We start from the raw sequence: 112,658 nt of genomic DNA on the forward strand, positions 1-112,658 counted from the left end.
TCAATACCACGCCGTCTACGCCGCCGGTGGCCGCGGTCCGGAGTACATCCGCACCGACAAGCGCATCCAGGCCATGGTGCGGCACTTCCATGAAGAGAAGAAGCCGATCTTCACCATCTGCCACGGCGTGCAAATTTTGATCGCGGTCGATGGGGTCGTGCGCGGCAAGAAAGTGGCGGCTCTGGGCGCTTGCGAGCCGGAGGTAACCCTGGCCGGTGGCACTTACATCGACCTGTCGCCAACCGATGCTTACGTCGACGGGACTATGGTTTCCGCGAAGGGTTGGACAGCGCTGGCGGCCTTTATTCGCGAATGCTTGAAGGTGTTGGGCACAGAGATTCGTCACTCCTGAATCACCGAGCAGAACAGGGCTGGAAATAGCCCTGCTCGCCGGCGACTGCGTTTCAAAGGCGCCAGAAGCGGCGCCAGCGCTGGCGCGTCGCCTCTTGAAACGCGCGGACCGCTCGCCACGGAGCGCTTTCGCGAACCGAGTACAGCACTCGGTTCTTCCACCCCTTCCAGCGCGGATACCAGCGGGCGAAAAGCGGGATGCGCATGAGCGCTGTTTCGACCAGCTGAAAGATGCGCGCGACGATGGCCGTGCCGATCAGCTTGGCACCGATCAGCACCGCGCAGCCACTGACCGCATGGCCTTCGCTGAACAGGAAGAGGGCCAAGACCTTGACCGGGAGCAACAGAAGCACGGGAACGAAAAACACCAGCAGCGCGCCCCATGGCGGCAGGTTGCGCACCTTGTCCTCTACGCGCGCCAACAACGGCAGACGCGTCAAACGGCCGACCAGATCGGCGAGCGGTGTCCAACCCCACTCCTCGAAAAGCAGCACCGGCACCAAGATGGCGGTCAGCAGCCCGTGGAGCACTTTTCGGAGCATCCACAGCGGTGTGCCGGCAGCGGCACGCGGTACCGGCTGGCGTGGTGGTTCGGGCGAAGGTTTCGGGCTCGTCACCAGACCATTGTGGGCCTCGCCCGGGAGGCGCCATGACAGGAAAAAGCGCTATGGCAAACTTCTGCGCTTCACTCGAATCGCGCCCTGGCCCCGCTGGCGGCGCACGCTCAGGGACTCCCTTCAGACATGCAAAAAATCATTCGCCAGCTCGCCGCCGAAATCAAGGTCGGTGAACACCAGATAAAGGCTGCGATCGACCTGCTCGATGGCGGAGCGACCGTGCCATTCATCGCGCGCTATCGCAAAGAAGCCACGGACGGCCTCGACGACATCCAGCTGCGAGAGCTGGAAGCGCGCTTGAGTTACCTGAGGGAGCTGGAAGACCGGCGCGCCGCGGTGCTCAAAAGCATCGACGAGCAAGGCAAGCTGACGCCCGAACTGCGCGCTGCCATCGAGTTCGCGCCGACCAAGCAGGAACTGGAAGACCTGTACCTGCCGTTCAAGCAGAAGCGCCGCACCAAGGGGCAGATCGCGCGCGAATTCGGCATCGAGCCGCTGGCCGACTTGCTGTTCGCCGACCCCACGCGGAACCCGGCGACCGAGGCGCTGGTCTTTTTGAAGCCGGCGACGCTGCTCGACGACGGCAAGCCGGGACCGGATTTTTCCACCGTGCCGGCGGTGCTCGACGGTGTGCGCGACATCCTGTCGGAGCGTTGGGCAGAAGACGCGGTGCTGGTGCAGCGCCTGCGCGAGTGGCTCTGGAGCGAAGGCCTGTTCAAGTCGACGCTGATGTCGGGCAAGGACGAGCACAACGTCGATGTGTCCAAGTTCCGCGATTACTTCGCCTACGACGAGCCGATCGGCCGGGTGCCGTCACACCGCGCGCTGGCGGTGTTCCGCGGCCGCACGCTGGAGATGCTCGATGCCAAGCTGGTGTTGCCGGTCGAGCCGGAGCCGGGCAAGCCGTCGATCGCCGAAGGGAAGATCGCGCTGCACCTGGGCTGGAGCCACAGTGCACGGCCAGCCGACGACTTGCTGCGCAAGTGCGTAGCGTGGACATGGCGCGTCAAGCTGTCGCTCTCGACCGAGCGCGACCTGTTCACCCGCCTTCGCGAAGACGCCGAAAAGGTTGCGATCAAAGTCTTCGCCGACAACCTGCGCGACCTGTTGCTGGCCGCACCGGCCGGCCCGCGCGTGGTGATGGGCCTCGACCCCGGCATCCGCACAGGGGTGAAGGTCGCGGTGGTCGACGCCACCGGCAAGCTGGTCGAAACCGTCACCGTGTTTCCGCACGAACCCCGCAAGGATTGGGAAGGCTCGCTGCACACGCTCGGCAAACTGTGCGCCAAGCACGGCGTCAACCTGATCGCGATCGGCAACGGGACTGCGAGTCGCGAGACCGACAAGCTCGCCGCCGACCTCATCAAGCTACTTGCCAAGATGGCCGTGCAGGCTGGCGCGCCGGAGATGGCGATCGACAAGGTGGTGGTGAGCGAGGCGGGGGCTTCCGTGTATTCCGCGAGTGAACTCGCGTCACAGGAGATGCCCGACGTCGACGTCAGCCTGCGAGGTGCCGCCAGCATCGCGCGGCGGCTGCAAGACCCGTTGGCCGAGCTGGTCAAGATCGACCCCAAGGCGATCGGCGTCGGCCAGTACCAGCACGACGTCAACCAAAGCGAACTCGCGCGCACGCTGCATGCGGTGGTCGAGGATTGCGTGAACTCTGTCGGCGTTGATCTCAACACCGCCAGCGTGCCGCTGCTGGCGCGGGTGTCGGGGTTGTCGGGCAGCGTGGCCAAGGCGGTGGTGAAGTGGCGTGAGGCGCACGGCGCTTTCGCGACCCGCAAGCAGCTGCTCGAAGTCGCCGGCTTCGGCCCCAAGGCTTTCGAGCAGAGTGCCGGCTTCCTGCGCGTGCGCGGCGGCAGCAACCCGCTGGACATCACCGGCGTGCACCCGGAAACCTATCCGCTGGTCGAGCAGATCATGGTGAAGACCGGCTTGGCCGTAGGCGAGCTGATGGGCCGTGCCGACATGCTGAAGACGCTCAAGCCAGAACTCTTCGCCAACGAGAAGTTCGGTGTCATCACCGTCAAGGACATCCTGGGCGAACTCGAAAAACCCGGCCGCGATCCGCGCCCTGACTTCAAGGTGGCGCGCTTCAACGACGGCGTCGAAGACATCAAGGACTTGGTCGAAGGAATGATCCTCGAAGGCACGGTGAGCAACGTCGCACAGTTCGGTGCCTTCATCGACATCGGCGTGCACCAGGATGGGCTAGTGCATGTGAGCCAGCTGGCGAACAAGTTCGTCGAAGACGCGCGCGAGATCGTCAAGACCGGCGACATCGTGCGGGTCAAGGTGATGGAGGTCGACCCGGTGCGCAAGCGCATCGCGCTGTCGATGCGGCTGGATGCGGCGCCGGCGCGGCGTGACGGCCCGCGCGATAACCGGTTCGAAGGAGCGGGTCGCGGCCAGCAGCAGGGCTCGCGAAAAGACAATGCGCCTCAACCGGCCAGTCAGATGGCGAGCGCATTTGCAAAGCTGCAAGGGCTGCGAAAATAAACGGATCCCTCGATAAATCTTCTCTGATCAAAAGATCATTTTTTATTAAACTATTGATTTCATTGAATAATACTCATGTGAATCAATTCATCGATCTTCTCTGATTGCAATGCCGACTCCCTCGGTGGCGAGCCCGGAACAATTGCGTGCAGTTTTGGCGCGGGGGCCGGCCAGCGCCAATGATCTCTCGGCGGCCCTGCGGATCAGCGTGCCGACGGTGCATCGGCTGCTGAACCGGCTGGCCGACGCGGCCGTCAGTGCCGGCAAGGCCCGCCGCGCACGCTACGCCTTGGTTCGCCCGCTGCGCGGCAGCAGTGCACCGCTACCGGTGTATGCCGTGGACGAGGCAGGACAGGTGCATGCCGCAACCCAACTCGTGCCGCTGCGTCCGGAGGGCAGCTGGATGGATCTGGCCGGTACGCCGTGGCCGGTGCCGGACGAAGCGCGCGACGGCTGGTGGGCCGGCCCGCCATACCCGCTGCAACAAATGCGTCCGCAAGGCTACATGGGCCGACAGTTCGCGCAGATCGAGCACAGGGCGCTGGCCGTCGCGCCCAACCCGTTGGAGTGGAGCGACGACGACGTGCTGTTCGTCATGAGCCAGCGCGGCACCGACCTGAGCGGCAACCTGATCGTCGGCGAAGCGGCCTGCGAACAATGGCTCGTTGCCAAGGCGGCCGCCATCGATCCATTGCCGGAATCCGGCATCGCCGAGCACTACCTTGATTTGGCCGGGCACGCACTGGCTGCGGGCGTCGCAGGCTCCAGCGCCGCCGGCGAGTTCCCAAAGTTCACCGCACGACGCACACTCGCCCGCAGCGCCACGCCGCACGTGCTGGTCAAGTTCTCGGGCGTCGAACACTCGGCGGCGGTGCGTCGCTGGTCCGACTTGCTGGTGTGCGAACACCTGGCGTCGCTGCACGCCTCCGCCATGCCGGGCGTGGTCTGCGCGGCGAGCCGCGTGCTCGTCCACGGTGGCCGCACGTTTCTGGAAGTGGAACGCTTCGACCGGCACGGCGCGTTCGGCCGCAGCCCACTGTGCGCGCTCGACGTGCTCAACGCCCAGTTGATCGGCGAAAGCACCATGGAATGGCCGCGGCTGATGGCGCGACTCGCGGCACTCGATCTGGTCACGCCGGAAGACGAAATCCGCGTGCAGCATCTGTGGTGGTTCGGCCGGCTCATCGGCAACACCGACATGCACACCGGGAATTTGAGCTTTCGGCCGGAACAGGGCCGGTTCGCCTTGGCGCCGCTCTACGACATGTTGCCCATGCGCTATGCGCCGCTCGCGGGTGGCGAAGTGCCCGCGCGTGAGCTGTCGCCGGTGCTGCCGCTGCCACTTCAACGCGAGGTGTGGCTCGTCGCTTGCGCGGCCGCCATCGCGTTCTGGCGCGCAGCGGCTGCCGACCGCCGCATCGGCAACGACTTCCGTGCCATATGCGCCGGCAATGTCGATGAACTGATGCGGTTACGCGACCGCCTTTGATGGCGTTGCGTCAAGCGACGGGCAAAGGGCGCACGCGTCTTGCTTGATGATCCGATCACATGAAAGCACTGCGCATCTACGCCGGCCCCGTGGCCCGGGCCCATATCGAACGCCACGGCCTGAAGCCCAAAGACGTGCGCACGATTCCCGGTGCGGCTGGGGGCCCCAAGGGCTTGATCCTCGGGCCGATCGACCGCTTTCTGTTCGGCGATTGGCTGTCACGGTCAACGCAAACGGTGAACCTGGTCGGTGCGTCGATCGGCGCGTGGCGGCTTGCGACGGCCTGCCTCGACGATCCGGTCAAGGCTTTCGGGCGCTTCGAGCACGACTACGTGCAGCAGCGCTTCGACGTGCCGCCGGGACAAAAGCGCCTGACGGCACGCCAGGTCAGCCAGCGCTTTTCCGAGAACCTGAAGGCCTTCTTCGGCGGGCGCATCGGTGAGGTTCTGAAGCACCCGCGCTACAAGCTGCATGTCGTCACCTCGCGCGGGCGGCACATCCTCGGGCGCGAGGGCAGGGCGCGCACGCCTTTCGGCTACCTCGCTGCATTTGCCACCAACAGCATCCACCGCAAGAGTCTGGGCGCATGGCTGGAGCGCTGCGTGTTTTCAACGGCGGGGGCCGCGCTGCCCTTCGGCACCAACGACTTCAAGACGCGCCGGCTCGACCTGAGCGATGCCAACTTCAAGCTGGTGATCCAGGCTTCGTGCTCGATCCCATTCTTGCTGGAGGCGGTGCACGACATTCCGGGTGCGCCACCGGGCGCGTACTGGGACGGCGGCATCACCGACTACCACCTGCACCTCGACTACCAGCCGACCGACGACGGCCTGGTGTTGTATCCGCACTTTCAGCGCGCAGTGGTGCCGGGCTGGCTCGACAAGAGCCTGAAGTGGCGCCACAAGCCGACCGGCTTTCTGGACCGCATGGTCGTGCTGGCGCCCGATGCCGATTGGGTGAGGAGCCTGCCCAACGGCAAGCTGCCCGACCGCAACGACTTCGTGCACTTCGCCGACGATCCTGCCGCACGCATCGCCGCTTGGGGACGGGCGACGCGAGAGGCGCAGCGGCTGGCCGACGAGCTCGCCGAGCGATTGCAGCACGACGACATCGGTGAAGTGCTACCGCTTTAGGTCACGTTCATGCCGCGCGTTTATCGCGCTCACATCGATGCTTCGAGCATCTCGCGGTAGTTGTCGCGGGTGGCGCGTCGTGGGTTGGTCAGATGACAGTGGTCGGCCATCGCGCCGTCGATGATCTTCTCGAACTGATCAGGGTTCACGCCGACTTCTGCCAGCCCCTTGGGTAAGCCGAGGCGCGCGCTCATGTCGCGAATCGCATCCCCCAGATCGCTGGCCGTTTCGAGATGCATGGCTTGCGCCATGCGCTGCAGACGCCGGTCTTTCTGGACCGATTCGGCCGCCGCGTTGAAGTGGATGACCGCTGGCAGGAAGAGTGCGTTGAGCGTGCCGTGGTGCAGGCGGGGATCGACGCCGCCCAGGCTGTGGCTGAGCGAGTGCACGCAACCCAACCCCTTCTGAAACGCCATGGCGCCCTGCATCGACGCGCTCATCAAATTGAGCCGCGCTTCGCGGTCGCTGCCGTCTTTGGTGGCGCGCTCGATGTGCAGCCAGGCGCGCTCCAGGCCGTCGAGCCCGATGCCGTCGGCCGGCGGATTGAAGGCGGCCGACATGAAGGTCTCCATGCAGTGCGCGATGGCGTCCATGCCGGTCGCGGCAGTCAGGCGTGGCGGCAGGCCGAGCGTGAGCTCCGGGTCGCAAATGGCCGCCTTCGGCATCAAAAACCAGCTGTGGAAGCCGAGCTTGCGATGGTCGTCGACGATGACGATGGCGCCGCGCGCCACTTCGCTGCCGGTGCCGCTGGTGGTCGGTACGGCGATCAGCGGCACCACCGCATCGGTGATCTTGGGCGAGCCGCCTTCGATGGTCGCGTATGTCTTGAGCGGACCTTCATGCGTGGCTGCGATGGCGACACCCTTGGCGCAGTCGATGGCCGAGCCGCCGCCGACGGCGATGAGGCCGTCGCAGCGGTGCGCGCGGTACATCTCGACAGCGGCGCGCACGGCGGCTTCGGTCGGGTTGGAAGGTGTCTGGTCGAACACCGCGACATCGAGATCGCCCAGCGCATCGAGCGCTTTTTGCAGCACGCCGGCTGCACGGACCCCGGCGTCGGTGACGATCAGCGGCCGATTGATACCGATGCGCGCGCACTCGCTGCTCAACAGCTTGATGGCGCCGAATTCGAACTGGATCGTGGTGAGGTACTGGATGAGGGACATAGAGCGGGTTTGCGTGCGGACGGTAGGATTCGAGCCGCCCAATCTAACAACAGGAGAGAGTCTTGCACACGCAAAAAACCCTTGCCGCTGTCGCGTATGAAGCTTCAGGAACCCGCGCATGAGGCTCACGCCGAAGATGGCGGGCGTGGTCGAACGCATGGCGCGGGCCGGGCATCCTCCGCTCGATCAGGTGTCCGCCGAAGAAGCGAAGGCGGCCTATGAAAAAGGCTCTGGCGTGCTCGAAGTGCCCAAGCCTGAGCTGGCACGCGTAGAGGATTTCATGATTGCCGCACGCGATGGATTCGACTTGCCAGCGCGGCTGTATGCGCCGATTGCTGTGCCGTCTAAAAAGAGGCTGCCGGTGCTCCTCTACTTTCATGGTGGTGGCTTCACCGTCGGCAGCATTGCGACGCACGACACGCTCTGCCGCGTGTTGAGCAGCAAGAGCGGTTGTGCGGTGGTGTCGGTCGACTACCGGCTCGCACCCGAATACAGGTTCCCCACCGCGGCGGACGATGCCTGGGACGCCTTCGAGTTCATCGCAAGGCAGGGTTCCAAGCTCGGCCTCGACGCAGCCCGCATGGCGGTCGGTGGCGACAGCGCTGGCGGCACGCTGGCCGCGGTTTGCGCCATCCTGGCACGCGACGCGGGCTTGCCGCTCGCATTGCAGCTGCTGATCTATCCGGGCATGACGGCGCACCAGGACACACCGTCGCATCGCAAGTTCGCCGACGGTCCGCTGCTGACCGAATCGCTCATCAGTTACTTCTTCGGCCAGTACGTGCGCACGCCGGCCGATCGCGACGACTGGCGCTTCGCACCGCTCAATGCCGACGATGTCGATGGGGTGGCGCCGGCGTGGATCGGCCTTGCCGAATGCGATCCGCTGGTCGACGAAGGCGTGGCGTATGCCGACAAACTGCGCGCCGCTGGCGTTGCCGTCGACCTGGAAATCTATCGCGGCGTGATCCATGAGTTCATCAAGATGGGCCGCGCCATTCCCGAGGCGCTGCAAGCGCAGGACGACGCCGCAAAAGCACTCAGGCAAGCACTCGAACCATGACCAAAACGCCGACTGAGACCATGACCGAAATCAAGAACCCGATGAACGAACAGCGCAACGACTTCCGCTTCTTTCACCGCCTCCGCGTGCGCTGGGCCGAAGTCGACATGCAGAAGATCGTCTTCAACGCGCACTACCTGATGTACTTCGACACCGCCATCGCCGACTACTGGCGCGCGCTGGCGCTGCCTTACGAAGAGGCGATGCCGATGCTCGGCGGCGACCTCTATGTGCGCAAGGCGACGATCGAATTCGCCGCGTCGGCGCGCATGGACGACGTGCTCGATGTCGCCATGAAGTGCGCGCGCGTCGGCACCTCGTCGATCGTGTTTCATGGCGGGCTATTCCGCGGCGATGAATTGCTGGTCACCTGCGAGCTGGTGTACGTCTTTGCGGACCCGGCGACGCAAACATCGAAGCCGGTGCCTCCGGTATTGCGCCAGCTCTTTACCGACTACGAGGCCGGTGGCGCGGTACATGCCATGCAGACCGGCGACTGGTCGACGCTGTGCGAAGCTGCCAGCGCGTTGCGTCGCGTCGTCTTTATCGAGGAACAGAAGATCACAGAGGAAGACGAGTGGGACGACCATGACGAAAGCTCGTTGCACGCGGTGTCGCGCAACCGGCTCGGCCAGGTGATCGCGACCGGACGATTGCTCCCGGCGTCAGAGGGCGTCGGGCGCATCGGTCGCATGGCGGTGCATCGCACGCTGCGCGGCGGCGGGCACGGCGCCGCGGTCATGAAGACACTGGAAGACGCTGCCCGAGCGCGGGGTGATCGGGCGCTGACGCTGTACGCGCAACGCAGTGCGGAGGCCTTCTATCGGCAGCTCGGCTATGCGGTGTCGGGTGCGCCGTTCGACGAGGCGGGCATCGCGCACATCGAGATGCGTCGCGTGCTCTGACACTGCGGGGTAGCCTAAGCGGACCGCATCAGCGGCGGCCGATGTGATTGCGCCACCGGCTGCAACGGTAGCGCGCGTCAGCTTGAAAAATCCGGCGACCGCGCGATCAGCAAGGCGATTTCATCCATCAATGCCCGAGCGCCAGGAGACGGGAACGCACCGAGCCGTTGCGTGATGCCAATCTTGCGGCGTGTCGCTTCAAGCGGGAAATCCAGCACCACCAGACTGCCGTCACGGATTTCGTAGCGCAGCTGGTGCGGGGAGAGGGCGGTCAGCATGTCGCTCTCCAGGAGCAGACCGCGCAGCACCGCGAGATCGCCAGTTTCCACGGCGGGGGCAGGCGGGACCTGCCTTGCGCCGGAGAAAAACCGCTCGAGCAGTTCGCGCGAGGGTGACCCTTGCCGTGAGAGCGCCCACCGCGCCTGAAGCAGCGCATCGAAGTCGATGCGTGAACTGTCTGCGAGTGGGTGACCTGCACGCGCGATCACCGAAATGCGGTCTTCGAACAGCGCCTCTTGCTGAAGATCCCTGGCCTCGCCGCGCAGCGCGCCGAGGATGAAGTCGATGTCGCCGTTGCGCAGCGACGCCACCAGGGCGTCGTACGGGCTTTCAACTGTGGCCACGTGCAAGTGCGGGTGGCGTCGCAACAGCGATGCGATGGCGAGCGGCAGGATTTGCGTGCGGCCGAGAGGCAGGGCGCCGATGTGGACGCTGCCTCGCAGCGTGCCTTCGCTGGCTGCCAGGTCGGGCCCGACGTGGCGCAGTTCGGCAAGCGCCCGTTTGAAGTGGAAAGCCACGATGTCGCCCGCCGGAGTCGGTCGCATACCGCGCGCACCGCGTTCCAGCAACGGGGTGCTGAGACCGTCTTCAAGATCTTTCAGCGCGCTGCTGATCGCTGGCTGCGTGATACCGAACTCGCGCGCAACCAGTGCCATGTTTCGCTTTTCGACCAGGGTCGCGATGACCGCCAGTCGCCGGCCATTGAGGATCGTGGCGAAGCGCGAGCGAACGTCCACCGAGGCTGCGATGCAGCCCCGTGCCAGGAGCTGGCCTCCGGCCTCCGCGAACACTTGCTCGATGCGCCGTGCACGCGCCATCACGAGTTCGCCATAGGAGTTCAACGTCATCCCGCGGGCGCGGCGATCGAACAGCGGGCGACCGAGCGCGTGTTCCAGTTCGGTAATGGAGCGCGTCACCGCAGAAGCCACGCGGTAAAGACTTTCCGCTGCACCTGCAGCGCTGCCGGCCGTTGCGACGGCGAGGCAAACCCGAAGATGGCGCAGGTTGATGTCCAGCGCGTCGAAGTGCGTGTCGACCTCAGCGTCGGTGCGGGCGTCGTCGATAAGTTTGTAGCGTTGCCGCGTAGGCTTCATTTCGCGAATTGTCGCCTTGATGGCATTCGCATTGCGCGTCAGTGTAAACCCGTTTTGATAAATAAGTCTGGTGTCAGATCAAGTCGAATGCATCGCGCTCGCGGGGGCTCGCCGACATACTCGCCGTCGTGGCAAGCCATGCACTGCGTCGGCACCCCATCTCCCTCAACCCCACAGCATCTCGACGGATTAGCCCACATGATCATCGACTGTCACGGCCACTACACCACGGCGCCCAAAGCTCTGGAAGATTGGCGCAACCGGCAGATCGGCGCCCTCCGCGACGGCACGTCCATGCCGCGTGCTTCGGAGCTGCGCATCAGCGACGACGCACTGCGCGACTCCATCGAAAGCAACCAGTTGCGATTGATGCGCGAGCGCGGCCTCGACCTCACGCTCTTCTCGCCGCGTGCCAGTTTCATGGCGCATCACATCGGCGACTTCGAGGTGTCTTCGACGTGGGCCGCGATTTGCAACGAACTCTGCTTTCGGGTGTCGCAGCTCTTTCCCGACGCGTTCGTCCCGGTGGCCATGCTGCCGCAGTCGCCAGGCGTCGACCCCTCGACCTGCATCCCCGAACTGGAACGCTGCGTGCGTGAATTCGGCACCGTCGGCATCAATCTGAATCCAGACCCTTCAGGCGGTCACTGGACTTCGCCGCCCTTGTCGGATCGGCACTGGTATCCGATCTACGAAAAGATGGTCGAGTACGACATCCCCGCGATGATTCACGTCAGCACCAGTTGCAATGCGTGCTTTCACACCACCGGCGCGCACTACCTGAATGCCGACACCACCGCCTTCATGCAGTGCCTCACCTCGGACCTGTTCAAGGATTTTCCGACGCTTCGCTTTCTCATCCCGCATGGCGGCGGCGCCGTGCCGTACCACTGGGGCCGCTTTCGCGGCCTGGCGCAGGAGATGAAGAAGCCGTTGCTGCAAGACCATCTGCTGAAGAACATCTTCTTCGACACTTGCGTCTACCACCAGCCGGGCATCGACCTGCTGACCAAGGTGATACCGGTCGACAACATCCTGTTCGCCAGCGAGATGATCGGCGCGGTGCGTGGCATCGACCCCGAGACGGGGCACTACTTCGACGACACCAAGCGCTACATCGAAGCCTCTTCGCTGGACACGACCGCCCGCAAGCAGATTTATGAAGGCAATGCGCGCCGCGTCTTCCCGCGGCTCGACCGCGCGCTCGCCGCGAAAGGACTTTGATCATGTCAATCACGCACACGCTCCAGCAACTCGGCGTCGTTCATCGCAACATCACGCGCGCCGACCCGGCGGCAGTCGAGAAGCTTTCGCGCTTCGGTGTGTCGACGGTGCACGAGGCGCTGGGCCGCCTCGGCCTGATGCAGCCCAGCATTCGCCCCATCTACCCGGACGCGCGCTTCTGCGGCCCGGCTGTCACCGTGCTGCTGCAACCCGGCGACAACTGGATGATGCATGTCGCGGCCGAGCAGATTCAGCCCGGCGACGTGGTTGTCGCGGCCTGCACCACGGACAGCACCGACGGCTTCTTCGGCGACTTGCTCGCCACCTCGTTCCAGGCGCGCGGCTGCAAGGGCCTGGTAATCGACGGCGGTGTGCGCGATGTGCGCGACCTCGCCGTGATGAACTTCCCGGTGTTCAGCCGTGCAATCCACGCCAAGGGCTGCATCAAGTCGACGCTCGGATCGGTCAACGTGCCCGTGGTCTGCGCGGGCGCCATGGTGCACCCGGGCGATGTCGTCATTGCCGATATCGATGGCGTGGTCGTGGTGCCGGCCTCGCTCGCGATGCAGGTGGCCGATGCGGCTGAAAAGCGCGAGGCCAACGAAACGGACAAACGCGCCCGCTTCGCCAGGGGCGAACTCGGCCTGGACATGTACGCCATGCGCGAGCCCCTGGCCAAGGCCGGCCTGCGCTACATCGACTGACAGGAGCGCTTGCATGGCTCGCATCATCGGCGCCGTCGCCTGTTCGCACACTCCCACCATCGGCTTCGCCTTCGACAAGAAGAAGCAGCAAGACCCGGTGTGGGCGCCCATCTTCGAAGCCTTTGCGCCCGTGCAGCGCTGGCTGGTGGACAGCGCGCCAGACGTCCTTTTCTTCATCTACAACGACCACGTCAGCTCGTTCTTCTTCGATCACTATTCGGCATTCGCGCTTGGCGTTGGGGAGCGGCATGCGGTCGCGGACGAAGGTGGCGGTGAACGCGACCTGCCGGCGCTTGCAGGCCATCCGGCGTTGGCGCAACACATCGGCCGTTCGCTGGTGGCCGACGAGTTCGACATGTCGTTCTTCCAGGACCGGGCTCTCGACCACGGCGTGTTCTCGCCGATGTCGTTGCTGTGCGCGCACGAGCCCGCGTGGCCGATCCCAGTGGTGCCCTTGCAGGTCGGCGTACTGCAGTCGCCGGTGCCCTCGGCGCGGCGTTGCTGGCGACTCGGCCAGGCGTTGCGGCGCGCCATCGAGAGCTACCCGGAAGACCTGAAGGTCGCGATCGTCGCCACCGGCGGCCTGTCGCACCAGGTGCATGGCGAGCGGGCCGGCTTCAACAACACGGCATGGGACGCGCAGTTTCTCGACCTCATCGAGAACGACCCGGTGCGGCTCACCGAGATGACCCAGGCCGAGCTCGCCGCGCTGGGTGGCATGGAGGGAGCCGAAGTGATCATGTGGCTGGTCATGCGCGGTGCACTGTCGTCCAACGTGAAAAAGGTGCACCAAACCTACTACCTGCCTTCGATGACGGGCATCGCCACCGTCATCTACGAAAACCTGGCGAGCGCACCGATCGGCGGCGGGGTCGAACGCCACCGCCGTCACATCGACGAGCAGCTTGCCGGCATCGAGGCGCTGGACGGCACGCACCCCTTCACGCTGGAGACCAGCGTTCGCGCCTACCGGCTGAACAAGTTCCTTCACGGCATGACGCAGCCCGCGCATCGCTCGGCGTTTCTGGCCGACGAGGATGCCGCGTTCGAGGCGGCGCGCCTGACCGCGCAAGAACGGGATCTGGTGCGAGGCCGCGACTGGCGCGGCCTCATCCACTACGGCGTCATCTTTTTCATGCTCGAGAAATTGGGCGCGGTGATCGGCGTCTCCAACCTGCATATCTACGCCGCCATGCGCGGACAGTCGCTGGAAGATTTCCAGCAGACGCGTAACGCGCCCGGCGCGCTCTATTCGGTCGCCGGCAAAGACGCCGCACCGCAAGCCTGGGATCGCAAGGTTCCTCAACCCACCGACAAGCCATGAATCAACTTTTTCGTCGTCATCTTCTTCGCCGCCCCTGGCTCGCCGTCGCCGGTTTGTTGGTGCTTGGCACTTCGCTCGGCATCGCGACCGCCGCGTTGGCTGCGGACGCCTATCCTTCCAAGCCCATCAAGATCCTCGTCGGCTACAGCGCCGGCGGCGCGGTCGATGCCATCGCGCGTTCGGTCGGCCTGCGGATGTCCGCTGTGCTGGGCCAGCCTGTCATCGTCGAGAACAAGCCGGGCGCCGGCACCAACATCGCGGTGAAGTCGCTGATCACCAGTGCGCCCGACGGGTACACCTTGCTGCTGGCGGCCAACGCGCTGGCGGTGAATCCGTCGCTGTTCGAGCCGGCCCCGTACGACCTCGACCGTGAAGTGACGCCGATCTCACTGGTCGGCCGCGTGCCGGTCGTCTTTGCGACCAGCGAGGGTTCCGCCATCAAGACCTTGCCGGAGCTCATCGCAGCGGCCAAGGCCAAGCCCGGCAGCCTGACCGTCGCCACGCCGGGCAACGGCTCTACACCGCATTTGGCAATGGAATTTTTCCAGCACACCGCGGGGCTCTCCCTCCGCCATGTGCCGTACAAGGGTGGCGCACAGGCCATCACCGACGTGATGGGCGGCCATGTCGACGTGGTCGCCATCAACGCGCTCGAAGCGTTGCCGCTGGCCCGGGCCGGCAAGCTCAAGGTGCTGGCCGTGATGAGCGCCGAGCGCTCGGCGGTGCTGCCCGGCGTGCCTACCGTGGCCGAGTCGGGCTATCCAGGCTTCGAGGCCAGTGTCTGGTATGGCTTCGTCGCGCCGGCAGGCCTGCCCAAGCCCATCATCGCAAAGCTGCATGACGCGGTGCAAAAGGCGATCGCATCGCCGGAAGTCCACGATCAGCTGGCGGCGGCCGGCGGCATACCGTTACCAGGGCCCACGGAGCAGTTCGAGACCTTGCTCAAGGTCGATTCCGCGCGCTACGGCAAGCTGATCCGGGATGCGCACATCAAGCCCGATTGAGATGCCACCCATGCATCGACGCAAGGCCTGCATCTCTGCGCTCGCAGGCGCGCTGGCTTTGGCAACACGTGCCGCGAATGCCCAGGTCGCTGCGCGCCCCTTACCCCTCAATGACGCCATGACGACCACCATTCGCGGCATCTCTTCCATGGCGTCCCGTGCCTTGCTTGCCGACCTGGCCGAAGCCTTTTCAAAGCGTTCCGGCGTGCCGGTCTCCTTCGTGTCGGTGGGTGGCGTCGACACCGCGCGGCGTATCGACGAAGGGGAGCGCTTCGACCTGGCGGTACTCGACTCGAAGGCGATCGACAAACTGATCGCCAACGGCAAGCTGGACGGCAGCGGCAAGGCCGACCTCTTCCGATCGGATGTCGGCGTCGCGGTGCGCGTCGGCGCCGGGCAGCCGAATATTGCGACGGCTGAAGCACTGCGAAGTGCGGTGCTGGGCGCGGACCGTATCGGTTATTCGACCGGCCCGAGCGGCGTCGAGCTCATGGCGCTGTTCGAGCGCTGGGGCATTGCAGCGGAAGTGAAGGGGAGGCTGGTGCAGGCATCGCCCGGCGTGCCTGTCGGAACGTTGCTCGTGAGCGGTGCGGCCACATTGGGGTTTCAGCAAATGAGCGAGATGATCGGCATCCAAGGAATCCAGCTGATCGGCCCGATGCCACCGGAGGCGCGCATCACGACCGTCTTTTCGGCGGCGCCGCTCGCAGGCGGGCAGCAGCCGGCTGCCGTTGGTGATCTCATCCGCTTCCTGGCGTCCGCCGATGCGACGGACGCCAAGCGACGTCACGGCATGGCCGCGGTCTGATCGGGGTACGCGCGGCTCAACTCGACCGGGACGACGACGCTACCACCGCGGCACTCAGGCGCCACCCGGTCGAGCGTTTCGGCGAGCCGTTGGGTCAGCCGCGCCGAGTACGCCTCCCCAGGATGCACCGGGTCCGCCATGTCGGCGGGGTCGAAGTCGACATGGCTCCAATCGGCGAACTCGACGGCGGTCTCTTCTGCAACGCGCCGCGCTGTGGTGTCGTACTCGTCGCGCAGGGCCATGCCGCCTACAACATTCGAAATGCCAGTGATCACCGCCGTGCGGCGTTGCGCCTTCACATGCAGGACCATGGCCCGCAGCGCTGCTTCGTAAGGGTAGCCTTTGCCGGCATCGTTCATGCCGTATTGCAGGACGACGATGCGGCTCGCAAGATGGATGTTCGTGAACTTCATGGCCTCGGCATATGCGCTCGCGCCGGGCATCGTGCGGTCCGTGACTCCATATCTGGGGCGCAGTCGCCGGAGCATCATGCCGGGTGGATCGGGCCAGCGGTTCAGGCCGTTGTGGGCGCCCCAAAGGACAGAGTCGCTGTAGAGGGCGACCGAGCAATCTGGCAGTTGGCCGGTCGCCCCGAGCTCCCACGCTGCGAGCCGGGGCGCATTGAAGAAGCAGCCTTGCAGGCCGAGGAGGAGAAGAAAGCTGCCCGTCAGCGCGAACCACTGAACATAAGCCCGACGCCCCAGCGCGTGAAGTTCAAGCGCCGGGCGCCGCGAGTTTTTCCATGTGTCCATGCGCCCATGCTCATGTCCAAATGAAGAGGAATATTGGCGACAGGCATCCGAAAGGTCGCCAGGCGCGACGCGTTAAATGTCTTCGAGCAGCGGGTACGGCAACGGCTCGACTGTGAGCGCCGGCCCGCTCGCAGTGCCGGCGTGCAGCCCCCCGGCTTCCAGCGCGGCGACCTGCATCGAAATCAGTGCCGACCAGCCGCCGTCGGGCGCTGGCGCGACTTGCGCGACGGTCCCGACGGATTGTTCTGCATCCGACGCGCCGAACACCTCGTCGCCGACTGCGACCGCGCCATCGGCCTGAACCAAGTAAGCGCGGCGCTTCAGTGTGCCGCGGAACTGGCTGCGAGCCACGATCTCCTGGCCGGGGTAGCAGCCCTTCTTGAAGTTGACCCCGCCGACCGACTCGTAGTTGAGCATCTGCGGCACGAAAGCTTCGACCACCGGCGTGGTCAAGGTCACGATGCCGCTGCGGACTTCGCTCCATTGCCAGAGGCCCAAGTCGAGCGGTGTGCCGGTGGGCGCAGCGCTGTCGGACGGTGCGATCCACAACGCGCGCGGCACGCCGTCGGAGGGGTAGAGCGACACCAGGTTGACCTCGGTCAACGCGGCGCGTTGACCGGGCGCTGCGGCCGGATCACCGCCGTTGCCGGCAATCGCAGTGCCAGCCAGACCGTAAACAACGAACTCAGCACTTGCATCCGTCAGCTTGGCTTTGGCGCGCATCACGAACATCGACAGGCGCTTGAGCGTTGCAGCCAGGATGTCTTTGCTGCACACCAGCAGGATGGTTTCGGGCTGCGGCTTGATACCGATGAAGCTGGCGATCATCCGCCCCTTTGCGGTGCACAGCGCTGCGAGGCGCGCTTCGCCCGCGCCGAGGAGCGCGAAGTCTTGCGTCAGCTGGCCGTGCAAGAAGCTGGCGGCGTCGGGGCCTTCGGCACGGATGACGCCGAGGGTGGAGAGCGCGGGGGTTACCCCATTGAGAACGACAGAGGTCATGGCTGAATTATCATGGCCGACCCTGTTCCGCTCGACCTGCAGGGCCAACCCATGCGACGCTTTTTTCTGACTATTTTTCTGCTGGGCGCCTTCGTTGCGCTGGGGGCCGGCGCGTGGGCTTTGTGGTGGGTCAACCAGCCACTCAAGTTACCGGCGCCTTCGGTCGATCTGTCGGTCGAACCGGGCACCACGCCGCGTGGCATCGCACAAGCCGTGGCAGACACCGGCGTCGAGGTTCAGCCGCAATTGCTTTACTGGTGGTTCCGTTTTTCGGGGCAAGATCGGCAGATTCGCGCGGGCAGCTACGAGTTGGAACGTGGGCTCACGCCACGCACCTTGCTCGCGGTGCTGGTGCGCGGAGAAGAAGCCACGCGAAGCGTCGTGCTGGTCGAAGGCTGGAACTTCCGGCAGGTGCGCTCGGCGCTGGCCAAGTCCGAACAACTCAAGGCCGACACGATGGGCCTCACCGACGACGCCCTGATGGTCAAACTCGGCAAACCCGGCGTGCACCCTGAAGGCCGCTTCTTTCCCGACACCTACACCTACTCCAAGGGATCGACCGACGTCGCCCTGCTGCAACGGGCAATGCGCGCCATGGACAAAAAGCTGGAGGCCGCCTGGGCCGCCCGCGCCACCGATGTGCCGCTTAAGTCGGCCGATGAGGCACTGATCCTGGCAAGCATTGTCGAAAAAGAGACAGGCAAGGCCAATGATCGCGCCGAAATCGCGGCGGTGTTCGCGAACCGGCTGCGCGTCGGCATGCCGTTGCAGACCGACCCGACCGTGATCTACGGGCTCGGCACGGGCTTCGCCGGCAACCTGCGCAAGCGCGATCTGCAAGCCGACACGCCCTGGAACACCTACCTTCGCACCGGCTTGCCGCCCACGCCGATCGCGATGCCGGGCAAGGCCGCCTTGCTTGCCGCGGTGCAACCGGCGCGCAGCCGGTCGCTCTATTTTGTTTCGCGCGGCGATGGCACGAGCCAGTTCAGCAGCTCGCTCGACGAGCACAACCGCGCGGTCAACAAGTACCAGAGAGGCGGTCAATGAGGGGTTTGTTTTTGACGCTGGAGGGCATCGACGGCGCCGGGAAATCCAGCCACATCGATGCGCTGGCAGTTCTGTTCAAGGCACAGGGCCGCACCGTGACGCGCACGCGAGAGCCTGGTGGCACGCCGCTCGCGGAAACGCTGCGCGGCCTGATCCTCGAGCAGCCGATGGATGCGCTGACCGAATCCCTGCTGGTCTTCGCGGCGCGACGTGATCATGTGCTGAAGGTAATCGAGCCTGCGCTGGCACGTGGCGATGTAGTGCTGTGCGATCGGTTCACCGATGCGACCTTCGCCTATCAGGGAGCGGGGCGCGGGTTCGATACGACGGTGCTGTCGACGCTGGAGCGTTGGGTGCAAGGCGGTCGCGCGGATTTGGGCGGGGCGAGCAGTGCAGGCAACGCACTCTTGCAGCCCGACATCACGCTCTGGTTCGACCTGGCCCCCGCCATCGCCGCAGAGCGCCTGGCCGGCGCCCGCGTGCCCGACAAGTTCGAGTCGCAGCCGGTCGAATTTTTCCGGCGCGTGGCAGCGGGCTATGCCGAGCGCGCAGCAGGCGCCGAGCGCTTCGTTCGCATCGACGCCAGCCAGGCGCGCGACCAGGTCTGGCAGCAGATCGAGGCCGCATTGTTCGATCGCGGACTCATCGCCAGAAGTACGGGCGCATCGATATGAGCACCCAAAAACCTGTCGCTACCGGTGTCGGAAACCCAGCACCCGTTCTGTCGCCCTGGTTGCGCGTGCCACTCGCCGATCTGCTTCGGCAGCGCGGTCATGCCTGGTTGCTGCAAGGCGCATCCGGCCTCGGCCAGTACGAACTCGCCTTGGCGCTCGCCTCTGCCTGGCTGTGCGAGGAGCCCAAGGATGACGGCACCGCCTGCGGCCACTGCACCAGCTGCCACGCTATCGAGGTTCGTACCCACGCCGACCTCTGCGTGCTTATGCCGGAGGTCGCGATGATGGAACTCGGCTGGCCGCTGGACGAAAAGTCGCAGTCCGACATCGACGATAAAAAGCGCAAGCCGAGCCGCGAGATCCGGGTCGAGGCGATGCGCGACGCGGTCGGCTTTGCCCAGCGCACCAGCGCACGCGGTCGCGGCAAGGTCGTGCTGGTGTATCCGGCCGAGCGCATGAACCACATCACGGCCAACGCACTGCTGAAAACGCTGGAAGAGCCGGTCGGCGATATCCGCTTCGTGCTCGCCAGCGAGGCCGCGTGGCAGCTGCTGCCGACCATTCGCAGTCGCTGCCTCGGCTTCACGCTGCCGTGGCCGGAGGCGTCGGACGCCCACGCCTGGATGGTCGCGCACGGCGTGCCGGATGCCGATGTCGCTGGCCTGTTGCGTGCGGCCGGCGGCCGGCCTTCGAATGCGCTGCGGCTGGCGCAAAGCGGTCGCTCGCCGAAGGCCTGGTCGTTGTTTCCCAAAGCCATGCTGCGAGGGGATGTCAGTGCGCTTGCGGACCATGCACCCGCGCAGGCCATCGACGCGCTGCAAAAGGTGTGTCACGACCTGATGGCCACGGGCTGCGGTGCCGCGCCCCGTTTCTTCGAGACGGCCGACCTGCCGGCAGTGCCCTCGCACATCGCGTTGGCGCGCTGGTCGAAGTCGCTCGCGAATGCGGCAAAAACCGCGGATCATCCGTTCAACGCCGGCTTGATGCTCGAGGCCCTTGTGAGCGAAGCACGAAGCACCCTAAACTCCGCCGCACAACGCCCATGAATACACCCTTCATTCCACCATCCGCCGGGTTCAGCGGCACGGCAGCGACAGGCCCGGCCCGGCCCAGCGTCATCCAACTGGCGATCAAGGAAAAGGGCGCGCTGTACGCGGCCTACATTCCGCTGTTCGCCGAAGGCGGCATCTTCATCCCGACCTCGCGCGAGTACCGGCTGGGCGACGATGTCTATGTGCTGCTCACGCTGCCGGACGATCCGCAGCGCTATCCGGTGGCCGGCAAGGTCGCCTGGATCACACCGGCACGCGCGGCCGGCAATCGATCACCGGGCGTCGGCATCCGCTTTCCGTCGGACGACAAGTCGCGCCAGCTCAAGGCGCGCATCGAAGAAGCGCTCGGCGGCACGATGGCATCCGACCGCGCTACGCAAACGATCTAAGCGCGCCGACCCGCGCCATCAGCGTCGCGGTGATCGGCGCGGTCTTCTGCGGTTGGCGACAATCGGGGCATGTTCACCGACTCTCACTGCCACCTTACGTACCCCGAACTCGCCGAGCAGATGCCGCAGATCCGCGCGGCCATGGCCGAAGCGCAGGTCGATCGGGCGCTCTGCATCTGCACCACCCTTGAAGAGTTCGCCGAAGTCCAGGCACTGGCTGCGCGCTACGACAACTTCTGGGCCAGCGTCGGCGTGCATCCGGACAACGAAGACATCGCCGAGCCGAGCGTCGCCGATCTGGTCGAGCGCGCCGCCTTGCCAAAGGTCATCGCCATCGGCGAAACCGGGCTCGACTATTACCAGATGGAAGAGCGCAAGGGCGGCCGCAGCGTCGCCGACATGGAATGGCAGCGCGATCGCTTTCGCGTGCACATCCGCGCCGCGCAGCAAACGCGCAAGCCGCTGGTGATCCACACCCGCGAAGCCTCGGCCGACACGCTGGAGATCCTGAAGGAGGAGGGCGAAGACGCCACCGGAAATGCCGCCGGCGGCGTCTTCCATTGTTTTACCGAAACGGCCGAGGTGGCGCGCGCCGCCCTCGACCTCGGTTTCTACATTTCGTTCTCCGGCATCCTGACCTTCAAGAAGGCGCAAGACCTTCGCGACGTGGCCGCCTTCGTCCCGCTCGATCGCATGCTGATCGAAACCGACAGCCCCTACCTCGCCCCGGTACCGTACCGCGGCAAGACCAACAACCCGTCGTATGTGCCCTTCGTGGCCCGGCAGATCGCAGCGTTGCGGCAACTGCCGATCGAAGCCATCGCCAAGGCCACGAGCGACAATTTCGAAACCCTTTTCAGCGGTGCCAAAGCCGCCGTCCTTAAATGAAGTATCACTTTAAACAAGCTCTGTATCTTGTTGTTTTCTATTGTTCTTTTTCAGCGCATGCTGGCTCGTTCGATGACTTTTTCAGGGCTGTGCGTGGCGACAACGCAAGCGGCGTCTCCGATCTGATCAAACGCGGTTTCGACCCCAACACCAAGGATGAAAAAGGCCAGACCGGCCTGTTGATCGCCATGCGCGAGCCATCGCCGCGCGTCATCGAGGTACTGATCGCTTCGCCCAAAACCAACGTCGAGGCTCGCAACGCGCAGGACGAAAGTCCGCTGATGATGGCGGCGCTCAAAGGCCAGCAGGACATCGTCGCCAAGCTGATGGCCCGCGATGCCGACGTCAATAAACCGGGCTGGACGCCCTTGCACTATGCGGCCTCTGGCGGCAACGTCGAGATCATGAAGAAGCTGCTCGAGGCCTTCGCCTTCATCGACGCGCAGTCGCCCAACGGCACCACGCCGCTGATGATGGCCGCGATGTACGGCTCGTCGGACAGCGTGAAACTGCTGCTCGACGAAGGTGCCGACACTGCGATGAAGAACCAGCAGGGCATGACGGCCCTGGACTTCGCGCAGCGCGGCAGGCGGCCGGACGCGGTCGGGCTGATCACCGCGGCGATGCAGGCCAAGCCGGTTGCGAGGCCGCCGGCAACCCCTGTCGACAAGCCAGCGGCCACCGAGGGGAAGTGGTGAAGCAAGGATCAGCAATGGAGACAGAACAAACGGACTTCCCCGCAGCGCAAGACGTCGCCGAATGGCTCACGAAGCAGCACGCCGACAGCCGCCGCTTCGAGCCCTTCGCCGCCGCCCGCGGCATTCGGACGATGCCCGATGCGTACCGCGTGCAGGACCGTTTCAACGCCCTCCGTTCAGCGAGCCGCGCCGTTTCACGCGCTGGCTACAAGATCGGCCTGACATCGACCGCCATGCAGGCGATGTGCGGCATCGACACGCCCGTAGCGGGCGTCGTGTTCGCCGACCGCGTTCATGCTTCGGGCGCCGTGCTCAAGCCTTCGGCTTACGGCCGCTTCGGCATCGAGTTCGAGATCGCGGTGCGCATCGGTCGCGATCTGGCGCCGTCCGATCGTTCTGGTCAACCCGTCACGCTCGCGGAAGTCGTTGCGGCCATCGACGGTGTCGCGCCGGCCATCGAAATCGTGGACGACCGGGGTTGCGACTACAAGACGCTCGACATGCTCTCGCTGGTTGCCGACAACGCCTGGAACGCCGGCATCGTCGTAGGCACCTTCCAGTCGAGCTGGCCTGATCTGGCGTCGGTCGAAGGCAGCGTCACCACCGAAGACGGCAGCGTCCTCGATACCGGACGCGGCGCCGACGTGCTCGGCAATCCGCTGCTGTCGGTGGTGTGGCTGGTCGAGCATCTCGCTGCGAGCGGAGGCAGTCTGCGGAGCGGCGACATCGTGATGACGGGCAGCATGGTCACCACCAAGTTCCCGAGCACGTCGGGGCGTTTCCGCTTCGAGGTTTCAGGGCTGGGTTCGGTCGAGGTGCAGGTCGACGCCAGATGACTTCGAGTGGGTCGAGACCATTCCCAAGACGCGGGCCTAACGCCCCCAGCGCAGCACCAATGGATCCAGTCTGCGGGCAGACTCCAGCAGCCCTGCGCGCACTGCAGGATGCATCGCAGGGAAGGGATGGCGCGGTGCCTCGCAGGCGATGACGCCGCCTTCCTGCATCAGCACCTTCGCGGTGAGGATGCCGCCTTGGCGGTTCTCGTAGTTGATGAGCGGCAGCCATTGCTGGTAGGCGGTTGCCGCATCGTCGCGCTGTCCGGCACGCCAGGCATCCATGATCTTGCGGATGCCGTCCGGATAGCCACCGCCGGTCATCGAGCCGGTTGCGCCGGCGTCGAGGTCGGGCAGCAAAGTGATGGCTTCTTCGCCGTCCCACGGGCCTTCGATCGCATCGCCGCCGAGCTTGATCAGCTCTCGCAGTTTGGAGGCCGCGCCAGCCGTCTCGATCTTGAAGTAGCGCACATGCTCGATCTCCCGGGCCATGCGCGCCAGGAAAGGCGCCGACAGTACGGTGCCGCTGACCGGCGCGTCCTGAATCATGATCGGGATGTCGATGGCATCGGACAGCGCAGCATAGAACTCGAAGATCTGTGCCTCTGGCACCCGCAGCGTGGCGCCGTGGTACGGCGGCATCACCATCACCATGGCGGCGCCTGCATCCTGCGCGCGGCGGCAGCGCTCGGCACAGATGCGCGTGCCGTAGTGCGTGGTGGTGACGATCACCGGCACGCGGCCCGCCACATGCGTGAGGATGCAGCGCGTGAGCACCTCGCGCTCCTCGTCGGAGAGCACGAACTGCTCCGAGAAATTCGCCAGGATGCACAGGCCATCGGAGCCCGCGTCGATCATGAAATCGACGCAGCGCTTCTGGCTTTCCAGGTCCAGCTCGCCCTGCTCGGTGAAGGTGGTCGGGACCACGGGAAACACGCCTTCATAGCGCCTGGATTTTGTCGATGTCATAGGTTCTTTCAGAACGAGAGCGGACCAGAACGAAAACGGGGTTCAGGCAATGCTTGTCAGCGGTGTACCAGCCGGCGGGTCAAACCCAGCCTCCATCCACCACGAAGTCTTGTGCGGTACACATCGCACTGTCGTCTGCCGCCAAAAAAAGCGCCATGCGAGCGATGTGTTCGGCCAACAGCGGACGGTTGATGCACTGACCTCGCGCGATGTCTTCACGCGCTGCATCGTCGACCCAGAGGCGAACCTGTTTTTCGGTCATCACCCAACCCGGGACCAGCGTGTTGACGCGGATGTTGAACGGGCCTAGGTCGCGCGCCAGGCTGCGTGTGAGTCCCTGCACGGCGGCCTTGGACGTGGTGTAGACCGGCATGCCGCCCTGTTTGAGCATCCAGCTGATCGAGCCGAAGTTGACGATCGACCCACCGCCTGCCTGCCGCATGTCGCCGGCGACGTTCTGTGCCGCGAAGAACTGGTGCTTCAGGTTGACGGCGACGCCCGCATCCCAGCTCGCGGGCGTGGTGTCTTCGATGCGATGGCGCCGGTCGTTGGCTGCGTTGTTGAGCAGCACGGTGATCGGCCCGAAGCGGCCGCGCACGGCGTCGATCGCTGCATCGAGGGCGGCGATGTCGGTGACGTCGGCAGGGCAGAAGACCGGTGCGTGCGCAGCGCCGGCAAGCGTCGTTGCGAGTGCCTTGCCAGCGGCCTCGTCGATGTCGACGAAGCCCACCTTGGCGCCCTGCATCACGAACTCCTCGACCAAAGTGGCACCGATGCCGGTGGCACCGCCGGTGATGAGGACGGTGCGATCGGCAAGGCTGGGATAGCGGGCGTGGTCGGTCATTGCGGGGCCTGCGCGGTGGCGCGATAGAGTAGGGCGGCCGATTATGTAGTCTTACTTAATCTCGTCAAAGGGCGAGACATAGGGGTTTGTACTGAAACAATCGATCAATTAGTCTGACTATATTTCTTGGCTCACCTATTCACGAAGGTTCCCATGTCGAAGTCGCCCGTCAAGCTCAGGTCCGCCGAATGGTTCGGAACCACCGACAAGAACGGGTTCATGTACCGCAGCTGGATGAAGAACCAGGGCATCCCGGACCACGAGTTCCACGGCAAGCCGATCATCGGGATCTGCAACACCTGGTCGGAGTTGACGCCGTGCAACGCGCACTTCCGCAAGATCGCCGAGCACGTGAAGCAGGGCGTGTTCGAAGCCGGCGGATTCCCGGTGGAGTTCCCGGTTTTTTCGAACGGCGAATCGAACCTGCGACCGACCGCCATGTTCACCCGCAACCTGGCGAGCATCGATGTCGAGGAGGCCATCCGTGGCAACCCCATAGACGGCGTGGTGCTGCTGGTGGGGTGCGACAAGACGACGCCCGCATTGCTGATGGGCGCCGCCAGTTGCGATATTCCCGCAATCGCCGTCACCGGCGGGCCGATGCTCAACGGCAAGCACGAAGGCCGCGACATCGGCTCCGGCACCGCCGTGTGGCAACTGTCCGAACAGGTGAAGGCAGGCACCATCACGCTGCACCAATTCATGTCGGCAGAGGCGGGCATGTCGCGCTCGGCCGGCACCTGCAACACGATGGGCACCGCGTCCACGATGGCCTGCATGGCGGAGGCGCTCGGCGTGACCCTGCCGCACAACGCCGCGATTCCCGCGGTCGATTCGCGCCGCTATGTACTGGCCCACATGTCGGGCATGCGCATGGTCGAGATGGTGCGCGAAGACTTGCGCTTGTCGAAGCTGCTGACGCGCCAGGCTTTCGAGAATGCGATCCGCACCAATGCAGCAATTGGCGGCTCGACCAATGCTGTGATTCATTTGAAAGCCATCGCCGGACGCATCGGCGTCGAGCTCGCACTCGACGACTGGACCACCGTGGGGCGCGGCACGCCGACGCTGGTCGACCTGATGCCGTCCGGCCGTTTTCTGATGGAAGACTTCTATTACGCAGGCGGTCTGCCGGCCGTGCTCCGCCGCATGGGCGATGCCGGACTGCTGCCGCATCCGGGCGCGCTGACCGCGAACGGGTCGAGCCTGTGGGACAACGTCAAGGACGCGCCGATCTACAACGACGAAGTGATCCGCCCGCTCGATCGCCCGCTGGCCGCAGACGGCGCGATGTGCGTGCTGCGCGGCAACCTGGCGCCCCGCGGTGCCGTGCTGAAGCCCTCGGCGGCTACGCCCGCATTGCTGAAGCACCGCGGCCAGGCCGTGGTCTTCGAGAACCTCGAAGACTACAAGTCGCGAATCGCAGACCCTGAACTCGCCATTACCGCGGACTCGGTGATGGTGCTGAAAAACTGCGGCCCCAAAGGCTATCCCGGCATGGCCGAGGTCGGCAACATGGGCTTGCCGGCAAAGCTCTTGGCGCAGGGCGTGACCGACATGGTCCGCATCTCGGATGCGCGCATGAGCGGCACGGCGTACGGCACGGTGGTGTTGCACGTCTCTCCGGAGGCCCGTGCCGGCGGCCCTCTCGCCGTGGTGCGCGAGGGCGACTGGATCGAGCTCGACGCGATGCAAGGGCGCCTGCACCTGGACATCTCCGAGGCCGAGCTCGCATCGCGACTGACCGCATGGCAGGCGGAGCAACGACCCGATCCGGCCGATGCGAGTGGCTATCGCAAGCTCTATGTCGAGCATGTGCTGCAGGCCGACGAAGGCTGCGACTTCGACTTTCTGGTCGGCCAGCGCGGCTCGGTCGTGCCGCGGCATTCCCACTGAGCCACAGCGCAACAGCGCAACAGACAGCCATAACAATTTCAGGAGACAGCACCATGGACGGCATCCAGATCGTCGGACTCGACAAACCCGTACGAATTGCCGCCGAAATGAAAGGTTCTCACAGCGCCCCGGGCTATCACCAGCCGCCGGACCGCAAAAGCATGCACTCGCAGATCGTCCGCGATCTGGGCATGCGCATCGTCTCCGGCGAGTACCGGGTCGGCGACCGTTTGCCGATGGAGGCGTCGCTCTGCGCCACCTACGACGTCAGCCGGCCGGTGTTGCGGGAAGCGACGCGAGTGCTGGTCGCCAAAGGGCTCGTGCTTTCCAAACAGCGTGCGGGTGCCATCGTGCGGCCACGCAACGAGTGGCATCTGCTCGATCCCGACGTTCTGTACTGGCTCATTCAGGCCAAACCACAACCCGAGTTCGTGCAAACGCTGCTGACGGTGCGACGGATCTTCGAGCCGGCGGTGGCGGCACTTGCGGCCAAGGTGGCCAGCGACGAAAGCCTTCAGGGCGTGGCGGAGGCCTATGCCGGCATGGAAGCCGCAAAAACGATAGACGAACTGCTCGAGCCCGACCTGGCGTTCCACCGCCGCATTGCCGAGGCGACCGGCAACGATCTGCTGGCGTATATCGGCAACATGTTGTCGCTGGCGTTGCGCGAATCGATCAAGCTCAGCAGCAAGCTGCCCAACACGCATTCGCTGTCATTGCCGCGGCACAAGGCCATCCTCACTGCCTTGCTCAGCCGGGACTCTCTGGCTGCGCGCCAGGCAACGTTGCTGCAGCTCGAAGAGACGAGGGGAGATCTGTCGGTCATTCTCGATTCGGGGATCGATCTGGCCTAGACCAGCTATGGCGTTCGAACCAGTCTTGAACGGCTGGGGATGGCTAAAACGAAGCGGTCGCCCAGTCAGAAAGACGTTCGAACAGCGTGGTGGGTGGTGCATCGCGCTTCATCGCCGACGAAGCGCTGGCCGCACGCCAGGCCGCCACCGACTCGATCGCAGCGGCGATGCGCTCGGCGTTGCCACTGACGTCCTGGCCGCTCCGCCGGAGCAACCCCGCGATGGCTCTGAGCTCCCCGGGTGCAAGACGCTTGGTACTGTGCAAATACCCGGACAACGTCAACACCTTCTTCAAGTGTTGAAGCGGGTGGGTGATGAGCGACGTTGTGCTGTGCATGTAACTAATTGTAGTTACTTTTTTTGCTGCCCGTCGAGACTTTCGATGTGTCGCTACAGCTTGGTCGGCGCGGGCGACGGCATCGAGTGCAAGCCCGTCATGTCCTTCGCATTCGGTGCACCTGCAACTGCATCGGCAACTGGCCGCCGCGCGCGAAGTGGCCGTCCGTCCCACACGTCGATTAAAAGGCATCGGCAGCTATCGCATTGCTGCGGTGGTCGTCGGTTTGTCGAGCGTCGCCACCGTGGTGCTCGCGTTGATGACGGCGATCCGTCCGCAACCCTGGTACGACCCGCGCTACGCGATTCCTCTGATGGGCAGCGTGCTCAATTCGGCCAGCCTGGGCCTCGACAGCTTTTTGGAGGGCGTAAGCACGGGTCGTCCGGCGATCGAGGCGCAGCTGGCCCTCGGTGCCCCCATCCACCAGGCGCTGGCCGCACCGATCCACAATGTGATCCGGCGCGGGATGATCCCGATCCTCAACCAGATGTCGGCCGCCGGCGTCATCACGTTGCCAGGGATCATGACCGGACAGCTGCTCGCGGGCATGGACCCGATCGAGGCGGTCAAGTACCAGATCCTGTTGCTGTTCCTTCTCACCGGCGCCGGCGGTCTTGCGGCAGCGGGCGCGGTGTACCTCGCTGCCAGGGCGATGAGCGACTACCGCCAGCGTTTGCGTACGGATCGGCTTTCTTGAGCCTCTCACTTCACCGAAGAAATTTGAAGGCCGGTGGAATAGACAGGAGACGCCACGCGTCTATGCAGTGCCCTCTCCACTCACCCTTTAAAAGACTCCCATGAACAAGCACCTCGCATCGACTTTGATTCTCGCCATCGCTGCCGCGTCGGCCGGTCTGGCTCAGGCTGCCGCGCCCGTCAAGACGACCGGCGGCATGCTGGTCAACACCAGCGGCATGACGCTCTACACCTTCGATAACGACGTGGCAGGCAGCGGCAAAAGCGCCTGCAACGGCCCGTGCGCCGGACTCTGGCCGGCAGTCGCTGCAGACGCAGACGCCAAGCCAGAAGGCGACATGACCATTGTCGCGCGCGACGACGGCACCAAGCAGTGGGCCTACAAAGGCAAGCCGGTCTATCTCTACAAGTCCGACATGAAGGCCGGCGACATGACGGGCGACAATTTCAAGAGCGTCTGGCACGTCGTCAAGCCCTGATCGACAACGACCCAACAAAGGACGACTGCCCAGCCCATGCGCGCACAGGACGAAGCTGCGATCGTTGCCTGCATTCCCAGCCTGCGCCGTTATGCGCGCGGGTTGGTGTCGGACCCCGCACGTGCCGACGACCTGGTGCAGGACACGCTCGAGCGTGCCTGGAGTCGCTTTTCCCTTTGGCAACGGCGCGGCGAGATCCGCGCCTGGATGTTCGGCATCATGCACAACCAGTTCATCGATGGGGTTCGCGCGCGGCGCAGCCGCCCCGAGGACAGCGCCGGCGACGACGTGCCCGAGATCGCGCAACGTGCGACGCAATCGGACCGCATCGAGGTGCGGGACCTCGACCGCGTGCTGCAGCGGTTGCCTGCCGACCAGCGAGAAATCCTGCTGCTCGTCGCTGTCCAACAGATGAGCTACCTCGAAGCCGCGGCCGTCGTCGGCGTTCCGATTGGCACCGTGATGTCGCGGCTCGCGCGTGCCCGCGAACGGCTTCGGCACGAATTGCAGGGCCGTGCCGCGCCCGAAGCGATGCCTCTGCGCCGGATCAAATAATGGACTCCCCTCATCTCCAACCCGTTAGCAGCGGTGGCGACGGCGCCCCGCCGGTGACCGAAGCCGACCTCCATGCCTACGCAGACGGTCAACTGACCGCAGACCGCCGCGCGGCGATCGAGGCCTTTCTCGAACTTCATGCCGAAGAGCGTCAGCAGGTAAGCGACTGGCAAGCGCAGAACCACGCGTTGAAGGCCCTGCTGGACCCGGTGATCGCGGAAGCGCTGCCGCTGAGGCTCCCGCTGCAGCCCTCCGTGAACACATGGCCCTGGCGCTCGATGGCCGCCGGCGTGGCGATCGCCTTGTTCAGCGGCGGCTCTGCCTGGTGGGTGCGGGGGGCGGTGGACGACAACGCGCAGCACCTCGCGGCCACGAAAAGCCGCGTCGAACTTGCTGCCGGCGATGCGAACACGCTACACGGCTTCGCGCACCGCGCGGCCGTGGCACACGTGGTGTACAGCCCGGACGTGCGCCGGCCGGTGGAAGTCGGCGCCGAGCAGGAGCAGGCACTGGTGACCTGGCTCACCAAACGCATGGGTACGGCAGTGCGCCCGCCGGATTTACGCGGCGTGGGTTACGCGCTGATCGGCGGTCGTCTGCTGCCCGGTGACAAAGGCCCGGTCGCACAGTTCATGTTCGATGGTGCCAAGGGCGAGCGCCTGACGCTGTATGTCACGCGCGAGGACGCGGGGCGCGAGACGGCCTTTCGTTTCGGACACGACGGGCCGGTGAACGTGTTCTATTGGGTCGACAAAGACTTCGGCTACGCGATCTCGGCCGGGGCCGACCGGCAGGCGCTGCTCCAGGTGGCGGAAGCGGTCTACAAGCAGCTCGGGCCGCGCTGAGCGTTGCCTTGTCGGGAGTCCGCGAGATCCGCGGGTCTTCGATCAAGTGGGGCTGCGCGGCACTACTTTGGCGGCATCCGCAGTCAGTTCGGCGCTGCTCGCATCAGTACGAACAGCGCACTCGCGGCACCGGCCACTCGAATGACGAGCAAGCGGAGATGCGTGAGAGTCGTTTGCGGATCGTGTGAGTTCGTTGTTGCTGTCGTTGCTGTCGTTGTTGTCGTTGCTGTGGCGGGAATCCTGGCTCCCGCGCTCGGCACGGGCTTATTGTTTCAAGACGAACTCAGCCAGCGCCTTCACCTCTTCGGGTTTCAGCGCTGCAAAAGGCGGCATGGGCGCGCTGCCCCACTTGCCGACGCTGCCGCCCCGGATGCTGGCCTCCAGCTTCGACTGGGCCTGCGGATCGGCCTTGTACTTTTCGGCGACGTCGTGATAGCCCGGTCCGACGATCTTCTGATTGAGGCCGTGGCAACTCAGGCAGGCGTTGCTCGCAAGGAGTGCCTGCACATTGATGCTGCCCTCAGCAGTCGACGGCGCGGCGGCTGCACCCGGTGACATTGGCGGCGTCGACGGCGTTGGTGCTGGAGGGGCGGGTGTCGATGCAGCGATCACACTGGCGTCCGTGGCCTGTGCGGCGCCGTAGGCAACCGCCAGGTATGCACCGACCTGTTTGACTTCGTCGTCGCTGATCGGTGCGCCGTAGGTGTGCTGCATCTTGGCCATCTCGGCGGTCCACTGCGTCTGCGTCATGCCGGGCGGCTGGTATTTGACGTAGTCCGCCGAATGGCAGATCGCGCAGTTCTGCATCGCGATGACATAACCGGGAAGCTTCGATGGACGCAGCTTCGACGTGTCGGGCTGCAACCTGATGTCAGGCGGTGCGGCCATCACATTGAAGGCGAACGACACGCAGCTGCAGAGGAGGGCGCGGGCAATGAAAGCGCGGGTTTTCATGGCGGGTCCTCAGGCGATGGTGACGGGCGTCGACTCGATCACATGGCGGCGGTAACCGGCAGGATTCCAGTCGGCGGTGGCGGGCTGGCCTTCGCTTTTCTGGTTGGTCGCGCGGACCATGAGCACGGCGCGTCCCTTCCTGGCGAAGCTCACCGGCGCACGCCATTCGCGAAACGAGAAGCGCCCCAGATCCTTGCCGAGCGTCGCCGCCTTCCAGCTCTGGCCGCCGTCGATGGAAACTTCGACCGTCTTGATGCCGGCACCGGCATCAAAGGCGATGCCCTTGAGTTCGATCGAGCGGGCGGAGGGCAGGATGCCGCCGGCCTGGACGCTGGTGATGAAGCTGCGCACGGGCAACGTCGAGATCGGCCGCGTCTTCGCCGCAGCGGAACCCGGTGCAACGCACTGGCAGTCGTTGTCGGGCACCCGGTAGGCGGTCGTCATGAACAGCGCGTCATGGCCGTCGAACACATGGTCGATGACCTCGATTTCCGACAGGTGCTTGACCCAGTAGGTGCCGAAGTAGCCCGGTACGATGAGTTTGACCGGATAGCCGTTGAGGAAGGGCAGGTCCTTGCCGTTCATTCCCCAGGCGAGCATCGGCTCGTCCTGCAGCGCATGGTCGATGTCCAGTGCCTTGCGGAAGTCCGAGGTGGCCGGCAGCACCGGCGTGTCCAGGCCGTTGAAGGTCACCTGCCGGGCACCCGCCGAGACGCCCGCCTTTTCGAGCACCTTGCGCAGCGGCACGCCGACCCACCGGGCATTGCCCATCGCGCCGTTGGCGAGCTGCGCGCCGAACACGCGTGGCGACGAGTAACCGCGGCTGTTGCCGGAACACTGGTTAACGGCAACCACTTCCACCGGCTCGGCCAAGGCTTTGAGGTCGGCCAGCGAAAGATCCAAAGGCGTGTTGACCTTCCCCTTGACCGTAAGGCGGTAGGTGGCCGGGTCGACCGACAGCGGAATGTTGGCCAGGTGATACCGCACGAAGAAAGCGTCGTTGGCGGTGATCGGTCCTTCGTTGAATACCGAAAAAGGGGTTTCCAGGTGCGGTGGCCGGGTCGTTACACGGATCAGCGGACGCTTCTGCGGATACGTCACCAGCGGTCGCGGTCCATCCGCGAAGGTAACGCCATCACCGGTATCGCGGGAGGCAGCCAGCGCGCCGAGCGGTGATGCGCCCAGCGCCAGAAGACCGGCGCCCTGGACAAAGCGCCGACGGGACGATGTGCGCAGGGCATTGATCTGCACAGTGGATTTGGTGTTGCGACCTGATGTCATGAGTTGCTTCTGGCTATTCAAAAAATACCGTGGCGATTAGAGGTGTCTTCGATCTCGAATCGGGAAAGATCGCATGTCGTACCGGTGATGGCGGGTAGTCCACAAACGCATTCTTCAGGGCGCGGCCTTCTCCATCTTTGCCACTGGCACCGCCAGCGTCGCCTCGACACGGTTGCTCTCCAGGTCCACTTTGGCGAGGCCCAGGTCTTCGTTCAGCACATAGGCCGTCTTGCCGTCGCGCGTGAAGACGATGGCCTGCCTCGGCTCCTTGAAGCCGGTGATGGTGGCGATCACGCTCTTGCTCGCAACGTCGATGACGGAGAGGGAGTTGTCGCCCAGGTTGCCGGCGTAGACGCGCTTGCCATCGGGCGTGAGCGCCGCGCCGTACGGGTCCTTGCCGACGGCGATCGTCGATTCGATGGCGCGCTTGTCCAGGTCGACGACAGCGATGGTGTTGCTGCCGCTGTTCGCCGCGAAAAGCGTCTTGCCGTCGCCGGTGACCGAGATCGCGCGGAGCTTGTTGAATCCGGTGATCTCCCCGTCGATCTTGTTCGTCGCTGTGTTCACGATGGTGATCTTGTCGCCCATGAAGTTCGTGACGTACAGGGCGGATCCATCGGGGCTCAGGCGCACGCCCTGGCGCGGTTGCGCAAAGCCCGTGATGACGGCGCGCGGCTCGCCGCTCGCGAGGTCGAAGCGCGTGACGGTGCTGGCCGCCTGGTTGTTCACGTACATCGTCGCGCCGTCTTTGCTCAGCACAGTGCCGAAGGCGCCAGGGCCTGCGGGCAGGGTGCTGACCGTCTTCAGGCTGGAAGTGGCGATCTTGGCCACGGTGCCCAGGCTGCTGTCCGAGACATAGAAGAATTCGCCCGACGGCGCGAACACGATATTGCGGGGCGTCACGAAGCCGTTCAGTACCGCGCGGACCTTGCCGGTCGTCAGGTTGTAGACGACGACGTCCGGGCGTTCGCTGTACGAGACCACGGCCGTGCCCTCGTCCGGGCTGAGCGCCAGCGAGTTGTTGTGGATGGCGCCGTCGAAAGTCCAGCGCTGCGTCGCGCTTGCAGACGCCGCGACAGGCGCAGGTTGTGCCGAGACCGCCGAAGGGATCGAGGCGAGTGTCGAGAGGGCGATGCAAAGCGAGAGTGCAAGAGGACGGAGTTTCATGGGGTTCTTTCGGTTGTCTGCAGGAATGGACGAGTGGCGGGCCCGATTTATTCCAGGCCGCTCTTTCAATTCAGAAGCGCTGTGATGCCCGCGTTGATAGCGAAGCCACCGCACACCAGCCAGACGAAGAGCACGGCCGCCAGCGCCAGTGGCTTGATGCCGGCCTTGCGGATGGCCGAGACGTGCGTGGTCAGGCCCAGGCCGGCCATGGCCATCGCCAGCAGCACCGTGTCGATGTCGATCGCCTGCGTCACCACCACGCGGGGCAGCAATGCGAGCGAGTTGAGCCCGGCGACTGCCACGAACCCGAGAGCGAACCAGGGAATCACGATGCCGCCGCGTGACGAGAAATTGCCTTGCCCCTCTTCACCATCGCCATCGACGGCATCTGCGTCCTTGGCGCTTGAGCGAGAGAGGTAGGCGGACAAGATGATCAGGAACGGCGCCAGCATCATCACGCGGACCATCTTGGCGATCACCGCGGTGTTCGCAGCCTGCTCGCTGATGGCGCGGCCAGCGGCCACAACTTGCGCCACTTCATGAATTGTCGAACCTGCGAACACGCCGTAAGCAGTCGGCGACAGGTCGAACAACCGGTACTGCGCGACCAGGTGATACAGCACTGGGTACAGGAAGATCGCCAGCGTGCCGAACACCACCACCGTGGCCACCGCGACCATCACCTGCTCGGCGCGACCGCGCACGACGGGTTCGGCCGCCATCACCGCCGCTGCGCCGCAGATCGAACTGCCGGCGCCGATGAGCATGGCCGTCTTGCGGTCGAGCCCGAACACCCGGGTGCCGAGGAAACAGGCGAGCCCGAAGGTGCTGCACAACACGGTCGCATCGATCGCGACGCCGGTCCAGCCCACGTTGCCGATGTCCTGGAAGGTCAGGCGCAATCCGTACAGGATGATGCCCAGGCGCAGCAGGTTGGCCTTGGAGAAGGTCACGCCGGTACTGGCCATTGCGCCGATCCGTGGGTAGACGGTGTTGCCGACCAGCATGCCCAGCACGATGGCCAGGGTCAGCGCGCTGATGCCGTTGGATTGGAGCCAGCCGATCTTGCCGAACTGGATCGATGCGAAGGCGAGGGCGCTCGTCAGTGCAAGGCCTGGTACCAATTGGCGCAGACCCTTCATGGCAGCGGGGGTGTGCATCGGGTGGGCGGTAGAAGTGGCGGTGTGCATCGTTTTCTCCATGACGTCGTTTTCGAAAGACATGGACGAACTTTGAACCGGAACAATCTATCGGCCAAACGGATATTTTCGCTATAACCTAGTCATCTAACAGGTAATGAAAGTGTTTGGATGCGTCTGACATTGCGTCAACTCCTGATCTTCACGGCGGTCGCCGATACCGGCAGCACCACCGCTGCAGGGGAGCGTGTCGCGCTTTCGCAGTCGGCGACCAGCGGGGCGCTGAACGAGTTGGAAAGCCTGCTTGGCGCGCAGTTTTTCGACCGCATCGGCAAGCGCTTGCTGCTCAACGACAACGGTCGCGCACTGCTGCCGCAGGCGAGAGCGTTGCTCGACGGCGCGCACGAGATCGAAAGCCAGTTCGGGCTCGGCAACACGCAGGCCACTACCGCGCCGCTGATCACGCGTCTTCGCGTCGGTGCCAGCACGACGATCGGGAATTACGTGCTACCGGCGCTGATCGCTGGCTATGCAAAAGCATGGCCCGGCGCCGCAGTGGATGTCGTCATCGGCAACACGCGCGACGTCGCCGCTGCGGTGACCCGGCTGGAGGTCGATATCGGTCTGATCGAAGGGCCGTGCCACGAGACGGAACTTCGCGTCGCGCCATGGCTGCAAGACGAACTGGTGATCGTGGCGGCGCCGACGCACGTGCTGGTCCGTGACGGTGCGCAGGCGCGCGTTCCGCTTAAGGCTTTGCGGCAGGCGCGCTGGTTGCTTCGCGAGCCAGGTTCCGGCACGCGCGAAGCGGTGGAGCACGTGTTGCTGCCGTACTTACACCATCTGAACGGTGACATGCAGCCGGGGAGCACCGAGGCGATCAAGCAGGCGGCGGCCGAAGGCCTCGGGCTGGCTTGCCTTTCGTTGTGCGCGGTGCAGGACCTCGTGACACTCGGCAGACTGGTTGTGTTGCAAACCACGTTGCCTCGCCTGACGCGTCGCTTCTATCGGGTCCACCACCGGCAAAAACGCCTGTCGGGCAACCTGGAGCGCTTCGTGACGCACTGCGAGCGACTGGAACTGGAATCACCATGGCGGCCGATGAAGCCTTAGAAGAATTGTCAAGAAACAAGACCACAAGACGACGAGAGCGGGAGTGGTAAAAAATAATACAATGTATATTATGTTAAATGTCTGTTGCGGAAAGCGATCGAAGCGCACCTGATCGATCCGGCTTCGGGATTCACTGGATTGACCAAGTCATCCCAGGCTCGGATCATGGCCAATGGTCCGACTGCTGGCGATTCTCCTTAGTGCCCTTGTCATGGGTGGCCTGGTCTACGTCTTTGGCGCGTTCGTGCTGTTGGTCATGCCCTTGCTCCTCATTGCCATCGTGTTCGCTGAAACGCATGGCCGTGGACAGTCGCGCAAGATGTCTCGCAAGAAGCCAATGGAAACTGAAACCTCTACGACTTCGACAGAGCGCTAACCCGGTAACGCTTTGGCCAAGGAGGCGCGCGAGTTCCTCGCCGGCTGCAACGACACGATCCAGACGACGTCGGTCGAAGGCGTCATCAACACCCAGGACGGCGACATTCAATCCTGGAACTGCTGGTTTTCTATCTGCGGTAGCTTGGTGTCTCGTAGCGGGCACGGGCCACGATCTCGAGTGACGCCACGCGGGAACGCTCGACCAACAACGGTTTCTTCCACTCATCGGCGACCTTGTTTCGCTCCGCGGCAATTTTTCGAACGAGCAACTTCGTTCCGACCGCCAGCACGAGCGGCCAGCACAGCAGCAACCCCGGACCGACCTCGTCGACCAGGCGCGCCACTCCATAGCCGCTCGCCGATGCCACGACAACGGCTGCGATCGGTAACAGGCCAACGGCGAAAACAATGGCCCAGACTTTGAACCCGATGGCAGTTACTGTGTAGTGCGGCAGGGTTCCTGACCACGGCTCGGTGTCGTCGAATGCCGCGCTTCGATCGAATGTCGTCCGGTAGGAAACCGCCCGCTGAGCGCGTTCGACGGGTCGAGAACTCACCCGAGGCCGCCATCTAATCAGGAATCGTTTCATAGCTCACATCCTCCGGATCGGTAGAGTGCTACGCGTGCCAGTGCTCCCGGTTACTAACTCGACGTTCCAGCAAGGCCGAAAAGCGTATTCAGCAGTGTCGGCACTTACGGAACGCGGCACAGCGCGGAAGCGCACACAACCGCGATGGTCGGCCGTTCAAAGTCCAACTGACGGCCGTCGCTTCTTTGACCATCACATAGCACCGTCGCACGACGGCCAGCTTCCAGCCGTACCCTTTAGTCGTACAGTGCCTTCGCCTCGACCTCGTACGCGGGATAAGACGCCTTCATCACCGCCCCGTTCAGGATCATTTCCGCCACCAGCGGCCGCGATGTCACCGTACCGTCATAGACACGCGTGCGTATCCAGACCGACTCGGTGCGCGCGCTCTCGCTCAGGGCGACGATCTCTCGCTCCAACTCGTAGTCCTGGTCGACGAACAGCGGCCCCGCGATCAAGCGGATTTCTTGTCCCGCGAACAGTCCGACGGCTGGCTTGCGACCGCTCAGGCCGGACTCACCCGACGTGCTGCCGAGCAGCACGCTGATCATTTCCATCGGAATGATGGCGCGGCCCCATGGCGATTCGGCCCCGTGTTCGCGCGGGTACCAGGCACAGGGTTCCGTGATGACCGCGAGCTTGTCGGCGAGCGTGAAGGGATAGTGGTCGCCCATGTGCTGATCGAACCCCATCCGGATTTTTTCGACCGCAGCACCCCGCTGCCCCACCTTCAGGTCGCGGTTGATCACAAGCCCTGTGGCCGGTCGCAGTTTGGCGATGCGCTGTTGAATCTCATGCGGCACATCGGTCGCATCGCCTACCGAGGCGGTGCCGGTCAACACCGGTGTCCCGTCGCGCTTCTCTGCGTGAATACGCACCAGACGCGGCGACCCTTCTTCAGGCGACAACGGCAGATCGACAAAGGCACGCACCTCTTCGCCTTCGACCACCATGTTCTGGTAATGCGCGCTGATGCAGCCGGTCTCGAACCACGCCTGGCCAAAGACGTGGAACAGCAACGGGTCGAACTGGCTGAAGTGCGTCGGCCCCTCGATCGGGCCAGCGCGAAGGCCCAGGCCCTCGGCCATGGCATCGTCGTGGATGGATTTGTGCCCGTCGTACTTTTGATCGGCCAGCATCTGGCGCGGCTTGCGCAGTGCACCGCAGAGAGTCGGTGATTGCGTGAAGGGTTTGGTCATGATGTTTCCAGTGCGTTTGCCGCCATCGTAGTCGGGGCCCGATGTCCGCGGACCCACTGTCCCGCCCTTAAAAAACCTTGCCGGGATTCAGCACGTTGTGCGGGTCGAGCGCTGCCTTGATGCGCTGCATCAAGGCAATCTCCTCCGGCGATCGAGTGAACGACAAGAACGGCTTCTTGACGAGCCCGATGCCGTGCTCCGCCGATATCGTGCCGCCCATGCTGCGAACCAGTTCGTAGACCAGGACATCGACTTCGGCATGCGGCTGATGCGCGCCCGCAGAAGGTACGTTGACGACGACATGCAGGTTGCTATCGCCGATGTGCCCGTAGCAAAGCACGTGCGCGTCCGGCCACTGCGCCTTGACCTCTCGCTGCACGCGATACACCGCCTCGCCCATCAGTGTCGTCGGCAAGCCGATGTCGAATCCGATCACCGCACCGAGCACTTTCGGATACTCCGAGACGCTGTCGCGGAGGGCCCAGAGTTCCTTCGCGTCACGTTCAGACGCACCGATCACCACGTCGGTGAGGGCGCCCTCCTCCAGCAAGGCCGAAAGACACGCCTCCAGGTGCGTCGATTCGCCCTCTTCCCTAAAGCCGCTCGCCTCGATGAGCACGTAGACGCCGTGTGCCTCGGCGAAGGGTTTGCGCAGTTGCGGCAGGCCGGCCGTCATGCAGTCCACGAAGCTCGGCCACATCACTTCGAAAGCTGAGAGAGACGGGCCGAGCTTGGCGCGTGCGGTCTTCAGCAACGTCAGTACGGCCTGGTAGTCGGGGCAGCCGCACATCGCCGTGGCGACTGAAATGGGCTTGGCCTGCAGGCGCAACACGACGCGCGTGATGATGCCGAGCGTTCCTTCCGATCCGATGAACAACTGCTTGAGGTCGTAGCCCGCGTTGTTCTTGATCATCTTGTTGAGCGAGCTGACGATGGTGCCGTCGGGCAATACATATTCGAGCCCGAGCACCTGATCGCGCGCCATGCCGTAGCGGATGACCCGATTGCCACCGGCATTGGTGGACAGGTTGCCGCCGATGCTGCAGGAGCCACGTGCACCAAGGTCCAGCGGAAAGTACAGGCCGGCTGCTTCCGCCGCATCCTGTATCTCCGAAAGCCGCGTGCCGGCCAGCACCGTCATCGTACCCATCACCGCATCGATTTCCTCGACGCCGCTCATGCGTTCGAGCGACATCGCCACGCCGCCGGCGACCGGTTGCGCACCGCCTGCCAGCCCGGTGAGGCCGCCCTGTGGGACGAGCGCAATGCGCCGTTCGTTGCAGAGCGCCATCGCAATCGAGACGTCCTGCGTGGTCCTCGGCCGCACCAGCGCCAAGGGCTGCACCGGCGCGAGCCCGCTCCAGTCATGCCAGTACTTCGGCTCGATCGCTTCGCCGAACGTCACTGTGTTGTCGGGCAGCGCGGATTGGAGTTCGAGTTCGAAGGTAATTGGCATGGTGTTCAGGCTGTTTCGGTAGAGGCCGGCACCGGCGGCCATGCGATGGCCGGATCGGCGGGCGGGACGGAGGCGAGCAGCAAGCGGGTGTAGGCGTGTTGCGGGTTGGCGAAGACCTCGTCTGTCCTGCCCTCTTCCACGATCTTGCCGGACTGCATGACGATGACGCGCGAGCACAGGTAGCGCACCACGGAGAGGTCATGCGATATCAGCAACAAGGCGATGCCGTGCTCGCGCCCGAGTTCGAGCAGCAGGTTGAGGATCTGCGCCTGGATGGATACGTCGAGTCCCGACACGATCTCGTCGGCCACCACCAGCCGCGGCATCACGCACAGCCCACGGCCGATGTTCACCCGCTGCTTTTGACCACCCGACAGCTGACTGGGAAATCGCTCCAGCGCATCGGACGCCAGGCCGACGTCCTGCAGCAACTGCGATGCGCGCTCCTGCCTCGGCAATCGTTGCAACGCACCGGGGATGTGACCGACCTCGTACGCTTGCGTCAACAAGCGAAGCACGCTGCGCCGCGGATTGAGTGCCGAGTGCGGGTCTTGAAAGATCATCTGCACGTGCTCGCGGGTCAGGCGCTGCACAGTCGACGCGGCCTTGGCGCGGTCTTGCCCTTCGATCAGCAGCTCACCGGCGGTGATGTTCTCTGCGCCGACGATCAGCCGCGCGACAGAGGTCTTGCCGCTGCCGCTTTCGCCGACGATGCCGACGAACTCGCCCGGTTGGACTTTGAGCGACACCCGGCTCACTGCATCGGTGTGCACCTGGCGCTGGCCCAGCAGGCCGCGGCGCTCGGTGTAGCGCAGCGTGACATTGCGCAGTTCGACGAGGGGTGCTGCAGTCGGATCGCCTTGCGGTGCGCGCCAGTTGGCGCTGCCAGCGGCGCTTGTTGAATCGTCTACGGAGGCGACGACATGCGGCGCCACTTCGCACGTATCGGCACAGCGCACCCAATGACCCGGCGAAGACTCACGTAAAGCGCGCACGCCGACTTCGCAGGTCGCATTGCGCGTCGGGCAGCGTGCCGCGAATCGACAACCGCCGAGCGTCGCCAATGCCGAGAGTCCCGGCATCTGACCCCCGAGCATCGGCAGCACCCGCTGAATGCCGTGCACATCGGGCGTCGCATCGTGCAGTGCCCAGGTATACGGATGGCGCGGCTCGCGCAACACGTCTGCGGCCGGTCCGTATTCGACTTGCTCCCCTGCGTACAGCACGGCGATGTCGTCGCACACGTGGGCAGCGAGCCGCAGGTCGTGCGTGATGAGAATGACCGCTGTCTCGTGCTGGCGCTGTTGCTCGGCAAGCAGCGTAAGGATGTGCGCTTGGCTCACTACGTCGAGCGCCGTGGTGGGCTCGTCGGCAATGATCAGCGCAGGATTGGCCACGAACGCCATCGCGATCAACACGCGCTGGCACTGACCTCCCGACAGTTCATGCGGATAGCGGCGGACCATTTTCTCGGGGTGCGGCAGCTTCACGGAAGCCAGTTGCGCGACGATCAAATCCTTGCGCCGGCTGGCGGCAATGCCCAGCAGCATCAGGTGCTCGTCGAAGGTCTGGCCGATGGTCAACACCGGGTTGAGCGCGGTCAACGGCTCTTGCGGAATGAAGGCGATGCGCCGTCCGAGCAGGCCGCGCCATTCGCGCGCGCCGAGCGACAGCAGGTTCTTGCCGTCGAAGTCGATTCGGCCCTGCGTCACCGCGAAGCCCGGCGGCGTGTGGCCCGCGATCAGGCGACCGATCATGCTCTTGCCGGCACCCGATTCGCCGACCAGTCCGAGCACCTTGCCGCGCTGCACCGACAGCGTGATGTCGCGCAGCAATTCGACGGGTTTGCCATCGACCCGCGTGGTCAGCGTGAGGTTCGAGATGGACAGCATCGTCATTCGCTCCGTGTGCGCAAGCGCGGATCGAGCGCAACGCGGATTCCGTCACCCAACAGGTTGCAGCCGAGCACGGTAACGACGATGCAGGCGACCGGCACCAGCATCACCCACGCGGCGCTCTGCATGTCGCTGCGCGCATCGGCCAGCATCTGGCCCCAGGTCGTGATGTCCGGCGGCACGGAAAGGCCGATGAAAGACAGAGTCGCCTCCACGATGATCGCGATGCCCATCTCGATGGAGAACAGCGTGATCATCAGCGGCACCACGGTGGGCAGCACCTCGCGCAACATGGTGCGCAGGTGCGTGAAACCGATGAGCCGTGCGGCCAGCACGTAGTCTCGGCGCCGCGTCACCAGCACGTCGGCCCGCACCACACGAGCGAAGCGCGTCCAGTCGACCAGCACGACCGCAAGGATCACTTTGTCGACGCCAGAGCCGAGCCCTACCAGCAGGATCAACGACAGAACGACCGGCGGAAACGACATCCACAAATCGACCACGTAGCTGATGCCGCGGTCGATCTTGCCGCCGAAGTAGCCGCCGACAACTGCGAGCGTGCTGCCCAGCAGCATCGCGCCGAATGCGGAGACGATCGCCACCAGCAGCGCCACCCGGGCACCATAGATAGCGCGCGACAACACGCAGCGGCCCAGGCTGTCGGTGCCCAGCGGAAAAGAAGCTTCGCCCTCTGCCGACCACATCGGCGGCGACAGCATGTGCAGCAGGTCTTGCTCCAGCGGATCGTGCGGCGCGACCCACGGTGCAAAGAGCGCGGCCAGAACGACGAGCAGGAGAATGCCGCCGCCAATCTGTACGCGCGGCTGCGACGCCAACTGCCTGAGCGCACCGCGCTGCTTTGCAGAGCGACTCACAGCGGCGGGCATCGACACTGGCGCCGGTGATTGCGTCACAGATTCCTCAACTTCGGATTCAGCAAGGCATACAGCACGTCGACGACGACCGTAATAGCCAGCATCAGCACGCAGAAGATCAGCGAGATGCCCTGGATCAACGGCAAGTCGTTGCCCCGAACCGCCTGCACCATCAGATTGCCCAGGCCGGGGAAGCCGAAGATCATTTCGACCAGTAGCGCGCCGCCGAACAGGAAGCCGAACTGCACACCGATCATGGTGATCGTCGGCAGCGCGGCGTTCTTCAGCATATGGCGCCAGAGAATGCGGGTCTCAGACAGTCCGCGAAGTCGCGCAACTTCGACATAAGGCTCGTTGGCGGCATCGATCAGCCCGGAGCGGAGCACACGGATGACCAGCGGCGCAAAGCTCAACGCGAGTGCGAGTGCAGGCAAGAAGAGATGCGACAGCGCGCTCAGCCAGGCCTGAAACTGCCCGGTAACGAGCAGGTCGATCATGGCGAATCCGGTAATGCCCGGTAGCGTCACTTCTTGCCCGACGCGGCCGCTGAACGGCACTACCGGCCAGAGCACACCGAAGACGAGAATCAGCAACAGGCTCCAGAGGAACGACGGAATCGACTGAAGCAAGGTGACGACCAGGTCGGCCGCCGTCTCGCGTTTGCGCTTGTAGAGCACATAGGCGATGACGCCGCCGGGAATGCTGATCATCAATGCCAGCACCAAGCCGACCACGGCCAGTTCGATGGTCGCCGGGAGAGCAGTCACCATCAAGCCGACCACCGGCTGGCGGAAGTTGATGGAGTTGCCGAGACTCCCGCGCGCCGCATCCCAGAGCCAGATCAGGAACTGGACAGGGATCGGTTTGTCCATGCCCATCTGCTGCCGCAACGCTGCTGAATCCGCTGCGGTGGCCGACGGCGGCAGCATCATCGCCAGCGGATCGACGGGCAGCAATCGCAACACCACGAACACCACGAGCGACAGCAACAGCAGCGTGGGAATCGCCACCAGCAATCGGCGAATCACGATGGTGGAAACGAGTTGGAACACAGGGGCGCGCGTGCCTTGTCAGCGGTACTTGTATTCGACCGGCAACACGTAGCCGTTGTCGAACAGCACCGGCTGCAGCGTCGACGAGTACGCGACAGTCGCCACGCCTTGCAGCAGCGGGATCGCCCACGATTTCTCCGAGGACTCCGCGTTGAGTGCCTTGTAGCCAGCCATGCGCTTGGCCTCGTCCACTTCGGTCATCAGCCCGTCGATGCGTGGCGCGAGCGACATGTCTTTCCAGGTCGCGAAGCGCAGGCGCGGGTCGAAGATTCGGCCTGCATAGTTCTCCGGATCGCCCGTGCTGTTGGCCCAGCTGTAGAGCAGCACGCCCGTCAGTTTGCCGTTCTGCGCAGCTTCGACGAGCTTGGCCGGTGTAGTTTCTTCGATCGTCGCGTTGATGCCGACTGCCTTCCACATCTGCGCGATGGCGCGTGCCATGTCGAAGTCGTTGGGGAAGGTGCCATTGGTGCTGAGCAGCGTCAGCGCGACCGGATTGCTCGTGCTGAAGCCGGCGGCCTTCAGCTCCTCGATGGCCTTGGCCTTGTTGAATGGAAACTGGAAGTCGCTGAACGACGGCGTGCCTTCCGGCGTCATCACCGACAGCGGCTTGGCCACGCCGCCGTAGAAGGCCTTCGACAACGCCGTCTTGTCGATCGACAGGTGCATCGCGTTGCGCACATGGTCGTTCTCGAACGGCTTCACGTAGTTGGGAATCCGAAGCATGTAGACCTCGGAGAACGGATAGATCTTTGTGACGATGCCGGTCTTGGTGGCGAGACGCTGGACTTCGCGCATCGGCAACTGCACCGCCATCGCCGCCCTGCCCGACTCCACAAGCGCCACGCGCGCCGATGGCTCCGGCACGATCAAAAAGGTGACCTGCTTGATGGCAGGCGCACCACCCCAGTATTTGTCGAAAGCCTCCAGCACGATACGCGAGCCGCGCTGATGTTCGACCATGCGGTAAGGGCCGGCGCCTATCGGCTTGGCGTTGAAGCCCTCGGCACCGACCTGGGTCATGTAGGCCTTCGGCACGATGTACATCGCCAGGAAGCCCAGGTAGATCGGCCCCGCCGGCGTCGGCCGGCTGTAGACCAGCACGCCCTTGGTGGGCGACTGCACTTCCACATCGGCCAGCGTGTTGAACATGCCACCGACCAGCAACTTCTTGTCTGCCTTGGGCCGCTCCGACAGGCTGTACTTGACGTCGTCCATCGTCATGCGCGAGCCGTCGTGGAACAGGATGTCGTCGCGCAACGTGATCTCGAGTCGCGTCGCTTTGTCGTCGAGCCAGCGCCACTGCTTGATCTGGCGCGCCTCGAGCTTCAAATGTTGCGAGTAGCGCAGCGGTGAATCGAACACCGTGTGATAGATCGCCTGGATCGTCGGGATGGACAAGGCGCCCGGGTCCCACGTGGGCACGTCGACCGGGTACGCGATGGCCAGCGCCGACTTGTCCGTGACTTGCGCGTTGGCAAGGTCCCACGGCAGCACGCTGCCCGCGCCCACGGTGAGCGCGCCCAATACGAAGCTGCGGCGTGATGGCTTCAAAGACGACGGTGCAGCCAGAGACAGTGCTGCGTCTGTCGGGGTTCCCGAGCTCAAGAAATCGTTCATGAAAGTTCTCGCTGATGGGTCTGAAGGAACAGGTGGCCAAACGCTTGCAAGCATCGCGCCATCGAAGCGCCCAAAGAGGCGATTGGACAAATCAAAATATACTGTATACAGTTTCCATATGCAAGAAACGTTCCGTGGGAAGCAATGAAAAAAGCAGCGCCGACGATGGCTGCCGCGAGGGTCGCGCCCAAACCGCTGGCCCGCGCGGAAACCTTGGGCGACCGCATCTACGACGAGTTGCGCAAGCGCCTGCAGCACACGCCGCTCCAGCCTGAAGAGCGACTGGTCGATGTCGAGGTCGCTGCTGCTTATGGCACTTCGCGCATGCCGGCGCGCGACGCGTTGCTGCGTCTCGTGAACGAGGGCTATCTGGTCGGCACGACTCGCGGCTTCGTGGCGCCGACACTGAGCCTCGACGACGTGCGCGACATCTTCGAAGTACGCCGCCTGCTGGAGCCTGCGGCCATCGCGAGCGTGGCGTCCAACGTGGATGCAGCGGCAAAGCAGGAACTGACGCTCGCACTCAAACGGGCACGCCAGGCGGCCGCGAACAACGACGACGAAGAGATGGCCTTGGCGAACATGGCCTTCCGCCAAGCGTGGCTGAGCCGGGTCAAAAACCAGCGCCTTGCGAACACCATAGGGCGCTTTGTCGACCATGTGCAGACCGTGCGCCTGCTCACACTGGTGAACAAAAAAACCCGACAAGTTGTGGTCGACGGACTGTCCAAGCTCCACGCGGCACTGGTCAAGGGGGATGCAGCGCTCGCGTTCAAAGCCATGGAGCGGTTCATGGCCGATGCACAGGCGGCGTACTTCTCGACGCACGAAACGGTGCACGGCGAAGCCACACCCGCAGCATCTTCCGCACCTGCAACTGCAACTGCAACTGCAACTGCTGCAAGTAAGGCCACTACAGCCCGCAAAAGCCATTCGGCCTCCAGGGATCTCACCGCATGACTCACTTGCACCCGCTCAAGGGCCCCAATCGTTTCAAGCTTGGCGTGTTCTCCGCCAATGCGGACGGAGGCCTCGCCATCACCGACGTGCCGGAGCGATGGCGCGCGCGGTGGGACGACAACCTCAACGCGGCGGGCATCGCAGACCGCGCGGGCCTGGAGTTCTTACTGCCCATCGCGCGGTGGCGCGGCTTCGGTGGCAAGAACCATGTGCGCGAGTGGTCCTTCGAGACCTTCACCTGGGCGGCCGGACTCGCTGCCGTCACGAAGCAGATCGGCCTGTTCATGACGGTGCATGTGCCGCTGCTGCATCCCGTGTATGCGGCCAAGGCATTGGCCACGGTCGATCACATCAGCAACGGGCGCGCCGGGCTCAACATCGTCTGCGGCTGGAATCCCGACGAGTTCGCGATGTTCGGCGCCAAGCTCAGCGACGACGCCTATGGCCAGGCGGCGGAATGGCTGGAAGTGATCGAGCGCTGCTATGGCGACCATCAGCCGTTCGACTTCCAGGGCAAGTACTACGCGCTCAAAGGCGTCGTCAGCCGACCTGCGAGCATTCAGGTGCCGCGACCGCTCACCATGAATGCGGCCTTTGGTCCACCGGGGCGCGACTTCGCGGCAAAGAACTGCGACTTCCTGTTCTCGACCTTCTCCAACATCGAAGATGGCCGCAAGCACTACGCCGACATCAAGGAGCGTTCGAAGCTGCAAGGCCGCGATGTCGGCATCTACACCGTATGCCACGTCGTCTGCCGCGATACGCAAAAGGAGGCAGACGACTACTACGAGCGCTATGCGGTGACGCTGGCCGACCATGGCGCCGTCGACAACCACATGGCGCAGAAAAAAGAGTTCTCCAACTCGCACGACAAGAATGCGTTCGACCTCTATCGCAAGCGCTTCGCGGGCGGCGCCGGAACGTACCCGTTGGTCGGCACGCCCGAGAAAATCGTCGAAGACCTGGTCAAAATTTCCAACGAAGGCTATGCCGGTGCAGCGCTCACCTTCGTCAACTACACCGACGAGTTGCCTTTCTTCTGCGACCGTGTGTTGCCGCTGATGAAGCAGGCCGGACTCCGCGTTACCTGAAGCCGTCAAACCACCCATGTTCAATCCCACACAACCCACTCTCAAAGCGCGCATTGCCGGGGGCGACTGCATCGCCGTCTCGTGGCTCGCACTCGGATCGGCCGCACTCGTCGAAGCCGCCGCGCGCGCGCAGCCCGAAGCCATCGTCATCGACATGCAGCACGGCCTCTGGGATCGCCGAGAGCTGGAGGCCGCGATCGGCGTGGTGCCAAGCCACATCCCGGTGATCGTGCGTGTGGCCGAAAACTCGGCTACGGCGATCGGCATGGCACTGGACGCAGGAGCAGAAGGCGTGATCGTCCCCTTGGTCGAAAGCGCCGAGCAATGTCGCCACGCCGTGCGTTGCGCCAAGTACCCGCCGCACGGCATTCGGTCCGCAGGCGGCGTGCGCCCGTTAATGGACTTCGGCGCGTACCTCGAAGGCGCAAAACACATCGCCGTGATGGTGATGATCGAGACAGCGGCCGGCCTGGTCAACGCACGGGAGATTGCTGCCGTCGAAGGACTGGACTTGGTGTTCATCGGGACCGGCGATCTCGCGCTGTCGCTCGAAATCGGTGCAGGCGATGCATCGAAACATGCAGAGGCCTGCGCCGAAATCAAGCACGCCTGCGACGACGCTTCAGTGCCATGTGGCGCCTTCACCGGCACGACCGATGCAGCGCTTCAGCGACGCGAGCAAGGCTACCGGATGGTGGTCGCAGCCAACGACATCGATGTCGTGGTTCAAGGTTTCAAGCGCGCGACCGCAGCCCTTGCATCATGACCATCGATCGCCAGTTCGTGCCGATCCGATCGGGCTGCATTCACATCGCCAGCGCTGGCCAGGGGTTCCCGGTTCTGTTGCTGCACCAGACGCCGCGGTCTTGGGACGAGTACCGCGATGTGCTGCCGTTGATCGGTGCGCGCTACCGCGCCATCGCGATGGACACGGCAGGCTTCGGTGATTCGGACGCGTTGCCGGCCGCAGACAACACGATCGAGCGATGGGCCGAAGTCGCTTTCGATCTGCTGGATGCATTGGGCTTGCAACGAGTGGCCGTGGTCGGGCATCACACCGGCGCGGCCGTGGCCCTGGAGATGGCGGCGAGCCGGCCTGAACGCGTCAGTGCGCTCGTCTTGTCGGCATGTCCTTTTGTCGACGCGCCACGCCGTGCAACGCACCACGGCAAGCGAATCATCGACGAGGTCGAGCGCAAGCCAGGTGGCGAACATCTGACCGAGTTGTGGCAGCGGCGCATGCCCTTCTATCCGCCTGGCGACATCGCTCTTCTCGAACGATTCATCGCCGACGCATTGAAGGCAGGCCACCTCGCCGTCGAAGGCCACCGCGTGGTGAATCGCTACGCGATGGAGACAAGAACGCCACTGGTGACCAGCCCGACACTGGTGATCGCGCCGACCGAAGACCCGCATGCTTTTCCGGCAGCGCCAAGGGTCGCACAAACCATCGCCGGCAGCCGGCTGCTGAACATCGAGCGCGGCATGGTGCCGCTGCCCGACCAGATGCCTGAAGTTTTTTCCGAAGCCGTGATGGAGTTCCTCGCGACATTGAAATTGTCCGGCTAGCCGAAAGCGCGCAGTTCTTCTGCATAGAGCAATTCAGCCCAGTCCGGTATCGCGCTGGCAGTCGCGGTGATGCGCCCTGCCTTGAAACTCAGAATGCGCTGCGGTGAGACGTTGAGCTGCGAGTTGTCGAACACAAAGGCGAAGTCGGCGCGCAGCACCGCTTGGCGGATCAATGGCTGATTGCGGTCGTAGCGCTCGCGGATCTTGTCTTCGGGCACATCGTGTCCGCCCTCGCCTACCCTTAACGCCACTCGGCTGACCGACAACTCAGGCTTGCCTACGTTGACGTGGTAAAGCACGACTCGAAAGCCGGCACGCCTGGCGTCATCGACTAATTCCAGTTTCGACGGATGCGAGAACGTCGATTCAGAAACGAAGCTGAGTCCCTGCTTGAGCGCCAGCCGCCGCCGGTTTTCTGCGATGCTGGCAGCGGTGTACGCCGCAGACATGGACGCGTCGCGCAGTTCTTCGCGCTGGATCAGGTCGGCATTGATGAAAGGCGCCTGGATACGAGGTGCGATCGCCAGCTCGTAGAGCGTCGACTTGCCGGCGCCGTTCGGTCCGGCCAGCAAAAACATCGTTGCGCGGCTCACCGGCCGCCGGTTGGCCGGACTGCTTTGCCGAACTCCAGGTTGCCGTCGTCATCGAGGCCCACGCCGAGACCCTTTCGTTGCCGCTTGCGCCAGAAATCCTGTTCAACCGCGGTGGCTGGAGCGTCACCCATGCGTTCGATGAAGGCGTCCTGCTCGGCATCGCCGAGGGTGTCGAGCGCCAGCGGCTCAAGACCGCGCAGCGCCAGGTCGACCTTCGAATAGCCGATGGTCGGATCGCGTTCGATCGCGCGACCGATACGGATCCAATGCTCGGCCTGCCCCGAGATCGACCGGCTGTTCACCCGCGCAGCATCGCGCAAGGCGTCCATTTCTAGATCGGAAATTTTTACGGCTTGTGCCATCATCGCTCCAACGGTTCCTTAATGAAACCTTGGGTTTAATTATGGCACCACGATTCAAATTGCGCTTTCAGGCCGACCCCTCGATCTGGCCGGCTGGCCGTCCCAGGTCTGCGGCCCCACGCCGCGCTCGCGCAGCTTGAATTTCTGGACCTTGCCGTTCTCGGTGCGCGGCAGGTCGGGCAGCACGTCGATGTAGCGCGGCACCGCGAAGTACGGCAGCCGGCTCGTACAAAACTCGATGAGTTCAGTGAGGTTGATCTGCACGCCCTCGCGTGCCACCAGCGCCGCCATCACTTCGTCTTCCGCCAGCTCGGAGCGCACCGGGTATACCGCGCAAGACGCCACATCCGGATGGCTTGCCAGCACCTGCTCGACCTCGAAAGACGAGATGTTCTCGCCACGACGGCGGATCGCGTCCTTGATGCGATCGACGAAACGGAACGCCCCGTCGGCATCGCGCACCACGCGGTCGCCGGTATGAAACCAGAGATTGCGCCAGGCCTCGACGGTTTTCTCCGGCATGTTGAAGTAGCCGCTCGCGAAGGCGTAGGGCTCGTCTGCGCGCAGCAGCAATTCGCCGGCCTCGCCCGCCGGCACCGCGACATCGTCGTCATCGGCGACACGCGCCTCGAAGCCCTTGCGCAGCCAGCCCATCACACCGCCGCGCGGCGACGCCGGCGCGGTGGCGATGGCGAAGTTGGTCTCGGTCGAGCCATAGCCTTCGAGCAAGGTCACGCCGGTACGCGCCTTGAAAGCCTGCCCCGCTGCCGATGGCACGCCGGGCCCGAGCCCGATGCGGACCGAATGATTGCGCTCTCCGTCACCCCCGGGCTGGGCCAACAGGATGGGCACCATCGCACCGAGCAAATAGACCACTGTCGCGCCGTTCGCGCGCATCGACGGCCAGAAGCCCGATGCCGAGAAGCGTGATTCGAACACCACCTCGGCACCCGTCAATGCAGCCTGCGCGAAGGTGTTGAGTGCATTGATATGAAAGAGCGGCAGCGTCGTGCAGAGCACGTCGTCGCGGCCGACACCCAGCACCTCGGCGCTGTTCACGCCCCACCAGAAGTACTGCGCGTGCGGGCAGATCACGCCCTTGGCCGGGCCGGTGGTGCCGGAGGTATAGAGGATGGCGAGCGGGTCGCCGGGCTGCACGGTGGCGGGAGGATTGGCTTGCGCGCTTTCGGCGCCATGGACGCCTTCTGGATAGCGGGAGACACGCACGCCGGGCGGCAGCTCGCGGGACGCAACGATCGCTCCCACCTCACCCACATCGCCGACCACCCAAATCTCGCGCAACGCCGTGCGGCCGAGGTCCGCCATCTTCAGCCGCTCGACGCAACCGGCACCGATCACCAGCAGCTTTGCCTCGCTGTTCGAAAGGACGTATTCGATCTGCGGGCCCATGGATGCCGTGTTGACGGGCACGACCACCGCGCCGAGCCAGCCCGCACCAAGAAAAGTCTCGATGAACTCGATGCAGTTGCCCGCCATTACTGCAATGCGGTCGCCTCGCACCACGCCGGCCTGCGCGAGTGCGGCCGCCCGGACGGCAGCCGCTGCGGCGGCGTCTCGATGTGCCCATTGCCGGCCCGCCACCTTCAACAGCGGCCGCGCACCGAACAGCACGGCCTGCCGCTGCAGCATCGCCGGCAAGGTGCGTTGCGCGGGCGGCAGCGCGCGCAGCTCACTCGTCATCGTGCGTGCCTCCGCCAAGGTAGGTCGCCTGCACGCGCGGGTCGCTCGCCAGTTCAGCCGACGCGCCGGAGAGCGCGATCTCGCCGGTCTCCAGCACGTAGCCGTGGTCCGACGATTCGAGCGCGGCGCGCGCGTTTTGCTCCACCAGCAGGATCGATACACCGTCGTCGCGCAGCGAGCGCACGATGGCGAGGATGTCGCGCACGATCAGCGGCGCCAGGCCGAGGCTCGGTTCATCGAGCATCAGGAGGCGCGGTGCCGACATCAGCGCACGACCGACCGCCAGCATCTGACGCTCGCCGCCCGAAAGCGTGTCGGCGCGTTGCGAGCGGCGCTCCGCCAGCCGCGGAAACCGGTCGTACACCGACTGCAGTTGCCGCTTCATCGCATCGCTGCGCAACTTCTTCGCGTAGGCACCGAGCTGCAGGTTGTCGAGCACCGTCAGCTCGCCGAAGAGCTCGCGTTTTTCCGGCACTAGGCACAGGCCGCGTTCGACGCGCGATTCGACATCGAGCCCGTGCAGGTCTTCGCCCTCGAAGCGCAGCACGCCTTTGCTCGGCAGCAGGCCCATGGCCGCGGCCAGCAGCGTGGTCTTGCCCGCACCGTTAGGCCCGATCACCGAGATGATCTGCCCCGGTTGCAGGGCGAGCGAGACGCCTCGCACGGCCTCGACCTGTCCGTAGCCGACATGCAGCTCGCCGATTTCCAACATGGCCGTCATACGACGCTCCCCAGATAAGCCGCCTGCACGCGCTCGTCCGCGCGCACCACGGCGGGCACGCCCTCGACCAGCTTCGAGCCGAAGTTCATCACCACCAATCGGTCCACCAGTTTCATCACGAAGTCCATGTCGTGCTCGACGATGAGGATGGTCACGCCCTCCTCGCGCAGTTTGCGAAGCAACGCGCCGAGCTCCATCTTTTCCTTGCGACGCAAGCCGGCCGCGGGTTCGTCCAGCACCAGCAACACCGGGTCGGCGGCAAGCGCTCGCGCGATCTCCAGAATGCGCTGGGTGCCCAGCGGCAGGCTGCCGGCCATCTCGTGCGAGCGGTCGCCGAGGCCGATGCGATCGAGCTGGCGCTGTGCTTCCTGCAGCACCTGTTGTTCTTCGGCACGGTCGAGCCGGAGTCCGGCTCTGAGCACGCCGGCACCGGTCCGCGCATAAGCACCCAGCGCGACGTTGTCGAGCAGGCTCATGTGCGGTCGCAGCTTCACGTGCTGGAAGGTGCGCGCCAATCCGAGTCGCGCAACCTGACGTTGCGGCAGGCCCGCGATGTTCTGGTCCATGAAGCGCACCTGGCCCGAGGTCATCGGCAGGGTGCAGGTCAGCAGGTTGAACATGGTCGACTTGCCCGCGCCGTTGGGGCCGATCAGTCCGATGATCTCGCCCGCTGCGACGTCGAAGCTCACCTCGTTGACTGCGATCAATCCACCGAAGCGCTTGACCACGCCCTGCACCGACAGGATCGGTGTGCCACGACCCGGCAGCGTGCGTTGCGCCAGCGGCGTGACCGGCTTGACCGGCGCCGTCGACGGCAGCGCTGCCCAACGCCCGCGCGTCCATCGGCGCACGAAGCCCATCAGGCCACCACGCGCGAAGTGCAGCAGCAGGATGAACACCGCAGCAAAAGCGATGGCTTCGAGCTGCCCTGCGCGTTGCGTGAGCAGCGGCAACAAGTCCTGCAGGCCGTTCTTCAGCAGCAACACCAGCGCTGCACCGACCAGCGCACCCACCAGTTGACCGAGCCCACCGGCCACCGCCATCAGCAGGTACTCGATGCTCGCGCGCACGTCGAAAGGCGATGGGCTCACGAAGCGGTTCATGTGCGCATAGAGCCAGCCGGCGAGACCTGCGAACAGCGCCGCGGTGACGAACAGCGTGAGCCGCACGCGGTAAGCATCGGCACCCACGCTCGCCAGCAGCGTAGCACCGCCGCGCAACCCGCGTATCGCACGGCCGGGTCGCGAACTCAGCAGGTTGCGGCTGAACAAAAAGGCCAGTCCGACCAGCGCCCAGATCAGGTAGTAGATGGCGCGTGGTTCGGCCAGCGACCAGCCCGCGATGCGCAGTGCCGGGATGTTCGACAGCCCGGTGTGGCGCCCCAGCGCTTCGACGTTGCCGAACAACATCGCGATCGACAGGCCCCAAGCGATCGTGCTCAGCGAAAGGAAGTGCCCGCCGAGGCGCAGCGTCAGCATGCCGATCGCCAGCGCCGATATTCCTGTAAGCGCCAGCGCGAACACGAGCCCGATCCACGGCGACATACCCTGCGTGGTCGTGAGCCACGCGCTGGCATAGGCCGCGATGCCGACGAAGGCCGCTTGCCCGAAAGAGGTCGAGCCGCCGATGCCGGTGAACAGCACCAGCCCGAGCGCGACCAGCGCGCCGATGCCTACATCGTTGAGCAACGACACGGTGAAGTTGCCGGCCACCAGTGGCACCAGCGCGAGCAGCAGCACGATGGCCGCCGTCATGAACATGCGGTTGCGCGGTGTCATTCGTCCACCTCTTCCTGCTCTTCTTCCTGATGGCGCGACAGGTACGAGCGCAGCATCAAGACGGGGATCAGAAGGCTGAACACGATCACGTCTTTCAGTGCGCCGCTCCAAAACGATGCGTAGCTTTCGACCAAGCCGACGGCGAGTGCGCCGAGGGCGGTCACCGGGTAGCTCACCAGCCCGCCGATGATCGCGGCGACGAAGGCCTTGAGGCCGATGATGAAGCCCGAGTCGTAGTACATGGTGGTCACCGGCCCGATCAGGATGCCGATGAGTCCGGCGAGCAGCGATGCGCTGCCGTACGCCATGAGGGCGGTGCGTGCCGGCCGGATGCCGACCAGCCGCGCACCGACGCGGTTCACCGCGGTCGCGCGCAGCGCCTTGCCGGCGACGGTGCGTTCGAACACCAGAAAGAACAGCCCGCTCAACACGATGGCGGAGCCGACCATCAGCAGCACCTGCCCGCTCACCACGAAGCTGTCGCCCAGCGTGAACACGCCGCTTGCCAACGGTTCGGTGCGCGAACCTTCGGGGCCGAAGAACAGCAGGCCGAGTCCCGACAGAAGGAAGTGCAATGCGAGCGAGACGATCAGCAGCACCAGCACAGACGCATCGGCGATCGGCTGGTAAACCACGCGCGCCAGCAGCGGCGTGATCGGCACGATGAGCAGCAGCGTCGCGGCGATCTGCACCAGGGCCGGCATGCCCGCCCGTGCCGCCAGCCAGGCCAGCAGGCACGGCACGAGAGGCAGCACACCCCAAGCGAGCAACGCCTTGGGCATGCGTGCCACTTCGCCGCGGCGCCACAGGCTGCCGAGTTCAGTGGCCGTCGCCAGCACGGCCAGCACCGCCACGAGGCCGATGGTCGGCGGCACGCGGCCGGTCTGGAAAGCGGCGAGCGTGAGCGCCGCGAACGCGGTCACGTCGCCGAAGGGCACGAAGACCACGCGCGTGACCGAAAAGATCAGCACCAGGCCCAGGCCCGCGAGCAGGTAGACCGAGCCGTTGGCCAGCCCGTCCATCGCCAGGATGAGCGCGACGTCCCAGGTCATCGGGTCATCCTTTGCGTCTGCATCGCTCGTGCTTTGCCGAGTTCGCCGCGTCCGCTCAAGGGGCCAGCTTCCACTGGCCGTTGTCCAGCTTGACGATCACGCGAGCGCGCTCGTCCACGCCGTAGAGCGCGCCGGGCTTGAAGTTGTAGACGCCGTGCGTACCGACGATTTCCTTGCTGCTGAGAATTGCATCGCGCAGGGCCACGCGGAATTCCGGCGTGCCCGGGGCGGCCTTGGGCATGGCGCGCGCGGCCGCGTCGAGGAACACCAGCCACGCGTCGAACGAATAGGCCGAGAACGCATCGGTGGTGGGCGCGTTGTTGACCTTCTGGTACACCGCGCGGAACTCGAGCGCGATCTTCTTCGTCGGGGCGCTGTCAGGCAATTGTTCGGCCACGATCACCGGGCCGGTCGGCATCAGCGAGCCCTGCGCCGAAGCACCGGCCACCCGCACGAAGTCCGGGTTGATCAGGCCATGCTGGCCGTACACGCCGCCCTTGAAGCCGCGCTCGGCCAGCGCCAGATAGGGCAAGGCGCCAGGCGTGCCGGCGCCGCCGGTCATGACCGCGTCGGGACGCATGGCGACGATCTTCAGCACCTGCCCGGTCACCGACGAGTCGGCCCGCGCATAGCGCTCGTTGCTGAGTACTTTGATGCCGGCAGCCGGTGCGGCCTTCATCAGCGCGTCGTACACGAGGTCGCCCCAGACGTCCGAGAAGCCGATGTAGCCGACCGTCTTCACGCCGTTGCGCTTCATGCGCTCGACCACGGCATCGACCATCAGCTGGGTCGGCTGCGCCACGGTCACGGCCCACGGGTTCTCGATCGGGTCCCACGAGATCGGCGTGAGCGCGATCATCGGCGTCTTGCTGTCGCGGCCGACCTGGGCGATGGCCACGGCCGACGGCGCGCCCGAGGTGCCCATCAGCACGTCGACCTTTTCTTCTTCCACCAGCTTGCGCGCATTGCGGCCTGCCGCCGTCGGGTCGGAGCCGTCGTCCAGCACGACCAGCTGGATCTTCACGCCGTTGAGTTCTCCCCTGTAGGCCAGCGCGGCCTGCATGCCCTTGGCATAGGGAATGCCGATGGAGGAGTTGGGGCCAGACAGCGAGGTGCTGAGTCCGACCTTGAGGTCGGCCGCCAGCGCGGTCATCGCAAAGCCGACGGCCAGTGCCGCTGTGAGCGCGCCGCGTGTCAGGGTCGGGATCAGGTGCTTCATGGTGTCACTCCTCTTGGGTTGGATTGAAAAATGGAAAGGGGATTTCAGGTGGACGTTTCGGATGCGGATGCCATGTAGCGGGCCCATGCGCGGAACTGGTTGCGCATCAAAAGCTCATTGGTGCCGTTGGTCGTGACGGTGCCTTGCCCGATCTCGGCCGCGTCGAAATTGCGGTGCAGGCTGACCCAGTCGTTGCCGTTGGCCGCAAGGCCGCGCTGCATGCTTTCGAACAGGTGCACGTCGTCGTGCGCGACGACAGACATGGGCGAGAAGACGAGCCGGTTGTAGGTCATCGCGCGCTGAAACAACACCTCGGGTGCGCCTGCGGCACGGAAGCTCCAGGCTTCGATCAACGTGCGATTCGCGGCCAGTGGCCGGATCACGCGGATGGCTTGCGGCGAGCCCTTGACCGACAGGCTCGGATAGAAAACCGAGTTCTGCGGCGATCGCTCCAGGATGTCGGCAGCGCGCTGTTCGCCATGCGCCGCACGCATCGCCGCTTCGTATTGCGGCAGCTGCGCATAGCCCGAGTGAATGCTGAAGTTGACGCCCAGGATGCTGTGGCCGTTGGCGAACACACGGCCGCCCATCTTGTCGAAGAAATCGTAGCCGGCACCGAACGGCAGGATCTGTTCCATCGCCATCGGCTTGGGCTCGTCGGCATCGTGCGTCGCCCAGACCGACTTCGCAGCCTGTGTCGCCGACTCGTGCGTCGACATCGGATGCACGGTGTCGTTGATGTTCTCCAGGTACATCTTCCAGTTGCAATGGATGATGCTGCGCAACACGCCGCCGCCGACGGTCAGTTTGCCCTCGGGGGAGCGGTCGACCATGTTGTCGATGGCCTGCTTGACGTCGCCGAAGAAGCTGTCGAAGTCGATGCCCTCGTCGGCCATTCGCACGAAGACGAAGTCGCGGTAGACCACGGTGTTCCTGACTTCGACCAGGCCCTGGCCGGATTCGCACTCGGTCAGGCGCGTGCCTTCGTAACCGCTCTTCAGCGGCATGCCGAGCGGTGCGCCATCGAGCTTGTAGGTCCAGGCGTGATACGGGCAGCGAAAGAACTTGCCGGTGTTGCCGTGTTCGTCGGTGACGAGGCGGCTGCCTTTGTGGGCGCAGCGGTTGTAGAAGACACGGACAAGGCCATCGGGTTGGCGGACCAGCATGACCGGTTTGCCAGCGAGTTCCAGGGCCCAGTAGTCACCGGTGTTCGGTACTTGACTCGTGTGGCCGGCGTAGAGCCATGTGTTCGCGAACAGCCGCTCTTGCTCCAGTGCGAACAGCTCGTCGCTCAGGTAGAGGTCGCGGTGGACACGGTCTTGTTCGACTAACGCAGCTATGGCTTGGGGGTTGTCGCGGTAGTTCGACATGTCAGTGGCTCCGGAACTGGGTGCGGGTGCATTCGTTGGCTCGTGCCGAGGCCACCGATACGGGCGCTACGAGATCGCGTCGATGGTGTGCTACCCGCAGCGAAATAAAGGAGGAGGCCGAAGGCCGGGGGACATTCGCGGAGGGGAGTACGCCGCCGGCGTGATCCCACCCCGTGCGCAACAAGCGCACCACCAAACAACGAGAACGAGCGCCGGTCTTCATCTCAAGGAGCCAGCTTCCACTGACCCTTCTCCATCTTGACCATGACCACGCCTCGCTTGTCGGAGCCGTACCGGTCGTCCGGCTTGAAGTTGTAGACACCATGCGTGCCGACCAGCTCCTTGGTGCTCATGATCGCGTCGCGCAATGCCGTGCGGTAAGCCGGTGTGCCCGGCTCGCCCTTGGTGCGCTTGGTTGCATCGCCGAGCAGCAGGTACGAGTCGTAGGTGTACGACGAAAAGGCGTCGTTGGGTGGCGCGCCGTTGACCTTTTGGTAGGCGGCGCGGAAGTTCATCGACACGGCACGAATCGGGTTGTCGGCGGCGATCTGGTCGGCCACCAGCACGGGGCCGCTCGGCACTTGCAGACGTTCTATGGAGGCGCCACCCACCCGCACGAAGTCGGCGTTGATGAGGCCGTGGGTGCCGTAGAGCTGACCTTTATAGCCGCGCTCTGCGAGTGCCAGGTACGGCAGCGCGCCGGGGGTGCCGGAGTTGCCGGCGAACACCGCGTCGGGGCGCAGCGCGGTGATCTTGAGGATCTGGCCGGTGACCGATGCGTCGGCGCGCGCATAGCGTTCGTTGGCGACGATCTTGATGCCGGCGGCGTCGGTGCTCATCTTCAGCGAGTCGTAGGCCAGGTCACCGAGCGCGTCGGAAAAACCGATGTATGCAACCGTTTTCACGCCTGCCTTCTGCATGCGCTCGACCACCGCCGAGACCATCAGCGGGAAAGATTGCGACACCGTCACAGTCCAGGTGTCGGCGCCACCGGCGATCGTGACCGGGGTCGGTGAGATCAGCGGCACGTTGAGTTCTTTCGCGACCGCGGCGATGGCCATGGCACCGGGCACGCCGGAGGTGCCGATGAGCACGTCGACCTTGTCTTCGACCACCAGCTTGCGCGCGTTGCGGCCGGCCGTCGTCGGGTCCGATGCATCGTCGAGCACGATGAGTTCGACCTTGTGGCCGGCCAGCATCGGACTTTCGGCGATGGCAGCGCGGATGCCTTTTTCATACGGGATGCCGAGTGCGGACACCGGGCCGGAGAGCGAACTGATGAAGCCGATCCTGAGGTCGGCGGCCATCGCGGCGGCCGAGAGTCCCATGGCGATGCCGAGTGCGACGGCAGTGCGGGTCATGCTTTTGAACGGTGTCATGGGTGCCCTTTCAGATGAATATGAAGTTCGAAACATTGAGGTGTCAACAATATCGGCGTGTCGTGGCGTCGAATTCGAAGCATGGATGTCAGTACGGCGCTTTCATCGGGAAAGCTGGTCCTGGTGCTTGCCGGCGAGGCCAAGGTAGGCCTCGACGACACGCGGGTCTTGCGCCAGTTCGGCGGCCGGGCCGTGCATGCTGATGGCGCCGGTTTCCAGCACATAGGCGTAGTCGGCGACCTGCAGCGCGGCACGTGCGTTCTGCTCCACCAACAGGATCGAGACACCGCGCCCACGCAGCGCCGCGATGATGCGAAAAATCTCGCGCACGATCAGCGGCGCGAGGCCGAGGCTGGGCTCGTCCAGCATCAGCAGTCGTGGTTTGGCCATGAGGGCGCGGCCGATCGCGAGCATCTGGCGCTCGCCGCCCGACAGCGTGCCGGCCAGCTGTTCTCGCCGCTCCTGCAGGCGCGGGAACAGACCGTAGATTTCCGTCAGCGTTTCCGCACTGTCGCGCAGGCCACGGCGATGCCGGTCGAAAGCGCCCAGCGCGAGGTTGTCCTGGACGCTCATGCCGGCGAAGAGCTCGCGCTTTTCAGGCACCAGCGTCATGCCGGCGCGCACCATCTGCTCGACCTGCGGAGAGTGGTGCACGGTGCCGTCGAGCACGATCTCGCCGCGCGACGGCAGCACGCCCATCACGGCAGAAAGCAGCGTGGTCTTACCGGCGCCGTTGGGGCCGATCACCGTCACGATGCGGCCGGTGTCGACCTCGATGTTGGCTTTGACCAGTGCATCGACCTTGCCGTAAGAGACGGTCAGGTCGCGCACTTGGAGCACGTTGGCTGTCATGCTTCGACCCCGCCCAGGTAAGCCTCGAGCACCGCCGGATTCTTCTGCACCTCGTCGGGCAAGCCCTCTGCGATCTTCTGGCCGAAGTCCATCACCACCACGCGATCGACCAAGCCCATCACGAAGTCCATGTCGTGCTCGACCAGCAGGATCGCCATGCCCTCCCCGCGCAGCTTGCGCAGCAAGTCGCCCAGCGCTTCCTTCTCGCGATGGCGCAGGCCGGCGGCGGGCTCGTCGAGCAACAGCAGGCTCGGGTCGCTGGCGAGTGCGCGGGCAATCTCCAGCGTGCGCTGCTGGCCCAAGGCGAGCGAACCTGCCTCGTCGAACATGTGGTCCTTCAAGCCGACACGCTCGACTTGGTGCGCAGCCTCGGCCATCAGGCGCGCCTCTTCGGTTCGGTCGAGCCGCCACGCCGCCGCCAGCACGCCGCGCTTGCCGCGAAGGTGCGCACCGATGGCCACGTTTTCCAGCACGCTCATCTCCGTCATCAACCGCACATGCTGAAAGCTGCGGCTCAGGCCCAGCTTGGCGATGGCACGCGAGCCGCGGCCGGCGATCGACTGTCCGCGAAACATGACCTGGCCCGACGTCGGCGTGTCCACGCCCGACAGCTGGTTGAACATCGTGCTCTTGCCCGCGCCGTTGGGGCCGATGAGCGCGAGGATTTCGCCGGCATGCACCGTAAGGTCCATGGCGTCGTTGGCGATGAGTCCGCCGAAGCGACGCGTGACCGCCCTGGCCTGGAGCACGACCTCGCCACGGGGTGGCATCGGCCGGCGCGGCAGCGGCTCGGCCGTCAGCGACACGCTGCGTGTGCGCCCGGCTTTCGACTTGGGCAGCAGCTTCGTCATGCAGCGTGTGACCAGACCCCAGAGTCCCGATCGCGAACGCTGCAGCAGCAGGATCAGCAGCGCGCCGAAGACGATCATCTCGAAGTTGCCGCTGCGGCCCAGAAGGCTCGGCAAGATGTCCTGCAGCCATTGCTTCGACACGATGATGACGCCGGCTCCGAGGAACGCGCCCCACACCTGCCCGGCGCCACCCACCACCGCCATGAACAGGTAGTCGATGCCGTACTGCAGGCTGAATGGCGACGGATTGACGAAGCGTTGCAGGTGCGCATACAGCCAGCCCGACGCACAAGCTTGCAACGCGGCGATGACGAAGATCACCATGCGCGAGCGCGCCGTGTCCACGCCCATCGCCTCGGCCATCACCACTCCCCCCTTGAGCGCACGAATGGCGCGGCCCTGGCGCGAGTCGAGCAGGTTCTGCGTGGTCAGCGCCGCCACCAGCACGAAGGCCCAGATGAGGTAGTACATCTGGTTGGCGCTTTCCAGCTTGACCCCGAACAGCGAGATCGGCGGGATGCCCGGCAGGCCGGTTTGTCCGCCCAGTCGATCGAAGGTGCCGAACAGGTAGTAGAGGCTCAGGCCCCATGCGATGGTGCCGAGCGGCAGGTAGTGGCCCGACAGCCTCAGTGTGAGCGCGCCCAGCACCAGCGCGACCGCCAGCGTCAGCAACAGGCCGGCGACCAGCGCGATCCACGGCGAGTGCTGGGCCCAGGTGAACATCTCCGGCACCGGGATCACGCCGGTCGAGAGCGCAGCCGTCGTGTAGGCGCCAATACCGACGAACGCGGCCTGCCCGAAGCTGGTGAGGCCGCCGACGCCGGTCAGCAGCAAGAGACCCAACGCGACCAACCCGTAGAGGCCGATGTAGTTGAGCTGCGTGACATAGAACGGCGGCACCACCAGCGGCGCGACGACGAGCAGCAGCACGAAAATGCCGAGTCCGATGAATGAGCTTTTGGCGCTCATTCCTCGTCCTCCACATGCTTGCTGGTGAGCGACAGCCACAGCAGCACCGGGATGATCAGCGTGAAGACGATGATCTCCTTGTAGGTGCTGGCATAGAAGGCCGAGAAAGCTTCGATCAGCCCGACGACCACTGCACCGATGGCCGCGATCGGATAGCTCACGAGCCCACCGATGATCGAGCCGATGAAGCCCTTCAGGCTGATGATGAAGCCCGAGTCGTAGTAGATGGTGGTCATCGGCGCGATGAGCACGCCCGACATTGCGCCGATCAGCGCGGCCAGGGAAAAAGTGGCCTTGCCGGCGAACACCGGCGAGATGCCCATGAGCCGCGCGCCCATGCGGTTCATCGCCGCGGCGCGCAGCGCCTTGCCATACAAGGTGCGGCCGAACATCAGGTAGAGCGCGCCGATCAGCAACAGCGCGACCGCGATCACGCACAGCGTCTGCGCCTTGATGCGGACGCCACCGACCTCGATGATCGCGTCGACCAGCGGCGTGGTGCTCGCACCGCCCGGCCCGAAGACGAGCAGGCCGACACCGACCATCGACACATGCAGCGCGATCGACACGATCAGCAGCACCAGCGCTGGCGCATCGGCGATCGGCTGGAACACCAGCCGATACAGCAGCGGGCCAAGCGGCACCAGCAAGGCCAAGGTCAACGCGATCTGCAGCGGCATCGCCATCGTGGCGAGCGGAAGCTTGTAGACCGCCAGCAGCATCAGCAACGGATAGAGTAGCTTGCCCGCGAACATCCAGCGCAGCGGCACGGCGCGCTCGCTGCGCATCAGCAGCAGCGCCACGTCGACCGCGGCCGAAGCCGCGAACAGCAGCGTCACCAGCCACGCCACCGCGCTGGGCTGGCCAGCCTGAATGGCCGCCATCGTCAACGCTCCATAGGCGACGAACTCGCCTTGCGGAATCAGAAGCACGCGCGTCACGGTGAAGACCAGCACGATCGACAAGGCCAGCAGCGCATAGATGGCGCCGTTGGTGATGCCGTCCTGGCCCAGGAGAACTGCAATCTGGAGATTCATGCGGTGACGCGCTTCGCTCTTTCTTCGCCTGCGCTGCTTACTTCAGCAGCTTCCAGTTGCCATCCTTGACAGTGATCAGCTCGCGGCCGCGATCGTCGAAGCCGCTGTGATCGGCCGCCGTCATCGTGTACACGCCCTGCGTCGCGACCAGCTCCTTGGTCTGCTCCAGCGCGTCGCGCAGTGCGGCACGGAACTCCTTGGTGCCGGGCTTGGCTTTCTGCCCAGCGATAGGTATCGCCTTTTGCAGCAGCAGGCCGGCGTCGTAGACGTTGGCGCCAAAGGTGGCGGGCTTGCTGCCGTTGAGCTTTTCGTAGGCCGCGATGTAGTCGATGGCCATCTTCTTGGACGGGTTGCTGTCGGCGATCTCGGGCAGCACCAGCATCAGGCTGGCGGCCAGGATCGTGCCTTCGACCTTCTTGCCGCCGAGGCGCAAGAAGTCGGGCAGCGCAGCGCCGTGCGTCTGGAAGATCTGGCCCTTGTAGCCCTGGTCGAACAGCGTGGTCTGCGGCAGCACCGTCGGGCCACCGGCGGCGGCGATCAGCACCGCATCCGGGGCAGCGGCGAGCACCTTCAGGCTCTGCGCGGTGACGGAGGTGTCGGTGCGCAGGAAGCGTTCGGTCGCGACGATCTTGATGTCGTTCTTGGCAGCGAGTTCGCCCATCACCTTGACCCAGTTCTCACCGTACGGGTCGTTGAGCGCGATGACGCCGAGGGTCTTGATTTTCATCTTGACCATCTGGCCGACCAGCGCCTTGGCGATGATGTCGTCGTTCTGCGTGGTCTTGAAGACCCACCTCTTGGCATCGGTCATCGGCAGCACCACCGCCGCCGTACCGACCGGCGCCAGCATCGGCACGCCGGCGTCGGCGATGAACTGGATCACGCCCATCGCGTTGGGCGAACCGCTCGGGCCGATGAGCGCGTCGATGTTCGACTCGCTGATGAGCTTCTTGATCTCGGTCACCGAATTGGTGGAGTCGCTGGCGTCGTCACGCGAGATGTACTCGACGGTGAGGTCACCGATCTTGGTCGGCAGCAGCGGCACCGTGTTCTTTTGCGAAATACCGACCAGCGCGGTCGGTCCGGTCGAAGATGTCACGACGCCGATCTTCACCTGCGCCAGCACGGGCGCCGCGAACGTTGCGATGGCCGCGAAGAGGGCGAGCGCCGTCAGGGACTTGTGTGACTTGAGAGGTTTGCTGGGCATGGAAAAGAACTCCAGGTTGAGAAGAAACTGAACAGAGCAAGAAACGGTGCAACGTGCGTTGCTCGAAAGAAAAGTCGAAGTCGAAGGCACGGTAAATGTCTCTGTAGACATCACAAGGCGAGGCTGCCGACACTGGTGCCGCCGCAAACGTACAGCACCTGGCCGGTGACGAATCCATTGGCCGGGTCGACGAAGAAACTCACGGCCCGCGCGACGTCGGCCGACTCGCCCAACCGCTTGACAGGCACCGACGCGGCCAGTGCGCGCTCCTTGTCGCTGCCCTCTTCCACCACGTCGTAGAACATGTCGGTGCGAATCGGGCCCGGCGCCACCACGTTCACCGTGATGCCGTCGGCCGCGAGTTCGAGCGCCCAGGTGCGCGCCATGCCCAGCATGCCGGCCTTGGTCGCCGAATACGCAGTGCGGGTCGCGAGGCCGACCGCGGCGCGCGACGACATCAGGACGACGCGGCCGAAGTGCTGTTCACGCATGCGCGGCAGCGCGGCCTGCACCAGCTGGATGGCACAACCGAGGTGCAATTCAGTCAGGGCATCCAGATCGGAGAGGTCGACGTCCGCGAGCAACGCAGGGCGAATCACACCGGCGTTGTGGACCACCGTATCGACTTCGAAGCAGCGCACGAGTTCGGCCGCGGCCTCGGCGGTTGCAGCCCTGTCGCCCAAGTCGACCTCGATGCTGTGCATGCGCGGATGGTCGATGCTCGCCTTGCGGCGCGACAGCGACACCACCTCGTAGCCCTTGCCCAGCAGGTCTTCGCAGATCGCCTGGCCGATGCCGGCGCTGCCGCCGGTGACTGCGGCGACCTTGCACGGCGCTGCGCTCACGAGCCAACCCCAATCAAGGCGAGCACGCGCAGCGGACTGCCGCTGCCCTTCTCGATCTTGAGCGGCGGACAGATCAGCACCGCGCCGGCCGGCGGCAACAGGTCGAGGTTGCAAAGGCACTGCAGACCGTAGCGCCCGGCTCCGTGCATGTAGTGGTGGCACGGGTACGGTGGACGCAGGTGGTAGCCCTGCCCGGCATCGGTGCCGATGGCTTCCGAGCCGAAGCCCAGCACGTCGCGCTGCTCCACGAGGAAGCGCACGGCTTCGGTGCTCGGGCCGGGTGTGTGCTGGCCGGTTTCGTCGAAGTTCTGGTAGGCCTCGGGGTCGGCCCGCTTGGACCAGTCGGTGCGCATCAGCACCCACGCGCCCTTTGGAATGCGGCCGTGTGCGGCTTCGTAGCGCTCGATGTCGGCGACGCTCAACAGGTAGTCGTCGTTCGACTGCACGTCGGTCGAGCAGTCGATCACGCAGGCGGGTGCAACGAAGTTCTGCACCGGAATCGTGTCGACCGAGTTGTTGGGCAGGTCGCGCCCGGAGATCCAGTGGATCGGTGCATCGAAGTGCGTGCCGGTGTGCTCGCCGCAAGAAAAGTTGTTCCAGTACCAGGCCGGGCCGCGCTCGTCGTACTTGGACACTTCCTCGATGCGAAAGGGCCAGCACTGGCCCATTTCGGGCGGCAGCGCGATCTGCGGAAACTCGGGTGTGAGCGTCTGCGTGAGGTCGATCACGCGGATACGGCCGGTGCTCATCGCGCTCACCAGGCTGCCAAGAATTTCGGCGGCGGACATCAGTTCGGTCGTGCTTGTCATGTTGGCTCTGCTCCTGCTTTCAGCTGCCGCCCGCGGCCAGCTCGCGCTCGAGGATCTTGGGGTTGTCGCGCCAGCGTTCGAGCCACTCTTGCGCGACGTCGCCGGGGTAAATGTCTTCCACACCATCGCGCAGCGCTTTCACGATGGCGTTGGCCAGCGTGTCGGGGGCCAGCTTGGGTGCGGGCATCTGCTGGTTCCAGTCGTCGTCGATCGGACCGGGGAACACGTTGATCACGCGAATGCCGGCCGGCCGCATCTCGGCGCGCAGGCACTGCGACAGCGACAGGGCCGCCGCCTTCGAAGCGCTGAAGGTGCCGTGCGGCGGAAAGTTGCTGAGCGCATAGACCGACAGCAGGTTGACCCACGCGGTCGCACCGGTCTGCCCGTCGGCCGCGCGCCCCTTGAGCGCCGGGCCGAACTCCTGCGCCAGCCGCAGCAGGCCGAAGTAGTTGATGTCCATCTCGGCCTTGGCCGCGTCGGTACCGCGGCGTGCACCGATGCCGAAGGCGCGATGCACCTCGGCGTTATTGATCACGATGTCGACCTTGCCGCCGATCTCTGCGGCAAGCTCGGTCACGGCACGGCCGTTGGTCAGGTCGAGCGGCACCAGCGTGACTTGCGGCAGCGCGGAGATGTCGTCCAGCCCGCCCAGCTTCTTCCACGGCTCGGCATGACCGACCCAGACGACGTCGGCACCGGCGTTGACCAGCGCGCGCACCAGCGCCTGGCCGACTTCGGTCTTGCCGTCGGTCACCAGCACCTTGCGGAACTTGGGGTCGCTGGTCATTTCTCGCAGCATCTTGTCGTCGGCCATATGAGCACTTCCTTCATTCGGAAAACCAATGAGCACGGCCTGCCCCGCGCGGTCGAGTCGGGCGCCCACGCGCACGCGGGTCGAGGCTTTGTCCCTGTCGCCGCTCTCGCCAACTTCTGCGACTTCACCGTGCAGGTGAACCATCAGCGTCGGACCGGCATCGAGATGCACCAGGCCCAGCCGCCAGGGCAGCCGCTCGCGGAAGTACAGGTCGTTGCTGTGGTGCAGCGTGGTGGTGGCGAGCAGCGCGCCTTCCCCGCTTTGTTCGCGCCAGCGCAGGCTGACCGACAGGCACTTGTGGCAGACCTCGCGCGGCGGGTATTGCACCGTTGCGCAGTCGTCGCAGACCTGCAGTTCGAACCGGCCCTCTGCGGCTGCGGCCGTGATGCCGAGCGCGACGCGGCCGCGTGCCCACGGCGGCAGGTTCATCTGCCGCGTGCGCAGCACCGGGTTCTTGCGCGGCGGGTGGATGAAGGGCATCGTCATGAGCGGCCTTCCCCACGCCCGAGGATCACGGCACCGGTGCACAGGCACCGGTCGTAGGTGACCATGCCGAAGCCCGCCACCAGGCCCCACTGCGCATCGGACACGGCACGGTCGCCCGCGTCGCCGGTGAGCTGACGAATCGCCTCTGTCATGCCGAGAAACCCACCGGCCGCGCCGGCCTGGCCGGCCGACAGTTGCCCGCCGCTGGTGTTGTTGGGAAAGCTGCCGTCGTGCGTCATCGTGTTCGCGCGCGTGAAGGTAGGGCCCTCGCCCTTCTCGCAAAACCCGAGGTCCTCGAACTGCATCATCACGATCACCGGGTAGTCGTCGTAGGTCTGCACGAAGTCGATGTCCGATGGTTTCACCGCGGCCTGCGCATAGAGATCGTCGCGGTCCATGCGCCAGCCGCCGCGCACCATGATCGGATCGTCGGCATACGCGTTGTGGCGCTCGATGGCGCCGTGCACCAGCGCGTGCGGCAGGCCCAGGTCGCGTGCCCGCTCCTCGCTCATGACGAGGAATGCTTCGCCGCCGGCACAGGGCATGACGCAGTCGAACAGATGGATCGGGTCGGAGATCGGGCGCGCCGCCATGTAAGCCTCGAGCGTGAGCGGCTTCTTGAACATCGCATGCGGGTTCTTCAGCGCGTTGGTTCGCTGGTCGACGGCGATGCGGCCGAAGTCTTCGCGCGTGGCGCCGAAGGTGCGCATGTAGTTGGCGGTGATGAAGGCGAACACCGAGTTGGGGCCGCCCGCGCCATACGGATAGGTCGCGTCGCGCGAGAAGTTGCTGAAGGCGCCGAGGGTCTGGCGGAAGGAATCGACATGGTTGGTGTCGCCGGCCACGCAGGCCACGATGTCGGCATCGCCGGACTGCACGGCTCGGGCGGCGCGACGCAGGCACATCACGCCGGATGCGCCGCCTGTGGGCACGTGGTCGAGCCAACGCGGCGAGAGGCCGAGGTGCTGGGTGAGGCCGACAGCGGTGTCCGGCGCCAATGAAAAGCTGCTGACGCAGAAACCGTCGATCTGTTCTTTCTTGATGCCACTGGACTGGACCAATGCATCGACTGCGCGGCCCAGGAACCAGTGGGCGGTGCGGGTGGAGTAGCGCTCGTAGGGGACCGTGACGGGGACGGCCACGGCTACGCCTTCGTAGGACTGACGGCGTTTTTTTGTTATTGCCATTTCAGTAGGTCCGGGCTCGGGTGCATTCGTTGGCTCGTGCCGAGGCCACTGGGTAGTCCCCTCCGCTCATGTCCATCGGCTTCGCCTCCTCCTTTACTTCGCTGCGGGGACCACCCAGCGCCCTCGGCACGGGTGAGGCTGTGTAGTGCCGCCTCAGTACAACGACGCAGCGAATAAACGAATGCATGTTCATTCAGCCCTGCCGCTTCTTCATCGAACGTGTATCGATGCAGTTCGCTTGAGACGGCAAGGTCAGAGCCAAAGCCCGCAGTTCCCCCCGCTGAATCTTCTGTGACGGCGTGAGTGGCAAGGCGTCGATGAAGGCGATGTAGCCCGGTGCCTTGTAGTACGCGAGTTGGGCCAAGGCATGGTCGACGATGCTCTCGGCAATCTGTTGTTTGGCGGTCTGGTCGGCGTCTTGTCGCAACACGATGCAGGCGAGCACTTCGTCTCCACGTACGGCGTCGGGGGTCGCTGCGACGGCGGAGGATTTGACGGCGGGGTGCTGGTTGAGCACGCTCTCAACCTCGACGGCCGAGATGTTCTCGCCGCTGCGACGGATCACGTTCTTCTTGCGGTCGACGAAGAAGAAGTTGCCTTCTGCATCGCGCCGAACCAGGTCGCCGGTGTGAAACCAGCCGTCGGCCCATGCTTCATTGGTGGCTGCTTCGTCTTTGAGGTAGCCGGAGAAGAAGGCGCGGTGCGGATCGGCGCCGGACGAGCGGACAAGCAGTTCGCCTGGGGTGCCGACCGCGGCGTCGTTGCCCTGGTCGTCCACGAGCTTGATTTCGACGAACGACTCTTGTCGGCCGAAGCAGCTTTCGCCGACGAGTCGCGGCTCGCGGTGGGCCATGATGCAGGCGGCGACGCCGGTCTCGGTCATGGCCCATGCCTCGACCAGCGGGAAGCCGAAGCGCACTTCGAACGGTGCGTGGTTCTTGCGGTCGACACCGGCGCCGAAACCCCAACGGATCGCGTGGTCACGGTCGGCGGGCGATGGCGGCGCCGACAGCAGCATCGCGGGCATCACGCCGAGATAATGGACGATGGTCGCACCACTCTCGCATGCGCTTTGAAGCCAGCTTTTTGGATGGAAGCGGTCTAGTTGCACCAGGCAACCGCCTGCGACCAGCACCACCATCGTGGAGCAGGCCATCGCGTTCATGTGCGTCAGCGGCAGCGGCGTCATCACGCGTTCGGTGTCGCGGCGTACGCTGCAGACGCCGTCGAGCGCGGCGTACCACTCGCCCGCATTCACGAAGTAGGCGTTGCTCAGGATGCAGCCCTTGGGGCGACCGGTGGTACCCGAGGTGTAGAGCAGCGCGCACTCGGTGTCGGCGCCGATCGGCTCGGCAGCACGCGGTGCGGCGGTTTTGGCGGTGGGCATCCCGTCGTCGGGGCCCATCGTCTCGAAGGCCACGTCGGCCAGTGCGGCGGCGGCCTGCAGGTCTGCGGCACGTTCGGGCAGCGTCACGGCGAGGCCGATCTCGCTGTGGCCGATCAGGTAGCTCAGCTCGGCCGAGCGCATGTCGGCGTTGATGGGCACCACGCTCGCACCCAAGGCATTGAGCGCGAACCAATGGAACAGGAAGGCGGGTCGGTTCTCCAGCAGCAAGCCGATGCGATGACCGTGGCCGTAGCCGGCTGCGGCATAGGCCGTACGCAGACGCTCGACTTCTGCGGCGGCTTTGCCCCATGTGATCGCACCGGCCTCGATGCCATAGGCCTCTGCTGTGACCGACTCGGTGAACAGGAACGCCGCACCGGGCGTGCGTGCCGCCGTCGCCGAAAAGACATCGTGAACCGTGCTAGTCATAGCTTGCTCGTCACACCGTGCTCATATGAAGAGCTGCACCGCCGGCAATGCCGCGTCGCAGTTGAGCAGGTTGACGCGCTTCTGCGTGATGCGCAAGGCGCCTTCGTGCACGGTCAGATGATGAAAGAAGGTGCCGACGTAGAACTGAAGCTCGTCGCCCTGCGACTCGGTGTAATGGAACGCAGTGCGCACCACGAAGCGAGCGGCTTCTGGATCGAACTGCTCGACCACCGGCACCTGAAGCAAGTGATGGCAGCGGCTGCGCGGCTGTTGCGAGAACGCGCGCGGACTCTTGAGGCGCTCGATGCGCAGGTCTCGCAACAGCTTGTCTTCGTACATGTGCGAGGTGTGGTTGATGCCGTCTTCCTGGTCGGGCGCCAGCGGCACCCAGTAGAACGCGTCGTCGGTGAAGAGCGCGTTCCACTCTTCGTAGCGACGCGTGTCGAGCAGATGCGCTTCGTTCACGACGAAGTCGATCAGGTCCTGGCGAGTGATTTCAGTCTCGTTGGCCATTACATGGTCTCCGTCATACGTTCTACCCAGCTTCTGTACTGGTTGCGCATCGGCAATTCACTCGTGCCACCCGTGGTGATCTCGCCGCCCTTCAACTCCGACGCGTCGTAGCCGCGATGCAGGCTGACCCACTCGTTGCCACTGGCATGCAGGCCGGCTTGCATCCCGCGATAGGCCTGAAGGTCGTCATGCCCGACGACGGAAAACGGCGAGTTGATGAGGCGGTTGTACATCGTGGTGCGTTGCAGCAGCTCGGGCGGCGCACCTTTGAGGCGAAAGGTCCAGCTTTCCACCAGCGTCTTGTCGACGGCGATCGGCTTGATCACCCGTATCGACTGGATCGCGCCCTTGATCGTGAGGTTCGGGTAGTACACGGTGTTGTGCCGCGCCATGCCGAGGATCTGCGCGGTCTTTTCTGCGCCGTAGCGCGCCTTCATCGCATCGTCGTACTCGGAAATCGCCGCGTACTTGCTGTGGATGCTGAAGTGCACGCCCGTGAAGCTGTGGCCGTTGTCGTAGGTGCGGATACCCATGTCGTCGAAGAACTTGTAGTCCGACATGAAGGGCACGAATTGCTCGACGGCCATGGGCTTGGGCGCGTCGGCAGGCTGGTCGGCCCACATGCGCTTGGCGGTGCCGGCCGAAGACTCGTGCGCGACCATCGGATGCATCGTGTCGTTGAGGTTCTCGACGAACATCTTCCAGTTGCACTGGTGCATGAAGCGCAGGCACCCGCCCGCTATTTCCAGCTCACCTTCGGGCGAGCGGTCGGCCATGTTGTCGATGGAACTCAGCGAGTCGCCGAAGTATTCGTCGAAGTCCGGCCCGGCATCGTTGATCTTCACGAAGATGAAGCCGCGATGCGTGCGCACATGCTTCAGCGTGGTGAGGCCCCTGGCCGATTCGCACTCGTGCAGGGCCGTATTTTCATAACCGGCCTTCAGCGGGATGGCGAGCAAGGCGCCGTCTGTCTTGAAGGTCCAGGCGTGGTACGGGCAGCGGAAAAACTTGCCGGTGTTGCCGCACGACGCGCTCACCAATCGCGAGCCTTTGTGGGCGCAGCGGTTCATCATGGCGCGCACGCTGCCGTCGGTGTGGCGCACGACGATCAACGGCCGGCCGGCGATTTCGTTGGTGATCCAGTCGCCCGACTTGGGCAACTGGCTCTCGTGGCCCACGTAGTTCCAGGTGTTGGCGAAAAAGTGCTCCTGCTCCAGTTCGAACAATTCCTGGCTGGTGTAGAGGTCGCGATGCACCTGGTCGTTGCGCACCAGCGCGCGGATGGCGTCGGGGTTGTCGCGGTACGAGGTCGCGTGTCGTGTTGAAGTCTGCATGGCTCGCATCACTCCTTCAAAGATCGATCACCAGGCGCGCACCCTTGGCGCGCGAGATGCACATCTGCATGACATCTCCCTGCGCCTTCTCGCGGGCGGTCAGCACGTAGTCGCGATGGTCGATTTCCCCTTCGATCACCTGCACGACGCACACGCCGCATTCGCCGCGCTTGCAGTCGAACATCGGGTCGCAGCCGTTGTCGATCAGGCAGTCGAGCAGTGTCTGGTCGGCCGCGACGGTGAAGCGCTGGCCCGATTGCGCGAGTTCGACTTCGAAGGGTTGATCCCCCTCCTCCATCACGGTTTCGGTGAAGAGCTCGAAATGCACGCGGTCGTGTTCCCAGCCGCGCGCCTGCGTATGGGCGAGCACGGCGTCGAGCATCACCTTGGGGCCGCAAACGTAGAGACGATCGCCGGTCGGCACGTCGTTCAGCAGCGCCTCGATGTCCAGCGGCGTACCGGCTTCGGCGTCGGCATGCACATGCAGGTCGTCGCCCAGAAGCGCTTGCAGCTCAGGCAGGAAGGCCATGTGGTCGCGGCTGCGGCCGGCGTAGTGCATTCGAACTTCTGCGCCCTCGGCCCGGCGGCGCGCGGCCATGGTCGCGAGCGGTGTCACACCGATGCCGCCGGCCACCAGCACCGAACCGCCCGGACCGGTGTGCAGCGGAAAGTCATTCTTCGGTGCTTCGATGGCGAGCGTGTCGCCCTGTTTCAGTCGCTCGTGCATGAAGCGCGAGCCGCCGCGGCCATCGGCCTCCTTGCGTACGGCGATCACGTACTCCGCCGGGGCCACGGTAGCGTTGCGCTCGGTCGCGAAGTTGATGAGCGAGTAGTGGCGCCAGTCGGTCTTGCCGTCGGGCAACGACACCTGCACGCGGATGTGTGCGCCGGCAGCGAAGCCGGGCAATGCCCTGCCGTCGTCGCGCCGCAAACGCAGCAGCCGGATCAGCGGATTGAGTTCGCGCGCTTCGGCAACGCGAAGCTCGAGCGTGGCGGTGGGTACTGCCGAAGTGGTCATGTGGTGTCTCTTCAGCCTAGCGCATGCCGCATCAGCGCCGCCTGCAGCTTGTGGCCATGTTCGTCTGCGAGCGCCGCATCGCGCAACTCACGCAAGGTCGCAGGCGCCAGCATCGCACCCGCACGCTCGACCGAGCGCATCAAGGTGTCGTAGTTGCGGATGCCGCGTTCATGCGTGTCGCTGTAGCCCTTGACCAGTCGCTGGCACTGGGCGATTTCGACAGCCAGTTCCGGATTCCGCTGCGCAGTAGTGGCAATGCGTTGCAGCCACTCTTCGATGCGCCGGTTTTCTTCGGCGTAGCGCATGGTCGAGCGGCGCCAGCGTTTCATGCCGGCCACGGTGCGCAGCATCAGGTAGCCGTGCAGCGAGCTGGTCTGGATCACTCGGCCATGCTGCGTGAAGCGCTCGACCAACCTCTTCGGCATCGTGGAGGCCATGAGCCAGCGACCGAGGCCGCCGGGCAGCGTCTCGCAGATTTCCTGCATGCGCGGATGCATGTACTCGTTGATGGCGAGCACCTGATTCGACTGCACGCGGACCTCGCCACGCACGCGCTGGAAACGCGTCGCGCGGGTCTTCAACGCGGCGACACGGGCGGTGTCTTCGTAAGACATCCACAGCGCCAAATGGCGAGCGGTCTCGCGCAGCAGCCGTTGCCCGGCGCTTGCGGGCAGCGCAGCGATGGATGCCATCCGGTCGAGGTACAAGCCGGCGTAGTTCAAGTCCTGGTAGTCGATGGACCGGCGCACCCCTTCGAGCAGGAGGTCGTGCGCCGCCGCGGGGAAGTCGCGCTGCACGCGTTCGACCAGTGCACGCACGGCCGGATGCCGCGGCTGCGGGACGGGCGTGGGAACGACGGCCTCAACAGGCGCTTCGCCATCGTCGCCCGCCTGCGCACGGGTAAAAGCAGCGCCAAAGGCCTTGAGACTCGGCTTCACGCCGACGCCGCCGCGCTCGATGGTCGATTCGAACTGCGCGCGACTGAAGGGCAGCACGCCCGACCCCGCCAGCGCGCCGAAGAGCACGGCACTGATGACGCTGCCCGACGCTTCTGCCGCCTGGGCCATGTCGAACCGGATGAAGCGCATCGCGGCCTTTGCCGTGTGCGCCAACAACTGTGCACTGTCGACCCGGCCATCACCGAGCGCGCTCTTTTCGGCGATGGAATAGACGCGGTGCGTGGATGCGATGAGCGTGGTGCGGTCGTTGGTGACGAGGCCGCGCTGCACCGCGCGCCCGGCTTCCATCAATTCCGACGCCAGCACCACGTCGACATCGCCGGGCAGCGGCATCAGCGCCAGCACCGGTCGGCCGCCGTCCGCTTCAGCTTGTGCGGTCGGGTAGAGCTCGACGTAGTAGATGGTCGCGCCGGTGCGCTGCGCCACGCCCGGCACCGAAGTCGTCTGCGCGACGTAGCCGTTGGCCTCGCCCATGTCGACGATCCAGTCGGCCAGCACGCCGCCGCCTTCGCCGCCCATGGCTAATATCGCGATCTTTATTGGTTGAGTCATCGCTTAGAACGCATACGCTTCACGGCGCTTGGCTTCACCGCGTTGCAGCCAGCCGATCACACCGGCACGCACGCGTTCGCGCATGCGGTCCCAGCGGTTCGGGTTGCTGATCACTTGTGCCTTGTAGAACGATGGGCACAGCACGGCGGCATGCGACACCTCGCCGCACACGCCGCAGCCGACGCAGGTTTCGAGCACGGTCGCGACCGGGTCGGTGCGCAACGGATCGGGATTCGGCTTGATCGACAGCGACGGGCAGCCCGACAGGCGGATGCACGAGTGGTCACCGGTGCAGGTGTCCGAATCAACGCCGAACTTGTCGCGCACCATGCGCTTGCCATCGGCTATCGCCTTGCGCACCAGCGGCTTTTCGCGGCGCTGCTTGTTGAGCATGCACTCCGACTGCGCGATCAAGACCTTCGGGCCTTTGGTCGTGGTGGTGAGCGCATCTCTCAGCGCGTCGCGCATGCCGGCGACGTCGTAGGTGCGGCGCAACGTCTTGACCCACTCGACGCCGACGCCGCGCACCGCACGCTCGATCTCATGGCCGGTGCTGCGCGTCTTGTTGACGGCGTGCGACGAGAGGATGTCCTGCCCGCCCGTCGCAGAGGTGTAGTTGTTGTCGACGATGACGGTCAGGTTGTCGCTCTTGTTGAAGACCGCATTGGCGATCCCGCTGGTGAGGCCGTTGTGCCAGAAACCGCCGTCGCCCATCATCGAAATGGCGCGCTTGCCGGCCGGTGCATTCAGCGCCGACGCGCCCGCGCCTCCCAGGCCGTAGCCCATCGTGGTGTTGCCGATGTTGAAGGGCGGCAGGATCGAGAAGAGATGGCAGCCGATGTCCGCGCTGACATGGTGCGCGCCGAGTTCGCGCTCGACCAGCTTCATCGCGCTGAAGATCGGGCGCTCGGGGCAGCCGGTGCAAAAGCCCGGTGGCCGCGCATGCACCACGTCGCCCAGCGCGCTGGATGGCAACGCCGGCTCGGGGGCGTTGTCGACGCCGATCTCCGCGACTTCCATCAACGGAATGATCTTGCGCGCCTGGACTGGTGCCAGCAATGGCGCCAGCCGTTCGTAGCGTTCGCAGAAACTGCGGGCGCCTTTCAGCAATTCGGAAGAGGTGTATTCGCCCGCCACCGGCAACATGTCCTTGCCGTGCAGCGCCGTGGTCGAGCCAGCCTGGCGCAGGATGGTCGCGAGGTTCTGCTCGACGAAGTTGGGCTGGCCCTCCTCCACGATCAGCACCGCGCGCTTGCCTTCGCAAAAGCGGATGACCTCGCTCTCGATCACCGGATAGGCCACGTTCATCACGTAGAGCGGCACCCGAGTGTTGCCATAGACATCGGCCAGGCCGAGTCGTTCGAGCGCGCGGAGCAGCGTGTTGTAGCTGCCACCCTGCACGATGATGCCGATGTCGTCGGCGTCTTCCGAGAAGAACTCGTTGAGCTCGCGCTCTTCGATGAAGCGGACCGCGGCGGGCCAACGCTCCTTGATCTTCTCCTGCTCGTGCAGGAAGCTCGCGGGCGGCAATACGATGCGGCTGACGTCGCGCTGCGGATTCTCCAGCGCGTCTTTCAGCGTGAACTTGGCGCGCTTGTTGTCGCCCGCGATGAAGTGACCGTGCACATGGCAGGCACGGATGCGCAACTGCAGCATCACCGGCGTGTTGCTGGCTTCTGAAAGGTCGAAGCCCTGCTTCACCGCGTCGACGATGCTCGGCAGGTTGGGTCGCGGATCGAGCAGCCATATCTGCGACTTCATCGCAAAGGCGTGGCTACGCTCCTGCATGATCGACGAGCCTTCGCCGTAGTCCTCGCCCACGATGATCAACGCCCCGCCGGTGACGCCACCGGAAGCGAGATTGGCCAGCGCATCGGAGGCCACGTTGGTGCCCACGGTGGCCTTGAAAGTGACCGCGCCGCGCAGCGGGTAGTTGACCGATGCAGCCAGCGTGGCGGCTGCCGTGGCCTCGCTCGCGCTGTTCTCGAAGCGGATGCCGTGTTCGGTCAGGATGTCCTGCGCATCGGCGAGCACGTCCATCAGGTGCGAGATCGGCGCGCCCTGGTAGCCGGCCACATAAGAAACCCCGGATTCGAGCAACGCCTTGGTGACGGCCAGAATGCCTTCACCGCGGAACACGTCTCCGCCGGAAAGCCTCAGCTTCTTGACTTCTTCGACGAATGAACGCTCAGCCATCGTGGTGCTTTCTTCTTGTCGGTCGTGGGAGGATGCGTTTCGCTTGCCACTTTCTATAATGTTGACAAATGAATGTATCCACAATCATGAATAACCCTGTGCACGCAAGCAGCATGCCTACGGTGACTGTGGGTCGCTCTCATGGCTAAGGCGGTCGAGCACACCACCGGACCGCATCGCTTCGTCGACGACTATTTGCCGGCCTTGCTCGCGCAGGCCACCCAGCTCATTTCGTCGGAGTTCCACGAAGTGGCGCGGCAGCAGGGGTTTTCCATTTCCGAGTGGCGTGTGATGGCATCGCTCGCGGGCAGCGAACCGATCAGCATCGGCCAACTCGCGCAAGTGACCGTGACCAAGCAGCCGACGGTGACGCGTTTGCTGGACCGGATGGAATCGCGCGGACAGGTCGAGCGACTGCCCCATGAGAGTGATCGCCGCATCACGCTGGTGCGCATCACGAAGAAGGGGCTGAAGGCGGTCGAGCACCTGATGGAACTGGCACGCGATCACGAGCGGCGCGTGCTCCAACCCTTCGGCCTGCGGCGTGCCGAAGAACTGAAGCACACCTTGCGGCAGATGATCGACCAGCACGTGCATGTGCCGGTCGAGCCGACCGAAGAAGACTAGCGACCGAGGTCAGGGACTGCTAGGCAACGAGCACCGCGCGGCCACGATGGCCGCGCTGCGCAATCCAATCGAGCGCCAATGCTGCATCGGCCAATGCGAAGGGCCGCACTTCGAGCTGCAGACGGCCATCGACCAGACGTGCCAACAGCTCCGGCACGATGGCACGACCAGCCGCGTCGCGCCGGAACATGTTGAGCGGCAACAGCGCCACATCGCGCTGCAGGAAGTGCGCGATGTCGAGCGCCAGCGTCGGGCCCGCGGTGTAGCCGATCAGCACCGCGCGGCCACCGGGGCGCACGCAGGGCAAGACCGACGACAGCACACTCCCGCCGACGGTGTCGACCAGCAGGTCCGCGCTAGCGGGCGGAGGCGCATCGGCAAGCGGGTCGACCGCCGTTGCATCGCAGCCGGCGTCGCGTGCCAGTTGCATGACGAGCGAGCCCACTGCGCCGCTCGCGCCGGTCACCAGCACCTGCTCGCCAGGCTGCAGCTTCGCGACTTCGTGCAGCGCGACCCATGCCGAGGTGGTCGGTGAAAAGAAAGCCGAGCCGAGCGCCATCGTTATCGCATCGGGCAAGAGGCCCAGCGCTTCGTCGGGGGCGTCGATCTGCTCGCACCAGGTGCCGTCGAACAGCGTGCCCAGGCCGCTGCCGCGCAACCACACACGCTGCCCGGCCGCGTAACGCTCGCTCGCGACGACGATGCCGGCGGCCTCCACGCCCGGCGTGTACGGGAACGGCGGATGCCGCAGAAAGCTGCCGCGCCACACGGTGCGGTCGATGTGGCCCACAGTGGCCGCCTGCATGCGCACGATGCTGCGGCCCGGTCGTGGCATCGGATCGGCAACGTCTTCCAGCACCGGCACTGCGTCGAAGCCGTGGATGCGAACGGCCTTCATGAGCGAGTCTCTTCGGCCGCCGCGCGCCAGAGTCCGGCGTGCCGCAACTCGCCGAGCGTGCGAGCCAGCACGTCGCGCCGGTAGGCGGCGACATCGCGGCCCCGATAGTCGTAGAAGCCGCTGCCGGTCTTCAGGCCGAGCCGTCCTTCCTCGACCATGCGATCGACGATGGCCGGCGCGGTGTAGCGCTCCTTGCTCAGCGATGCCGACATCTCGCGGCTCGCGTGATGCAGGATGTCGCAGCCACCGAAGTCGATGAACTCGACCACGCCGATCGCGGCGAAGCGCAGGCCCAGGCCATAGCGCGTCGCCTTGTCGATCTCTTCGGCGGTGGCGGCGCCCTCCTCGATCATGCGGGCTGCCTCGTTCATCACCAGCGCCTGCAACCGCGGCACGATGTAGCCCGGCGATGCGCCGCACACGACGGGCAGCTTGCCGATCTCTTCCATCAAGGACTTGGTGCGCGCCAGCACCGCGGCATCGGTGCCCGGATGGCAACTGAGTTCGACGACCGGGATCACGTACGCCGGATTGAGCCAGTGCATGTTGAGGAAACGCTCGGGCAGTCGCACCAGCGCGGCGAGCTGCGTCACCAGGATGCTGCTGGTCGTCGAGGTCAGGATCGCGTCGTCGCGGCAATGACGATTGAGCTGCTCGAAGGCATCGCGCTTGGCCGCCATGGTTTCGGGCACGCCTTCGAAGACCAGTTCGGCCGCCGCCAATGCCCGAGGTGCGGCGGCTCCGTTCACGTAGTCCACGCGGGCGGCGATCGACTGGATTTGCGCTGCATCGATGACGCCGAGTTGCGCGAGTCCTGCGAGAGCCGCCTCGATCTCCGCACTCGCTTCATCGCGGAGGCGCCGCCAGGCTTCGTCGCTGCGCTGGCGCAGATCGATCAGGGAGATCCGGTGCCCTGCATAAGCGAACGCGATCGCGATGCCGCGCCCCATGCGACCGGCACCGACAGCGGCGAAGCGGGGCAGCGGTGTCAACGGCGTCGACGGTGTGGACGAGACAAGCGACTCATTCGCCATGGTGGAGCCTCTGCGCGAGTTCTGTCTTGCTCAACGCCGCCAGTCCCAGGCGCTCGAATGTGCGCGGACCTTGCCGCAAATCGCGGCCGAGAAAGCCTCCGACGATGGCCAGCAAGCCGTGCGCGATCGGCGCGTCCACGCCGGCATAGCGTGCGGCAGAGGCCAGGAAGGCGAGCCCGAGTTCAGTGTCTTCGGTGATGTACCGATGCGAGTGCAAGTCGATGTTCTCGCGCCAGTCGCCGGACTTCACCAGCTGCTTGTGCGCATCGCCATACATCCATCGATCGTTTTCGTAGTGGTCGGCCAGCGGATAGTGCGGCGCACCTTGGCTGAAGGCCTCGCGCACTGCGATGCGTTCGCGATCCAGTTGATCGGTCACGGCGCGCACGGCGGGCTGCGTGCCTTCGTTGTGGATGTCCCAGCGCTCGAAGTGCTGCAGCGGCGCGGCGTTCATCACCATCAGCGGCGGATGGATGACGGGGCCGGCGTTCATGAGCGCACCCGATAGCGCATCTCCGCAGGCATTCACGGAAGGGAAGGCTTCGCGGATCACCTCTATCGCCTCGGCCGACTTGCGCGCCGGGTAGACACCGGTCGGCAGGCGTATGGCGCGGACGGTGACATTGACTTCACGCTCGCCGTGCTTGCGCGCGAGGTAAGGCAAGGTGCCGGTCTCGGCCCAGGCGACATCGGCCAGGTTGCCCGACTGCTTCACCAGCCTCGCCATCACGTAGCTGCCGAAGGTACCCGGCGGAAGGAAGACGACCTGCCCATCAACGAGATGCGGCGCCATGGCAAGCGCGATGTCGTACTGCGCGATGGCAGGCGTGGGAATGACGACGAGCCTGGCGCCTTCGAGGGCTGCGGCAATGTCGGCGGTCGCGAGCGCCAGCGGCACCTCACGCACGCCAGCCGCATCCTTCAGCGTGATCGCGCCGGCACGAATAACCGGATGGAGCGCGGCCGCGTCGCGACGCCACAGCCGCACTTCATGGCCCGCTTCAGAAAGGTCCGCTGCGGCGGCGTAGGCGCCATGACCTCCACCAAGAATTGCAATTTTCATGTTCGGAGTTCGAGAAAGCAGACATCGATGAAGTCAATACATTACTTTTCATTGATTCATGTGTCAATCATGCTTCTTGACGCCGAGCGACGTAGCTAGACCTCAGCCCAGAGCCTCAACAGGTTGTGATAGTGGCCCGTCAGCGCGACCGTTTCAGCCGACTCACCGAGTCGCGTCCGCAACGATTGAATGCTCTGATCCAGGCCAAAAAGCATCTCGCGTTGATGGTTGTCGCGCACCATGCTCTGCAGCCACAAGAACGAACAGACGCGCGCGCCGCGCGTCACGGGATGCACCTGATGCAGACTGCTCGACGGGTACAGCACGAGGTCGCCCGCCGGCAGCTTCACTTCATGCGTGCCGTAGTTGTCGACGACTTCGAGTTCGCCACCGTCGTAGTCGTCCGGATCGCACAGGAACAGCGTGCACGACAGGTCGGTGCGCAACTGCTCGCCCGTGCCAGGAATCGAGCGGACCGATCCATCGACATGCAGGCCGTAATGCTCGCCACTCTCATAGCGATTGAAGAGCGGTGGCACGAAACGAAGCGGCAGTGCGGCCGAATGAAACAGCGCGCTGCGCGACAGCGCCATCAGTACCGTCTTTGCGAGTTGGCGACCGACCACCGAATACTCTGGTAACTGGCGATTGCGCTTGACCCGGGCGCCCTGCTCGCCCACGGTTTCTCGACCGTCTCCCCAGTCCGCACCATCGAGGGCCGATCGAAGTTCGCAGACTTGATCGGACGTCAGCACATCGGGTACATGCAGCATCATGTTGAAGCAGCCTCACAAGAAAAAAGCCCCGACCGCAAGGCAGGGGCTGGAATGTCGCACCGCTGCCGGCGCGACACTCCGCAGTCGACAAGATCGTGGATCAGAAAGCGAAGTTCGCAGTCATGCGATAGGTGCGCGGCGCACCCGGCGTGTAGCGGTAACCGCTCTTGTTGATCGCAGCCACATAGTCTTTGTCGGCCAGGTTGTAGACGTTGAACTGCAGGTCGATATTCTTGTTGATGCGGTAAGAAGCCATCGCGTCGAACACCCAGTACGAGTCGATAAAGGCAGGCGTGCCCAGCGCGCCATCGGTGCCGCGCGAAAGCTTGCCGTTGAAGCGGGCACCAGCGCCGACCGTCAGCCCGAACGGAAGCTTGTAGGTCGTCCATGCGCTGAACGAATTCTTGGGCGTGTACGCCAGCACGGAGCCGCCGTCTGCGAGCACCGAGGGGCCGCTCAGGATCTTCGTGTCTTGCGTCGTGAAACCGGTGCTCACGCCCCAGTTGTCGGTGATCGCGCCGGCCGCGCCGAGCTCGATGCCCTGCACGCGCTTCTTGCCGGTCTGGTAGTAGAGGCCGCTGACGGCGTCTTGCACCACGTCGTTGCTCACGTCGGTCCGGTAGATGGCCGCCGTCAAGGCCAGCTTCTTGTGGAGCACTTCCCACTTGGTGCCCAGCTCATAAGTCTTGGTTTTCTGAGGCAAGAAGTCGGTGCGGCTTGCGCTGTTGCCGGTCCCGCTGGCAGCCAGTGCGAAGTTGTTGCCGCCCGGTGGCTGCGCGCCTGTGCCGTAGGCCGCGTAGATGCTGCTGTTGTCGGTCGGCTTGTAGACGACGCCGAGCTTGCCGGTCCAGAGCTTGCCCGAGGTCGAGAACGCGCTCGGTGTGAGCACGCCGGTGGTGGCGTTCAGCGCATTCGCTGCGTAGTCGGTCGCGTAGTGGTCCAAGCGCAGGCCGCCGGTCAGGCTCCAGCGTTCGCTCAACTTGGCCGTGTCGAACACGTAGGCGCCGACGGTGGTGGTCTTGCCTTCGGTGTTGGCGCCGTTCTGCAGTCGCAGGTAACCGAGCACGTTCGGGTTGGGGTTGTACAGGTTGGCGGCAGGCCAGGCACCGCTGTTGCGGATGCCGGGGTAGCCGAACACCGCCACGTTTTGTCCGTAGTAGCCGAGCGTGTCCTGCTCTTCGCGGATCAACTCGACGCCGGCGTTCAGCGTGTGGCCGACGCCTCCCGTGTCGAACTTGGCGCTGACGTTGGTCTGGTTGGTCAGGATGGTGTTCTCCTGATTCTTGTTCGTCGGATTGCTGCGAGCTACGGTCCAGCCCAGCGGGGCCGTGGCATTGGGCGTCAGCAGGTTCGCGGTGGTCGCCATGAACGACGTCAGCTGGTAGTCCTGCTCGGTCTTGCCGTAGCGGAAGGTGTTGCGCAAGGTGATGTCGGGCGTGAGGTCGTGCTCCACGCGGGCCGTGAACATGTTCTGCGTCACGTGGTCGAAGTCCGACGAGGTGCCGTAGAAATTGCTCGAACTAACCGGCTGAGCAGAGTTCAAGAAGGTCCGGCGACCGCGCACGGTGGTCGCGTCGGGCGTCGAGTAGCCCGGCAGGCCGATGGTGGACACGCCGCCGTCAGGCACATTGTTTTGCTGGATGTGGACCAGGTCGAAGTACAGGCGTGTCGGCGTGCCGAGACCCAGCGCCAGCGACGGCGCGATGCCCGAGCGCTTGTTCTTCACGACATCGCGGCCTGACACGTCGGCGTCTTCGGTGAACGCATTGAGTCTGAAGGCGGCGCCTGCACCACCCGGTCCGCTCAGAGCCTTGTTCCAGTCGATGGTGCCGCGCTTGAAGCTGTCGCTGCCGAAGCCGACCGAGCCGAAGAAGCTGTCGGTCAGCGTCGGCTTCTTGGTGATCAGGTTGATGTAACCGGTGGGCGCAGTGCGTCCGGTGTCGCTGCCGGCCGGGCCTTTGACGACTTCGATCTGCTCGATATTGAAGGTGTCGCGCGAGACCGATCCGATGTCGCGGATACCGTCGACGAAGATGCTGCTGGAAGTGTCGAAGCCGCGCAGGTAGATGGCGTCGCCGGTGCTCGTGTTGCCGTTTTCACCGAGGTAGAAGGCACCGGCACCGGGCGTGTTGCGCAGCGCTTCGGTCAGCGTCGTGGCGCCCTGCTCGCGCAGGATCTGCTCCTTCAGCACCTGGATGGTCTGTGGCGTGTCGACCAGCGGCGCGGTGAATTTGGGGTTGGCCGACGTGTCGGCCTTGTAGTCGCTGGCGCCCGCGGAGTCTCGCACGCGAATTTCCTGCAACGTGGCGCTGCCTGCGGTTTGTGCAGCAGCAGGCAGGGCGAATGCCATCAGCGCAGCTGCAGCGACGCCAGTGAGTTGGGGTGACGGGCGCGCGACGGCGTGCTTGCGGCTCTGGATGTAGGCCATGAGGGGTTCTCCGGAAAGGCGGGAAATGAGAACTCGACTGGCGGGTCCCGGGCGAGCAGCCCGCAAGGGCGCTGGAGGGATTGGCTGGATGAGCTGGCTCGCAGCACACGCCGCGAAACAGCGTTAATGATAATGACTCTCAGTTAGATCTTTGCATTTCCTTTACGGAACGTACGTAAACCGCTTTGCGTGTTGTAGTGGTGCGACAACTGTCTGGCCGCAGCATGGGTTCCTTTTTTCTGCCCGGTGAAGCTGGGCAGGCCGCGACGCATCAAACTCCAACAAATGAACAGTTTTGGCAGCGACTCGGGCCCCCACCCAGCCCCCGCCCGTCTTGAAGTCGCAGCCACCGTGGTGCTGCTCCGTGACGGCGCGCAGGGCCTCGAAACCTTCTTGATGCGCCGTGCGATCGAGGCCAGCGTGCTGGGCGGCGTGCATGTCTTTCCGGGCGGCAAGCTCGATGCGGCCGACCCGCTCTCGGTGCATCGGCTCGATCGCGACGCAGGGGATCTGCACGCGGCGCTCGGCGAGCCAGAGCTCTCGGCGCCAGTCGCTGCGGCCATCCACGTGGCGGCGCTGCGCGAACTCTTCGAAGAGGCCGGCGTACTGCTGGCCGATGGTTCCGATGGGCTCTGGCAACCCCCTGCTTCGGCCTCGGACTCGACTCCGCATCCACGCGATGTGCCGTTCGAATCGATGCTGGACGCGCTCGGCCTGACGCTGTCGAGCAGCCTCATCGCACCATGGTCGCGCTGGATCACGCCGGTCATACCCAACATGCCGCGCCGTCGCTTCGACACGCGCTTTTTCGTGGCTCGAATGCCTGTGGGTCAGACCGCCGATGTCGCAGACCACGAGTCGACGATTGGCCGCTGGCTCGGCGCGCGCCAAGCTCTGGAGATGTACTGGCAGCGCGAGATCGAATTGGCACCGCCGCAGATCATCACCCTCGCCCACCTGTCGCGCTACGCCAGCGCCGATGAAGCGTTCGACGCCGCGCGTGCCACGCCGCCACGGCTCATTCATCCGGTTCATATTGAGGTCGATACGGCGCGCGTTTTTTGCTACCCAGGCGACGTAGCGCATGGCGACCGCGAGCGTGCGTTTCCGGGCGTGTCGAGGCTGGTGTTGCGCGATGGCCGATTCGAACCATTCGATGGCTTCGAAGCATTCTTCGCGGACTCCGCCACGCACCATGTCTGAAGCTGGGCCAGCGTGAGTTCAAACGTCCCTTTTCGGCAGTGCGTAGGTTCCGGCGACATGCGCCGCCGGGGTCCAGCCGACTTTTGCGGGACGGGTTCACGGAACACCTCTTGTTCAATGACGACGGACACACGTTAGGCTTCAGCCGGTAACAGCGCAAAGATGGTCTTTGCCTCGGCCCACCGCGGCCCTTACGCTGCTTACGCGCGTTCCGCACACAAGAACCAACATAAAGAAGACAAGCCATGACCTCCGTCCTCATCACCCGAGCCACCTTCCCCGACATCGCCCAGCGCCTGCGCGATCACTTCGAGGTCGAAGACAACCCGAATGACACGATCTGGAGCGCTGACGAACTGAAGCAACGCCTGCACGGAAAGCAGGGCGTGATGAGCCATGGCAGCGAGCACATCGACGCGGCATTGCTCGACGCCTGCCCGACGGTCAAGGCGGTCTGCAATGTCGGCGTCGGCTACAACAACGTCGATGTCGCGGCCTGCACGGCACGTGGCGTGCTGGTGACCAACACGCCCGACGTGCTGACCGAAACGACGGCCGACCTGGGCTTCGCGCTGATGATGGCGACGGCCCGGCGCCTCGGCGAATCCGAGCGCTTCGTGCGTGCCGGAGAGTGGAACAAGGGCGGCATCTTCGACCAGTTCGCCGGCGCCGACGTGCATGGTGCGACGCTGGGCATTCTGGGCATGGGCCGCATCGGCCGGGCCATCGCGCGGCGTGGTGCGTTGGGCTTCGGCATGCAGGTGATCTATCACAACCGCACGCAGCTGGATACCGCGACCGAAGCGACCATCGGCGCCCGCTATGTAGACAAGGCCACGCTGCTGCGCCAAGCCGACCACCTGGTGCTGGTGCTGCCCTACTCGGCCTCGTCGCACCACACGATCGGTGCCGAGGAGCTTCGCCTGATGAAGCCGACCGCCACGCTGACCAACATCGCGCGTGGAGGCATCGTCGACGATGCGGCGCTGGCCGCTGCTCTGAAGGCGGGCACCATCGCTGCCGCCGGCCTCGATGTGTTCGAAGGTGAGCCGCGAATTCATCCGGCCCTGCTCGGGCTCGCCAACGTCGTGCTGACGCCGCACATCGGCAGCGCGACCATTCAGACGCGCCGTGCGATGGCATCGCTCACGGTCGACAACCTGATCGCGGCACTCGGCGCCGGGCCTCATGCCGGCAAGCCGCCGACGCCGGTCAATCCCGATGTGCTGACGACAGCGCAATGAAAGATCTGTCTTGAACGCCATCCTCAAAAGCTTCGACCTCACCGGCCGCACCGCCCTCATCACCGGCTCCAGCGCCGGCATCGGCTTTGCGCTGGCCCGCGGACTCGCCGGTGCGGGCGCACGCATCGTGCTGAACGCACGCAACGCAGACAAGCTCGAAGCCGCTGCAGCCACATTGCGCGGCGAAGGCGCCGACATCGTGACGGCCAGCTTCGACGTCACATCCGGTGAAGCCGTCAAGGAAGAGGTCGACCGCATCGAGCGCGACGTCGGCCCCATCGACATCCTCATCAACAACGCCGGCATGCAGCGCCGCGCACCGCTCGACGAGTTCGAAGAAGCGCATTGGCACGAGTTGATGAAGACCAACCTCGACAGCGTCTTCCTCGTCGGCCAGGCGGTGGCGCGCCACATGATCGGCCGCAAGCGCGGCAAGATCGTCAACGTCTGCTCGGTGCAGAGCGAGCTGGGCCGCCCGGGGATCGCGCCCTACACCGCCAGCAAGGGCGCGGTGAAGATGCTGACCAAGGGCATGGCGATCGACTGGGGCCAGCACGGCATCCAGGTCAACGGGCTCGGGCCGGGCTATTTCAAGACCGAGCTGAACGAGGCGCTGGTCAAGAACGAGGACTTCTCCAAGTGGCTGATCGGCCGCACGCCGTCGCGGCGCTGGGGCGACGTCGAAGACCTGGTGGGCGCGGCAGTGTTCCTGTCGAGCGCCGCGTCGAACTTCGTCAACGGCCACATCCTGTACGTCGATGGCGGCGTGACGGCACAGCTTTAAAAATCAAGGACACACAAAAAGTGGAAGCACTCGTCATTCACGCGCCCGGCGATCTGCGCGTCGAAACCTATGAAACCGCGCCGCTCGGCCCCGACCAGTTGCAGGTGCGCGTGCGCTGCGGCGGCATCTGCGGCTCCGACCTGCATTACTACCAGCACGGCGGCTTCGGCACCATCAGGCTCAAGGAGCCGATGGTGCTCGGCCACGAGGTCGCCGGCGTGATCGAGGCGGTCGGCGCGGACGTGCGCGGATTCGTGGCCGGCGAACGTGTGGCGATCAGCCCGAGCCGGCCGTGCGGTGTCTGCAAGTTCTGCCAGCAAGGCCTGCAGAACCATTGCCTGGACATGCGCTACTACGGCAGTGCCATGCGCACGCCGCACGTACAGGGTGCCTTCCGTCAGCAGATCGTTGTCGAGACGCATCAGGCCCACAAGCTGGCGGATTCGGTCAGCGACGGCGAAGGCTCGATGGCCGAGCCGCTGTCGGTGGCGCTGCATGCCGTGCGCCGTGCCGGATCGCTGCTCGGCAAGCGCGTGCTGGTCACGGGTTGCGGCCCGATCGGCGCGCTGGCGATCATCGCGGCGCGGCGCGCTGGCGCAGCCCATATCGTTGCCACCGATGTCGGCGCGCACACGCTGGGCAAGGCGCTGAAAGTCGGTGCCGATGAAGTCGTGAACGTCGCCGAAGAGCCCGATGGCCTCGCGCGCTTCACCGCCGACAAAGGCAGCTTCGACGTGCTGTTCGAAGCCAGCGGCAACGCGCGTGCGCTAGTGGGCGCTTTCGATGCGGTGCGACCGCGCGGCATCATCGTGCAGCTCGGCCTGGGTGGAGAAATGACGCTGCCGATCAACACCATCGTGGCCAAGGAGTTCGAGCTGCGCGGTGCCTTCCGCTTCCATGAAGAGTTCGCGATGGCGGTCGAGTTGCTGAACAAGGGCCTGGTCGATGTGAAGCCGCTGATCTCGGCCACGCTGTCCTATCGCGATTCAGCGCGGGCGTTCGCACTGGCAGCGGATCGGTCGCAGGCGATGAAGGTGATTCTGAACTTCGACTGAGCAAGACGTCTGCGCTTCAGGTGCTTTCGCGCTGCGCGATCTGAAAAGGCGTGCGCACTGTTTCAGGTGGCAGTCGCGCACCGTTACGCGCAGCTTCGATCGCCCGCAACAGCAGTTCGCCGGCAGCACGGCCGATGCCTGCGCAATCGATGGCGACGGTCGTGAGCCGCGGATGGCAACTGCGCGCCACTTCGAAGTCGCCGAAGCCTGCGATGGCAATGCGCTCCGGCACATTCCAGCCGCGCCGCTGGCACTCGGCCAACGCGCCGAAGGCCGACAGGTCTGACACCGCCAGGACGGCATCCACGTCAGGCCATTGCTTCATCAGCAGCGCCATCGCTTCCCCGCCCTGCTCCATCGAGATGGGCGGTTGGCCGAACGAGATGACCCGGCCAGCGGGCAGCTTGAGTTTCCGGACGGCATCGGCATAACCGCGCCTGCGGTCGGCACCGCGCGTGTCGCGGTTGGAAGTTCCGCCGATGAAGGCGATGTTGCGATAGCCCTTGCCGTGCAGATGCCGCACCAGTGCACCGCTGGCTTCGGCGTTGGAGAAACCGACCGTGTGTTCGATCGGACTTTGCGGCAGGTCCCATGTCTCGACCACCGGAACGCCCGAGGCGAGCAACGTCGCGCGCGTCGCTTCGGTATGGCTGCCGCCAGTCAGGATGACGCCTTCCGGCCGGCGCATCAGCATCGCCTTGACCCACCGCTCTTCGTTCTGGATCCGGTAGTCGGAATAGCCGAGCAGCAACTGCAGGCCACTGCCCTCGACCGCCGCCATGATCCCGTTCACCGTGTCCGAAAAGTTCGAATTGTTGAGCGACGGGATGATCGCCGCGATGAAGCCGGAGCGCTTCGACGAGAAGGTGCGCGCGGTCTGGTCGACCACGTAGCCCATCTCCGTGCAGGTCTGCAGGATGCGTTGCCGCAGCGCCTCCGACGTGGTCCGGTCGCTCTGTGAGGCGCGGCTCAAAGCCCGCGACACCGTCATCTTCGACACGCCGACGCGCGCCGCCACGTCGGCCATGGTCACCTGGCGTCCTGGGTCGGGGATAGCGCGAGAAGGCATCGTTTGTTTTCGAGAGCGCATGCGAATCATATTTAGGAACGTGCCGATCGGTCGCTCCGGGTAAGCACCAGTTACCGGTAACGCAACAAGGGCGAAACTGCGTCGATGACCGAAGTTTTGCACCCGCGAGGCAGCGGCGCCCCGACGCCGGACAGCGAGACATTGCTGCGTTTCGATGGGATCAGCAAGCGCTTCGGCGGCACGCAGGCGGTCGACGACGTCACGCTCGACGTGTGCAGCGGCGAGATCCTCGCGCTGCTCGGCGAGAACGGCGCGGGCAAGTCGACACTCATCAAACTTTTGGCAGGTATCTATCCCTCTGACAGCGGCGAGATCTTCTTCAAGGGCCGGCCGCAAGACGCCTGGCGCAGCAGCGATCGACGGGCGCAGCCGGTGGCCTTCATTCACCAGGATCTGGGCCTGGTCGAGTGGATGACGGTGGCCGAGAACGTCGCGCTCGGCATGGGCTATCCACGGCGCTTCGGCCTGATCGACTGGAAGGCGGCGAACCGTGCGGCCGTGCGCGTGATGGCGCGCGTCGGCTGCGACATCGATCCTGAACGTCGCATCTTCTCTCTTACGCGGGCGGAGAAATCCTTGCTGGCGATCGGCCGCGCGCTCGAGGTGCAGGCCCGCCTGCTGGTGCTCGACGAACCTTCCGCCAGTCTGCCGATGGCCGATGTGGAACGCCTCTTCGGCGTCTTGCGCGGTCTGCGCAGCCAGGGCATGGCGATGATCTATGTGTCGCACCGGCTCGACGAAGTCATGGCTATCTCGGACCGAGCAGCGGTCATGCGCGACGGCAAGCTCGTCGCGATCAAAACGACCTCGCGAACGAATGAAAGCGAACTGGTCAGCCTGATCGTGGGCAAGGCACTGTCGGCGGGCGTGGCCAAGGCGGCGTGCCGTGCCAGTGCGGGCGCCGAGCCGGTGTTGCAACTCGACGGCGCGGCCAGCGGCAACGCCGGTCCCTTGAGCTTCGAAGTGTGCCGTGGTGAAGTGGTCGGCCTGGTCGGCCTGCGCGGTGCCGGGCATGAGGCGATCAGCCGCGCGCTGTTCGGCCGCGAGCCCTTGTCGGCCGGACGCATGCGGCTGCTCGGCCACGAGGTGTGCTTCAGAACCCCGGCAGATGCCATTCGGGCCGGGGTGGCGTACGTCGCCAGCGAGCGACTGGAAGAGAACCTCGCGGCCTCGATGTCGGTGCTCGAAAACCTGTTTCCGAATCCTTCGCTGCATGGCGACAGCGGCATCTCTTTCAACCGCCGGCGACGCGAGCACGCCAGTGCGCTCCGCCTGATAGAGCGCTTCGATATCAACCCACCGGCGCCCGGCGCCGAGGTGCAACAGCTCTCCGGCGGCAACCAGCAGAAGGTGGTGCTGGCGCGCTGGTTCGACCTCGACAAGCCGCTCGTGGTGCTTGAAGAACCCACGGCCGGTGTCGACGTCGGCGCCAAGCGGCAGATCTACGGCGTGCTGCGCGAGCGCGCTGAAGCTGGCAGCGCGCTCGTCGTGGTCTCGACCGACTTCGAGGAAGTCGCCACCGTATGCACCCGCGTGCTGGTGTTTCGCGACGGCTTGATCGCAGCCGAGCTGACGGACGCCGAGATCACGGTGGAGCGCCTGCTCGCAATGGCCGCGGGCGGTGCATTGCATGCCGACACCCAACACACAGAGGAAGTCTTCGCATGAGCAGTTCCATCAAGTCCACGGCACTGGAGCCGGACAAGTCGCTCGATGGTGAGGCGCTCACGCTAATGCAGCGGTTCGGCCGCGCCATTCCGGTGTACGGCCTGGTCATGCTCACCGTGGCGCTGGCGCTGCTGTTCTCGCTGCTGCTGCCCGACACCTTTCCGACGCTGTTCAACCTGCGCGCCATCCTGTCCGACAAGTCGGTGATCGCGCTGCTCGCGCTGGCCGCGACGATCCCGATGATCACCGGCAAGATCGATCTCACTGTGGGCTACGGCATCGTGCTGTGGCACATCCTCGCCATCAGTCTGCAGACGCGACTCGGTGTGCCGTGGCCGCTCGCGGTGCTGATCGTGCTGGCTTGTGCGGCGCTGTTCGGCGTGCTCAACGGCCTGCTGGTCGAGCTGGTGCAGATCGACTCGTTCATCGCCACGCTGGGTACCGGCACGGTGATCTACGCGCTCGCCATGTGGCACAGCGGTGGACGGCAGGTGGTGGGCGATCTGCCCGACGGGTTCGTCGGCATCGCGGGTGGCACCTTGCTGGGCTTGCCGATCGCGGCCTTCTATGTGCTCATCGTCAGCGTGACGCTGTGGCTGGTCACCGAGTTCACCCCGCTGGGCCGCGCGCTCTATGTGATCGGCGCCAACCCCAAGGCGGCACAACTCAACGGCATCTCGGTGCGCAAGCACGTGATGGGCGCCTTCGTGGCGTCGGGCTTGCTGTCGGGCTTTGCCGGCGTGCTGCTGGCCTCTCGGCTGCAGATCGGCCAGGCCAGTGTGGGCCTGGAGTTTTTGCTGCCGGCGCTGGTCGGCGCCTTTCTCGGTTCCACCACCATCCGACCCGGCCGCGTGAACGTGTGGGGCACGCTGGTCGGCGTCGCGATTTTGGCAATCGGCATCTCGGGCATCCAGCAATTCGGCGGCGCTTTCTATGTCGAACCGCTGTTCAACGGGCTCACCCTGCTGGTGTCGATCGGCATCGCGGGGTATGCGCAGCAGCGCCGCAACCTGTCGATCAAGCGGCGCATCGCCGAGCGACAACTGGCATCGGACCCGCAGGAAACACCTTCGACGCTCCCTCTCAACTCCCTCACCTCTCTCGCTTCCCTCGCTTCCCTCGCTTCCATTACAAAACCAACGGAGACATCAAGATGAAGACTGTTCGCACCCGCATCACCACCGCGGTCATCGCGCTCTGCACGGCCGGCCTGGCCGGGCACGCGCTGGCCGACGATTTTCTCGACGCCGCCAAGCAGAAGGTAGCCGTCGCGACCATGAGCCAGGAGAAGTGGGACGGCCCCACCACCGGCCCCAAAGCCGCAGCGGGGGGCACCATCGTGTTCGTCGCGGGCGACATGAAAAACGGCGGCATCGTCGGCGTGTCGAAGGGCGTCGAAGAAGCCGGCAAAGCCATCGGCTGGAACGTGCGTGTGATCGACGGCCAGGGCTCGGTCAGCGGACGGACGGCCGCGCTGAACCAGGCGTTGGCACTCAAGCCGGCCGGCATCGTGGTGGGCGGCTTCGACACCACCGAGCAGAAGGTGGCTTTCGAGAACGCGGCCAAATCCGGCGTGCCGCTGGTCGGCTGGCATTCGGGTGAAAAGCCGGGCCCTAATGAAAAAGCCAGCCTGTATGCCAACGTCACAACCGTGACCGACGACGTCGCCGATGTGGCCGCTTCGTGGGCGGTGGTCGATTCCGGCGGCAAGGCCGGCGTGGTGATCTTCACCGACTCGCAATACGCGATCGCGCTCTACAAGGCCAAGGCGATGGAAGCCGTGATCAAGAAGTGCGGCGGCTGCACGGTGCTCAGTTTCGAAGACAGCCCGATCTCCGAAAGCTCGACCCGCATGCCGCAGCTGACGACTTCGTTGCTGCAACGCTTCGGCGACAAATGGACCCATTCGCTGGCCATCAACGACCTGTACTTCGACTTCATGGGCCCGTCGCTTTCAGCCGCCGGCAAAAAGGGTGACGGCGGCCCCAAGGCGGTATCGGCCGGCGACGGCTCCGAAGCGGCCTACCAGCGCATCCGCAGCAAGCGATTCCAGGCCGGCACGGTGCCGGAGCCGCTCAACATGCAGGGCTGGCAGGTCGTGGATGAACTGAACCGCGCTTTCAACAAGGTGGCCTGGTCGGGCTACAACCCCAAGGTGCATCTGGTCACGGTCGAAAACGTCGGCAAGGACGGTGGCCCTAAGAACATCTTCGACCCGGACAACGGCTATCGCGATCAGTACAAGCGGATTTGGGGCAAGCCGTAAATAGCCACTGACCCACCGGAAAGACGCCTTCACCCCGCATCGAAGGGGGAATCGATGGCGCGCGTCGGGGCTCTGCGGAGCTTCGGCGCGTATCTGCAGCGGGCACAGCAACCTGGTTAGCCGCAACTGCAGCAGATCGACCTCTGCGGCGTCGGTACAGCTTTGCCTGCATGCCCTTGTCCGACGGCGCAGGCCGGGTTGGGCCGGGCATCACGCGCAGGATTTGCAGCTCTAACTAAAGTTGTAAGTGAACCTTTTTCATTTACGATTGTTAACTTATGTGAATCTCTCTGGACCTACGGCCCAACTCGCTGTCGGCCACCGTCTGCCTTGATACCAAGTCCTTTGTGCGCCCTTCTTTCCTTGTCATCCTGCCTCGCCCGTTGGCGCTTGCAGACCACCCCTCAACGATGAGCAGATACGCGCCGCACACAGCAATAGTCGCGCGCGAAAGTGACTCTTCCTTTGCAGTCGCAACGCCGTCAAGCGAGTGAACCGGTCTACGCCCAGTCACTCGATCGTCTGCAGCGTTTTGTGCCTTCAGCCCGTCTCGACGACCGAGTGGGACGGCAGCGCGCGGATGGAGTGGCACGCACAGCTTCAGGCGCTCCTCGCCAGTCTCCTGGCCGGCGTGCCGGAACCGGACCGCACCATCCTCCCGGCCGGGGAAGGCGTCGCCATCAGTTTTCAGAATCACGTCGATGCCGCGTTGACCGCAGCGTTTCGTTTGGCCGACTGGATGCGCCAGGACGGCTCGCAGCCGTCGAGGGCGGGGCTTCACCTTGGATCTTTGGTCGCGCGCAAGGACGTGAACGGGATGCCCAGTTTCTTTGGCGAGGGGATCAACGTTGCCGAGCATGTGATGCAGCATGCCCTCGTCGGCGAGATCCTGGTGTCCGGCGCCTTCCATGTTTCGGTGTCGGACTTGTCTGTGGCCCACCGGGCAGCGTTCAGGCCGACCGAAGGCTTCACCGAAGAAAATGGCCGGCGAATCGAGACTTTACTGCTGCAGGTGCCCGAGTCCGCGCTGCGTGCTCATCTCGAGCAGCTCTATGGCGCCAGTACCCCGGCTCCAATCTCGACGACGGTACCCCGCGCCATACACGTCGCGCCACCCGAAGCGCCTCCTCTCACAACCCAGCAGCAGATTCTGAAGGCGATCAGCACGTGGGTATTTCCGTTCAATGCGCTCGCGGCGTTCGTCGGCCTGGCCATCTCGGGACTCGAGCGGCTGGCACCCGGTGGCTCGCTGACGCGCATCGGATTTGCCGTCAGTTTTGGTGTCGCCGTGCTGCTGGTCTTGCTGGACGTGTCGCGCGTCACAAAGAGACCGCACGGGTTGTGGCTGCAACCCGGTGCTGTATTGACCAGGCTGGCCAGCCGCGCGACCTCGGTACTGGCCGGAGTCGTCACGATCATGTTCGGCGTGGGGGTGCTGCTGCTGGCAGCTTCGGCGTCGCACGAGACGGCGACGGCCGACGCTCACGCGCCTGCAACTCCGGCCGCCGTTACACCCCCGGCACCCTCGGCACCCTCGGCACCCTCGGCACCACCGACGCCGGTGTCCGTCACCAATGCGGTTCCGTCGCCTGCCATCACTACCCCGGCTCCGCCAGCGATGGTGGCGCCTGCGCCACCGAAGGTCGCTGATCGCATACCGGACGCGGTTCCAGCGCCCAAAGCCACTTCTTTGCGTATAGCGAAGCTGCCGTCGGCAACGACCCATCGTGTCGAATCCCCATCGACTGTCGCAGCCATCCCGCAAGCCGAAAGATCCGCCGCCGAACCTGCTGGCGCCTCCCGCTGCAGCGAGATCGTCATGCGCGCCTCGGCAGGTGCGCCGCTGACCAGTACCGACCGAGAAACCCTGAGAACCAGATGCTGATCACCCAAACCCAACTTCAACGGCTCGCACGGGCCGCGCTCCTGGGCTGTGCCATGGCCCTGGTCGCCTGCGGCGCGCCGCGCGTATCCGAGCGCGACATGGCCATACCCTTCGATGAGGCACTCGACCAGTCGGTCGACGACCTCTTCGCGCAAACTCAAAAGCTACCGACTTTCATGGCAACGGTGGAGTCCCGCCTGAAGGCGCCACGCATCATCGTGGTCGACCCGATGCTGGACGGCACCAGTGGGCAGCAGACCGAGGTCACGCGCATCGCCGAACAGCGCGTGGCCGAACGCGTGCGCTCGCGCTTCAAGCAGTTCACTGTTTCGGCCTTCGACGCCACCGGCCTGGCCGGCGCCCAGTTCGTGTTGAACGGCACTCTGACCCAGACCAGCAGCACGGCCGGCGCCGCGCAGTACCGCCTGAGTCTTGCGCTCACCGATATCAAGACCGGGCTGGTGCTGGCCCAGACTGCTTCACGTGTGGGCGACAACAATCTGAATACCAGTCCGACCGCCGTCTACCGTGACAGCCCGGTGATCGCGAAAGACCGCGTGGTGGAAGGCTACATCCGCACCTCGCAGACCAAGGCCGGCATGCCTGCGGATGCGCTCTATCTGGAACGGTTGCCGACCTCGGCATTGCTCGCCGACGCCAACGCGGCGTACAACGAGAAGCGCTATACCGAAGCGCTGGCGCGCTACGAGGCCGCATCGCTGCGCCCGGACGGCCAGCAGATGGGCATCTACAGTGGTCTGTACCTTTCGCAAACGCAGCTCGGCCAAACCGATGCGGCGGAGAAAACTTTTGGGCTCATGGTGCGGTTGGGCCTGGCCACCAACAACTTGAGCGTGAAATTCCTCTTCAAGCCAGGAACGACCGACTTCGTGGTCGACACCCGGGTCAGTGGGCCGTATCCGATGTGGCTACGCCAGATCGCGCGTCAGAGCGCGTTGATCGAGCAATGCGTTGTGGTGACCGGGCACACCAGCCGCACCGGCTCCGAGCAGATCAACAGCCGGCTGTCGCTGCAGCGCGCAACGTACGTCAAGCGGCGACTCGAAACCGAAGCCCCCGAACTCACACGCAAGCTGCGTGACGCCGGCCTTGGATTTCGCGAAAACATCGTGGGGACCGGAACGGACGACTTGCGCGATGCGCTCGACCGGCGCGTCGAGTTCAAGGTGATCGCCTGCAACGGGTAAGGCAGCATGAAACGGCTGACCGTCGGCGAGCCCCGGAGCCACCACGTCAAGGCTTGGTCGTCATGTCGAAATCGCTGGCGTCATGGCGTTCGGGCATCTGCTCGGCCGCGTCGCCCCACACTCGATTGACCCTGCGCCCGCGCTTCACCGCGGGCCGCGCCGCGATCTGGTCCGTCCATCGCTGCACGTGCGTGTACGACGCGACCTCCAGAAACTCCGCCGCCTCGTAGACCAGCCCCTTGGCCAGCGCGCCGTACCAGGACCACACCGCCATGTCGGCGATCGTGTAGTCGTCCCCTGCCAGATAAGGTGACTCCGCAAGTCGCCGGTCGAGCACATCGAGCTGGCGCTTCACCTCCATTGCGAAGCGGTCGATCGCGTACTCGATCTTGGTCGGCGCATAGGCATAGAAATGCCCGAACCCACCGCCGAGGTACGGCGCACTGCCCATCTGCCAGAAGAGCCATGACAAGCACTGAGCACGATGCGCTGATTCGGTCGGCAAGAAGGCGCCGAACTTTTCGGCGAGGTACACCAGGATCGCACCCGACTCGAAAACCCGGATCGGCGTCGGCCCGCTGCGGTCCATCAGCGCCGGGATCTTGGAGTTGGGATTGATGTCGACGAAGCCACTGCCGAACTGATCGCCTTCGTTGATCTTGATCAGCCAGGCGTCGTACTCGGCGCCCTGGTGGCCGAGTGCCAGCAACTCCTCCAGCATGACCGTCACCTTGATGCCATTTGGCGTTCCCAGCGAATAGAGCTGCAAGGGATGGCGGCCTATGGGCAGCTCTTTGTCATGCGTCGGCCCGGCGATCGGGCGATTGATGTTGGCGAACTTGCCGCCGTTGCTCTTGTTCCAGGTCCAGACTTTGGGTGGGATGTAGTCCGATGGTGCTGTCATGTGTCGATCTCGATGTGTGTAGGGCCAAACATCCAGTGGATCATGAAAGCCGAACCTCCGCAGGGCGACGTCTTGAGCGGCGCTTCACAAACGCAAGCATCCCCCACCACACCCCGACCAGATTCAGAACGATGCCAAGTGAGACAAGCCGTCCGGCCGTTTCCGCAAAGCCCGGCGTGGCGTCCAGCATGAGCAGGCTCAGCGACCAGGGCAGCGCGCCGAGGATCGCCACCACCAGCAACGAGCCGTCAGGGCTCGGGCTGCATGCCGATGCCACCAGCAACGCACCGCCGATCATCAGCGCGATCGGTATCAGCCACAGTGCGCGTACGGGGCGTTGGCGTGCAGTAAATAGCATGCCGAAATTTTCGCGCGCCTTTTATGGCCGAGTCGGTTCGGTGCCGAACAGATGAACACGAGCCCACATCACCAAACGGTGTCGCAAGGGTTAAGACTCCCAATTTTTGGGTGCGCCGGCCAAGCATGGGATCATTCGAGTCGAACCGACCTCTCTCTGACCAGCCGCTCCCAACAAATGTTTACCCGTACCCACAGGCGACTCGTCTCTTCTTTCTGCGTGCTGCTTGCCTTGGCCGCTTGCGGCACTGCGAGCGCGCAGCAGTTCCGGCTGGGCTATGTCAACGTCGATCGCGTGATGCGGGATTCGGTTCTGGGCAAGCGCGCCGAAGAAGCGCTTGAAGTCGAGTTCGCGGTCCGGGCCAAAGCCGGCAAAGACCAGGCACAGGCATTCAGCTCAGCCGTCGCCCGGCTCGAGAAAGACATGCCCAATCTGAGCGACGAACAGCGTCTGGAGCGTCAGCGCCGGCTGGGCGAACAGCAGCGCGAATTGAATCGCGTCAGCGAGGCGTTCAAGGCGGACCAGGAGCGCCGGCGCGGCGAAGAGCTGCAAAAGCTGCTGGAAGCCACCTCGCGCGCGGTCAAGCAGGTTGCAGAAACGGAGCGCTTCGACGCCATCCTGCAGGAGATCGTCTATATCCGGCCGGCTTACGACGTCACCGACAAAGTACTGAAAACACTCGATTCGGCGGCCAGCGGAAACAAGTAGCAGACCTCGATAAATCAGTAAGGCGGCGCCTTGCGCGCCCTCTGCTCGCGCGTGGCTTCGGTCCACCACGCCAGGTCGTCGGCAAAGCGCCCGAACGACTTGTCGAGTGCGGCACCGGGCGCTCCCGTTGCGTGGCCCTCGCTGTCCAGCGTCTGCGAGATCGGGCCGACCGCGAGCGTGCTCGACACCACCACCATGCCCATCTCCGACAGGATCTGATGCCAGATCGAGCCTGATCGCACACCGGAGAACCGACCTGCCGAATAGCTCGCCACGGCAGCCGGTCGCCAGAACCATTCTTCGAGGAAGTGGTCGGTCAGGTTTTTCAATCCGGGTTGCGGACCCCAGTTGTATTCGCCGGTGATGAAGATGAAGGCGTCCGCGGCGCGGATCTTCTCGGCGAGCGCTTCCATAGCGGCCGGTGCCGTGCCTTTCGGGTACTCCTTGTACATGCGGTCGAGCATCGGCAGGCCGACGGCTTGCGCGTCAACCAGCTCGGCAGCGGCACCACGCGCCGTGAGCATCGACACCACGTAGTCGGCCAACCGGATGCCCATGCGATCGGACCGGTACGAACCGTAGAAAACCAGGATTTTGTCGGCCATGACTACTCCGCCTTTTCTCTGAAAAATTATCGGATCGAGAGAGTCTTGCACATCGCAGCATGACGCTTTTAATGGGCGCTCCTAATGAATCGCCCCGGGATTGAACTGACCCCAGAAGTTGGACATTCTGATCCCACCGATCAGGCGGTGTTTCTCGTCCGGTATTGCACCGGGCTGAGCCCCTCCGAAGCGAGTCATCTTCGCCGGCGTCTTGCCGACCTGTAAGCAGGCCTTGCAATTCTCGCCAGCACGCGGATTGCAAGGTGCTGGACAGGGCTAATGAAATTGCTTTTCCGCATGCACCAAAGGAAAGCCGATCGCGAAAGTCGTGCCTTCACCGACAGTGCTCTGGCCGGAGATCCAGCCGCCATGTGCGGCCACAACCTGCCTGACCATTGCAAATCCGAAGCCGTGCGTCCTGGCATCGCGCGGCGCAACGTTGTGAGCCGCTTCAATGTCTTGTTGAGAAGCGGAAAGCTTGGCGGCCTCGGTCAGGCCCTGGGCCCCGCGATCGAGCAGCGCATCCAGCACAGCCGGTGCCATGCCGGTGCCCTCGTCCTGAATACTGACCACAGCCTCAAGTCCTTTCTCGACGTTGCAGTTCGCCCAAATAATATCGCCGGGTGCACTGTGCCGAATCGCGTTTTCCAAGAGATTGGCGAAAACTCGCAGCAGCATTCCTCCGTCCGCGCGCACGAGGTCATGATGGGTATGCATTGATCTTGACGACAGCTGCACGTGCCGGGCCAAGGCATATGCGGCGAGTTCCTCGACGCTCTTCGCAAGTAACGATGAAAGGCTCACCACAGCGAATTCGTAGTCGCGGGCCTCCGAGGTCGTAACGCTGATAAAGCTCTGTGCCAACGCGATGGTTCGCTCCGCCTCGCGTCGCACACCGGTCACCAATTCGGCCACGCCCACACGTGACGACTTCATTTCATACAACTCCACCAAGCTCAGAAGGTTGATTTGCGGGCTGCGAAGGTCGTGCCACAAAAAGTTGAGCCAATTGGCCCGCTCTCGTTCGGCTTGTCTTTCTTGAGTCAGCTCGCGAAGCACGACGATCCAGGTCGCAGGCGCCGGAGCCGGCACGTCGTCAATGCACGTGGCCTCGATCGAAAATATTTTCCCTAGTGGTGTGCTGTATTCACCGCCGAGTGCTTGCGACCAATGCTCGTGCAATTCAGGCCGCCGAATGCTGGATTTGCTCTCAAGCTGCGCAATGATTGCCGGGAGACTTTCTTTGGCCGTCGATCGCGTGCCGGGCGAAAGCTCGGGCAGCAGCGCGGCGGCGGCAGCGTTCAGCACGTCGATGCTTCCGTCGGATCGGCACAGCACGACGGCGATGGGAAGTTTCAACAGCGAGAACCGCATGTATGCCTCCAATCGCATGAGCCGCAAGATTGCGTGATCGAGAGCGCCTATGTATCGCTCCACCGGGTCGTTGGCGCCAACGCGGACTGGCCCAACACGATCGGACTTAACAGATGGCACCTGACTCAGCGCAACGATGTGTTCTTTTAAAAAGCCAAGTACTTGGTACAAGTGTTGCCAAGTCCACAGCAAGTAGGCAGCGAAGATTCCGAACACGAAAAAGGACGAAGGGAGCCAGATGTGAAGTAAGCGCAGCATCAAAGCGCTGACGGCGACGCCACTGGCAATGAAAGCCAGCCCCACCAGTGGCGCAGCCTTCGGTAACTTATCGAATGAAAACAGTACCGCCAAGATTGAAAGTGCCATCGCCAAGCCCAGCACCACCGGCGGCGCTGCGGAAACGTAAGTGCCTTGTTGCAACGCGTCAATGGCACTCGCGTGAACTTCGGTCGAAGTCACCAGCGTGGCTCCGGAGGAGCCTGAAACGTACCACTGCCGTCCCAGCGGTACACCGTTAGTGGGTCCAACGACAACAATGCGCCCCTTGAGCCGATCAGCGGATAGCTTGCCTGCAAGGACCTCAGAATAGGAAATTGACGGGTGCGCTGCTTCGCCATTGAAAGGAATTCCAAATTGCAGATGCGTGCCGTTGGCGATAGCGCGATGCAACGGGGGAGCCGGAGCAACCATCGCGCCCACATAAGGTAGTGAGTTGTCCGGAGCAGGCGCAAAGAGGCTGATGAACCGAAGGCGCTTGCTTGAGTCGTCGGCGCTAAGGCTGGAATGCCCGATGCCTTGGACAACTGCCGAAAAGTGTCTTGTTCGAGAGCGAAGGGCTTCGCTTTGGTTCACGACAGCGCCGGATAGGTAACTTGGAATTGTGAGGTACACCGGCAGTTTCCGCAGCGCAGCCGCCAACGCTGCATCGTCGTCGCCTTCGAGCTTTGGAAAGCCGAGCCTGAAGTTGAGCACCACGGCGTGGGGCGCCTGCTGAGAAAGCTGGCGCAAGAATTCCGTGTGGATTGCTGCAGGCCACGGCCACGGCCCGATTTCTTGAATACTCTGAGCGTCAATCGAGATGATCTCGACCTCGGAGTTCACAGGCGCCGCCACGCTGGCCATTACGCGGTCATACAGACGTCCGTCCGCTACCGTGGGCGTGGTGTGATCGACTTTCCAGACGATGGCCAGCGGCAACAGGACAGCCAGTAAAACTCGCAATGCAACGCGTGTTTTAAGCTTCCGAAGCATTGACGCAAATTGCCTAAACATCTGCATCGCCAACGTCCGTCTGATCAACTCTTCTGTGAATGAGCCGATAACCCCGGCCATAAATCGTTTGCATCGGGAGCTCGTTACTTTCGAGTGCAAGCTGTCGGCGCTGTTTAAAAATCTGACTGTTTTGAATTCGTGTGCTGCTGTGTCGCTGGCTTACGCTGGTAGCGTCCATCAAGCGGTTATGCGATAAAACGCGCCCGATGTTTCGAAACGGCGCTATCGCCAGCCCGAACTCAGCGACTGAAAACGAAAACGTCCGTGGGATGGGTTGACCAAAAATCATGGTCACGCTCTCATGAAAAAACTATCGATCACCCATCGGTTTGATCCGTACTTGCGACATTTCGTGCTGTCGGATGACCGTCTGATGCACGCGATCAACTCTGTAGCCCTGAATGGCTTGACGACGTCTTCGCTGGCGCCATACGCCAAAGCCCGGGCGATGCCGTCCTCGAATTTTCTACCGTTGGGCATGAGTGCGAGCATGGTGAACTGGCAGCGTACGCGTAACCAGTGCAGCGGCCCGGAGTTATCAAGTACGAGCACATTCGGCTCCACGACATCAGCAGCATGTGGAACGAGTCCTTGCGCAGCGCCGTGCAAAGCGATTCGCCGGCTATGAACCCAGTCCACGTCAAGGCTTCAGGGCCGACAATCGTTGGGAACATCAGCGGCGAGACCCGCAGCCGCATTTGAGCGGATTCTTCTTCAAGCAGAGGTGTGCGCATTTCAAATTCCAACGGCTTGAAACCCGAGCACCATGATCAGTGAATCCGCGTACCAAATTATCAACAAAGTTTTCGAATTCATTCTCTTTAAATCTATTCCAACGAGGTCTGTTACGCCGAACGCGCTGGCAAGGTGCCCGAGAGCGTGTGGCTGACTGGCTCGCCTTTGGGCTATCGAGGCGCATGGGAATCACCTGCGCATCGAATCTGCGTTCGCATTTCCAGTCCATGACAGCTGAGCAATGGGTGCATTACGCGGGGTGCGGGCGAGCGAGCCGCCGAAACATCAACGCCGACAGCAGTGTGATCGCGCCCACCGCCACGAAGGTGAATCGAAAGGCGAGCGCAGTCGATTCCAGCTGCGGCATGAAGAAGCCGGCTGCGACGAACCAGAGCGGCGCCCGGTCTGCGCGTGGCCTGGCGATCTGCTCTCAATCACGCATTCAAACGGCTTTGCATGAACTCGATGAACACCCGCAGTTTGCGCGGCGTGTGCGCGCGGCTCGGGTAGTAAAGATAGAAGCCCGGAAACGTCGGCCACCAATCCTGCAGCAGCGGCACGAGCTTGCCTGCGGCGAGGTCGTCCGCAACCAGCGCCTCGAACGTGCAGGCGATGCCGGCGCCACCCCGAACCGCGGCCATCAGGATGTCGCCGTCGTTGGTCAATAGTGGCCCGTCGACTTCGATGTCGAAGTCGCGACCTTCTTGCGAAAACTCCCATCGGTAGATGCCGCCAGCGAGGCGCGCATTGAGGCAGCGATGTGACTTGAGGTCCTCAGGAGTCTGCGGCGCAGTAAGGCCCTTGAGGCCCTTCAGGTAGCGCGGCGCCGCGACGGTCGCGATGCGATGTTGCCCGCCGAGCGGCACCGCCACCACATCTTGTGCCAGGTTCTCGCCGAGGCGAATGCCGGCATCGAAGCCGCCCGCCACCAAATCGATCATCGCGTTGTCGCAGCTCATCTCGAGAGTGATGTCCGGGAAGGCTTCCAGGAAGGCAACGAGGTGCGGCACGACCAGGATGTCCGACGCCGTGCGTGACAGGTTCAGCCGCAGCAGACCGACAGGCTTGTCTCGCGACTCGTTGACGCCGTCGATGGCGGCCGCGATCGTGGCAAGGCCGGGTTGCGCATCGAGCAGGAACCGTTGGCCGATCTCCGTCACGCCGACGCGTCGCGTGGTGCGGTCGAGCAGGCGAACACCCAATCGAGTCTCCAGCGATCGCATAGTTTGCGACAACGCCGAAGGCGAGACACCGAGTTCGGCGGCCGCCTTGGTAAAGCTCGAATGGTGCGCGACGCGGGCGAAAGCGGCGATGGCCGGAAGCAGATCGGACGACATGGTCAATTATGAAGTTGGACTTCATGCCGCATCCCGATCACATGGCTTTATCCGAAGGAATGCGATGCCTATCGTCGAGACAGCTGTTGATTCAATCCGTTCTTATCTCTTTATCCAGGAGCATCTTCATGAGTTCACTCGCAGGCAAAGTCGCCATCGTCACCGGTTCATCGCAGGGCATCGGCGCCGGCATCGCTGAACGACTGGCAGCCGACGGCGCATCGGTCGTCGTCAACTACTCACGCAGCGTCGAACACGCCAATGCGGTCGTGCAACGTATCGTCGCGACCGGCGGCAAGGCCGTTGCAGTAAGAGCCGACGTTTCCAAACCGGATGACATTCCGCTGCTGATCGACGCGGCCATCGAAACCTTCGGGCGGCTCGACATCCTTGTCAACAACGTCGGCGTCTACAAGGTCGACTCGCTCGACACGTTGACCGCGGAGAGCTTCGACGAGCACTTCCACCTCAACGTGCGCGGCTTGCTGCTCGCCACTCAGGCAGCCGCACGCGTGTTGCCGGCCGGCGGCGTCATCGTCAACATCAGCTCTGGCCTCGCCAAGAGCCCGTATCCGATGGTGCATGTCTACAGCGCGACCAAAGGCGCAGTCAACGTGCTAACGCGCACGCTGGGAATGGAGCTCGGTCCGCGCAACATCCGTGTGGTCGGCATCGCGCCCGGCTTCGTCACGACCGAGGGCAATGCAGAGTCGGCTGCGAGCATGACAGACGTGCTGGTCGGCAAGACGCCGCTGGGCCGTGTGGGTCAGCCGCGGGACATCGCGGCAGCGGTGTCGTTCGCGGTGTCGGACGATGCGGCATGGGTCACCGGCAGCACGATCGACGTGGCGGGCGGCATGGTGTTCTGAAACGCCTGAGCCGCCAGCTCAACTATGCGCGCGCGGCGGTGCCACGCTGGCGCCTTCTATGCCGTGCCGCTGCAACGCAGCTGCGACGAAGCCCGACGCCTTCATCTCTTCGATGTAGCTGCTCAACCAGGCCTGCGCTGCAAGGCGACCCTTCGGCACGCCCATGGCCTGCTCGATGACCATGAAACGGCCGGGCAGCATGCGCAGGCCAGCTCCACCACTGCCGTTCAGTCGCATGGCGTCCGCCTCGAGTTGTTGCCGCACGCCCGCAGCCACTTCGAGCTTTTGCGCGATGAACTGGTTCGTTACCTCCGGTGAGGTCGGTATGCGCACCAGCGTGGCGGACTTGATCTCGCGCGTGAGATAGAGGTCGTAGGCGCTGCCACGGCCGACCACGATGCGCGTGCCGGCGCGGTCGACTTCTTCATTGCGCTGAAGCGGCGACTCGTTGCGTACGAGGTAGGCGCCTTCGATCACCACGTACGGCGCCGTGTAGTCGGTGTCGGCAGCACGCACCGGATCGATCGCGACGAAGGCCAGGTCGACCTGCCGCGCCTTGACCGCTTCGACCACGTTGCCCGCGGAGTTGAACGGCACAAGTTCGATGGGCAAGCCCAGGCGGCGGGCTGCTTCGCGTGCGAGGTCGACAGAGACACCTTGCGGCTCGCCCGACGGCTCACGGCTCGCGAGGATCGGGTTGCCGAGGTTGATCGCGGCACGCAGCTTGCCGGTGCTGCCGAGTTCGGCGATTGCTGCGGCACGCGTATCGAGTCGGATGCTTGCGCAGCCGGTCAACAGCAGGCCGCCTGCGGCACCGTGGAAGGAACGTCGGGTCAGGTTCATCGATAAGACTTTAGTGGCGCCGCTCGTCATGCTGCCCGACGACACCTAGGGAAATCCCTGAGGAGCATGCGCGCAGCCGCACATAGGATGCAAAGTTACATTTATTCACACTTGTACTCCATGCAATCCGATCTGAGTTGGTCACGGCGTTCCTTTCTGGTTGCCATGGGTGCGGGCGCATGCGCGCAAGCGGTGGGCGCGGCGGAGAGTCCAGCGCCCGGCGCGATGAAATGGATCGTCGGTTATCCGGCCGGCGGCGGTGCCGATTTTGTGACGCGCGTGCTTGCGGCGCAGCTCGGCTCCCAGATGAAGCAGGACATCGAAGTAGTGAACATGCCGGGCAAAGGCGGCACGCTCGCCGCCGGTGCCGCGGCGCATGCGGCCGCCGATGGCCGCAACCTGTTTACCGCTGACAACGGCATCCTGGTCTACAACGCCTCGCTGTTCAAGACACTGCCCTACGACCCAGACAAGGATTTCGCGCTCATTGGCTTCATGGCCCGCACGCCGTTGCTGCTGGTGGTGTCGCCCAAGTCCGGCTTCACCAGCTTCGAGCAGATCCTGAAGGCGTCGAAGGCCGGCCGTACGCCACCGCTTCAATACGCATCGCCGGGCGAAGGCTCGCCGCACCATCTTGCGATGGAACTGCTCAAGAGCCAGACCGGTCTCGTGGCGACTCACGTGCCTTACCGCGGCACCGGCATGGCGCTCCCCGATGTCGTGTCGGGCAAAGTGCCGATGCTCGTCGTCGACCTGGCAGGCGGGCTCATTCCGATCAAGAGTGCAGCTGTCGTTCCGGTGCTTTCGATGTCGGGGCGGCGAGTGACGCAACTGCCCGACATGCCGACGGTTCCGTACGACCTGACGGGCCCACTGAACGCCTATGCGACCGTCGGCCTGGTGGCCCCGGCCGCGACGCCCATGCCGATGCAGGAGCGACTCAACGCAGAACTGCAAACCGCCATGCGCGTCCCCGAGGTGTCTCGCAAACTCAACGATGCGGGATGGGAAACGGCGGCGGCCGATGCGACCTTGCTCCGCGCCTACATGGCTGCCGAACGCGCCATCTGGCCCGCGCTGATTCGGAATCGGGGCATCACCGTGACGCAGTAAAAAAGCGAATCGCACAGAGTTCGCAGAACAGCCTCACGCGATCACTCGACGGACACGGCATCCGTTTTCTGTTTGCTCTCCAGCACAAACGCCTCCGCCTCGGAATACGAGTGGAGCACCAAATCGATCAAATCCTCGACCTGCTTTTCTTCGACCGAAGAATCGTCGAGTGCCAGCTTGATGGTGGCAAGAATCGCGTCTGGCAACGCGGCGCGCAGCTCGGCCGCCTTCTGCCGCCACTGCGCCAACCCGTCCTGCCGCGGATAGACGAGGAAGACAGTGCCCACCAGACTGGCCTTGTCCGCCGTCTCGGGGTCTTGGGGTTCGTTAGTCGACACGCTCCGGGCGTCCACGCCCTCCTCCCGCAGCGCCCTGACGAGCAGTTCCATCAGCAGATCGTCACGGTCGGTGCCAAAGCCCATGCACAGAACGATCGAACGCGAGGGCACATCGAGCCGCCCTTGCCACCGGCCGAGGCGCGCTTCGCGCATGTGCCGCAGATGGGCACCCATGTTGGCGTCGACCAGCGAAGTCGGCGCCCGACGGCGTGCCGTGCGCCGTGCCGGCTGCTCCCTCGACAACGATTCGGCCAAGGCGACGATGTTCGCCAGGATGCGCTCGCGCTGCTGCTGGTCGATACGCCCGATGCGAAAGTCCGCTGCGCCGAGCGCCAGTCCCGGAAACAGAACGTGATCGCAGTACCTGGCAAAGCTGCTGCGCCGTAGAAACGCCCGCGCCTCCTGCAAGTTGACAGACGCATTGCCCGACAACGCTCGCTGATAGAAGCGCTGGCCGGCAGACAGCCCCGGGGCATCGCTGAGAAGAATCGTGAATGGCGCAAGTGCTTTGACGTGTCGGCCCATCACCACCAGACACAGTGTCAGCGGCGTAGACAACAGCAGTCCCACAGGCCCCCAGAGCGCGCCCCAGAACAAGGCGGACACGATGACCGCCAGCGGCGCCAGGCCCGTGCTGTGCCCGTAGACCTGCGGCTCCAGCACATTGGCGAAGACGAGTTCGAGCACGCCGAAGAATCCCAGGCTGGCCAGCACGAGCGTCCACCCGGGATCGACCGCGGCCGCGAACACCGCGATCAGCGCGGCTGCGCCCAGCACACCCACATACGGGATGAATCGCAGCAGCGCGGCGACGCAACCCCAGAGCGCGGCATGCGGCAGTCCTATCGCCCAAAGTCCCACGCCGACCACGGTGCCGAAGATCGCGTTGACGATCGATTGCGACAGGAAGAAGCGCGACACGCCTTGCGCCGCCGCGCTCAATGCCTGCACCGTCGTGCCCAGCTCCGCCTCGCCGACCAGACGGATGAAGCGATCGCTGAGCGACTCGTGCTCCAGCAGGATGAAGACCAGCAGCACGAACACGATGCCAGCCTGCCCGACCGGTCCCCATAACGTCGATAACAGTTTGGTGACCCGCTCCCCAGCCGACTGCGGTGCCTGGACGGCCGGTGCGGGCGGCGGCGCAACCACCGTGGCCCGACTGCCTTGACGCCGCGGTGCGGTCGCGTCGGGCGGCGCGGTCTGCGGCAACATTCCTTTGAGTTCAGACTCGATTCGTTCGAACGGACGGACCGTGAACTCACGGATCGCGTCGACCTTGCCACTGATGGCCGCCGTGTATTGGGGCAGATCGCCGGCGACCGCGACGAGCTGTATCGCCAGCACCGCGCTGATCCAGGCGACGCACGCTGCGGCCAGCACCACCGACACCAGCGTGGCCACGGTACGACCCAGGCCCGCGACCGCGAGTCTTCTCACCAGCGGCGCCAGCACCAGGCTCAAGACTCCCGCGATGACGATGGGCTTCAGAAAGTCCTGACCGAAGTGCAGCAAAAGCAGCACGCACGTGGCTGGGACGATCAGGCCGAACTGGAAGTTCTTGAGATTGGGCAATGGGCGCAGACAGCGTTGTGGCGATGGTGAAGATGTTCTTGGGAAGCGAGATCTATGCCGCCTCCGGCATCGCCAGCACGGCGGTCAACGCAAAGTCCACCAGCAGCAGCCATGTCATTTCGAGATCGATGATGCTGTGGTGATCCGAGCCCGCAATCGTCTTCACCGATACCGGTGTCGGCCATGCCGCGATGAGCTTGGCGGAGCGCTCCGGCAACACGACGTCATCGCGCTCGGCCAGCAGCACTTGCGTCTTGGCCGCGACGCCGAGGCAATGCGCCAGCGAGTTGAACTGGTGCCGCAACAACAGCGACAACGGCACCAGCGGAAAGCGCTTCTTGGCGACCTCCAGCATGGAGTCGTACGGGGTGATCAGCTGCAGGCTGGTAAACGTCTGCTGCGCCACGAGTTGAATGGCCACGCCCGAACCAAGGCTGCGACCGACGACGTGCAATCGCGCATGCGGAAAAGCCTTGCGCAAATGATTCGCGAACTGAACCGCGTCGGCGACCGAGGCGATTTCCGATGGATGCCCTTCCGAGTCCGCCATGCCCCGGTAGTTGACCGCGGCAAAGCCGAAGCCTTCAGGCAGCCAGTGCAGTGCCTTGGCCGTGGCACGAACATCCTCGCCGCGGCCAGCGAAGTAGATGAAAAGGTCTTGCAGCGCCGCCTCGCCGTGCGGGTGATAGACATAGCCGCGCACCATGCCGCCCGGCACAGTGTGAGAGTAGGTGGAGAAGTCGGCGGACAAGGCGACGACCGGCAGCTTGCGCGTGTCGAAAAGGATGTGGCCCTGCCGGGCGGAAAGCAGCGCCCAGTAAGCAGCGATCGCACCGAGCGCGGCGCCCGATGCGGACAGGGCGACGCGATAGACTTTGGATGACAAAGTGGGTTCCGAAAGCGCATGACGGTATGCGCGTCCGAGTATGCATGGCGCGCGGATGCGCCGAATCTCGGGAACCTCAGGCCAGATAAGCCTCGAGCACGCCGGCATCGGCGCGCAGCGCGTCCACCGTTCCCTCCGTCACGATCGACCCGCGCTTCATGAGATAGGCGTAGTCGCAGACAGACAACGCGATCTCGGCGTTCTGCTCGACCAGCAGGATCGACTGGCCCTCGCGATGCAGGGTGACGATCGCCTGGAACACCAGGTCCACGATCGATGGCGCCAATCCCATCGACGGTTCGTCCAGCACGAGCATGCTGGGCTCGGTCATCAGTGCGCGGCCGATGGCGAGCATCTGCTGCTCACCGCCGCTCATGAGGCCCGCGATCTGGCCGCGCCTTTCCTTCAAACGAGGAAACAGGTCATAGACACGCGCCATCAAGTCGCTCGCGTTGCCACGCCCGGCGTAGCTGCTGAGCTTCAGGTTCTCTTCCACCGTGAGGGGCGCGACCACCATGCGTCCTTCAGGCACCAGCGCGAGCCCACGCCGGACGACACGATGCACCGGCATCGCAGAGATCTCTTCACCGTCGAGTTTGATCGAGCCCTTTACCGGCCGATGCAAGCCCGCGATGCTGCGCAACGTGGTCGATTTGCCCGCGCCGTTGGCACCGAGGATGGCGACCATGCTGCGCGGCCGGACCTCGAAACTGAGGTCGGTGACGGCGCGAATGGCGCCGTAGCTAGCGCAGAGCGCGGATACGGTCAGCATCAGCAGTGTTTCCAAAGTAAGCAGCCTGCACATCGGGGTGCGCCATGCAGTCTGCGGGTGTTCCATGGGCAAGCAGGCGGCCGAAGTTCATCACAGTGACGTGGTCGCAGAATTCTTTGACCAGCCGCACGTTGTGCTCGACCATCAGCACCGTCAGTCCGCCGTCGCGCAGGCTGTGGACGAGACTTCCGATCTCGTTCGATTCCTGCACGTTCATTCCGGCGGTGGGCTCGTCGAGCAGTAAAAGCCGCGGGCCGGTGCCCAGTGCACGAGCGATCTCGACCCGACGCTGTTCTCCATACGACAGCGTTTCCGCCAGCAGATGCGCCTGTCGGCTCAGCTGCACGCGCTCCAGCAACTCGTAGGCATGAAACTCGACCGCCTTGCGTGCCGCGCGTGCCTTCGGCAGGCCAAGGAACGATGCCCACAACGACGCGCCGCGCCGCAGATAGCAACCCGCCATCACCTGCTCCAGCACCGTCATGCCGCTGAAGAGCCGCACGTTCTGATAGGTGCGGGCGATGCCCTGGGAAGCGATGTCGTATGCCGCACTGCGCTGGATCTCGACACCGCCGAATCGGATGGTGCCGGTGTCCGATGGCAGCAAGCCGCTGATGAGATTGACCAGCGTCGTCTTGCCGGCGCCGTTCGGGCCCATGACACCTGCAACGCTGCCCGCTTTGACCGTCATCGACAGGCCGGAGACGGCAGCGACGCCGCCGAAGTTCTTGCCGATGGCCTCGACCGCCAGCAGCGGCAGATCGGATGCAACGCTCATCGCAGTCAAAGCGCGGCTCCGGCAGCTGACGATACTTTTGCGGGCGCGCCGTCTGCATCGGCATTTGCATTTGCATTTGCATTGCGTGCGGCGCGGCGCAAGCGAATGGCGCGCGGATCGACCAGCCCTCGCGGCAGGAAGATCATGATCAGCAGCAACACGACCCCGTTCGCCACTTCCTGGAAGTGAGGCACGAAGGCTTGCGCGATCACCGGCAATGCAGTGAACACCGCCGCCCCGATGATCGATCCGATCCAGTGATACGACCCCCCCAGCACCACGGCCGCGATCATGGTGAAAGCGATGTTCACGAAGTAAGTGTCGGGCGAAAGAAACTGCAGGACCAGGGCGAGCAACATGCCGCCGAGGCCACCGACTGCCCCCGAGATCACGAACGCGATCGTCTGTATCCGGCGCGGTGCGATGCCCAGGCTGGATGCAACCGCCGGATCTTCGCGCACCGCCTGCGCCGCGATGCCGTACCACGACACCGACAGCCGGTAGAACACGATCATGGCCAGCGCCAGAAGGATGCCCAGCACGCCGATCGGCAGTGTGACCGGCACGCTCAGTCCGTTGACGCCGCCGGTCAGACTCGGCACGTTGATGACGGCGACGCGGACGATCAGGATGAGCGCCAGGCTTGCCAGCGCCATCCAGTGACTCTCGAGCCTGAGAAAGATCAAGGCGACGACATAAGCCAACAGCGCACCCGCCGCCATGGCCGCGGGCAAGAGGATCAGCGGATCGAGACCCGTCTGCAAAATCAGCCGCGCGCCCACGAAGCCACCGATGGCGGCATAGGTCACGGTGGCGAAGCTCAGGATGCCGGCCGACAGCACGGAATAGGTGCTGAGTGCGAAGAAGGCATTGACGATCGCGAACGCGACAGTGCTTTGGTAGGTACGCCAGAAATCGGCAAGTGCTTGCATGGTTGCTTGTATGAAATCAGGCCCGAGAAAAACCGAGACTGCCGAACAGGCCGCGCGGTCGTACCAGCAGAAAAGTCAGCAACAGCGCATAGGTGATGCCGTCACGCAGACCCGAAGACAGGTACTGCGCCGACATCACCTCCAGCACACCGAGCCCGACACCGGCGACTGCGGTGCCGCGAACGTCGTCGTAGCCGCCGACCACTACTGCGGCGAACCCCTTGAGCAGCAGGCCCTCGCCCAGCAGGAACGAAACGTTGTGCGTGGTGATGCCACCGAGAACGCCGGCCAGGCCTGAAGTCGCACCGGCGATGAAGGCGGTGACGATCACGACATAACGCGGATTGACGCCGCCCAGCGAGGCGGCCGTCTGGTTCCAGCCGACCGCACGCATGGCCGCACCGAAGCGGCTGCGCCGGATGAGGATGTGGAGGCCGAAGGTCACGACGAGCATGACCGCCACTGTGATGAGCTGCATCGCCGGAATAGGAATGTCGCCCAGATGGAACATGGTGCCCGGATAGCTTCCGCGGGGAAAGCTCAGGCTCTGCTGCCCGGTAGCGGTACCGGCCAGGTTGTCGAGAATGATCCAGAACGCAATGCTGGTAATGAGCGCGCCCAGCATGCCGCTGCCGCGTTTGCGCAGCGGCTGAAAGGCGATCTGGTCAACCACGACCGCGAGCAGCCCGCCCCCGACGACACCGACGACCAGTGCCGGCACGAAAGGCAGCTTCAGCTGTTCGACCGCTGCCAGCGCCGCGATCGCGGCCCAGCTCGCATAGCTGCCGTGCGCCGCATTCAGAATGCCGAGCGTCGAAAAAACGATCCCGAAACCGAGGCCGAACAGCGCGTACAGCGCACCGAGCGCGCAACCATTGATCAGTTGCTCGATGAAGAGTTGCATGACCCCGCGCCTACTTGGGTGCGACCCAGGGCACGATCTTGCCTTCAGCAGACCAGGCCACCACCAACGTGCCAGCCGTCTCTGCCTGGCCGTTGTTCATGGCCTCCCCGCCATAGACCTGATGGTCGATCTTCGTCACCTTCGACAGTGCCTGGCCCAGCGCCTCGCGGGTCGGTTTGCCGGACAGCGACTTCAACCCCTGTGCGATGAACCACACCACCTGGTAGCCCTGGGCCGAATAGATGTCGGGCGCCGCGTTGAACTTCTTCTGGTAAGCCGCGACGAAAGCCTTGGCTTCTGGCGTTTCCACGATCGAGTCGGAGAAGCTGACCGGGAACGGTACGCCGACGACCGAGTCGCCCATCTTCTTGAAGATGGAAGCCGGCGACAGCACGTCGTTGCCGACGATGGTCTTGGCGTAGCCGCGATCCTTCAGCGCGGTGATGGCACCGGCGGCAGCACCCTGCGTCGCATAGACCAGGATGATGTCGGCCTTCAGACCCATGGCTTGCGTCGCGGCCGCGGTGAAGTCCGTGTCCTTCGTCAGCACGCTGACCACCCCGGCGGTGGTCACGCCCTTGGCCTCGAGCGCTTCGCGGGTCGCGTTCATGCGACCCTTGAAGGCGTCGTTGTCGGCCGCGAGGATGTAGGCGGCGGTCTTCGGCTTGACCGCATCGACGATCGTGAGCGCGGTGGC

General features: G+C 64.5%; 104 protein-coding genes (2 of these 104 cut by a window edge). 43 read left to right on the forward strand and 61 right to left on the reverse strand.

Going from position 1 to position 112,658, the window contains the following annotated elements; translation table 11 throughout:
• Positions 1-352 carry the 3' portion of a DJ-1/PfpI family protein gene (locus RCH10_RS14555; protein WP_323495976.1) on the forward strand. It extends 242 nt beyond the left edge of the window, so 352 of the gene's 594 nt are visible here — the last part of the coding sequence; the start codon falls outside the window, past its left edge; the stop codon is at positions 350-352.
• A 52-nt stretch (positions 353-404) separates the two neighbouring features.
• Here RCH10_RS14555 and RCH10_RS14560 read toward each other — a convergent pair whose 3' ends face one another.
• A complete protein-coding gene (locus tag RCH10_RS14560) occupies positions 405-968 on the reverse strand; it encodes a hypothetical protein (protein ID WP_323495977.1) in 564 nt (187 codons plus the stop codon).
• 126 nt (positions 969-1,094) lie between these two features.
• Here RCH10_RS14560 and RCH10_RS14565 point away from each other — a divergent pair, with 126 nt between their 5' ends.
• From RCH10_RS14565 to RCH10_RS14575, 3 genes are all read left to right on the forward strand, one after another.
• Positions 1,095-3,470, forward strand: a complete 2,376-nt coding sequence (locus RCH10_RS14565) for a Tex family protein (RefSeq protein WP_409052916.1) — start codon at positions 1,095-1,097, stop codon at positions 3,468-3,470.
• Between the two features lie 109 nt (positions 3,471-3,579).
• Entirely contained in the window at positions 3,580-4,959 is a 1,380-nt protein-coding gene (yjjJ, locus tag RCH10_RS14570; protein ID WP_409052917.1) for a type II toxin-antitoxin system HipA family toxin YjjJ, read from the forward strand.
• 59 nt (positions 4,960-5,018) lie between these two features.
• Positions 5,019-6,092: a patatin-like phospholipase family protein gene (locus RCH10_RS14575; RefSeq protein WP_409052918.1), complete on the forward strand. Its 1,074-nt coding sequence runs from the start codon at positions 5,019-5,021 to the stop codon at positions 6,090-6,092.
• A gap of 29 nt (positions 6,093-6,121) precedes the next feature.
• Here the strand turns inward: RCH10_RS14575 and RCH10_RS14580 are convergent, their stop codons facing one another.
• On the reverse strand, positions 6,122-7,258 hold the full coding sequence (locus RCH10_RS14580; protein ID WP_409052919.1) for an iron-containing alcohol dehydrogenase: 1,137 nt from the start codon (positions 7,256-7,258) through the stop codon (positions 6,122-6,124).
• Positions 7,259-7,376: 118 nt separating this feature from the next.
• Here RCH10_RS14580 and RCH10_RS14585 point away from each other — a divergent pair, with 118 nt between their 5' ends.
• Both RCH10_RS14585 and RCH10_RS14590 read left to right on the forward strand, forming a co-directional pair.
• A complete protein-coding gene (locus RCH10_RS14585; protein WP_323495982.1) occupies positions 7,377-8,321 on the forward strand; it encodes an alpha/beta hydrolase in 945 nt (314 codons plus the stop codon).
• A gap of 20 nt (positions 8,322-8,341) precedes the next feature.
• Positions 8,342-9,226, forward strand: a complete 885-nt coding sequence (locus RCH10_RS14590; protein ID WP_409052920.1) for a YbgC/FadM family acyl-CoA thioesterase — start codon at positions 8,342-8,344, stop codon at positions 9,224-9,226.
• A 77-nt stretch (positions 9,227-9,303) separates the two neighbouring features.
• Here RCH10_RS14590 and RCH10_RS14595 read toward each other — a convergent pair whose 3' ends face one another.
• Positions 9,304-10,599 (reverse strand): LysR family transcriptional regulator, encoded by a 1,296-nt coding sequence (locus tag RCH10_RS14595; RefSeq protein ID WP_409052921.1) that lies wholly within the window; start codon positions 10,597-10,599, stop codon positions 9,304-9,306.
• Positions 10,600-10,797: 198 nt separating this feature from the next.
• Here RCH10_RS14595 and RCH10_RS14600 point away from each other — a divergent pair, with 198 nt between their 5' ends.
• From RCH10_RS14600 to RCH10_RS14620, 5 genes are all read left to right on the forward strand, one after another.
• Positions 10,798-11,823: an amidohydrolase family protein gene (locus RCH10_RS14600; RefSeq protein WP_409052922.1), complete on the forward strand. Its 1,026-nt coding sequence runs from the start codon at positions 10,798-10,800 to the stop codon at positions 11,821-11,823.
• Between the two features lie 2 nt (positions 11,824-11,825).
• Positions 11,826-12,527: a 4-carboxy-4-hydroxy-2-oxoadipate aldolase/oxaloacetate decarboxylase gene (gene ligK, locus RCH10_RS14605; RefSeq protein ID WP_409052923.1), complete on the forward strand. Its 702-nt coding sequence runs from the start codon at positions 11,826-11,828 to the stop codon at positions 12,525-12,527.
• A gap of 13 nt (positions 12,528-12,540) precedes the next feature.
• Positions 12,541-13,851, forward strand: a complete 1,311-nt coding sequence (locus RCH10_RS14610; RefSeq protein ID WP_409052924.1) for a gallate dioxygenase — start codon at positions 12,541-12,543, stop codon at positions 13,849-13,851.
• Complete coding sequence (locus RCH10_RS14615) at positions 13,848-14,855, forward strand: Bug family tripartite tricarboxylate transporter substrate binding protein (RefSeq protein ID WP_409052925.1); 1,008 nt, start codon at positions 13,848-13,850, stop codon at positions 14,853-14,855. The genes RCH10_RS14610 and RCH10_RS14615 overlap by 4 nt, the downstream gene beginning before the upstream one ends.
• Before the next feature lie 118 nt (positions 14,856-14,973).
• The gene (locus RCH10_RS14620) at positions 14,974-15,663 is read left to right on the forward strand and encodes a substrate-binding domain-containing protein (RefSeq protein WP_409052926.1); all 690 of its coding nucleotides are present in this window, start codon (positions 14,974-14,976) and stop codon (positions 15,661-15,663) included.
• Here the strand turns inward: RCH10_RS14620 and RCH10_RS14625 are convergent.
• Complete coding sequence (locus tag RCH10_RS14625; protein WP_409052927.1) at positions 15,642-16,415, reverse strand: SGNH/GDSL hydrolase family protein; 774 nt, start codon at positions 16,413-16,415, stop codon at positions 15,642-15,644. The genes RCH10_RS14620 and RCH10_RS14625 overlap by 22 nt on opposite strands.
• Before the next feature lie 72 nt (positions 16,416-16,487).
• The gene (locus RCH10_RS14630; protein WP_409052928.1) at positions 16,488-17,414 is read right to left on the reverse strand and encodes a YgfZ/GcvT domain-containing protein; all 927 of its coding nucleotides are present in this window, start codon (positions 17,412-17,414) and stop codon (positions 16,488-16,490) included.
• A 51-nt stretch (positions 17,415-17,465) separates the two neighbouring features.
• Here RCH10_RS14630 and mltG point away from each other — a divergent pair, with 51 nt between their 5' ends.
• The 7 genes from mltG to RCH10_RS14665 all read left to right on the forward strand — a co-directional run bounded on the left by mltG (position 17,466) and on the right by RCH10_RS14665 (position 23,001).
• On the forward strand, positions 17,466-18,464 hold the full coding sequence (mltG, locus tag RCH10_RS14635) for an endolytic transglycosylase MltG (RefSeq protein ID WP_323496065.1): 999 nt from the start codon (positions 17,466-17,468) through the stop codon (positions 18,462-18,464).
• Entirely contained in the window at positions 18,461-19,138 is a 678-nt protein-coding gene (gene tmk / locus RCH10_RS14640) for a dTMP kinase (RefSeq protein ID WP_409052929.1), read from the forward strand. Before mltG ends, tmk begins: the two co-directional genes overlap by 4 nt.
• Entirely contained in the window at positions 19,135-20,184 is a 1,050-nt protein-coding gene (locus RCH10_RS14645; RefSeq protein WP_323495992.1) for a DNA polymerase III subunit delta', read from the forward strand. The genes tmk and RCH10_RS14645 overlap by 4 nt, the downstream gene beginning before the upstream one ends.
• The gene (locus tag RCH10_RS14650) at positions 20,181-20,579 is read left to right on the forward strand and encodes a PilZ domain-containing protein (protein ID WP_323495993.1); all 399 of its coding nucleotides are present in this window, start codon (positions 20,181-20,183) and stop codon (positions 20,577-20,579) included. Before RCH10_RS14645 ends, RCH10_RS14650 begins: the two co-directional genes overlap by 4 nt.
• Positions 20,580-20,648: 69 nt before the next feature.
• The gene (locus RCH10_RS14655) at positions 20,649-21,467 is read left to right on the forward strand and encodes a TatD family hydrolase (protein WP_409052930.1); all 819 of its coding nucleotides are present in this window, start codon (positions 20,649-20,651) and stop codon (positions 21,465-21,467) included.
• On the forward strand, positions 21,464-22,165 hold the full coding sequence (locus RCH10_RS14660) for an ankyrin repeat domain-containing protein (RefSeq protein WP_409052931.1): 702 nt from the start codon (positions 21,464-21,466) through the stop codon (positions 22,163-22,165). Before RCH10_RS14655 ends, RCH10_RS14660 begins: the two co-directional genes overlap by 4 nt.
• Before the next feature lie 14 nt (positions 22,166-22,179).
• Entirely contained in the window at positions 22,180-23,001 is an 822-nt protein-coding gene (locus RCH10_RS14665; protein ID WP_409052932.1) for a 2-keto-4-pentenoate hydratase, read from the forward strand.
• A gap of 36 nt (positions 23,002-23,037) precedes the next feature.
• On the opposite strand, the gene RCH10_RS14670 is transcribed toward RCH10_RS14665, so the two are convergent.
• Positions 23,038-23,967 carry a dihydrodipicolinate synthase family protein gene (locus tag RCH10_RS14670; protein WP_323495997.1) on the reverse strand — a complete coding sequence of 310 codons (930 nt, stop codon included), beginning with the start codon at positions 23,965-23,967 and terminating at the stop codon, positions 23,038-23,040.
• A 79-nt stretch (positions 23,968-24,046) separates the two neighbouring features.
• Entirely contained in the window at positions 24,047-24,811 is a 765-nt protein-coding gene (locus RCH10_RS14675) for an SDR family NAD(P)-dependent oxidoreductase (RefSeq protein ID WP_409052933.1), read from the reverse strand.
• Positions 24,812-24,964: 153 nt separating this feature from the next.
• Here RCH10_RS14675 and RCH10_RS14680 point away from each other — a divergent pair, with 153 nt between their 5' ends.
• Both RCH10_RS14680 and RCH10_RS14685 read left to right on the forward strand, forming a co-directional pair.
• Positions 24,965-26,707, forward strand: coding sequence for an IlvD/Edd family dehydratase (locus RCH10_RS14680; protein ID WP_409052934.1), 1,743 nt, complete (start codon positions 24,965-24,967; stop codon positions 26,705-26,707).
• 107 nt (positions 26,708-26,814) lie between these two features.
• Positions 26,815-27,561 carry a FadR/GntR family transcriptional regulator gene (locus tag RCH10_RS14685; RefSeq protein ID WP_323496066.1) on the forward strand — a complete coding sequence of 249 codons (747 nt, stop codon included), beginning with the start codon at positions 26,815-26,817 and terminating at the stop codon, positions 27,559-27,561.
• Between the two features lie 43 nt (positions 27,562-27,604).
• Here RCH10_RS14685 and RCH10_RS14690 read toward each other — a convergent pair whose 3' ends face one another.
• Positions 27,605-27,898 (reverse strand): hypothetical protein, encoded by a 294-nt coding sequence (locus RCH10_RS14690; protein WP_409052935.1) that lies wholly within the window; start codon positions 27,896-27,898, stop codon positions 27,605-27,607.
• Between the two features lie 115 nt (positions 27,899-28,013).
• Between RCH10_RS14690 and RCH10_RS14695 the strand changes: the two genes are divergently transcribed.
• The 4 genes from RCH10_RS14695 to RCH10_RS14710 all read left to right on the forward strand — a co-directional run bounded on the left by RCH10_RS14695 (position 28,014) and on the right by RCH10_RS14710 (position 30,473).
• Positions 28,014-28,595 (forward strand): ABC transporter permease, encoded by a 582-nt coding sequence (locus RCH10_RS14695; protein WP_409052936.1) that lies wholly within the window; start codon positions 28,014-28,016, stop codon positions 28,593-28,595.
• Positions 28,596-28,695: 100 nt separating this feature from the next.
• Positions 28,696-29,073 carry a hypothetical protein gene (locus tag RCH10_RS14700; RefSeq protein ID WP_409052937.1) on the forward strand — a complete coding sequence of 126 codons (378 nt, stop codon included), beginning with the start codon at positions 28,696-28,698 and terminating at the stop codon, positions 29,071-29,073.
• A 36-nt stretch (positions 29,074-29,109) separates the two neighbouring features.
• On the forward strand, positions 29,110-29,628 hold the full coding sequence (locus tag RCH10_RS14705) for a sigma-70 family RNA polymerase sigma factor (RefSeq protein ID WP_409052938.1): 519 nt from the start codon (positions 29,110-29,112) through the stop codon (positions 29,626-29,628).
• Positions 29,628-30,473 carry an anti-sigma factor family protein gene (locus RCH10_RS14710; RefSeq protein ID WP_409052939.1) on the forward strand — a complete coding sequence of 282 codons (846 nt, stop codon included), beginning with the start codon at positions 29,628-29,630 and terminating at the stop codon, positions 30,471-30,473. The genes RCH10_RS14705 and RCH10_RS14710 overlap by 1 nt, the downstream gene beginning before the upstream one ends.
• A 264-nt stretch (positions 30,474-30,737) precedes the next feature.
• Here RCH10_RS14710 and RCH10_RS14715 read toward each other — a convergent pair whose 3' ends face one another.
• The 4 genes from RCH10_RS14715 to RCH10_RS14730 all read right to left on the reverse strand — a co-directional run bounded on the left by RCH10_RS14715 (position 30,738) and on the right by RCH10_RS14730 (position 35,065).
• Positions 30,738-31,427 carry a c-type cytochrome gene (locus RCH10_RS14715; RefSeq protein WP_409052940.1) on the reverse strand — a complete coding sequence of 230 codons (690 nt, stop codon included), beginning with the start codon at positions 31,425-31,427 and terminating at the stop codon, positions 30,738-30,740.
• A gap of 9 nt (positions 31,428-31,436) precedes the next feature.
• Positions 31,437-32,708, reverse strand: a complete 1,272-nt coding sequence (locus RCH10_RS14720) for a molybdopterin-dependent oxidoreductase (RefSeq protein ID WP_409052941.1) — start codon at positions 32,706-32,708, stop codon at positions 31,437-31,439.
• Between the two features lie 114 nt (positions 32,709-32,822).
• Positions 32,823-33,875, reverse strand: a complete 1,053-nt coding sequence (locus tag RCH10_RS14725; RefSeq protein WP_409052942.1) for a YncE family protein — start codon at positions 33,873-33,875, stop codon at positions 32,823-32,825.
• A gap of 65 nt (positions 33,876-33,940) precedes the next feature.
• A complete protein-coding gene (locus RCH10_RS14730) occupies positions 33,941-35,065 on the reverse strand; it encodes a YeiH family protein (protein ID WP_409053073.1) in 1,125 nt (374 codons plus the stop codon).
• 120 nt (positions 35,066-35,185) lie between these two features.
• Between RCH10_RS14730 and RCH10_RS14735 the strand changes: the two genes are divergently transcribed.
• Both RCH10_RS14735 and RCH10_RS14740 read left to right on the forward strand, forming a co-directional pair.
• Positions 35,186-36,127 carry a LysR family transcriptional regulator gene (locus RCH10_RS14735; RefSeq protein ID WP_409052943.1) on the forward strand — a complete coding sequence of 314 codons (942 nt, stop codon included), beginning with the start codon at positions 35,186-35,188 and terminating at the stop codon, positions 36,125-36,127.
• A 172-nt stretch (positions 36,128-36,299) separates the two neighbouring features.
• Positions 36,300-36,503 carry a hypothetical protein gene (locus tag RCH10_RS14740; RefSeq protein ID WP_409052944.1) on the forward strand — a complete coding sequence of 68 codons (204 nt, stop codon included), beginning with the start codon at positions 36,300-36,302 and terminating at the stop codon, positions 36,501-36,503.
• Between the two features lie 130 nt (positions 36,504-36,633).
• Here RCH10_RS14740 and RCH10_RS14745 read toward each other — a convergent pair whose 3' ends face one another.
• From RCH10_RS14745 to RCH10_RS14775, 7 genes are all read right to left on the reverse strand, one after another.
• Positions 36,634-37,095: a hypothetical protein gene (locus RCH10_RS14745; protein ID WP_409052945.1), complete on the reverse strand. Its 462-nt coding sequence runs from the start codon at positions 37,093-37,095 to the stop codon at positions 36,634-36,636.
• Positions 37,096-37,331: 236 nt separating this feature from the next.
• Positions 37,332-38,294, reverse strand: a complete 963-nt coding sequence (locus RCH10_RS14750) for a hypothetical protein (protein WP_409052946.1) — start codon at positions 38,292-38,294, stop codon at positions 37,332-37,334.
• A gap of 67 nt (positions 38,295-38,361) precedes the next feature.
• Positions 38,362-39,750: an FAD-binding oxidoreductase gene (locus tag RCH10_RS14755; RefSeq protein ID WP_409052947.1), complete on the reverse strand. Its 1,389-nt coding sequence runs from the start codon at positions 39,748-39,750 to the stop codon at positions 38,362-38,364.
• A gap of 5 nt (positions 39,751-39,755) precedes the next feature.
• Entirely contained in the window at positions 39,756-41,648 is a 1,893-nt protein-coding gene (locus RCH10_RS14760) for a dipeptide ABC transporter ATP-binding protein (protein ID WP_409052948.1), read from the reverse strand.
• Complete coding sequence (locus RCH10_RS14765) at positions 41,645-42,520, reverse strand: ABC transporter permease (RefSeq protein WP_409052949.1); 876 nt, start codon at positions 42,518-42,520, stop codon at positions 41,645-41,647. Before RCH10_RS14765 ends, RCH10_RS14760 begins: the two co-directional genes overlap by 4 nt.
• 35 nt (positions 42,521-42,555) lie before the next feature.
• Positions 42,556-43,572, reverse strand: coding sequence for an ABC transporter permease (locus tag RCH10_RS14770; RefSeq protein WP_409052950.1), 1,017 nt, complete (start codon positions 43,570-43,572; stop codon positions 42,556-42,558).
• An 18-nt stretch (positions 43,573-43,590) separates the two neighbouring features.
• Positions 43,591-45,189 carry an ABC transporter substrate-binding protein gene (locus tag RCH10_RS14775; protein WP_409052951.1) on the reverse strand — a complete coding sequence of 533 codons (1,599 nt, stop codon included), beginning with the start codon at positions 45,187-45,189 and terminating at the stop codon, positions 43,591-43,593.
• Between the two features lie 144 nt (positions 45,190-45,333).
• Here RCH10_RS14775 and RCH10_RS14780 point away from each other — a divergent pair, with 144 nt between their 5' ends.
• Genes RCH10_RS14780 through RCH10_RS14795 form a run of 4 tightly spaced genes read left to right on the forward strand, consistent with a single transcriptional unit; the run spans position 45,334 to position 48,809 of the window.
• Positions 45,334-46,149: a GntR family transcriptional regulator gene (locus tag RCH10_RS14780; protein WP_409052952.1), complete on the forward strand. Its 816-nt coding sequence runs from the start codon at positions 45,334-45,336 to the stop codon at positions 46,147-46,149.
• Entirely contained in the window at positions 46,146-47,240 is a 1,095-nt protein-coding gene (locus RCH10_RS14785) for an LLM class flavin-dependent oxidoreductase (RefSeq protein ID WP_409052953.1), read from the forward strand. The genes RCH10_RS14780 and RCH10_RS14785 overlap by 4 nt, the downstream gene beginning before the upstream one ends.
• A 16-nt stretch (positions 47,241-47,256) precedes the next feature.
• Positions 47,257-48,006: an HpcH/HpaI aldolase family protein gene (locus RCH10_RS14790; RefSeq protein ID WP_409052954.1), complete on the forward strand. Its 750-nt coding sequence runs from the start codon at positions 47,257-47,259 to the stop codon at positions 48,004-48,006.
• Complete coding sequence (locus RCH10_RS14795; protein ID WP_409052955.1) at positions 48,003-48,809, forward strand: alpha/beta fold hydrolase; 807 nt, start codon at positions 48,003-48,005, stop codon at positions 48,807-48,809. Before RCH10_RS14790 ends, RCH10_RS14795 begins: the two co-directional genes overlap by 4 nt.
• On the opposite strand, the gene RCH10_RS14800 is transcribed toward RCH10_RS14795, so the two are convergent.
• The 23 genes from RCH10_RS14800 to RCH10_RS14910 form a co-directional block, all read right to left on the reverse strand.
• Entirely contained in the window at positions 48,806-49,402 is a 597-nt protein-coding gene (locus RCH10_RS14800; RefSeq protein ID WP_409052956.1) for a zeta toxin family protein, read from the reverse strand. The two genes, RCH10_RS14795 and RCH10_RS14800, sit on opposite strands and share 4 nt — an antisense overlap.
• Positions 49,399-49,767: a TA system antitoxin ParD family protein gene (locus RCH10_RS14805; protein ID WP_409052957.1), complete on the reverse strand. Its 369-nt coding sequence runs from the start codon at positions 49,765-49,767 to the stop codon at positions 49,399-49,401. Before RCH10_RS14805 ends, RCH10_RS14800 begins: the two co-directional genes overlap by 4 nt.
• 51 nt (positions 49,768-49,818) lie before the next feature.
• Entirely contained in the window at positions 49,819-51,465 is a 1,647-nt protein-coding gene (locus RCH10_RS14810; protein WP_409052958.1) for an ATP-dependent acyl-CoA ligase, read from the reverse strand.
• On the reverse strand, positions 51,455-52,186 hold the full coding sequence (locus RCH10_RS14815) for an ABC transporter ATP-binding protein (RefSeq protein WP_409052959.1): 732 nt from the start codon (positions 52,184-52,186) through the stop codon (positions 51,455-51,457). Before RCH10_RS14815 ends, RCH10_RS14810 begins: the two co-directional genes overlap by 11 nt.
• Complete coding sequence (locus RCH10_RS14820; protein WP_409052960.1) at positions 52,183-53,964, reverse strand: ABC transporter permease subunit; 1,782 nt, start codon at positions 53,962-53,964, stop codon at positions 52,183-52,185. The genes RCH10_RS14815 and RCH10_RS14820 overlap by 4 nt, the downstream gene beginning before the upstream one ends.
• Entirely contained in the window at positions 53,961-55,016 is a 1,056-nt protein-coding gene (locus RCH10_RS14825; RefSeq protein WP_409052961.1) for a branched-chain amino acid ABC transporter permease, read from the reverse strand. Before RCH10_RS14825 ends, RCH10_RS14820 begins: the two co-directional genes overlap by 4 nt.
• Positions 55,017-55,071: 55 nt before the next feature.
• Positions 55,072-56,235: an ABC transporter substrate-binding protein gene (locus RCH10_RS14830; protein WP_409052962.1), complete on the reverse strand. Its 1,164-nt coding sequence runs from the start codon at positions 56,233-56,235 to the stop codon at positions 55,072-55,074.
• A gap of 44 nt (positions 56,236-56,279) precedes the next feature.
• On the reverse strand, positions 56,280-57,605 hold the full coding sequence (locus RCH10_RS14835) for an aromatic ring-hydroxylating dioxygenase subunit alpha (RefSeq protein WP_409052963.1): 1,326 nt from the start codon (positions 57,603-57,605) through the stop codon (positions 56,280-56,282).
• Between the two features lie 224 nt (positions 57,606-57,829).
• On the reverse strand, positions 57,830-58,966 hold the full coding sequence (locus RCH10_RS14840) for an ABC transporter substrate-binding protein (RefSeq protein WP_409053074.1): 1,137 nt from the start codon (positions 58,964-58,966) through the stop codon (positions 57,830-57,832).
• Positions 58,967-59,086: 120 nt separating this feature from the next.
• A complete protein-coding gene (locus RCH10_RS14845) occupies positions 59,087-59,836 on the reverse strand; it encodes an ABC transporter ATP-binding protein (protein WP_409052964.1) in 750 nt (249 codons plus the stop codon).
• Positions 59,833-61,656: an ABC transporter permease subunit gene (locus tag RCH10_RS14850; RefSeq protein WP_409052965.1), complete on the reverse strand. Its 1,824-nt coding sequence runs from the start codon at positions 61,654-61,656 to the stop codon at positions 59,833-59,835. Before RCH10_RS14850 ends, RCH10_RS14845 begins: the two co-directional genes overlap by 4 nt.
• The gene (locus RCH10_RS14855) at positions 61,653-62,693 is read right to left on the reverse strand and encodes a branched-chain amino acid ABC transporter permease (protein WP_323496023.1); all 1,041 of its coding nucleotides are present in this window, start codon (positions 62,691-62,693) and stop codon (positions 61,653-61,655) included. Before RCH10_RS14855 ends, RCH10_RS14850 begins: the two co-directional genes overlap by 4 nt.
• 37 nt (positions 62,694-62,730) lie before the next feature.
• On the reverse strand, positions 62,731-63,900 hold the full coding sequence (locus tag RCH10_RS14860; RefSeq protein ID WP_409052966.1) for an ABC transporter substrate-binding protein: 1,170 nt from the start codon (positions 63,898-63,900) through the stop codon (positions 62,731-62,733).
• A 110-nt stretch (positions 63,901-64,010) separates the two neighbouring features.
• A complete protein-coding gene (locus RCH10_RS14865; protein WP_409052967.1) occupies positions 64,011-64,745 on the reverse strand; it encodes an SDR family NAD(P)-dependent oxidoreductase in 735 nt (244 codons plus the stop codon).
• Positions 64,742-65,554 (reverse strand): cyclase family protein, encoded by an 813-nt coding sequence (locus tag RCH10_RS14870; protein ID WP_409052968.1) that lies wholly within the window; start codon positions 65,552-65,554, stop codon positions 64,742-64,744. Before RCH10_RS14870 ends, RCH10_RS14865 begins: the two co-directional genes overlap by 4 nt.
• Before the next feature lie 19 nt (positions 65,555-65,573).
• Entirely contained in the window at positions 65,574-66,854 is a 1,281-nt protein-coding gene (locus tag RCH10_RS14875; RefSeq protein ID WP_409052969.1) for an SDR family NAD(P)-dependent oxidoreductase, read from the reverse strand.
• The gene (locus tag RCH10_RS14880) at positions 66,851-68,041 is read right to left on the reverse strand and encodes a thiolase family protein (RefSeq protein ID WP_409052970.1); all 1,191 of its coding nucleotides are present in this window, start codon (positions 68,039-68,041) and stop codon (positions 66,851-66,853) included. The genes RCH10_RS14875 and RCH10_RS14880 overlap by 4 nt, the downstream gene beginning before the upstream one ends.
• 193 nt (positions 68,042-68,234) lie before the next feature.
• A complete protein-coding gene (locus RCH10_RS14885; protein ID WP_409052971.1) occupies positions 68,235-69,857 on the reverse strand; it encodes an AMP-binding protein in 1,623 nt (540 codons plus the stop codon).
• Between the two features lie 21 nt (positions 69,858-69,878).
• Positions 69,879-70,370: an aromatic-ring-hydroxylating dioxygenase subunit beta gene (locus RCH10_RS14890; protein WP_409052972.1), complete on the reverse strand. Its 492-nt coding sequence runs from the start codon at positions 70,368-70,370 to the stop codon at positions 69,879-69,881.
• Positions 70,370-71,704 carry an aromatic ring-hydroxylating oxygenase subunit alpha gene (locus RCH10_RS14895; protein ID WP_409052973.1) on the reverse strand — a complete coding sequence of 445 codons (1,335 nt, stop codon included), beginning with the start codon at positions 71,702-71,704 and terminating at the stop codon, positions 70,370-70,372. The genes RCH10_RS14890 and RCH10_RS14895 overlap by 1 nt, the downstream gene beginning before the upstream one ends.
• A gap of 16 nt (positions 71,705-71,720) precedes the next feature.
• A complete protein-coding gene (locus tag RCH10_RS14900) occupies positions 71,721-72,722 on the reverse strand; it encodes a PDR/VanB family oxidoreductase (protein WP_409052974.1) in 1,002 nt (333 codons plus the stop codon).
• A gap of 11 nt (positions 72,723-72,733) precedes the next feature.
• On the reverse strand, positions 72,734-74,233 hold the full coding sequence (locus RCH10_RS14905; protein WP_409052975.1) for an indolepyruvate oxidoreductase subunit beta family protein: 1,500 nt from the start codon (positions 74,231-74,233) through the stop codon (positions 72,734-72,736).
• A 3-nt stretch (positions 74,234-74,236) separates the two neighbouring features.
• A complete protein-coding gene (locus tag RCH10_RS14910) occupies positions 74,237-76,429 on the reverse strand; it encodes a thiamine pyrophosphate-dependent enzyme (RefSeq protein ID WP_409052976.1) in 2,193 nt (730 codons plus the stop codon).
• 141 nt (positions 76,430-76,570) lie between these two features.
• Here RCH10_RS14910 and RCH10_RS14915 point away from each other — a divergent pair, with 141 nt between their 5' ends.
• Entirely contained in the window at positions 76,571-77,056 is a 486-nt protein-coding gene (locus tag RCH10_RS14915) for a MarR family transcriptional regulator (protein WP_323496035.1), read from the forward strand.
• A gap of 19 nt (positions 77,057-77,075) precedes the next feature.
• Here the strand turns inward: RCH10_RS14915 and RCH10_RS14920 are convergent, their stop codons facing one another.
• The 5 genes from RCH10_RS14920 to RCH10_RS14940 form a co-directional block, all read right to left on the reverse strand.
• Positions 77,076-77,954: a zinc-binding alcohol dehydrogenase family protein gene (locus RCH10_RS14920; protein WP_409052977.1), complete on the reverse strand. Its 879-nt coding sequence runs from the start codon at positions 77,952-77,954 to the stop codon at positions 77,076-77,078.
• Positions 77,951-78,988, reverse strand: coding sequence for a 3-hydroxybutyryl-CoA dehydrogenase (locus tag RCH10_RS14925; protein ID WP_409052978.1), 1,038 nt, complete (start codon positions 78,986-78,988; stop codon positions 77,951-77,953). Before RCH10_RS14925 ends, RCH10_RS14920 begins: the two co-directional genes overlap by 4 nt.
• A complete protein-coding gene (locus RCH10_RS14930; protein ID WP_409052979.1) occupies positions 78,978-80,051 on the reverse strand; it encodes an NAD/NADP octopine/nopaline dehydrogenase family protein in 1,074 nt (357 codons plus the stop codon). The genes RCH10_RS14925 and RCH10_RS14930 overlap by 11 nt, the downstream gene beginning before the upstream one ends.
• A 95-nt stretch (positions 80,052-80,146) precedes the next feature.
• The gene (locus RCH10_RS14935; protein ID WP_409052980.1) at positions 80,147-80,827 is read right to left on the reverse strand and encodes a Fe2+-dependent dioxygenase; all 681 of its coding nucleotides are present in this window, start codon (positions 80,825-80,827) and stop codon (positions 80,147-80,149) included.
• A gap of 100 nt (positions 80,828-80,927) precedes the next feature.
• Positions 80,928-83,255: a catecholate siderophore receptor Fiu gene (locus RCH10_RS14940; protein ID WP_409052981.1), complete on the reverse strand. Its 2,328-nt coding sequence runs from the start codon at positions 83,253-83,255 to the stop codon at positions 80,928-80,930.
• 285 nt (positions 83,256-83,540) lie between these two features.
• On the opposite strand from RCH10_RS14940, the gene RCH10_RS14945 reads away from it, so the two are divergent.
• The 4 genes from RCH10_RS14945 (at position 83,541) to RCH10_RS14960 (ending at position 87,541) form a co-directional block, all read left to right on the forward strand.
• Complete coding sequence (locus RCH10_RS14945; protein WP_409052982.1) at positions 83,541-84,458, forward strand: NUDIX hydrolase; 918 nt, start codon at positions 83,541-83,543, stop codon at positions 84,456-84,458.
• A 245-nt stretch (positions 84,459-84,703) separates the two neighbouring features.
• Complete coding sequence (locus RCH10_RS14950; protein WP_409052983.1) at positions 84,704-85,702, forward strand: 2-hydroxyacid dehydrogenase; 999 nt, start codon at positions 84,704-84,706, stop codon at positions 85,700-85,702.
• A 10-nt stretch (positions 85,703-85,712) separates the two neighbouring features.
• Positions 85,713-86,486, forward strand: a complete 774-nt coding sequence (locus tag RCH10_RS14955; RefSeq protein ID WP_409052984.1) for an SDR family NAD(P)-dependent oxidoreductase — start codon at positions 85,713-85,715, stop codon at positions 86,484-86,486.
• A gap of 20 nt (positions 86,487-86,506) precedes the next feature.
• Positions 86,507-87,541 (forward strand): L-idonate 5-dehydrogenase, encoded by a 1,035-nt coding sequence (locus RCH10_RS14960; RefSeq protein ID WP_409052985.1) that lies wholly within the window; start codon positions 86,507-86,509, stop codon positions 87,539-87,541.
• A gap of 16 nt (positions 87,542-87,557) precedes the next feature.
• Here the strand turns inward: RCH10_RS14960 and RCH10_RS14965 are convergent, their stop codons facing one another.
• Positions 87,558-88,568 carry a LacI family DNA-binding transcriptional regulator gene (locus RCH10_RS14965; protein ID WP_409053075.1) on the reverse strand — a complete coding sequence of 337 codons (1,011 nt, stop codon included), beginning with the start codon at positions 88,566-88,568 and terminating at the stop codon, positions 87,558-87,560.
• A 147-nt stretch (positions 88,569-88,715) separates the two neighbouring features.
• Between RCH10_RS14965 and RCH10_RS14970 the strand changes: the two genes are divergently transcribed.
• The 5 genes from RCH10_RS14970 (at position 88,716) to RCH10_RS14990 (ending at position 95,658) form a co-directional block, all read left to right on the forward strand.
• Positions 88,716-90,299: a sugar ABC transporter ATP-binding protein gene (locus RCH10_RS14970; RefSeq protein ID WP_409052986.1), complete on the forward strand. Its 1,584-nt coding sequence runs from the start codon at positions 88,716-88,718 to the stop codon at positions 90,297-90,299.
• Complete coding sequence (locus RCH10_RS14975; RefSeq protein ID WP_409052987.1) at positions 90,296-91,456, forward strand: ABC transporter permease; 1,161 nt, start codon at positions 90,296-90,298, stop codon at positions 91,454-91,456. Before RCH10_RS14970 ends, RCH10_RS14975 begins: the two co-directional genes overlap by 4 nt.
• On the forward strand, positions 91,453-92,565 hold the full coding sequence (locus tag RCH10_RS14980; RefSeq protein ID WP_409052988.1) for a substrate-binding domain-containing protein: 1,113 nt from the start codon (positions 91,453-91,455) through the stop codon (positions 92,563-92,565). The genes RCH10_RS14975 and RCH10_RS14980 overlap by 4 nt, the downstream gene beginning before the upstream one ends.
• A gap of 490 nt (positions 92,566-93,055) precedes the next feature.
• Entirely contained in the window at positions 93,056-94,450 is a 1,395-nt protein-coding gene (locus RCH10_RS14985; protein WP_409052989.1) for a hypothetical protein, read from the forward strand.
• Positions 94,444-95,658 carry an OmpA family protein gene (locus tag RCH10_RS14990; RefSeq protein ID WP_323496049.1) on the forward strand — a complete coding sequence of 405 codons (1,215 nt, stop codon included), beginning with the start codon at positions 94,444-94,446 and terminating at the stop codon, positions 95,656-95,658. Before RCH10_RS14985 ends, RCH10_RS14990 begins: the two co-directional genes overlap by 7 nt.
• Positions 95,659-95,704: 46 nt before the next feature.
• On the opposite strand, the gene yghU is transcribed toward RCH10_RS14990, so the two are convergent.
• Together yghU and RCH10_RS15000 are read right to left on the reverse strand one after the other, a co-directional pair.
• Positions 95,705-96,562 (reverse strand): glutathione-dependent disulfide-bond oxidoreductase, encoded by an 858-nt coding sequence (gene yghU / locus RCH10_RS14995; protein ID WP_409052990.1) that lies wholly within the window; start codon positions 96,560-96,562, stop codon positions 95,705-95,707.
• A gap of 40 nt (positions 96,563-96,602) precedes the next feature.
• On the reverse strand, positions 96,603-96,920 hold the full coding sequence (locus tag RCH10_RS15000; protein WP_409052991.1) for a hypothetical protein: 318 nt from the start codon (positions 96,918-96,920) through the stop codon (positions 96,603-96,605).
• Positions 96,921-97,097: 177 nt separating this feature from the next.
• On the opposite strand from RCH10_RS15000, the gene RCH10_RS15005 reads away from it, so the two are divergent.
• Complete coding sequence (locus RCH10_RS15005) at positions 97,098-97,628, forward strand: OmpH family outer membrane protein (protein WP_409052992.1); 531 nt, start codon at positions 97,098-97,100, stop codon at positions 97,626-97,628.
• Between the two features lie 14 nt (positions 97,629-97,642).
• On the opposite strand, the gene RCH10_RS15010 is transcribed toward RCH10_RS15005, so the two are convergent.
• The 3 genes from RCH10_RS15010 to RCH10_RS15020 form a co-directional block, all read right to left on the reverse strand.
• Positions 97,643-98,233 carry an NADPH-dependent FMN reductase gene (locus RCH10_RS15010; protein ID WP_409052993.1) on the reverse strand — a complete coding sequence of 197 codons (591 nt, stop codon included), beginning with the start codon at positions 98,231-98,233 and terminating at the stop codon, positions 97,643-97,645.
• A 276-nt stretch (positions 98,234-98,509) separates the two neighbouring features.
• A complete protein-coding gene (locus RCH10_RS15015; RefSeq protein ID WP_409052994.1) occupies positions 98,510-100,939 on the reverse strand; it encodes a CHASE2 domain-containing protein in 2,430 nt (809 codons plus the stop codon).
• A 1,109-nt stretch (positions 100,940-102,048) separates the two neighbouring features.
• Positions 102,049-102,951 (reverse strand): LysR substrate-binding domain-containing protein, encoded by a 903-nt coding sequence (locus RCH10_RS15020; protein WP_323498275.1) that lies wholly within the window; start codon positions 102,949-102,951, stop codon positions 102,049-102,051.
• A gap of 128 nt (positions 102,952-103,079) precedes the next feature.
• Between RCH10_RS15020 and RCH10_RS15025 the strand changes: the two genes are divergently transcribed.
• Entirely contained in the window at positions 103,080-103,820 is a 741-nt protein-coding gene (locus tag RCH10_RS15025; RefSeq protein ID WP_409052995.1) for an SDR family NAD(P)-dependent oxidoreductase, read from the forward strand.
• An 18-nt stretch (positions 103,821-103,838) separates the two neighbouring features.
• On the opposite strand, the gene RCH10_RS15030 is transcribed toward RCH10_RS15025, so the two are convergent.
• Positions 103,839-104,663 (reverse strand): ABC transporter substrate-binding protein, encoded by an 825-nt coding sequence (locus RCH10_RS15030; RefSeq protein ID WP_409052996.1) that lies wholly within the window; start codon positions 104,661-104,663, stop codon positions 103,839-103,841.
• 120 nt (positions 104,664-104,783) lie between these two features.
• Here RCH10_RS15030 and RCH10_RS15035 point away from each other — a divergent pair, with 120 nt between their 5' ends.
• A complete protein-coding gene (locus RCH10_RS15035) occupies positions 104,784-105,776 on the forward strand; it encodes a Bug family tripartite tricarboxylate transporter substrate binding protein (RefSeq protein ID WP_409052997.1) in 993 nt (330 codons plus the stop codon).
• A 41-nt stretch (positions 105,777-105,817) separates the two neighbouring features.
• Here RCH10_RS15035 and RCH10_RS15040 read toward each other — a convergent pair whose 3' ends face one another.
• From RCH10_RS15040 to RCH10_RS15070, 7 genes are all read right to left on the reverse strand, one after another.
• Positions 105,818-107,689 (reverse strand): AI-2E family transporter, encoded by a 1,872-nt coding sequence (locus RCH10_RS15040; protein ID WP_409052998.1) that lies wholly within the window; start codon positions 107,687-107,689, stop codon positions 105,818-105,820.
• A gap of 52 nt (positions 107,690-107,741) precedes the next feature.
• Entirely contained in the window at positions 107,742-108,575 is an 834-nt protein-coding gene (locus tag RCH10_RS15045; protein ID WP_409052999.1) for an alpha/beta hydrolase, read from the reverse strand.
• A 76-nt stretch (positions 108,576-108,651) separates the two neighbouring features.
• Positions 108,652-109,347 (reverse strand): ABC transporter ATP-binding protein, encoded by a 696-nt coding sequence (locus RCH10_RS15050; RefSeq protein ID WP_187051980.1) that lies wholly within the window; start codon positions 109,345-109,347, stop codon positions 108,652-108,654.
• Positions 109,319-110,125, reverse strand: coding sequence for an ABC transporter ATP-binding protein (locus RCH10_RS15055; RefSeq protein WP_409053000.1), 807 nt, complete (start codon positions 110,123-110,125; stop codon positions 109,319-109,321). Before RCH10_RS15055 ends, RCH10_RS15050 begins: the two co-directional genes overlap by 29 nt.
• Positions 110,126-110,130: 5 nt before the next feature.
• Positions 110,131-111,057, reverse strand: a complete 927-nt coding sequence (locus RCH10_RS15060; protein WP_409053001.1) for a branched-chain amino acid ABC transporter permease — start codon at positions 111,055-111,057, stop codon at positions 110,131-110,133.
• A gap of 16 nt (positions 111,058-111,073) precedes the next feature.
• Positions 111,074-111,961 carry a branched-chain amino acid ABC transporter permease gene (locus RCH10_RS15065; protein WP_409053002.1) on the reverse strand — a complete coding sequence of 296 codons (888 nt, stop codon included), beginning with the start codon at positions 111,959-111,961 and terminating at the stop codon, positions 111,074-111,076.
• 10 nt (positions 111,962-111,971) lie between these two features.
• A protein-coding gene (locus RCH10_RS15070; protein ID WP_323498267.1) for an ABC transporter substrate-binding protein crosses the window boundary here: on the reverse strand, positions 111,972-112,658 show its 3' portion. Its footprint extends 474 nt past the window's final position; only the last 687 of its 1,161 coding nucleotides appear in the window; its start codon lies beyond the right edge, outside the window; it ends in the stop codon at positions 111,972-111,974.

The organism is Variovorax sp. GrIS 2.14 (assembly GCF_046115955.1).
Taxonomy (GTDB): domain Bacteria; phylum Pseudomonadota; class Gammaproteobacteria; order Burkholderiales; family Burkholderiaceae_C; genus Variovorax.

Excerpts from the sequence above, each read along its gene's own strand:
- RCH10_RS14565 (WP_409052916.1), top strand. The coding sequence starts at position 1,095 with ATGCAAAAAATCATTCGCCAGCTCGCCGCCGAAATCAAGGTCGGTGAA.
- yjjJ (WP_409052917.1), top strand. The coding sequence starts at position 3,580 with ATGCCGACTCCCTCGGTGGCGAGCCCGGAACAATTGCGTGCAGTTTTG.
- RCH10_RS14575 (WP_409052918.1), top strand. The coding sequence starts at position 5,019 with ATGAAAGCACTGCGCATCTACGCCGGCCCCGTGGCCCGGGCCCATATC.
- RCH10_RS14580 (WP_409052919.1), bottom strand. The coding sequence starts at position 7,258 with ATGTCCCTCATCCAGTACCTCACCACGATCCAGTTCGAATTCGGCGCC.
- RCH10_RS14585 (WP_323495982.1), top strand. The coding sequence starts at position 7,377 with ATGAGGCTCACGCCGAAGATGGCGGGCGTGGTCGAACGCATGGCGCGG.
- RCH10_RS14590 (WP_409052920.1), top strand. The coding sequence starts at position 8,342 with ATGACCGAAATCAAGAACCCGATGAACGAACAGCGCAACGACTTCCGC.
- RCH10_RS14595 (WP_409052921.1), bottom strand. The coding sequence starts at position 10,599 with ATGAAGCCTACGCGGCAACGCTACAAACTTATCGACGACGCCCGCACC.
- RCH10_RS14600 (WP_409052922.1), top strand. The coding sequence starts at position 10,798 with ATGATCATCGACTGTCACGGCCACTACACCACGGCGCCCAAAGCTCTG.
- ligK (WP_409052923.1), top strand. The coding sequence starts at position 11,826 with ATGTCAATCACGCACACGCTCCAGCAACTCGGCGTCGTTCATCGCAAC.
- RCH10_RS14610 (WP_409052924.1), top strand. The coding sequence starts at position 12,541 with ATGGCTCGCATCATCGGCGCCGTCGCCTGTTCGCACACTCCCACCATC.
- RCH10_RS14615 (WP_409052925.1), top strand. The coding sequence starts at position 13,848 with ATGAATCAACTTTTTCGTCGTCATCTTCTTCGCCGCCCCTGGCTCGCC.
- RCH10_RS14620 (WP_409052926.1), top strand. The coding sequence starts at position 14,974 with ATGACGACCACCATTCGCGGCATCTCTTCCATGGCGTCCCGTGCCTTG.
- RCH10_RS14625 (WP_409052927.1), bottom strand. The coding sequence starts at position 16,415 with ATGGACACATGGAAAAACTCGCGGCGCCCGGCGCTTGAACTTCACGCG.
- RCH10_RS14630 (WP_409052928.1), bottom strand. The coding sequence starts at position 17,414 with ATGACCTCTGTCGTTCTCAATGGGGTAACCCCCGCGCTCTCCACCCTC.
- mltG (WP_323496065.1), top strand. The coding sequence starts at position 17,466 with ATGCGACGCTTTTTTCTGACTATTTTTCTGCTGGGCGCCTTCGTTGCG.
- tmk (WP_409052929.1), top strand. The coding sequence starts at position 18,461 with ATGAGGGGTTTGTTTTTGACGCTGGAGGGCATCGACGGCGCCGGGAAA.
- RCH10_RS14645 (WP_323495992.1), top strand. The coding sequence starts at position 19,135 with ATGAGCACCCAAAAACCTGTCGCTACCGGTGTCGGAAACCCAGCACCC.
- RCH10_RS14650 (WP_323495993.1), top strand. The coding sequence starts at position 20,181 with ATGAATACACCCTTCATTCCACCATCCGCCGGGTTCAGCGGCACGGCA.
- RCH10_RS14655 (WP_409052930.1), top strand. The coding sequence starts at position 20,649 with ATGTTCACCGACTCTCACTGCCACCTTACGTACCCCGAACTCGCCGAG.
- RCH10_RS14660 (WP_409052931.1), top strand. The coding sequence starts at position 21,464 with ATGAAGTATCACTTTAAACAAGCTCTGTATCTTGTTGTTTTCTATTGT.
- RCH10_RS14665 (WP_409052932.1), top strand. The coding sequence starts at position 22,180 with ATGGAGACAGAACAAACGGACTTCCCCGCAGCGCAAGACGTCGCCGAA.
- RCH10_RS14670 (WP_323495997.1), bottom strand. The coding sequence starts at position 23,967 with ATGACATCGACAAAATCCAGGCGCTATGAAGGCGTGTTTCCCGTGGTC.
- RCH10_RS14675 (WP_409052933.1), bottom strand. The coding sequence starts at position 24,811 with ATGACCGACCACGCCCGCTATCCCAGCCTTGCCGATCGCACCGTCCTC.
- RCH10_RS14680 (WP_409052934.1), top strand. The coding sequence starts at position 24,965 with ATGTCGAAGTCGCCCGTCAAGCTCAGGTCCGCCGAATGGTTCGGAACC.
- RCH10_RS14685 (WP_323496066.1), top strand. The coding sequence starts at position 26,815 with ATGAAAGGTTCTCACAGCGCCCCGGGCTATCACCAGCCGCCGGACCGC.
- RCH10_RS14690 (WP_409052935.1), bottom strand. The coding sequence starts at position 27,898 with ATGCACAGCACAACGTCGCTCATCACCCACCCGCTTCAACACTTGAAG.
- RCH10_RS14700 (WP_409052937.1), top strand. The coding sequence starts at position 28,696 with ATGAACAAGCACCTCGCATCGACTTTGATTCTCGCCATCGCTGCCGCG.
- RCH10_RS14705 (WP_409052938.1), top strand. The coding sequence starts at position 29,110 with ATGCGCGCACAGGACGAAGCTGCGATCGTTGCCTGCATTCCCAGCCTG.
- RCH10_RS14710 (WP_409052939.1), top strand. The coding sequence starts at position 29,628 with ATGGACTCCCCTCATCTCCAACCCGTTAGCAGCGGTGGCGACGGCGCC.
- RCH10_RS14715 (WP_409052940.1), bottom strand. The coding sequence starts at position 31,427 with ATGAAAACCCGCGCTTTCATTGCCCGCGCCCTCCTCTGCAGCTGCGTG.
- RCH10_RS14720 (WP_409052941.1), bottom strand. The coding sequence starts at position 32,708 with ATGACATCAGGTCGCAACACCAAATCCACTGTGCAGATCAATGCCCTG.
- RCH10_RS14725 (WP_409052942.1), bottom strand. The coding sequence starts at position 33,875 with ATGAAACTCCGTCCTCTTGCACTCTCGCTTTGCATCGCCCTCTCGACA.
- RCH10_RS14730 (WP_409053073.1), bottom strand. The coding sequence starts at position 35,065 with ATGCACACCGCCACTTCTACCGCCCACCCGATGCACACCCCCGCTGCC.
- RCH10_RS14735 (WP_409052943.1), top strand. The coding sequence starts at position 35,186 with ATGCGTCTGACATTGCGTCAACTCCTGATCTTCACGGCGGTCGCCGAT.
- RCH10_RS14740 (WP_409052944.1), top strand. The coding sequence starts at position 36,300 with ATGGTCCGACTGCTGGCGATTCTCCTTAGTGCCCTTGTCATGGGTGGC.
- RCH10_RS14745 (WP_409052945.1), bottom strand. The coding sequence starts at position 37,095 with ATGAAACGATTCCTGATTAGATGGCGGCCTCGGGTGAGTTCTCGACCC.
- RCH10_RS14750 (WP_409052946.1), bottom strand. The coding sequence starts at position 38,294 with ATGACCAAACCCTTCACGCAATCACCGACTCTCTGCGGTGCACTGCGC.
- RCH10_RS14755 (WP_409052947.1), bottom strand. The coding sequence starts at position 39,750 with ATGCCAATTACCTTCGAACTCGAACTCCAATCCGCGCTGCCCGACAAC.
- RCH10_RS14760 (WP_409052948.1), bottom strand. The coding sequence starts at position 41,648 with ATGACGATGCTGTCCATCTCGAACCTCACGCTGACCACGCGGGTCGAT.
- RCH10_RS14775 (WP_409052951.1), bottom strand. The coding sequence starts at position 45,189 with ATGAACGATTTCTTGAGCTCGGGAACCCCGACAGACGCAGCACTGTCT.
- RCH10_RS14780 (WP_409052952.1), top strand. The coding sequence starts at position 45,334 with ATGAAAAAAGCAGCGCCGACGATGGCTGCCGCGAGGGTCGCGCCCAAA.
- RCH10_RS14785 (WP_409052953.1), top strand. The coding sequence starts at position 46,146 with ATGACTCACTTGCACCCGCTCAAGGGCCCCAATCGTTTCAAGCTTGGC.
- RCH10_RS14790 (WP_409052954.1), top strand. The coding sequence starts at position 47,257 with ATGTTCAATCCCACACAACCCACTCTCAAAGCGCGCATTGCCGGGGGC.
- RCH10_RS14795 (WP_409052955.1), top strand. The coding sequence starts at position 48,003 with ATGACCATCGATCGCCAGTTCGTGCCGATCCGATCGGGCTGCATTCAC.
- RCH10_RS14805 (WP_409052957.1), bottom strand. The coding sequence starts at position 49,767 with ATGATGGCACAAGCCGTAAAAATTTCCGATCTAGAAATGGACGCCTTG.
- RCH10_RS14810 (WP_409052958.1), bottom strand. The coding sequence starts at position 51,465 with ATGACGAGTGAGCTGCGCGCGCTGCCGCCCGCGCAACGCACCTTGCCG.
- RCH10_RS14815 (WP_409052959.1), bottom strand. The coding sequence starts at position 52,186 with ATGACGGCCATGTTGGAAATCGGCGAGCTGCATGTCGGCTACGGACAG.
- RCH10_RS14820 (WP_409052960.1), bottom strand. The coding sequence starts at position 53,964 with ATGACACCGCGCAACCGCATGTTCATGACGGCGGCCATCGTGCTGCTG.
- RCH10_RS14825 (WP_409052961.1), bottom strand. The coding sequence starts at position 55,016 with ATGACCTGGGACGTCGCGCTCATCCTGGCGATGGACGGGCTGGCCAAC.
- RCH10_RS14830 (WP_409052962.1), bottom strand. The coding sequence starts at position 56,235 with ATGAAGCACCTGATCCCGACCCTGACACGCGGCGCGCTCACAGCGGCA.
- RCH10_RS14835 (WP_409052963.1), bottom strand. The coding sequence starts at position 57,605 with ATGTCGAACTACCGCGACAACCCCCAAGCCATAGCTGCGTTAGTCGAA.
- RCH10_RS14840 (WP_409053074.1), bottom strand. The coding sequence starts at position 58,966 with ATGACCCGCACTGCCGTCGCACTCGGCATCGCCATGGGACTCTCGGCC.
- RCH10_RS14845 (WP_409052964.1), bottom strand. The coding sequence starts at position 59,836 with ATGACAGCCAACGTGCTCCAAGTGCGCGACCTGACCGTCTCTTACGGC.
- RCH10_RS14850 (WP_409052965.1), bottom strand. The coding sequence starts at position 61,656 with ATGAGCGCCAAAAGCTCATTCATCGGACTCGGCATTTTCGTGCTGCTG.
- RCH10_RS14855 (WP_323496023.1), bottom strand. The coding sequence starts at position 62,693 with ATGAATCTCCAGATTGCAGTTCTCCTGGGCCAGGACGGCATCACCAAC.
- RCH10_RS14860 (WP_409052966.1), bottom strand. The coding sequence starts at position 63,900 with ATGCCCAGCAAACCTCTCAAGTCACACAAGTCCCTGACGGCGCTCGCC.
- RCH10_RS14870 (WP_409052968.1), bottom strand. The coding sequence starts at position 65,554 with ATGACAAGCACGACCGAACTGATGTCCGCCGCCGAAATTCTTGGCAGC.
- RCH10_RS14875 (WP_409052969.1), bottom strand. The coding sequence starts at position 66,854 with ATGACGATGCCCTTCATCCACCCGCCGCGCAAGAACCCGGTGCTGCGC.
- RCH10_RS14880 (WP_409052970.1), bottom strand. The coding sequence starts at position 68,041 with ATGGCAATAACAAAAAAACGCCGTCAGTCCTACGAAGGCGTAGCCGTG.
- RCH10_RS14885 (WP_409052971.1), bottom strand. The coding sequence starts at position 69,857 with ATGACTAGCACGGTTCACGATGTCTTTTCGGCGACGGCGGCACGCACG.
- RCH10_RS14890 (WP_409052972.1), bottom strand. The coding sequence starts at position 70,370 with ATGGCCAACGAGACTGAAATCACTCGCCAGGACCTGATCGACTTCGTC.
- RCH10_RS14895 (WP_409052973.1), bottom strand. The coding sequence starts at position 71,704 with ATGCAGACTTCAACACGACACGCGACCTCGTACCGCGACAACCCCGAC.
- RCH10_RS14900 (WP_409052974.1), bottom strand. The coding sequence starts at position 72,722 with ATGACCACTTCGGCAGTACCCACCGCCACGCTCGAGCTTCGCGTTGCC.
- RCH10_RS14905 (WP_409052975.1), bottom strand. The coding sequence starts at position 74,233 with ATGACTCAACCAATAAAGATCGCGATATTAGCCATGGGCGGCGAAGGC.
- RCH10_RS14910 (WP_409052976.1), bottom strand. The coding sequence starts at position 76,429 with ATGGCTGAGCGTTCATTCGTCGAAGAAGTCAAGAAGCTGAGGCTTTCC.
- RCH10_RS14915 (WP_323496035.1), top strand. The coding sequence starts at position 76,571 with ATGGCTAAGGCGGTCGAGCACACCACCGGACCGCATCGCTTCGTCGAC.
- RCH10_RS14920 (WP_409052977.1), bottom strand. The coding sequence starts at position 77,954 with ATGAAGGCCGTTCGCATCCACGGCTTCGACGCAGTGCCGGTGCTGGAA.
- RCH10_RS14925 (WP_409052978.1), bottom strand. The coding sequence starts at position 78,988 with ATGGCGAATGAGTCGCTTGTCTCGTCCACACCGTCGACGCCGTTGACA.
- RCH10_RS14930 (WP_409052979.1), bottom strand. The coding sequence starts at position 80,051 with ATGAAAATTGCAATTCTTGGTGGAGGTCATGGCGCCTACGCCGCCGCA.
- RCH10_RS14935 (WP_409052980.1), bottom strand. The coding sequence starts at position 80,827 with ATGATGCTGCATGTACCCGATGTGCTGACGTCCGATCAAGTCTGCGAA.
- RCH10_RS14940 (WP_409052981.1), bottom strand. The coding sequence starts at position 83,255 with ATGGCCTACATCCAGAGCCGCAAGCACGCCGTCGCGCGCCCGTCACCC.
- RCH10_RS14945 (WP_409052982.1), top strand. The coding sequence starts at position 83,541 with ATGAACAGTTTTGGCAGCGACTCGGGCCCCCACCCAGCCCCCGCCCGT.
- RCH10_RS14950 (WP_409052983.1), top strand. The coding sequence starts at position 84,704 with ATGACCTCCGTCCTCATCACCCGAGCCACCTTCCCCGACATCGCCCAG.
- RCH10_RS14965 (WP_409053075.1), bottom strand. The coding sequence starts at position 88,568 with ATGGCCGACGTGGCGGCGCGCGTCGGCGTGTCGAAGATGACGGTGTCG.
- RCH10_RS14970 (WP_409052986.1), top strand. The coding sequence starts at position 88,716 with ATGACCGAAGTTTTGCACCCGCGAGGCAGCGGCGCCCCGACGCCGGAC.
- RCH10_RS14975 (WP_409052987.1), top strand. The coding sequence starts at position 90,296 with ATGAGCAGTTCCATCAAGTCCACGGCACTGGAGCCGGACAAGTCGCTC.
- RCH10_RS14980 (WP_409052988.1), top strand. The coding sequence starts at position 91,453 with ATGAAGACTGTTCGCACCCGCATCACCACCGCGGTCATCGCGCTCTGC.
- RCH10_RS14990 (WP_323496049.1), top strand. The coding sequence starts at position 94,444 with ATGCTGATCACCCAAACCCAACTTCAACGGCTCGCACGGGCCGCGCTC.
- yghU (WP_409052990.1), bottom strand. The coding sequence starts at position 96,562 with ATGACAGCACCATCGGACTACATCCCACCCAAAGTCTGGACCTGGAAC.
- RCH10_RS15000 (WP_409052991.1), bottom strand. The coding sequence starts at position 96,920 with ATGCTATTTACTGCACGCCAACGCCCCGTACGCGCACTGTGGCTGATA.
- RCH10_RS15005 (WP_409052992.1), top strand. The coding sequence starts at position 97,098 with ATGTTTACCCGTACCCACAGGCGACTCGTCTCTTCTTTCTGCGTGCTG.
- RCH10_RS15010 (WP_409052993.1), bottom strand. The coding sequence starts at position 98,233 with ATGGCCGACAAAATCCTGGTTTTCTACGGTTCGTACCGGTCCGATCGC.
- RCH10_RS15015 (WP_409052994.1), bottom strand. The coding sequence starts at position 100,939 with ATGGCCGGGGTTATCGGCTCATTCACAGAAGAGTTGATCAGACGGACG.
- RCH10_RS15020 (WP_323498275.1), bottom strand. The coding sequence starts at position 102,951 with ATGTCGTCCGATCTGCTTCCGGCCATCGCCGCTTTCGCCCGCGTCGCG.
- RCH10_RS15025 (WP_409052995.1), top strand. The coding sequence starts at position 103,080 with ATGAGTTCACTCGCAGGCAAAGTCGCCATCGTCACCGGTTCATCGCAG.
- RCH10_RS15030 (WP_409052996.1), bottom strand. The coding sequence starts at position 104,663 with ATGAACCTGACCCGACGTTCCTTCCACGGTGCCGCAGGCGGCCTGCTG.
- RCH10_RS15035 (WP_409052997.1), top strand. The coding sequence starts at position 104,784 with ATGCAATCCGATCTGAGTTGGTCACGGCGTTCCTTTCTGGTTGCCATG.
- RCH10_RS15050 (WP_187051980.1), bottom strand. The coding sequence starts at position 109,347 with ATGCTGACCGTATCCGCGCTCTGCGCTAGCTACGGCGCCATTCGCGCC.
- RCH10_RS15055 (WP_409053000.1), bottom strand. The coding sequence starts at position 110,125 with ATGAGCGTTGCATCCGATCTGCCGCTGCTGGCGGTCGAGGCCATCGGC.
- RCH10_RS15060 (WP_409053001.1), bottom strand. The coding sequence starts at position 111,057 with ATGCAAGCACTTGCCGATTTCTGGCGTACCTACCAAAGCACTGTCGCG.
- RCH10_RS15065 (WP_409053002.1), bottom strand. The coding sequence starts at position 111,961 with ATGCAACTCTTCATCGAGCAACTGATCAATGGTTGCGCGCTCGGTGCG.